67 protein-coding genes and 1 other annotated feature are annotated in these 84,208 nt (G+C 29.3%); of the genes, 53 read left to right on the plus strand and 14 right to left on the minus strand.

What is annotated here, in order from left to right; all coding sequences use genetic code 11:
• The 7 genes from FAY47_RS09990 to FAY47_RS10020 all read left to right on the plus strand — a co-directional run.
• Window positions 1-1,446 (plus strand): leucine-rich repeat domain-containing protein (locus tag FAY47_RS09990; RefSeq protein ID WP_143316570.1); only part of this gene is annotated, 1,446 nt, incomplete at its 5' end.
• Window positions 1,447-1,614: 168 nt separating this feature from the next.
• The gene (locus FAY47_RS09995; RefSeq protein ID WP_143316571.1) at window positions 1,615-2,601 is read left to right on the plus strand and encodes an FHA domain-containing protein; all 987 of its coding nucleotides are present in this window, start codon (window positions 1,615-1,617) and stop codon (window positions 2,599-2,601) included.
• A gap of 17 nt (window positions 2,602-2,618) precedes the next feature.
• Entirely contained in the window at window positions 2,619-3,386 is a 768-nt protein-coding gene (locus FAY47_RS10000; RefSeq protein WP_143316572.1) for a protein phosphatase 2C domain-containing protein, read from the plus strand.
• 20 nt (window positions 3,387-3,406) lie between these two features.
• On the plus strand, window positions 3,407-5,338 hold the full coding sequence (locus FAY47_RS10005; protein ID WP_143316573.1) for a serine/threonine-protein kinase: 1,932 nt from the start codon (window positions 3,407-3,409) through the stop codon (window positions 5,336-5,338).
• A 15-nt stretch (window positions 5,339-5,353) separates the two neighbouring features.
• Window positions 5,354-5,878 (plus strand): hypothetical protein, encoded by a 525-nt coding sequence (locus FAY47_RS10010; protein ID WP_143316574.1) that lies wholly within the window; start codon window positions 5,354-5,356, stop codon window positions 5,876-5,878.
• A 24-nt stretch (window positions 5,879-5,902) separates the two neighbouring features.
• On the plus strand, window positions 5,903-11,035 hold the full coding sequence (locus tag FAY47_RS10015; protein WP_143316575.1) for an Ig-like domain-containing protein: 5,133 nt from the start codon (window positions 5,903-5,905) through the stop codon (window positions 11,033-11,035).
• A 177-nt stretch (window positions 11,036-11,212) separates the two neighbouring features.
• Window positions 11,213-11,923 carry a hypothetical protein gene (locus FAY47_RS10020; RefSeq protein ID WP_143316576.1) on the plus strand — a complete coding sequence of 237 codons (711 nt, stop codon included), beginning with the start codon at window positions 11,213-11,215 and terminating at the stop codon, window positions 11,921-11,923.
• A gap of 76 nt (window positions 11,924-11,999) precedes the next feature.
• Here FAY47_RS10020 and FAY47_RS10025 read toward each other — a convergent pair whose 3' ends face one another.
• The gene (locus tag FAY47_RS10025; protein ID WP_143316577.1) at window positions 12,000-12,842 is read right to left on the minus strand and encodes a Cof-type HAD-IIB family hydrolase; all 843 of its coding nucleotides are present in this window, start codon (window positions 12,840-12,842) and stop codon (window positions 12,000-12,002) included.
• Window positions 12,843-13,092: 250 nt separating this feature from the next.
• Here FAY47_RS10025 and FAY47_RS10030 point away from each other — a divergent pair, with 250 nt between their 5' ends.
• The 21 genes from FAY47_RS10030 (at window position 13,093) to galU (ending at window position 40,087) form a co-directional block, all read left to right on the plus strand.
• The gene (locus tag FAY47_RS10030) at window positions 13,093-13,608 is read left to right on the plus strand and encodes a VanZ family protein (RefSeq protein WP_143316578.1); all 516 of its coding nucleotides are present in this window, start codon (window positions 13,093-13,095) and stop codon (window positions 13,606-13,608) included.
• 145 nt (window positions 13,609-13,753) lie between these two features.
• The gene (gene rfbC, locus FAY47_RS10035) at window positions 13,754-14,326 is read left to right on the plus strand and encodes a dTDP-4-dehydrorhamnose 3,5-epimerase (RefSeq protein ID WP_143316579.1); all 573 of its coding nucleotides are present in this window, start codon (window positions 13,754-13,756) and stop codon (window positions 14,324-14,326) included.
• Window positions 14,327-14,331: 5 nt separating this feature from the next.
• Window positions 14,332-15,384, plus strand: a complete 1,053-nt coding sequence (gene rfbB / locus FAY47_RS10040; protein ID WP_143316580.1) for a dTDP-glucose 4,6-dehydratase — start codon at window positions 14,332-14,334, stop codon at window positions 15,382-15,384.
• A gap of 89 nt (window positions 15,385-15,473) precedes the next feature.
• Complete coding sequence (locus FAY47_RS10045) at window positions 15,474-16,430, plus strand: glycosyltransferase family 2 protein (RefSeq protein WP_143316581.1); 957 nt, start codon at window positions 15,474-15,476, stop codon at window positions 16,428-16,430.
• A gap of 3 nt (window positions 16,431-16,433) precedes the next feature.
• Entirely contained in the window at window positions 16,434-17,831 is a 1,398-nt protein-coding gene (locus FAY47_RS10050) for an undecaprenyl-phosphate glucose phosphotransferase (protein WP_143316582.1), read from the plus strand.
• A gap of 18 nt (window positions 17,832-17,849) precedes the next feature.
• Window positions 17,850-19,241 (plus strand): ABC transporter permease, encoded by a 1,392-nt coding sequence (locus tag FAY47_RS10055; RefSeq protein WP_243129593.1) that lies wholly within the window; start codon window positions 17,850-17,852, stop codon window positions 19,239-19,241.
• Between the two features lie 13 nt (window positions 19,242-19,254).
• Window positions 19,255-20,511 (plus strand): ABC transporter ATP-binding protein, encoded by a 1,257-nt coding sequence (locus FAY47_RS10060; RefSeq protein WP_143316583.1) that lies wholly within the window; start codon window positions 19,255-19,257, stop codon window positions 20,509-20,511.
• Window positions 20,508-21,839: a class I SAM-dependent methyltransferase gene (locus FAY47_RS10065; protein ID WP_143316584.1), complete on the plus strand. Its 1,332-nt coding sequence runs from the start codon at window positions 20,508-20,510 to the stop codon at window positions 21,837-21,839. Before FAY47_RS10060 ends, FAY47_RS10065 begins: the two co-directional genes overlap by 4 nt.
• A 27-nt stretch (window positions 21,840-21,866) precedes the next feature.
• The gene (locus tag FAY47_RS10070) at window positions 21,867-23,996 is read left to right on the plus strand and encodes a glycosyltransferase family 2 protein (protein ID WP_243129594.1); all 2,130 of its coding nucleotides are present in this window, start codon (window positions 21,867-21,869) and stop codon (window positions 23,994-23,996) included.
• 2 nt (window positions 23,997-23,998) lie between these two features.
• Window positions 23,999-24,904, plus strand: a complete 906-nt coding sequence (locus FAY47_RS10075; protein ID WP_143316585.1) for a glycosyltransferase — start codon at window positions 23,999-24,001, stop codon at window positions 24,902-24,904.
• A gap of 53 nt (window positions 24,905-24,957) precedes the next feature.
• Window positions 24,958-27,036, plus strand: coding sequence for a hypothetical protein (locus FAY47_RS10080; protein ID WP_143316586.1), 2,079 nt, complete (start codon window positions 24,958-24,960; stop codon window positions 27,034-27,036).
• A 127-nt stretch (window positions 27,037-27,163) separates the two neighbouring features.
• Window positions 27,164-28,048 carry a glucose-1-phosphate thymidylyltransferase RfbA gene (gene rfbA / locus FAY47_RS10085; RefSeq protein ID WP_143316587.1) on the plus strand — a complete coding sequence of 295 codons (885 nt, stop codon included), beginning with the start codon at window positions 27,164-27,166 and terminating at the stop codon, window positions 28,046-28,048.
• A gap of 20 nt (window positions 28,049-28,068) precedes the next feature.
• On the plus strand, window positions 28,069-28,962 hold the full coding sequence (gene rfbD, locus FAY47_RS10090) for a dTDP-4-dehydrorhamnose reductase (protein WP_143316588.1): 894 nt from the start codon (window positions 28,069-28,071) through the stop codon (window positions 28,960-28,962).
• Between the two features lie 245 nt (window positions 28,963-29,207).
• Entirely contained in the window at window positions 29,208-31,091 is a 1,884-nt protein-coding gene (locus tag FAY47_RS10095) for a DUF2142 domain-containing protein (protein WP_143316589.1), read from the plus strand.
• Between the two features lie 211 nt (window positions 31,092-31,302).
• Entirely contained in the window at window positions 31,303-31,776 is a 474-nt protein-coding gene (gene tnpA / locus FAY47_RS10100; RefSeq protein WP_143316590.1) for an IS200/IS605 family transposase, read from the plus strand.
• Between the two features lie 445 nt (window positions 31,777-32,221).
• On the plus strand, window positions 32,222-35,758 hold the full coding sequence (locus FAY47_RS20290; protein WP_185966792.1) for an N-acetylmuramoyl-L-alanine amidase: 3,537 nt from the start codon (window positions 32,222-32,224) through the stop codon (window positions 35,756-35,758).
• A 281-nt stretch (window positions 35,759-36,039) separates the two neighbouring features.
• Window positions 36,040-36,396 (plus strand): EamA family transporter, encoded by a 357-nt coding sequence (locus tag FAY47_RS10110; protein WP_185966793.1) that lies wholly within the window; start codon window positions 36,040-36,042, stop codon window positions 36,394-36,396.
• Window positions 36,397-36,685: 289 nt separating this feature from the next.
• A complete protein-coding gene (galE, locus tag FAY47_RS10115; RefSeq protein ID WP_143316592.1) occupies window positions 36,686-37,696 on the plus strand; it encodes a UDP-glucose 4-epimerase GalE in 1,011 nt (336 codons plus the stop codon).
• 199 nt (window positions 37,697-37,895) lie between these two features.
• Window positions 37,896-38,609: a glycosyltransferase family 2 protein gene (locus FAY47_RS10120; protein ID WP_143316593.1), complete on the plus strand. Its 714-nt coding sequence runs from the start codon at window positions 37,896-37,898 to the stop codon at window positions 38,607-38,609.
• 24 nt (window positions 38,610-38,633) lie between these two features.
• On the plus strand, window positions 38,634-38,978 hold the full coding sequence (locus FAY47_RS10125) for a DUF2304 domain-containing protein (RefSeq protein WP_143316594.1): 345 nt from the start codon (window positions 38,634-38,636) through the stop codon (window positions 38,976-38,978).
• Between the two features lie 239 nt (window positions 38,979-39,217).
• Window positions 39,218-40,087, plus strand: a complete 870-nt coding sequence (gene galU / locus FAY47_RS10130) for a UTP--glucose-1-phosphate uridylyltransferase GalU (RefSeq protein WP_143316595.1) — start codon at window positions 39,218-39,220, stop codon at window positions 40,085-40,087.
• A 46-nt stretch (window positions 40,088-40,133) separates the two neighbouring features.
• Here the strand turns inward: galU and FAY47_RS10135 are convergent, their stop codons facing one another.
• Window positions 40,134-41,369: an O-antigen ligase family protein gene (locus tag FAY47_RS10135; RefSeq protein ID WP_143316596.1), complete on the minus strand. Its 1,236-nt coding sequence runs from the start codon at window positions 41,367-41,369 to the stop codon at window positions 40,134-40,136.
• Between the two features lie 91 nt (window positions 41,370-41,460).
• Window positions 41,461-42,474 carry a tryptophan--tRNA ligase gene (trpS, locus tag FAY47_RS10140; RefSeq protein ID WP_143316597.1) on the minus strand — a complete coding sequence of 338 codons (1,014 nt, stop codon included), beginning with the start codon at window positions 42,472-42,474 and terminating at the stop codon, window positions 41,461-41,463.
• A 413-nt stretch (window positions 42,475-42,887) separates the two neighbouring features.
• On the opposite strand from trpS, the gene FAY47_RS10145 reads away from it, so the two are divergent.
• On the plus strand, window positions 42,888-43,448 hold the full coding sequence (locus FAY47_RS10145) for an ECF transporter S component (protein WP_143316598.1): 561 nt from the start codon (window positions 42,888-42,890) through the stop codon (window positions 43,446-43,448).
• Window positions 43,449-43,489: 41 nt separating this feature from the next.
• Here the strand turns inward: FAY47_RS10145 and FAY47_RS10150 are convergent, their stop codons facing one another.
• Together FAY47_RS10150 and FAY47_RS10155 are read right to left on the minus strand one after the other, a co-directional pair.
• On the minus strand, window positions 43,490-43,651 hold the full coding sequence (locus tag FAY47_RS10150; protein WP_143316599.1) for a zinc-ribbon domain-containing protein: 162 nt from the start codon (window positions 43,649-43,651) through the stop codon (window positions 43,490-43,492).
• 142 nt (window positions 43,652-43,793) lie between these two features.
• A complete protein-coding gene (locus FAY47_RS10155; RefSeq protein WP_243129599.1) occupies window positions 43,794-44,870 on the minus strand; it encodes an endospore germination permease in 1,077 nt (358 codons plus the stop codon).
• Window positions 44,871-44,983: 113 nt separating this feature from the next.
• Here FAY47_RS10155 and FAY47_RS10160 point away from each other — a divergent pair, with 113 nt between their 5' ends.
• The 8 genes from FAY47_RS10160 to FAY47_RS10195 all read left to right on the plus strand — a co-directional run bounded on the left by FAY47_RS10160 (window position 44,984) and on the right by FAY47_RS10195 (window position 53,947).
• Window positions 44,984-46,405, plus strand: a complete 1,422-nt coding sequence (locus FAY47_RS10160) for a spore germination protein (RefSeq protein WP_143316601.1) — start codon at window positions 44,984-44,986, stop codon at window positions 46,403-46,405.
• Window positions 46,386-47,501 carry a Ger(x)C family spore germination protein gene (locus FAY47_RS10165; protein WP_185966794.1) on the plus strand — a complete coding sequence of 372 codons (1,116 nt, stop codon included), beginning with the start codon at window positions 46,386-46,388 and terminating at the stop codon, window positions 47,499-47,501. Before FAY47_RS10160 ends, FAY47_RS10165 begins: the two co-directional genes overlap by 20 nt.
• 122 nt (window positions 47,502-47,623) lie before the next feature.
• Window positions 47,624-48,697: a sensor domain-containing diguanylate cyclase gene (locus FAY47_RS10170; RefSeq protein ID WP_143316603.1), complete on the plus strand. Its 1,074-nt coding sequence runs from the start codon at window positions 47,624-47,626 to the stop codon at window positions 48,695-48,697.
• 270 nt (window positions 48,698-48,967) lie between these two features.
• Entirely contained in the window at window positions 48,968-49,378 is a 411-nt protein-coding gene (locus FAY47_RS10175) for a hypothetical protein (protein ID WP_143316604.1), read from the plus strand.
• A gap of 170 nt (window positions 49,379-49,548) precedes the next feature.
• Complete coding sequence (gene tyrS / locus FAY47_RS10180; RefSeq protein WP_143316605.1) at window positions 49,549-50,769, plus strand: tyrosine--tRNA ligase; 1,221 nt, start codon at window positions 49,549-49,551, stop codon at window positions 50,767-50,769.
• A 166-nt stretch (window positions 50,770-50,935) separates the two neighbouring features.
• Window positions 50,936-52,909, plus strand: coding sequence for a flagellar hook-length control protein FliK (locus tag FAY47_RS10185; protein WP_143316606.1), 1,974 nt, complete (start codon window positions 50,936-50,938; stop codon window positions 52,907-52,909).
• 73 nt (window positions 52,910-52,982) lie between these two features.
• Window positions 52,983-53,246 (plus strand): EscU/YscU/HrcU family type III secretion system export apparatus switch protein, encoded by a 264-nt coding sequence (locus FAY47_RS10190; protein ID WP_143316607.1) that lies wholly within the window; start codon window positions 52,983-52,985, stop codon window positions 53,244-53,246.
• 8 nt (window positions 53,247-53,254) lie between these two features.
• On the plus strand, window positions 53,255-53,947 hold the full coding sequence (locus FAY47_RS10195) for a metallophosphoesterase (RefSeq protein WP_143316608.1): 693 nt from the start codon (window positions 53,255-53,257) through the stop codon (window positions 53,945-53,947).
• Between the two features lie 83 nt (window positions 53,948-54,030).
• On the opposite strand, the gene FAY47_RS10200 is transcribed toward FAY47_RS10195, so the two are convergent.
• Both FAY47_RS10200 and FAY47_RS10205 read right to left on the minus strand, forming a co-directional pair.
• Window positions 54,031-54,999, minus strand: coding sequence for a methyl-accepting chemotaxis protein (locus tag FAY47_RS10200; protein ID WP_143316609.1), 969 nt, complete (start codon window positions 54,997-54,999; stop codon window positions 54,031-54,033).
• Between the two features lie 80 nt (window positions 55,000-55,079).
• Window positions 55,080-55,760: a DUF2225 domain-containing protein gene (locus FAY47_RS10205; protein WP_143316610.1), complete on the minus strand. Its 681-nt coding sequence runs from the start codon at window positions 55,758-55,760 to the stop codon at window positions 55,080-55,082.
• Window positions 55,761-55,879: 119 nt separating this feature from the next.
• Here FAY47_RS10205 and FAY47_RS10210 point away from each other — a divergent pair, with 119 nt between their 5' ends.
• The 8 genes from FAY47_RS10210 to FAY47_RS10245 all read left to right on the plus strand — a co-directional run bounded on the left by FAY47_RS10210 (window position 55,880) and on the right by FAY47_RS10245 (window position 67,203).
• The gene (locus FAY47_RS10210; protein ID WP_143316611.1) at window positions 55,880-56,674 is read left to right on the plus strand and encodes a GTP pyrophosphokinase family protein; all 795 of its coding nucleotides are present in this window, start codon (window positions 55,880-55,882) and stop codon (window positions 56,672-56,674) included.
• Window positions 56,675-56,794: 120 nt separating this feature from the next.
• On the plus strand, window positions 56,795-57,574 hold the full coding sequence (locus tag FAY47_RS10215) for a hypothetical protein (RefSeq protein WP_143316612.1): 780 nt from the start codon (window positions 56,795-56,797) through the stop codon (window positions 57,572-57,574).
• Window positions 57,575-57,587: 13 nt separating this feature from the next.
• Window positions 57,588-58,670, plus strand: coding sequence for an ATP-binding protein (locus FAY47_RS10220; protein ID WP_143316613.1), 1,083 nt, complete (start codon window positions 57,588-57,590; stop codon window positions 58,668-58,670).
• Window positions 58,671-58,679: 9 nt separating this feature from the next.
• Window positions 58,680-60,014, plus strand: coding sequence for a VWA-like domain-containing protein (locus tag FAY47_RS10225; protein WP_143316614.1), 1,335 nt, complete (start codon window positions 58,680-58,682; stop codon window positions 60,012-60,014).
• Window positions 60,015-60,213: 199 nt separating this feature from the next.
• A complete protein-coding gene (locus FAY47_RS10230) occupies window positions 60,214-61,902 on the plus strand; it encodes an O-antigen ligase family protein (protein ID WP_143316615.1) in 1,689 nt (562 codons plus the stop codon).
• Window positions 61,902-64,100: a leucine-rich repeat domain-containing protein gene (locus tag FAY47_RS10235; protein WP_143316616.1), complete on the plus strand. Its 2,199-nt coding sequence runs from the start codon at window positions 61,902-61,904 to the stop codon at window positions 64,098-64,100. The genes FAY47_RS10230 and FAY47_RS10235 overlap by 1 nt, the downstream gene beginning before the upstream one ends.
• Window positions 64,101-64,221: 121 nt before the next feature.
• Window positions 64,222-65,568, plus strand: coding sequence for a leucine-rich repeat protein (locus tag FAY47_RS10240; protein WP_185966795.1), 1,347 nt, complete (start codon window positions 64,222-64,224; stop codon window positions 65,566-65,568).
• A 153-nt stretch (window positions 65,569-65,721) separates the two neighbouring features.
• A complete protein-coding gene (locus tag FAY47_RS10245; RefSeq protein WP_143316618.1) occupies window positions 65,722-67,203 on the plus strand; it encodes a glycosyltransferase family 39 protein in 1,482 nt (493 codons plus the stop codon).
• Window positions 67,204-67,251: 48 nt separating this feature from the next.
• Here FAY47_RS10245 and FAY47_RS10250 read toward each other — a convergent pair whose 3' ends face one another.
• Window positions 67,252-68,214, minus strand: a complete 963-nt coding sequence (locus tag FAY47_RS10250; RefSeq protein ID WP_143316619.1) for an LCP family protein — start codon at window positions 68,212-68,214, stop codon at window positions 67,252-67,254.
• Window positions 68,215-68,378: 164 nt separating this feature from the next.
• Here FAY47_RS10250 and FAY47_RS10255 point away from each other — a divergent pair, with 164 nt between their 5' ends.
• The gene (locus FAY47_RS10255; RefSeq protein ID WP_143316620.1) at window positions 68,379-69,365 is read left to right on the plus strand and encodes an LCP family protein; all 987 of its coding nucleotides are present in this window, start codon (window positions 68,379-68,381) and stop codon (window positions 69,363-69,365) included.
• A gap of 40 nt (window positions 69,366-69,405) precedes the next feature.
• Here FAY47_RS10255 and FAY47_RS10260 read toward each other — a convergent pair whose 3' ends face one another.
• Window positions 69,406-69,735 (minus strand): HesB-like protein, encoded by a 330-nt coding sequence (locus tag FAY47_RS10260; RefSeq protein ID WP_143316621.1) that lies wholly within the window; start codon window positions 69,733-69,735, stop codon window positions 69,406-69,408.
• A gap of 194 nt (window positions 69,736-69,929) precedes the next feature.
• Here FAY47_RS10260 and FAY47_RS10265 point away from each other — a divergent pair, with 194 nt between their 5' ends.
• Complete coding sequence (locus FAY47_RS10265; RefSeq protein WP_143316622.1) at window positions 69,930-70,676, plus strand: rRNA adenine N-6-methyltransferase family protein; 747 nt, start codon at window positions 69,930-69,932, stop codon at window positions 70,674-70,676.
• 20 nt (window positions 70,677-70,696) lie between these two features.
• Here the strand turns inward: FAY47_RS10265 and leuS are convergent, their stop codons facing one another.
• From leuS to FAY47_RS10280, 3 genes are all read right to left on the minus strand, one after another.
• Window positions 70,697-73,144 (minus strand): leucine--tRNA ligase, encoded by a 2,448-nt coding sequence (leuS, locus tag FAY47_RS10270; protein WP_143316623.1) that lies wholly within the window; start codon window positions 73,142-73,144, stop codon window positions 70,697-70,699.
• 51 nt (window positions 73,145-73,195) lie between these two features.
• Window positions 73,196-73,401: a binding site (T-box leader), on the minus strand.
• 48 nt (window positions 73,402-73,449) lie between these two features.
• On the minus strand, window positions 73,450-73,992 hold the full coding sequence (locus FAY47_RS10275; protein ID WP_143316624.1) for a sigma-70 family RNA polymerase sigma factor: 543 nt from the start codon (window positions 73,990-73,992) through the stop codon (window positions 73,450-73,452).
• Between the two features lie 12 nt (window positions 73,993-74,004).
• Window positions 74,005-74,760: a hypothetical protein gene (locus tag FAY47_RS10280; protein WP_143316625.1), complete on the minus strand. Its 756-nt coding sequence runs from the start codon at window positions 74,758-74,760 to the stop codon at window positions 74,005-74,007.
• A gap of 236 nt (window positions 74,761-74,996) precedes the next feature.
• On the opposite strand from FAY47_RS10280, the gene FAY47_RS10285 reads away from it, so the two are divergent.
• Window positions 74,997-75,938 (plus strand): polysaccharide deacetylase family protein, encoded by a 942-nt coding sequence (locus FAY47_RS10285; protein ID WP_143316626.1) that lies wholly within the window; start codon window positions 74,997-74,999, stop codon window positions 75,936-75,938.
• Between the two features lie 98 nt (window positions 75,939-76,036).
• Here the strand turns inward: FAY47_RS10285 and FAY47_RS10290 are convergent, their stop codons facing one another.
• Window positions 76,037-77,374, minus strand: coding sequence for an amino acid permease (locus FAY47_RS10290; protein ID WP_143316627.1), 1,338 nt, complete (start codon window positions 77,372-77,374; stop codon window positions 76,037-76,039).
• A 307-nt stretch (window positions 77,375-77,681) separates the two neighbouring features.
• On the opposite strand from FAY47_RS10290, the gene FAY47_RS10295 reads away from it, so the two are divergent.
• Window positions 77,682-78,224 (plus strand): NADH peroxidase, encoded by a 543-nt coding sequence (locus FAY47_RS10295; protein WP_143316628.1) that lies wholly within the window; start codon window positions 77,682-77,684, stop codon window positions 78,222-78,224.
• Between the two features lie 41 nt (window positions 78,225-78,265).
• Here the strand turns inward: FAY47_RS10295 and FAY47_RS10300 are convergent, their stop codons facing one another.
• Window positions 78,266-79,207, minus strand: a complete 942-nt coding sequence (locus tag FAY47_RS10300) for an alpha/beta hydrolase (protein ID WP_143316629.1) — start codon at window positions 79,205-79,207, stop codon at window positions 78,266-78,268.
• A gap of 153 nt (window positions 79,208-79,360) precedes the next feature.
• On the opposite strand from FAY47_RS10300, the gene cls reads away from it, so the two are divergent.
• The 4 genes from cls to FAY47_RS10320 form a co-directional block, all read left to right on the plus strand.
• Window positions 79,361-80,791, plus strand: coding sequence for a cardiolipin synthase (gene cls / locus FAY47_RS10305; RefSeq protein WP_143316679.1), 1,431 nt, complete (start codon window positions 79,361-79,363; stop codon window positions 80,789-80,791).
• 332 nt (window positions 80,792-81,123) lie between these two features.
• Window positions 81,124-82,137 carry a 3-deoxy-7-phosphoheptulonate synthase gene (gene aroF / locus FAY47_RS10310; RefSeq protein WP_143316630.1) on the plus strand — a complete coding sequence of 338 codons (1,014 nt, stop codon included), beginning with the start codon at window positions 81,124-81,126 and terminating at the stop codon, window positions 82,135-82,137.
• Window positions 82,138-82,156: 19 nt separating this feature from the next.
• Window positions 82,157-83,221 carry a 3-dehydroquinate synthase gene (gene aroB, locus FAY47_RS10315; protein WP_143316631.1) on the plus strand — a complete coding sequence of 355 codons (1,065 nt, stop codon included), beginning with the start codon at window positions 82,157-82,159 and terminating at the stop codon, window positions 83,219-83,221.
• On the plus strand, window positions 83,221-84,208 hold a 988-nt coding region (locus FAY47_RS10320; RefSeq protein ID WP_243129595.1), incomplete at its 3' end, for a 3-phosphoshikimate 1-carboxyvinyltransferase. The genes aroB and FAY47_RS10320, both read left to right, overlap by 1 nt.

The following is an 84,208-nucleotide window of genomic DNA, read 5'->3' on the forward strand; positions in this document are numbered from 1 at the left end:
ACTTCAAATAAGGAAGCTACTGATAATAATGTTACTGCTACAACAGGGAGTCTAACTAAAAATCAAGCAGCATCTAATGAAGATGAAGTTGTTAATATTCCTGATGCCAACTTAAAGAAAGCTTTAAACAAGCAATTAGGACAAGCTTCTGATGCTGCTATAACTGTAAGACAGTTAAACGGAATAAAAGGAGCTTTAAGATTTAATGAAAAAGGAATTACAAATTTAGAAGGAATACAATATTGCACAAGTGTAACTTCATTAGAGTTAGGTGTAAACAAAATAAGCGATATAAGCCTATTAAAAGGATTAACAAACTTAACAGATTTAGAATTAGCAGGTAATCCAATAAGCGATATAAGTGCAATATCAGGGTTAACTAATTTAACTGGTCTAGGTATAGGCGGTATTAATGTAACAGACATAAGTGCAATAAGAAACTTGAAAAATCTTACTAACTTATCGCTAGGAATGGATAGAATAAGTGATTATAGCGCTTTAAACGAGCTAACAAATTTGACATTCTTAAATTTTAATTATGCTGGAATAAGTGATTTGAGTATGGTGAAAAATTTAAAGAATTTAGATACTATATGGTTACAAGAAAATCAAATAAGTGATTTAACTCCATTAAAAGGGTTAACAAAGTTAAGGACATTGGACTTAAAACAAAATAAAGTTAGTGATATAAGTCCTTTGAAGGAAGTAAAAGAGTTGAGTTATGTAGTACTAGAAGGTAATGAAATAAGTGATATAAGTCCTTTAAAAGCTTTGAGTAAGTTAGAAGTGGCTAATCTTAATGAGAATAAGATTAGTGATGTAAGTCCTTTAGAAGGATTAACAAGGTTAGATTATATTACTCTTAAAGGAAACAGAGTAGTAGATGTGACTCCATTGAAAAATATTCGACAAGTAAATTTATCAGATCAAAAGATATCTTTAGATGAGGTAAGAACAGCTGATGGAAAAGTTGTAGTGAAAAATCCTATAAAAGGATTGACTGTAAATGATAAAACCGTAAAATATCAAAATGGCGAAGGTAAATATAACGAAAAGACCGATGAATTTTCTTGGGATAATGTAAAAGAAGATACTACATTAAAGATTAATGTTACTCCTGATAAAATTGGAGGTAGAGCGACAACGCCAGAAGGGCATAACGATACACCTTTCTTTGTGTATAGTGCAGTTATTGAACAGCCAGTAAAGTATGGAATACAAAATGAAAATAGTGATCCAAGTAAGGATCAAGCAGTGCCACAAGGAAACGATGCAAAGGCAACAGCAAACAATACAAGTGCAACAACAAGTAAGCCTGTTAGTAAGGTAGAAAATGGTTCTACAGCAAAAACAGGAGATGTAGGAATGTTAGGTGTTTTAGGAGCAGGAGTTATGTCTGCACTTGGTATGAATGCAGCAAGAAAGAAGAAAAAATATAAACATTAAAAAGCTTTAGGAAATGGAGAAATCTGTTTCCTATTTCTTTGAAATTTGTTGAATTTAAATGGTTAAAAAGGACTAAAGTCCTATAAAAAACCTGCAAAAGGTCCTATTTACATATATTTTCAGGTGATGTAAAATTGCTACAGGTAATGGAGAAAAAGGAGTAAAAGCATGAGTATAGTTTTAGAAAAAGTAGACTTAGGAAAAATTAAATATTTGATTTACTCCAATGAAAATAAGGAAAACATTGATGGAGAGTTTAATAAGGGAATAATAGATAAAGATGTTATTCCAGGGGCTTTACCTGCTTTCTTGACAGTTGAGGAAGATAAGATAAAGATTAGGTATCATGTTACAGATGAAAGTGCATTAAGTGAAATATTAAAAGATACTATAGGAAAAAGTGAGCTAAAGTATATTTTAAAAGTACTTATAGATGTCTTTTTATCTGCAGAGGAAAAGAATATAAATATAAAAAACTATCTTTTAGATAAAGATTATGTATTTATAGATAAAAGCAATAAGGAAATTTATTTAATATATATACCTTTAAAGGATGCTAAAGAAGAAACTTCCGTTATAACATTTATTAAAGACATAATTAGTACCATTAAATATGATTTGAATGAAGATTTATATTTTTTCGTACAATTACATAATTACTTAAATAATGAAGGCTTCACCTTGGAAGGGTTATATAAACTTATTGATGATGAGCCTTTAGAATCTGTAGAAGAGAGAGAAGCTGAAAAAATAGAAGAAATTCAAGAAGATGAATTGGATTTTGAAGAGGAAGGTACTACTATTTTAAATGAATTTGAGGAAGAAGGTACTACTATTCTTGGTTTAGAGGAAGACTACGGAAAAATGGCGACCATTGAGAGAGTAGTTTCTGGAGAGGCTGTGGAGATATACAAGACTGAATTTAAAATAGGTAGAGATAGAAATACCTGTGATTTTTTTGTGGATAACAAGTCTGTAGGAAGACTACATGCAGTGATTACTAAGAGAAATGAACAATACTATCTTTTAGATAACTCATCAAGAAATGGAACTTATTTAAATGATAAGAGGCTAAATAGCATGAGAGAATATATGATAAAAAATGGTGATGAAATTAGATTATCAAATGAAACTCTTATTTTTAAGCTTTATTAATAAAGGAGATTAAATAAATGAATTTTACTGTAGGATATGATACAGATGCAGGTCTTAGAAAAAAAATAAATCAAGATGCACTACTTATAAAGACAGCAAAAAGTCCATATGGAAGATTAGGGCTTTTTATTGTTTGTGACGGAATGGGTGGTCTTTCTTCAGGTGAACTTGCAAGTGCTACTGTTATCAATGAAATGAGTAGATGGTTTGATGAAATTATATCACATATTGATTTTAATACTGTGGATGAAAGTGATCTTTATAAGTTTACTTGTGAGCAAATAATGGATCTGAATAACAAGATTTTTGAATATGGTACTAGGAAAGACGAAAAACTAGGGACAACTCTTACATTGTGTCTTTTTGTTAATGATAAATATTATATTCTTCAAGTTGGTGATAGTAGAGTTTATAAGATAGCGAATACCGTAGAGCAGTTGACAAAGGATCAAACTTTTGTTCAAAGGGAAGTTGACAGAGGAAATATTACTATAGAAGAAGCAGAAAATCATCCAAGAAAAAATGTGTTACTACAATGTGTTGGCGCCCGAAAAGAGGTAGAACCTGTTATGGTAACAGGAAAATTAACAGGTAATGAAGTCTTTTTAATATGCTCAGATGGATTTTATAGAAAGCTTTCTAATAATGAAATTTTAAATGAACTAAGATGGAATAATTTAAATAATTCTGAGCAGATAAAAGGGAAGGTAAGGCAGTTTATAGACTTGGTAAAAAGTAGAGAAGAACGAGATAATATAACAGGTGTAATCATTAAGGTTTCTTAAGATAGAGGAGGTGATATAGTTTGATCAATATTGGTACTGTTATAGATTATAGATATGAAATACTTAAGGAAATCGATAGAGGTGGAATGAGTATAGTATATCTAGCAGCAGATAATAGATTAAATAAATCGGTAGTTCTTAAGGATATTAGAAAAAGTAAAAAGATTAATAATAATATTTTACTAGATTGTTTAAAGGCAGAAGCGGATCTGTTAACTTCATTAGATCATCCAAACCTGCCTAAGATTTATGACATTATAGAGGGAGATAATCACATATATGTTGTTATGGATTATATAGAAGGAGAATCTCTGAAAAAGAAATTTGATAGAGAAAGAATATGTTCTCCAAGTGATGTTGTAGAATGGGGAAAACAGTTAAGTGAAGTTTTAGATTATTTACATACTAGAAAACCTGTACCTATTATTTATAGAGATATGAAGCCTCACAATATAATGTTAACGCCAGAAGGTAAAATAAAGCTTATTGATTTTGGTATTTCAATCACTAAGGACGATCAAGATGGAAAACCCAACTTTGGGACAAGTACCTATGCCGCACCAGAGCAGTTAGCAGGAAAAAGAACTGATGGTAGAACGGATATCTATAGTTTAGGAGTTACTTTATACCAGCTTGTAACAGGGTTAAACTTTAAGACCAACCTGAATTTAAAGCCAATAAGAGAAATTGATCCAACTTATCCAGAAGGACTAGATTACATAATAAATAAGTGTATTAAAGAAAATTCAGAAGATAGATATCAGAAGGCAGAAGAGCTTTTATATGACTTAGAAAATATAGATAAACTTTCAAAGGCTTATAAAACTAAACAGATAAAGAAAATGGCATTATTCTTAGTGAGCTTTGTACTACTTATAGCATCATCAACTATGACAATAGTTGGATATAAGGGATTAAAAAATAATACGTTTAATGATTACAAAAATCTTATAAATGAAGCAAGTGTAAGTTACTTAGATAAAGATTATTCAAAGAGTGTAGAACTTTTAGATAAGGCTATTACAGATGTAGATGGAAGTATGCCTGAAGCTTATGTCAATTTATTAGATGTTTACATAGATATGGGAGATGCTGCTACTGGACTTTCAAAGGTTGAAAGTTATATTAATGAGAAATATGAAAATATAAATAAAGACAGTACGGTATTATTCAAAGTAGCCATGACTTATTTAAACAATAAGAATTATCCTATAGCCCTTAAGTATTTTAAACAGGTTAATGAAAAGAAGATACCTGATGCTAAATATTATGTGACTATAGCAAATAGTATGAGCACAATGAATATCGACTATAATGAATTTCAACATGAGCTAGATGAATTTGAGAGTTATGTAGATTCATTAGCAAATGATGATAAGAAATTAGCAAACTATAAAGCTTTATCTAGTATATATAGTTCTTATAAGGGCCAAATTGAAGATGCTAATGATAAGATTATTGAAATAGTAGAAAAGGCAAATACAACCCTTGAAAATATAGATAATAAGCAGCTAACTCTTAGATATGAAGTTGATTATACACAAAAAATGGCTGAGGCTTATCAAAGTAAAGGAAGTAAATCAGTAGATAAAGAAACAGCTAAGTCCTATTTTGATAATGCACTTAATCTTTATAATGATCTTTTAGATTTAGAAGTTAATAATCAAGAAGAGGTGTTAATAAAGATTGGAGATATTTACACACAAACTGAGGAGTATTCAGCAGCTATTGAACATTTTACTAAGGTTGTAGATAAATATCCTCAAAGTATAAAAGCTTATAGCAAGCTTATCAGTGTTTTATTAGATGTAGAGCAAAAGAAAGAGAGTGGAGCAAGAAATTACGCTGTGGTTAAAGACTATTATGCTAAAGCTTCAAAACTTAATGGAACTAATGATAGTGAAGAGTTTAAAAAGCTAAAAAGAAGAATGATAAATTTGGAGATTATTTAGTACTGGAGGAGAGTTATGAATTATGAAGTTATGTTTTATGTAGGTATGGCTTTAACAATAATATTATTAATTATAACTATAGTAGCTTTCTTTAAGTGCAATGTAGTTGAAATAATTTATGATTTATTAGGAATTAAGAAGGGTAAAAAATCTAATACAACAAAAAAAGACAAGGAATTTGCAGCAAGGGTACAAGTTAAAAAAGTCGATGAAGCAAAGATTCAAACTAAAACTGATTTTGTAGAAAAGCAAGTTACTAAGGAGTATGTAATTGAAAGTTCATTAGAGGATAATGAAGGAACTCAATTACTTGAAGAAGATAAAACAGGTCCTATAGTTAATAATGATGAAACTAGTTTATTAGATGATGAAACTAGTTTATTAGAGGAAGTTGATGATGAAACAAGCCTCCTTGAAGAAGAAACAGGACTTCTTGATGAAGGGGAAACTTCTCTATTAGAAGAGTATGAAGATGGATTTGCAAGAATGTTTACTAAGGAAATAGATATAACCGTAATACATACAGAGATGGTTATTTAAGTGGAAAGCATAGGGGGAATAAAAGTGAGTGTAAAGAGAAGAAATAATTTAATATGGTGTCTAGTGCTTTTTATGGCAGTGTTTGTTGGAGGAATATCGACTATTGTTTACTCAAGTAGTAGTGAAAAAATTGAAATTAGTTTAGGGGATAATAAATGGTCACCGAATTTTACTAATCCAGGTGATGATAAAAACACAGAGACTCTTACTGATACATGGTTTGTAAATACAGTTATAGATAAATTTTTTACTGTAGATTTATCAAATTATTTTAATGAGAAGAATACAGATCTAAAGAAAATGCCATTTGTCATTACGGCTACACTTAATAATAATGATACATTAGAATTAACAGAGGAAAATATAAAAAGTGATGATAAAGGTATTTTCACCATAACACTTCCAGATAAGATAAATGGAAAAAACTTGGGGGATAATGATAATAACATTAAGTTTGATATTAAGTTTAACGGTGAATGGAATATACCAAAAGCTACTAAGACATTTATTGTAACTATAGATAATGTAGCTCCAGAATTTGAATTTAATAACATAGATATAAAGGATAATGAAAAGCCTGTAGATGGGATAATTAAAATAAAAAATGAGGATAAAGATAGAATTAAAGAAGCTCGTATGCTAATTTATGAAGATGAATCACCAAAACCTAAAGAGCTTCCAATTACATTTACAGGAGATAGCTATAATTATAAAAATGATGAACCTGGTAAGTATAAGATAGTTGTAGTTGCTACAGATAAGGCTGGAAATGTTTCTTACAACGGAAAAGACAGCAATGAGAAAAATACAATTGAGTTTACTATACAAAGTAAAGAGAAACCTATTGGAGAACTTTACAAAGGGTTTGGAAATATTGAAGGTGTGGAGCCTTTACGAACTGACATCTTGGAATATATTAATACAAAAGAGCTAACATTACATGGAAAGTGTGGAGGTGCATTTTCTGAAATTTCATATAGTATTAATGGAGATAAATCTGGTAACTTAGTGACTACTAGTGAGAGAAGGCAGAAAATAAAAGAACTTATCAAAAAGGTACCTCTAGATATTACCGACGGTACTTATAATATAAATACAATTGTAATAGATAATCAAGGTAGAAAAATTGAAGATAATTATAATTTATATATAGACACCAAAGATCCTGAAGCTACAGTAACAGGATTAGGTGGAAACACTATTGATGGGGTAACGTATATTAACGCCGAAAAACTTGATTCAACAATAAATATAAGTGATGAAACCTTAGAAAGTTATACATTAACACTTTATAAAGATAATAATAAAATATCTACAGCTTATAGAGATAATAGTAAAGATATAGAAAATGATTCAGAAGCTGATGCAAGTATAAAATTAAATAATGAGGATGACAAATCATCAAGTTTTGCTTTACAAGTAAACGGCGATGGAAATTATTCTATAAATGTAGTATCTACAGATAAAGCTGGAAATAACATAAATAAAGATATTAAATTCGTTAAAGATACTCAAACTCCAAAAGTTAAAGTTAGCGATATAAAACCAGTTTATAGCAATACATCTGAAGGAGAAGGTTATCCAGAACCAGTTGTAGATATTTCTGATGATAACTATGGAACAAGTATAGTAAAAATAAAGAGAAATAATGAAGAAGTAGCATCGGCAACTATCGATGAACTTGGAAATTTTAATAAGGTTGAAAAAGAAGATATATCTGTAGAAAAAGATGAGAAGGATAATAAGTTTAGCTTTAGTGGAATAAAGCAAGATGGAAAATATACTATAGATATATATACAAAAGATAAAGCAGGAAATGAATTTGATACAACTAAGGGAAATCAAGATAAAGAAGTTCAATTTATTATAGATAAAACTGATCCAAGTATAGATATAAAGAATGGCGATTCTGATATACCTGAAAGTGAAGAAACATATTATAAAGAAGCTCAAAATATTAATATTGTTACTAGTGATGATAATCTGGATTTAAATGGAAGTAAAGTAAGTGTAACTAAGGATGGAAAGCCATTTGACAAAGTGCCTGCTTTTAACAGTGTGGATAAAGAAGCAAAAACATCTTATAAATTTGATGAAGATGGCAAGTATGAATTGACAGTAACATCAAAGGATACCGCAGGAAACTCAAGTACTAAAACTGTTAAGTTTGTAATAGATAATATAGATCCAGAAATAAAGTTTGAAGAAACATCAAAATATTCCAAGGTTAAATCAGATATTAAGTTTACGGTAAAAGAAGCTAATTATGAACAAGAAGGAATTTCAGCTGAATGTACAAAAATTATTCATCATGAAGGTTCAAAAGATACTGTTATTTCTAATATACCATTAGATTTTAGTAAAGAAGAAACTAAAGATGGTATAGATACATTTAAGATAGATAATGATAAATTTGATGAAGATGCAACATATGAAATAAAACTTAATATGACAGATTTAGCAGGTCGTAAGGCAGAAGAACAAAAATCTACATTTACTATCGATAAAACAGCTCCAGAAATAGAGATTGCAGGGGTAGATGCTGATAGCCATTATAATACAGATAAAACTGTTAATATTATAACTACTGATGATAATCAAGGAACAAATACAATAGAAGCAACAAAAAATGGAGAAAAGTTTAAAGTAAATGAGTTTAAGGTTGAGGGTGACAAAGCAAGTACATCTTACAACTTTACAGAAGAAGGAACATATGAAATAACAGTAAATTCTGTTGATAAAGCTGGTAATGATCAATCTAAAAATATTACATTTGTAGTGGATAAAACATCTCCAGTAACAAAAATAAGTAGTTCTGCTGATAAATTTACTAATTCAGACAAATCAGTAACAATTGATGTAGCAGATGATTATATAGATACAGCGAAAGTATCAATAAGTTGTACTAAAAAAACTCCTGACGGGGAAAATAATCCATCTTATGATTTTATAATAGATGATAGCACTATAAAGGAAGATGAGAATCATAAAAAATATGCATCTAATACTTATAATTTCGGTGAAGAAGGAGATTATATTTTAACAGTTACTTCTACAGATTTAGCTGGAAATATTCAAAAGGAACCAGAAACAATAGAATTTACAGTAGATAAAAGTGCTCCACAAGTGAGCTTTCAAGGAATAACTGATGGAACACACTACAATGATTCAACAAAGACAGTTAATATTGATGTTAAAGATAAAAATCTAAATACAGACTTGGGTAACAATACGGTAACTGTACTTAAAGATGGAGAAGAGTATAAAAAGGATGATCTTGATTGTAAAGAAAAAGAAGCAACTAAATCTTATGACTTTACAGAAGAAGGAACATATGTATTAAAAGTGAAATCTTCAGATAAAGCTGGTAATATAGCTGAAAATAATGGTGATGGAACATATGATATTACATTTGTTATAGATAGAACAGCCCCAGCAATAAACATAAATGATTATGATAGTTTAAATAATTCATTTAATAATAGAGGTAGAGACGTAACTGTTAGCGTAACAGAAAGGTATTATGATACTGATAATGTTACAGTAAGTTATGAAAAGTTAACACCTGATGGAAATAATGTAACTGTAAATCCTGGATTTGGAGCTAATGGAGTAGGTGAAGTTACAACACAAACTTATTCAGAATTTAATGATGATGCTCAATATACAATGACAATATCAGCTACAGATAAAGCAGGTAATACAGCAAGTAGGGCAGTAGTGTTTACTACAGATAAAACTAATCCATCTGTTTCTATAACAGGGGTAGATTTTGATCAATATTATAATATAGATAAAACAGTAACTCTAAAGAGTACAGATGTTAATGAGCGTGACAATGTTGTTGCAGTAACTAAAAATGGACAAGGTTATAATATAGGCGGTTTTGGACTTTCAGGAAGAGATGCAGAGTTAAGCTATACATTCTCAGAAGAAGGAACTTACGAAATAAACTATACAGCTACAGATAAAGCTGGAAATCCAAGTAGTGCATCAACTAAGTTTACAATAGATAAGACTGCACCTAAGATAACTCCTATGGAGAGTGTTGATGGTACTGAAATTCATGATGGAGCATATATAAATAAGGCATTTACTCCAGTATTTAAGTTAGACAATCAAGAAGATACAATAGAATCAGTTACATTAAATGGCGGAGGAAATTTGGCTGGAGATATTCCTATGGCTTCAGATGAAACTAAGTATGAGTACAAAGTTGTTGCAAGAGATAAGGCAAGCAATGAGACTACATTAAATGTAGGATTCACAGTAGATACAACTAGACCAGAGATAAAAGTTTCAGGAATAATGAGTGGTTTCTTTAATAAAAACCTAACACCTGAATATGAGATAACTGATACAAATTTAGATGCTTCTAGAACTTCAGCATTATTAAATGGAAATCCATTTACATCAGGTACTCAATTAGAAGATCAAGAAAACTATAACTTTAAGTTATCAGCAATTGATTTAGCTAATAACGAAAACAATAACACAATAAGCTTTACTATTGATAAGGATAAACCAGTAATAAGATTTGAAACTCCTATGTCAGGTAAATACTTTACAGAAGATTTTGTTCCTAATTTTATTATTGATGATTTAACTGACTATACTATTATATCTATGACTTTAGATGGTGAGGATTATGAAAAGGGTGACCTTATTACTACAGAAGGAAAGCACGTTTTATTTATAGAAGTGCAAGATAAGGCAGGAAATACTGAAAGCGTAAGTGTTGAATTCATACTTGATAAAACACCACCAAAGTTTATAGTAGACGGTATTGAAGATGGTAAAACATATTATGAAGCAACTTCAGCTTCAGTTAAACTTGATAATCCACAAGATAAAATAAATAGTGTAACTGTTAATGGACAATTAATTGAAAATCATGATACAGATGAATATGGACAAGATGTATATAAACTAGATTTTAATGATATAAAAGATTATGAGGTTGTATTAAATGCAACAGATGAAGCAGGAAATAAGACAGAAGAAAAGATTAACTTCAAGGTAGCAGATAAAACAATTATTACATCTATATATACAAATAAATTAATATTATATCCATTAGTAGGAGGTTCAGTAGCAGCAGTTGCTGGTGTTGGAACTGTATTATTTAGAAGAAGATTAAAGTTAAAAATAAAATAGATAGTTAAATTAAAAAAACAGTAGTTATTTATAAAATAATTGCTGTTTTTTTAGTTACATTTTAAGCTAAGAAAATAAAAAGTTTATTATATTTTACGGAATATTATTGAATATAGGTAAGAATATGATTACACTAATAGAAAGGATAGACAAAATTGAGATAATAAGGAGAAAACAATGAAAAGAAAAGTTTTGAATATTATAAAACATATAAATACAACAAAAGGTAGAATTATTTTAGGAAGCGTTATGGGAATAATTATTATAGGAGGCGGGTTTACAGCGTATGCTATTAATGCATCTAAAGCGAGGGAAGAGCCTAAGAGTGAACAAATTCAAGATGAAGAAGTAGCAGATACAAGTAAGGCAGAGGAACCTTCTAAACAAGAAGAACCAGCTAAACAAGAGATAAAAGAAGAAATGCCTAAGACAGAAGTCGCTGGAGATAGCAAAAAGCAGGTTGCTAGTGATAATAACAATAAAAAAAATTTAAATTCTAGTAATAAACCAAAGGAAGCTCCAAAACCTCGAGGCCCAATAACATATAAGAGTACAGGACTTCATATAGCTTTTGATATGCCAAGGAGTTGGGAGAATAATTATGTTATAAAGGATAATGGTAAAGAGATAAGAGTCTATATGAAGCATGAACAGAATGATATAGGGGCTGGTTATTTATTTACAATAACTAGCGATATTCATGATTATAATAATGGAATGGATCTTGATAGTATAGGCGGAGAAAAGAAAAAGAACATAAATGGAAAGCAATATCTTGTGGGTGGACCATTGGACTTTAGAATGGATGATAATGATCCTAGAGTAAAAACATATAAATCTATGGTTCGAGAATGTAGTGGAGTATTAAAAACTTTAAGAGCTGCATAATTAAATAGCTTATAATTAATGATTTGTTATATGAGGATCAGAAAAGGAAAATTTTCTGATTCTCATATAACAATTTTTAAAATTCTTCTAATAATGCAAATTTTTTTATCATTTTTCCAACACCAGAATTTAAGTTAGTGTCAGTTATATAATCAGCTTCAGCTTTAAGTATATCGGCTGCATTTCCCATGGCAACACCAAGACCTGCATATCTTATCATAGATAGATCATTTTCATTATCACCTACACATATGATTTCCTCTCTTTTTATACCTAATATTTCACTTAGTCTCTTAACAGCATCTCCTTTAGAAGATCCTTTTTTCATAATTTCAAAGTTATTACTGCCAGAGCTAACTACCTCAAATTTACCAAGGGATTTAAGCTCTTCTTTAACTTTAAATAAGTTTTCTTTTTTTCTTTCATCGTTTTCTACGGCGATGCCTTTTAATATTTCACCATCAAATTCTTCAAGTACAGGTAAAAGATCTTCTTTTACTACAAATTTTATTTTATCCTCTTTAGCAAGGGTTTTATTATTTTGAATATATGGATGATCTTTGTTAATTTCAGAAGAAGATATGGCTGTATCAGCTGTATAAAAAATGCAGGATAAGCTATTCTTTTTAATTACTTCATATATATGCTTAACTTCATCTAAGGAAAAAGTACATTTATATATGAAGTCTTTTTTTGCTTTTTCTCTAATATAAGTTCCATTTGATGCTATGATTGGACCATCGATTCCAAGAAGGTCATAGTAACATTTTGCAGATGCAAATAGCCTGCCTGTAGTAACTGCTATTGTAATACCTTTATTGTGGGCTTCTATTATGGCAGATTTATTTTCATTGCTAAGGATATGATTGTTATCAAGAAGAGTTCCATCCATATCAATGCATATAAGTTTATATTTCATTAAATTTTCCTCCGTAGTTTAGATATATAGTATTGTTTGTATTAAAAAATATATTTCCAGAAATTCTGTAAGAATTTCATCAACAATTCTAAAATTAAGAACACAGTAATGATTTTATCACTAAGAAATATATAAGTAAATATTACAAAAACATTATGAATGTATGAATTTGTGGTAATAAAAATGAAAAAAGCTATGGATATTGGTATAATTAGTAGAATGTAAGTTTAAATTGAGTAAGGAGAGAGAGATGTATAAAAAAATTAGTTTGATTTTATGTATACTATGGATGGGATTTATATTTTACAATTCTAGTCAAGATGGAACTCAGTCTAATGGGCTAAGTTATAAGATTATTGATAGAATTATAACTATACATGAAAAGGCAAAAGAGTATAGTGGTAATCACTTAGTTTTTGCAGGTGGGAATGTATCAAATGCTGCTAATAATGAAAGGGTATCATTAAATCTTGAAATTAGAAAGGTAGCACATGCATTTGAATTTTTTGTACTAGCCATCTTATTAGCTAATGCTTTTTTTGCGTATAATATAAAAGGAAAGAAGGCTATTATTTATATTTTATTTATTGTTCTTTTTTATGCTGTTACAGATGAATACCATCAGCTATATGTAAAAGGAAGAAATTCAAATGTTAGAGATGTATGTATAGATTTTTTTGGTGGAGTAATAGGTATGACTTTATTTTACATAGGATATTATTCTAAGAAGTCAAAAAAGTTTTATAAGAGGAAGAAAAAGAGCTAAAAGATAATAATTACATTTGTATTAATATAATTGACAATATAAAAGATTAATAATAGTATTAAATAGAATGATAAATTGGTATAATTGTATGTATGTAAAAAAGGCATATACAATGAAATAGTTAAAAAAGTTAGGAGATCGAGAAATGGGAAACTTTAATTTCATTAAGACAAAGATTAAAGATTTATACATTATAGAACCTAAAGTATTTGGTGATAATAGAGGATACTTTATGGAAACCTATAATAAAGAACACTTTGATGAAGCTGGTTTAACAATGACTTTCGTACAAGATAATGAATCAAAGTCAAGTAAGGGAGTTTTAAGAGGACTTCACTTTCAAACACAACATACACAAGGAAAACTTGTAAGGGTTACTAAGGGAAGTGTGTTTGATGTTGCAGTAGATTTAAGAAAGGGTTCTCCAACTTATGGACAGTGGGAAGGCGTTGTTTTAACAGATGAAAACAAGAAGCAATTCTATGTTCCAGAAGGATTTGCACATGGATTTTTAGTTTTATCTGATGAAGCTATTTTTAATTATAAATGTACAGATTTCTATGCTCCAGAATATGATGGAGGGGTTTTATGGAATGACCCTGATATAGGAGTAGAGTGGCCATTAGAAGGTATAGAAAATATATTGTTATCTGAGAAAGATAAAGTACAAAAGAAATTTAAGGAATTAGATGTTCCATTTGAATATAAAGGAGAGTAATTTTTATGAAAACTTATTTAGTGACAGGCGGAGCTGGCTTCATAGGCTCAAACTTTGTATTATACATGTTAAACAAATATAATGATGTTAAGATAGTAAACTTAGATGCATTAACTTATGCAGGAAATTTAGAAAATCTTAAAGAAGTTGAAAACAATTCTAATCATGTATTTGTACAAGGAGATATTTGTGATCAAGAATTAGTAACTAAATTATTTGATGATTACAAATTTGACTATGTAGTAAACTTTGCTGCTGAATCACATGTTGATAGAAGTATAAGAGAACCAGAAGTGTTTGCAAAGACAAATGTAATGGGAACTGTAAATTTATTAAACTGTGCTAAGAATGCTTGGTATACTGAAGAAAATGGATGGTTAGACGGAGTTAAATATCTTCAAGTATCAACTGATGAAGTTTATGGTTCTCTTGGAGATACTGGGTACTTTATGGAAACTACTCCATTAGATCCACATAGTCCATATTCAGCTAGTAAGGCTGGAGCAGACTTTATGGTTAAGGCTTATGGAGATACTTTCAAAATGCCAATAAACATAACAAGATGTTCAAATAACTATGGACCTTATCAATTCCCAGAAAAGTTAATACCATTATTAATTAACAACTGCTTACAACATAAAGATTTACCTATATACGGTGATGGATTAAACGTAAGAGATTGGTTATATGTTGAAGATCACTGTAAAGCTATAGACATGGTTGTAAGACAAGGAGTTCTAGGTGAAGTTTACAATGTAGGTGGACATAACGAAAGAACTAATTTACAAATAGTTAAGAAAGTTATTTCATATATTGGTGAAAATGTAGATAAAGAAGTAACAGAAAACTTAATGAAGTTTGTTGAAGATAGAAAAGGACATGACAGAAGATACGGTATAGCACCAGATAAGATAAAAGCAGACTTAGGATGGTATCCTGAAACTACATTTGAAGTTGGAATAGAAAAGACTATAAAATGGTACTTAGATAATAAAGAATGGATGAACAATGTAACATCAGGAGATTATCAAAAGTATTATTCTAAAATGTATAAATAATATTAAGTAATTTTAAAATGTTATGACTGTGGGGTAGATTAATGCAACACAGCCATAACATTTTATAAAGATATAGGAGAAGTTAATGCATGGGTGTTTCAGTAGTAATTCCAAATTATAATGGAGAAAAGTACTTAAAAGCTTGTTTAGAAAGCTTGATGGAACAGACTTTGAAACCTGAAGAAATAATAATTGTTGATAACAATTCTAAGGATGGTAGTATTGAATATATTAAAAATAACTTTAATGATAAAGTGACTTTAATATGTTTAGAAGATAATTACGGCTTTAGTAAAGCTGTTAATGAAGGTATAAAGAAAAGTGAAAGTGAATTTGTAGCTCTATTAAATAATGACACTGAGTTACATAAGGATTGGTTAAAAGAGCTATATAATTGTATGAAAAGTGATAAGCAAATTTTTTCCTGTTGTAGTAAAATGCTTAGATTTGACAACAGAGAAATAATTGATGATGCTGGTGATGAATATACTTTATTTGGATGGGGATCTAAAATTGGCGATGGAAAACTAAGTAGTGATTATGAAGAATCAAGAGAAGTTTTTTCATCATGTGCAGGAGCAGCAATCTATAGAAGTAGTATTTTAGAAGAAATAGGCCTTTTTGATGAAAATTTTTTTGCCTATTTAGAGGATATGGATATATCCTATAGAGCAAGGGTTTATGGATATAAGAATTATTTTTCAGCAAAAGCTAAAATTTATCATATAGGAAGTGCTACTAGTGGAAGTAAACATAACTCTTTTAAAGTGAAGCTTGCAGCGAGAAATAATATATATCTTATTTATAAGAATATGCCAAACTCACAAATAGTTTTGAATTTTATATTTATATTTGCTGGAGTAGTTATAAAATGGATTTATTTTATAATGAAGGGGTTAGGCAGGTATTATATAAGTGGAGTTTTAGAAGGGTTGAAAACAAAATCGAAAATTCATAGGTTAAGTATGAAAAATAACCTATATAATTATATACAAATACAAAAGATGTTATTTAAAAATACAATAAACCTTTTAAAGAGAGGGTAAAATATGATTAAGCAAAATCAAAAGCTAGTAAATAATGCAATGGTACTTATTGACGCATTAGTTATAATTATTTCATTTTTATTTACTTGGTATATAAGGATTCATAGTGGAATTTTAGAGGTAGAAGGTGGAGTGCGTCCATTTAAAGACTATTTAATTCCTGTTCTTATAATGACTCCGATATATTTAATAATATATAATGTTAGAAGGCTTTATAATACAGAAAGAGTAGTTTTTTTAAGCAAAGAAATAGTAAATGTTATTGTTGCTAATATTTTGGGTATATTGGTATTTACAGGATTGTTTTTCTTCACGAAACAAATTGACTATTCAAGATCGGTTCTTATTATATTTTTAGTAGTTTGTACAATTTTTACAACCTTAGAAAGAGTTTTTGTAAGAGTACTTATGAGGCGGGTAAGAAAAAGTGGTTACAATACTAAATATACAGTATTTGTTGGATTTAGTGATGGAACTAAAAAGTTTAATAAACTTATAAGAGATAATAAGCACTGGGGATATAATGTTTTAGGCATTTTTGAAGATTTCGAAGTGGATTACAAAGATGTTGAATATTTAGGTGAATTATCTGAATTAGATAATTATTTAAGCAAAAATAGAGATGTTGATGAAATAATCATCACATTAGAGATGAAAGACTACGATAAGTTGAAGAAGATAATAGCTACTTGTGAAAAGCTTGGAGTTAGAGCTCAAATTATACCAAGTTATTATAAGTATTTGCCTGCAAAACCTTATGTAGAAGAAATAGGTGGAGTTCCACTAATTAATATGAGATATATACCTTTAGATAATATATTAAATAAGGCTATTAAAAGAGCTATAGATATAATTGGATCATCTATTGCGCTTATTCTTTTTTCACCAATCATGTTGATTGTTGCTACACTTGTAAAAACTACATCGAAAGGACCACTTATTTTCAAGCAAGAGAGAGTTGGACTTAATAGGAAACCTTTTGTAATGTATAAGTTTAGAAGCATGAGAGAACAAGATCCAGAAGAAGAGAAGCAGGATTGGACTGTTAAAAATGATCCTAGAAAGACTAAAATAGGTACATTTATAAGAAAGACAAGTATAGATGAATTGCCACAATTTTTTAATGTTCTTAAAGGTGATATGAGTTTAATAGGACCAAGACCTGAAAGACCATTTTATGTTGAAAAGTTTAAGGATGAGATACCAAAGTACATGGTAAAGCATCAGGTTAGACCTGGAATAACTGGATGGGCACAGGTTAATGGGTGGAGAGGGGATACCTCCATCGAGAAGAGAATTGAATGTGATATTTATTATATAGAAAATTGGAGTCTAACTTTGGATATTAAGATTGTATTTTTAACAGTGTTTAAAGGTTTTGTAAATACTAATGCGTATTAGAATAAAGGAGATAAGTTTATGAAAAACGGCAAAAAAAGATTTGTAGTTTTATTCGCTATATGTGCGATTACTACTTTGCTATTTTTAGTATTTAATAAGTTTTATAATGATCAACCTAAGATGATTAATTTAAGTATGGAAGTTATGTCTGAAGAAACAGATCAGTATGTGGTATATTATGATTTAGCTGGAGATAAGAATTGGTTAGAAGACCATTCAGATAAAGAATCTTATAAAAAAGTAAATGATTATGAAAAATTAAGTTTTAGTATTCCTGGAAATGCTAAAAACATTCGTATAGATTTTGGTAATAAGAAAACAGAGATTAAAATGAAAAATCTTTTGATAAGTAATAGTAAAAGCATACAAATTGGTAAAAGTGAGTTAGATAAATATACTTACTCAGAAAATAATTTAAATATGGAATTTGAAGATAATGATAAGGATGCTATTATAAACACAAATGGAGAAGATCCATATATCATTATAAATAATGTGTCTGAATCCTTTAATAGCATTGAGGATAGGCCAAATTATATAACATATGTTTTGTTAGCTGTAGCAGTAATTTTAGGTGCAGTAACAGGTAATGCATTAAAAGAAACTAAAAATGTTATTAAGTATTTAAAAGATTCTGTGAGCAATAAAAAATTGATTACAAGCCTTGCAAAAAATGATTTTAAGCAAAAGTATGCAACTTCATACTTAGGTATAGTTTGGGGATTTATCCATCCGTTAATATCCATACTAGTGTATTGGTTTGTATTCCAAGTTGCACTTGGTCAAGGAGCAGTACATGGTAAACCATATATACTTTGGTTCGCAGCAGGTATAATACCTTGGTTTTTCTTCTCAGAAGCTTTATCAGGTTGTACTAATGTATTTTTAGAATATACTTATTTAGTTAAGAAAGTTGTATTTAAAATAGAAACATTACCAGTAATTAAAATTATATCTCTATTATTTGTGCATGTGTTTTTTATAATGTGTATATTTGCAATTAGTATAGGAAATGGATTTTATCCAGGATTAAGTAGCTTACAGTTTATATATTACTCAGCAAGTATGGTAGTTTTAGTATTTTGTGTAACAACATTTACATCAGCTGTAGTATTATTCTTTAGAGATTTAGGACAATTGATTGCAATTGTTATAAACGTTGGATTTTGGGCAACTCCAATAGGGTGGAATATAAGTATGTTATCATCACATCCAATAATAATAAAAATATTTAAATTGAATCCTATGTTTTATATAGTAAATGGATATAGAGATGCTTTCGTAGAGAATATATTCTTTTGGCAAAGACCATATAACACATTATATTTTTGGAGTTTTTGTTTAATAACATTATTAATTGGAGTAAAAGTATTTAATAAGTTAAGACCACATTTTTCAGATGTGATTTAGAGAGGGATATACTATGAGTGTAATGATAAGTGTAAAAAACTTAGTTAAAAAATATAATATATATGAAAAACCAATAGATAGATTAAAGGAAAGTTTATCACCAAGTAAAAAGGTTTATCACAAAGAGTTTAGTGCATTAAATGGAATAAGCTTTGAAGTTTTAAAAGGTGATGCTATTGGGATTTTGGGTAAAAATGGTTCGGGAAAATCCACACTTTTAAAGATGATTACGGGAGTATTAACACCAACTTCTGGAGAAATAGAGGTTAATGGTAAAATTGCTGCTATTTTAGAATTAGGTACTGGATTTAACCCAGAATATACAGGAATAGAAAATATATATCTAAATGGAACCATGATGGGATATACAAGGGAAGAGATGCAGTCAAGAGTTCAAAATGTAATAGATTTTGCTGATATAGGTGAATTTATTAACCAGCCAGTTAGAATATATTCTAGTGGTATGTTTGCCAGACTAGCATTTGCGGTAGCTATAAATGTTAATCCAGATATTTTGATAGTAGATGAGGCTTTAGCAGTTGGAGATACTAGATTTCAAATAAAATGTATAAATAAAATGAAAGAATTAAAGGATAATGGAACTACAATTCTTTTCGTTTCGCATGCAACTGAACAAGTAAAAAGGTTTTGTAACAAAGCTATTTGGATAAAAGATGGGAAGATAATGGAGAGTGGAGGTTCCAGTGAAGTTGGAGATATATATGAAGACTTCATGAAGTATGGAGAAGCAGATAATAAACAAGATGTTAGATTAAGTGGGAATAATAAAGAGGAAGTATCCTTAGAAGAAACTAAAGTTGAAGATGAAATAACAGTCGAATCTGAGTTTAGAATACCCAATAATCCAGATGTATTAGCATCTATAATGAAAGTAAAACTTAACACTACAAAATTAAAAACTTTTGATGAGTTAACAGTAGAGGTAACTTATGATATTTATAGAGAACAAATTGAAGGCTTTTTATTAGGTGTAGCACTTAGAACTCCAGATGGAGAGTATATATTTGGACCAAATACATATCTGGAAAAGGTAAAGGTACCTGATGAGTTGGGTAGACATAAAGTGATATATAGGATTCCTAGTATGACATTGCTTGCAGGACATTATCTTGTAGATGTAGGTATATTTACTAATGAAGGTATAGTCGGTTTAGATTATAAACAGCAAGTATGCGAATTTATGGTTGCGAATAAGTATATATCAGAAGGGAAACTCTATATTAATCATGAATGGGAGGTTGTTGAATGATAGACATAATCTTTGATCAGTATCAGCGATATAGAAATGCTGAGATAATTGTAAATTCAATAAGAAAAAATAATGAAACTTTTAAAATATTAGAAGTAGGAGCCAACGAACATAAAAATTTAGAGAAATTTTTACCAAATGATGTTGTGACATACTTAGATATAAGTTTGCCAGAGGAACTTTTGCATGATCCTAAATATATTTTAGGTGATGCAACAAACATGGATTTTGAAGATGAAGAATATGATATAGTTATAGCTTTAGATGTGTTTGAACATATACCAGTAGATAGACGAGAAGCTTTTGTAAATGAGCTTCATAGAGTTTCAAGCAAGATAGCCATAATATCAGCTCCATTTAATAAATTGAAAGTTACATTTGCAGAAGAGCGAGCAAACGCTTATTATAAGTCAATAATTGGATTGGACCATCATTGGTTATATGAACATATAAACAATGGGTTACCAAGTTTAGCAGAGCTAGAGAGTAATTTAAAGAAAAATAATGTTAAATATAGTTCATTTTCACATGGAGATTTATGTGTTTGGGAAAAGCTTACCAATGTGCAATCTCTACTTCAACTAGATAATGAGTTAGAAAAATATGTGATTGAAATTAATAAGTATTATAATAGCTTTGTTTTTGATAAAGATTATGTTGAAGATGGATATAGAGAGTTTGTAATATTAGAAAAAGATAGAATGTTTAAACATGAGTTTAAATGCGGTAATGATACTAAAGAATTAGATTCATTATTGGATAACTTATATAAATTATTCAATATAAGAATGTCAATGGGATTAGTAAATCCAATACTTCCAGGGAGAGGGGATAATGTTATAAAGCTATATATTGACTATGGTAATGGATATAGTGAAACAGAAACCCTATATAAAAATATAGAATTATCTAATTTAAATAGAGTAAAATTTGATGAGTTTAAAGATAAAAATATAAAATCAATTAGGATTGATCCTACAGAAAGTCAAGGGAAATTTATATTTAGAGATTTAATTGTAAAAAATAAGGATAATGATATTATTCAGAATGTAAATGTAGTTACAAATGCATTTTTTAAAGATGGTGATATGTATATATTCTTAAATAAAGATCCTCAGTTAATAGTTAATTTTGAAGAGGGATTAGTGAATAGTATAGAATTTGCAATTCAGAAGATAAATGATTATAGTAGTGAAGATCAAATTTTATATGGAACTATAATGAAGAAATTTGAAGAAGTAGAGCAAATGGAAATTTCAAATGCAGAACTTATTAAGGTTTCAACAGAGGGATTTTTAAAAAAAGTAAAAAAAAAGATGAGTAAGTAACTATAAAATATTGGGAAGGTGACTTTTGTGGCTAATTTAGACTATTGTATTGATAGAGTAAAGGTAAGAGATGGTGAGGTATATGTTGATGGATGGGCTTATTGTGAAAAGCTTAGGTCTGTAGTAGAGATTGATATTCCAGGAGTTGAATTTGAAAGAGATCTTGTTAGAAGAGATGATTTATATCGTAAATATGAAGAACAGGAAGAAGCTATAGAGGCAGGATTCCAACTTAAGTTTAACTATCAAAATAAAATAACACTTATATTAAAAGTAGGAGATAATGTTGAAAAGGTGGAATTGAATATTAAAGAAATGTCTTCAGAGCCAAATCAAAATCCATCAAAATTATTAAAAGCTATAAAGATGGTTAACTTAGGTAATATGAAAAAAGGATTAAGAGAAGTAAAAAATAATGGTGTTACAAGTACTTATCATAAAATGAAATCAAAATTAAGGTCAAGTGTAATATTAGAGATAAATTATGATAAGTGGTTTAGAGAATCATGTCCAACAGAAGAGGAATTTGAACTTCAAAGAAATGAGAAGTTTGAATATACTCCATTAATCAGTATAGTAGTACCAACTTATAATACTAAACCGGTATTTTTAAAAGCAATGGTAGAATCGGTTCAAAAGCAGACATATTCAAATTGGGAGCTTTGTATAGCTGATGGAGCAAGTACTAATGAAGAGACCTTAGAAATGCTAAGAAATTATGAGAAGGAAGATAAAAGAATTAAAGTTAAATATTTAAAAGAGAACTACATGATATCAGGGAATACTAATGAAGGATTATCATTAGTTTCGGGAGAATATGTAGCTTTATTAGATCATGATGATTTATTAACTTATGATGCTCTATATGAGTATATAAAGGTATTGAATGAAGATAGAACAGTTGATTTTATGTATTCAGATGAAGATAAAATTGATGAAAAAGAATTAGAATTTTTTGGTCCACATTTTAAACAGGATTGGGCTCCAGATACTTTAAGAAGTTATAATTACATAACACATTTTTCGGTTTTCTCTAAAGAACTTTTAGATAAGGCTGGAAACTTCCGCAGTGAGTTTGATGGAAGTCAAGATTTTGATATGATTTTAAGATTAACTGAGAAGGCTAATAAAGTAGTTCATATACCTAAAATGTTATATCATTGGAGAGTACATAATGGATCAACAGCAGCTGGTATTGATGTAAAACCTTATGCAATTGAAGCTGGTAGAAGATCCATTGAAGAACATTTAAAGAGAATGGGTATAAAGGGAACTGTGAAAAGAGGAAACTTTAGTGGTTGCTATAAGGTAGAATATGATATAGAAAATGATCCGAAGATATCAATTATAATACCAAACAAGGATGAAGTTAGCACATTGAAAAAGTGTATTTCTTCTATAATTAAGAAATCTACTTATAGTAATTTTGAAATTATTGTTGTAGAAAATAATAGTACAGAAAATTCTACATTTAAATATTATGATGAACTTTCCAAGATGGACAAAGTTAAGGTAATTAAATGGGAAGGAGAATTTAATTATTCAGCAATCAATAATTTTGGAGCTGCTAATTGTGATGGGCAATATATATTATTGTTAAATAATGATACTGAAGTTATAAAAGAAAAGTGGTTGGAAGAATTAGTAATGCATGCTCAAAGACCGGAAGTAGGAATAGTTGGTGGTAAGTTATATTATCCAGATGATACTATACAACATGCAGGTATAGTAGTAGGAGTTAATGGTGTTGCTGATCATATAGGTAAAGGCTTTGGAAGATATGAAAATGGACATATGGGAAGATTGCTTATTAAACAAAATGTTAGTGCAGTAACAGGTGCATGTCTTATGATAAGAAGAGATGTATTTGAAGAAGTTCAAGGATTGACTGAAGATTTTGCAGTGGCATTTAATGATATCGACTTATGTTTAAAGGTAAGAGAAAAAGGATATTTAATAATTTTTAATCCATATGCTGAATTATACCATTATGAATCAAAATCAAGAGGTGCAGAGGATACTCCAGAGAAGGCTGCTAGATTTAATAAAGAAATTGATATGTTCTATACAAAATGGGGAAAAGATATAGTAGATCCTTATTATAATATTAATTTTTCACGTAAACTTGCAAATTACAGTTTGAATGAAGAGAAATAGCTATGAATATATCAATAATTTGTCCAATTTATAATGGTGAAGATTATATTGAAGCATTAAACGAAAGTTTAATGCTTCAAGAAAGTGTAGATATATTTGAGATAAGATATATATTAACTAAATCAAAAGATAATAGTGAAAAGATATTAAAAAATATATCTGCAAAATATAAAGTAATAGAGCCAAATGAATTTTCTCATAGCTTAACAAGAGAAAAAGAAGTATATGAAGCTAAAGGAGATATTATAGTATTTATAACACAAGATATCATAATCGATGACAGAAGATGGTTATATCATTTAACTAAGGATATAGTATCAGGTTTATGTGATGCATCTTATTCAAGACAAATTTGTGAGAATAATACTATAGAAAGATATACAAGAATGAAAAATTATTCTGATGAAAGTAGAATAGTTTCTAAAGATGATTTAAATAGGTTAGGGATAATGACTTATTTCTATTCTGATGCAGCCTCAGCAATTAAAAAAGATGTTTTTGTAGAACTAAATGGATATGATGAAAAAAATCTTTTAACTAATGAGGATATGTATATAGCTTATAAGTTAATAAATAGTGGATATAAAATTAAATATTGTTCAGATGCTAAAGTTATACATTCACATAAATATACATATAAGGCTCTTTTTAAAAGATATTTTGATCAAGGTGTATTTTTAAAGCAATATAAATGTATTGCAGATGCAGGTGCTGGAAGTGGAGCTTTAAGCTTAGTAAAATTTGTAGCTGTGAATTCAATAAAAGAAAAAAATTTTAGAGCATTCTTTGATATAATTCCTAATTTTGGAGTTAGATTTATTGCTAATAAGCTTGGAAGTAATTATGAGAAACTTAGCAAAAGGATGATATTAAAATTTACTGCAAGCACTAATTATTGGAGAAAATAAATGTTTCGGAAATCGCATTCATTTATGTAAATATAAAAAGTTAGAGGTGTATAATGGGAGAAAAACTTAAATATTACATAAAATTATTAATTCCATTGTTAATTTTGGTTGTTTTGAACTTTTATGTAATGGAGGGTAAAAGAGCTATTATTACAGCATTAGTAATAGTAGCGTTATATATTTTTATTTTGTTTATAACTGAGAGAAAAAACAATATTATAAATATTGATAATATACATAGAAAAAGGTATCATATAGCAATTATGCTTTTTGTAGTATTAGTAGCTTTTAAATTTCATGGCTCTTCAATTCAATATTGGGATAATTACTATCGAGATTATGGAGATAATTATACCAAGACTATATTTTGGGGAGAACCAAGAAGTATTAGATCTGATGAATGGTTATCTCAAACCCCAATGTATATGGCCCAAGCAAGCCAAGAAGGTGGACTTGAAAGATATAATACAAATATAAATCCAGATGGGCAAGATATGGTGATGGCATATTCTACACCTGTAGCTGATCTTACTATGATAGGAAATCCAGTTAATTGGGGATACTTATTTTTAGATCAAGAAAGAGCATTTTCATGGTATTGGAATTTTAAAGCTATAGCATTATTTTTATTATCATATGAAATGGCATTAATATTATCTAAGAGAAGTAAAAATATAGCTCTATTTGGTGCTGCGTTAATATCTTATGCAGCAGCTTCACAGTGGTGGTTTAGTACTGTTATACCAAATTTAGTTATGTATTCACAAGCTTGTATAGTTGTAACTTATTACTATTTTAGGGTTAAAAGTAACAGTATAAAGAGTAAAATAGCTTTGGCTACTATATTTGCTATTTCAGGGATTGGATATATATTAAATTTATATCCAGCAATTCAAGTGCCTTTAGGATATTTGACTGCCATCTTATTCTTGTATTTAGCATTTAAGAACAGAGATAAAATTAAGAAAAAGGATATAATTATATTTAGTACTTCAATTGTTGCAATATTAGGAGTAATAGGATATTTCCTTATAACTGCCAAGGATTCTATTCAGGCAATATCTAATACAGTTTATCCTGGTGCAAGGTTTGAAATAGGCGGAAACTATGACTTAAAGCTTATAAGTAATTATATATTTGATTGGTTACTTCCATATAGAGAAATTAAGTTTTCAAATGCATCAGAATTAAGTGGATTTGTAAGCTTGCTTCCATTAATAATTATTCTATTTTTCTTTAAGAAGAAAGAAGATGAAGATAAAATATTAATAAATGTCCTATTTGTATATATGTTAATAATGCTTTCATTCTTGCTAGTTAGTTATCCAAGGATAATAGCTAAAGTAACATTATTTTCATACAGCACCACTAATAGGATGATGGTGATTATGGGGCTAGCATGTAACTATTTGTTATTCATGTTGCTTCCAAGATTAAAAGAAGGAATAACTAAACTTCGTGTAGCTATTCCAGTTACAATTATAACTATTTTTATTATATTTATTCCTCATTATCACACTATATCTCATGATTATTTAAGAAGATCAGGTGCTATTATTGCAATATTAATTTTTAGTACTTTGATATATTTAATTGCTAGAAGAGATATAAAAAGATTAGTTCCATATGGAGTGATTTTGATGTTAATTACAGGGTTCACTGTTAATCCAATAGCTAGAACTCTAGCACCGATATTACAAAAAGAAGTGAGTAAGGCTGTAACAAGCATTAATAAAGAGTCACCTGGTAAATGGGTAGCTATAGGTGAGCGTAGCCGTTTTGGTGGACAGTTCCTTTTTGCCAATGGAGTTGAAACATATAATGGAGTTAAATATTATCCTAATTTAGATATGTGGCATGCTTTAGATGAAGAGAGAAAATATGAAGATGTTTATAATAGGTTTGAACATACTATAGTTAATTTGACTGAAGATGAGACAAAATTTATATTACTTCAACCAGATTGTATTGAAGTTAGGATAAACATAAATAGTTTTGATAAAACAGGCGTAAAATATGTAATGAGTAGTGAAAACTTAGATTTTTATAATAAAAATGGAAAACAATTATTTAAACAATTATACTATAACGAAACTGATCATACTTATATTTATGAATATATAAAAGAATAGATATTTATAAATTTAGCAACATCATTATCATATAAAAGTAAGAATAAATGTGATATAATTTTTTTATGTTTTATTTCGTAAAACAATTACATTTATATATACAAATAAGAAAAAGAGGGTGACGTATTTGAAAGGTATTATATTAGCCGGGGGATCAGGAACTAGATTATATCCTGTTACTAAAGCTATGTCAAAACAGATGGTTCCAATTTATGATAAGCCAATGATTTATTATCCTATGTCAGTATTAATGTTAGCTGGAATTAGAGATATATTAATCATATCTACACCAAGAGATATAGTAAACTTTAAAGAATTGTTTAGAGATGGTAGTGATTTAGGGTTAAATATAGAATATGCTATACAAGAAAAACCAAATGGATTAGCTGAAGCATTTATTATTGGAGAAAAATTTATAGGTAATGATTCTGTAGCTATGATATTAGGGGACAATATATTCTATGGACAAAGTTTTTCAGCAACATTGAAAAAAGCTTCAGATCTAGAAAAGGGAGCATATGTATTTGGTTACTATGTTCAAAATCCAAAGGCTTTTGGAGTTGTTGAGTTTGATGAAGATGGTAAGGTTGTATCATTAGAAGAAAAGCCAGAACAACCAAAATCAAAATATGCTGTTCCAGGACTATATTTCTATGATAATACAGTTGTTGAAAAGGCTAAAAAGTTGAAGCCATCAGATAGAGGCGAATTAGAAATAACAGATTTAAACAAAGTTTATATGGAAGAAGAAACTTTGAAGGTTCAACTTCTTGGAAGAGGTATGGCATGGCTTGATACCGGTACACATGCATCAATGCTTCAAGCTTCAAATTTTGTTGAAGCAGTGCAAAATACTCAAGGAACTTATATAGCGTGTTTAGAGGAAATTGCATATAGACAAGGTTGGATTAATGCTGATAAAGTAAGAGAATTGGCTAAGCCTTTATTAAAGACAGGATATGGAACATATTTAGTTGATGTGGTTGAAGAGCTGGAAAGAAAAAATAAATAGGATTGTAAGGTGATTATACAGTGAAAATAGTAATTACAGGTGGAAAAGGACAGTTAGCAAATGAATTTAAAACAATTCTAACAACAGGGGAAGCTGAGATTGCTAAATGTCCAATTGATATTGCAAAATGTGAAACTATATATGTTGATGTAGATGAATTGGATATTACAGATTTAGATAAAGTAAATGAATTTACATTAAGGGAAAAACCAGATGTTATCATCAATTGTGCAGCTTTTACAAATGTTGATGGATGTGAAAGTAATAAAGATGCTGCATTTAAAGTAAATGCTTTAGGAGCTAGAAATTTAGCTATAGCAGCAGAAAAAGTAGGAGCAAAACTTGTTCATGTATCTACAGATTATGTATTTTCAGGAGTTGGAAGTGTTCCATTAGCTGAATGCGAACAAACTAGTCCTGTTAGTGCTTATGGAACTACGAAGCTTATGGGAGAAAATTATGTAAGAGAGTTTTGCTCAAAGTATTATATAGTAAGAACTGCATGGTTGTATGGATATGTAGGTAAGAATTTTGTTTATACAATGATAAATTTAGGTAAAACTAAAGAAGCTATAAAGGTTGTAAATGATCAAAGAGGAAATCCAACAAATGCTAATGATTTAGCTTATCATATTCTTAAGTTGATAAAGACTGAAGAATATGGAGTATATCATTGTACAGGTGAGGGAGAATGTAGTTGGTATGATTTTGCAAGCAAAATTATAGGACTTTCAGGAGAAAACTGTAAGGTAGGGCCAACTACTTCAGAGGAATATGCAAAGGAATATCCGAATTCTGCAAAGAGACCTGAATATTCATCCCTTGATAATATGATGCTTAGATGTACTGTTGGAAATGAAATGAGGCATTGGGAAGAAGCTATTACTACTTTTATGAAAAATATTAAAAAATAAATTAAAATTTAAATCAATAGGTTAGAACTTTTATATTCTAACTTATTGTTTTTTGAGAGAAAAGTTTTTTTAAATGTCTTGAAATAATTTTCTTTAATAAGTTTATATTATTTATTTGTAAAGTATAATATATATGATGTTGGTTAATAATAAGAAAAAGTATATTTTATTAAAAATTTAGTATATATTAGATTTTAACTTTGTTTATTAAAAATATAAGATTTAGTATTTAAAATGGGGGAAAAATGAACAAAAGAAATTTGAATCAAATTAAAAAGGTATTTGTAATGCTTTTATTAGCAGGTATTATAGCAGTTATAGCTGAAAGTTTTATATTTAATTTCGCATATTTCACAGTACCAAAAGCTGAAAGAGGATTGTCAGAATTAAACTTAGAAGATTTGAAATTAAATAATATTGACAAAAAAGGCAACGAACTTATAGTAAAAGGAGAAAAGCCTAGCTTTGAAATTGATAGTAGTAATAAGGTATTGCGACTAAAAATAGAATTGATAAGTGGAACAGGAAATTTTAATGTTCAACAAGAAGATGGAAAAATAGAATATAAAAGCGACACAGATTTTAAGAATTACTTGATATTAAAGGTTGAGAATGGGAAAGATATGAAGTTTAATGTTGCACCTCAAGGTGAATCAAAAACCATATCTATAAACAGTATACAAATTGATAATGAATTTTCCTTTAACTATTTAAGAGTTTTCCTTATTTTTTCATTAATAGCAATATTGGAATACTTCATATTATTTAGTAAGGTTGCAAAGGAAAAGTTACATATAACTTTTTTTGTGATAGCTATTTTATTGGGAAATTGTCTTGCATTATTAACACCTACTTATTTCCCATATGATGAAAAGGATCATTTTATAAAAACATATCAAACTTCAAGAGGGGTATTTGGATTCTCTAAAGAAGAAGTTCCAATAAAGTGGATAGATAATAGTGATGATTTCTTAAAAATTGATACTACTAGATCTAGATTCAATAATTATGAAGAAAGAGTTGAATATGAAAAGAAATTTAGTAGTAAAGAGTATAATAGAGAAGAGGCATATTATACAAGTGCTGTAACATATTTGTCAGTACCATATATTCCATCTGCGTTAGGAATATTTATAGGTAGATTGATTGGATTATCCTTTATTCATACCTTCTATTTAGGTAGAATTTTTTCAGTAATAGCTTTTGCTATCGTGGGTTCAATTACAATAAAGAAGGTTAAAGCAGTAAAAAGATTAATTTTTACCATTGCATTACTTCCAGCTGTTTTATATTTAGTTGGTTCATATTCGGCGGATCCAATGACTCTAATTTTTGCCTTGGCTGGAGCTGGTATTTTTATTAATATGCTTGCTAGTAAAGAGAATGGAGTAAATTATAGGCATATTGTAGGTTTTGCAATTTGCATATCAATAGTTGCAATGGGAAAAGTTCCTTATGCACCATTAAGTTTGTTAATATTGCTAGTTCCTAAGAAAAAATTTAATATTAATAATAAAAATAAAGTCCTTTTAATAAAGTTTATAGTACTAGCTGTAATAGGAATTGTAACTATTGCTGCAATTTTATTTTCACGTTCAAAAGGACTTAGTCAATGGAAAATGCCGGGTGCTGATTCAACTAAACAAGTATTGTATATTTTGCATAATCCTTTGCAATATGCTAGAACTTGTTTAAAGTTTATTTCAGAGTCAGCATTATCATATTTTGAAGGTGTATCTACTTCGTTATGTTATGTAAAACAGTTGGATAAAATTTGGTTAGTATATAGTATGGCTATTCTATTTGGTTTAGCAGCGATTGATAATGAAACACACATTGTAAAGCTTAGAGTAATTGATAAAATAGTTATTTTTATTTCTATAGCAGTAGCTTGGGAATTAGTTATTACAGCTATTTACATGGCTTATGCACCTGCAGGAGCTGCAGAAATTTATGGAGTTCAAGGAAGGTATTTTGCACCTTTAATGCTACCATTTTTGTTATTATTCCAAACAGATAAGGTAACTAACAATTTTAATAAAAAGAATATGAATCTTGTTCTATCACTAATGATTCTATTGCCTTTACTAGCATTAATTTTTAGAGTGTTTTTAAATTATAATGCTTAAAGAGGTATACTAGTTTTATAATTTAATATTATATTTAAAAATGAAGGGCGTTGTATTTTGGAGCGACCTTCATTTTTTGTATTTTGAATACCACCCGCTACGCGGGTGGTTCTAAAGAGCTTTCAGCGGTGAGTAGAAAATAAAAAACCTCCATTGTAAAATTATAGTAGGTTTGCCGACCAATACTATAAAACAAGGAGGTGTGTCCGTAATGGACAATAGTAGTTTAGCACATAGTAAATGGAATTGTAAATATCACATAGTTTTCGCGCCAAAGTATAGGAGACAAATAATATATGGAAAGATAAAAGCGGATATTGGAAGAGTTTTAAGAGAATTGTGTGAGTATAAAAAAGTAGAAATAATCGAAGCGAATGCATGCAAAGATCATATACATATGTTGGTTAGTATACCACCAAAATTAAGTGTGGCACAGTTTATGGGATACTTGAAAGGAAAAAGTTCATTGATGATTTTTGATAGACATGCAAATTTAAAGTATAAGTATGGCAATAGGCAATTCTGGTGTAAGGGATACTATGTTGATACTGTGGGAAGAAACAAAAAGGTTATAGAAGAATATATAAAGAATCAAATACAAGACGATATAGCATATGAACAATTGAGTTTAAAGGAATATATTGCCCCGTTTACGGGTGAGCCGGTAAACGGAAACAAAAAATAAAGCACCTTTTAGGTGCAAGTTTGTAAAGGTATGCGGTTGGCAAACCGTTCAACGTGCGAGTAGCACAGCCAGTAACAAAGCCTTACAGGCGCAGAGCAAACCACCCGTTTTACGGGTGGTCCTGATTTAAGAGTAAAAAAGCTTTATTTTTGAGCAAGTCCAAAAAGTTGGTAGGGTCTATGTGGAATTTTATTACGTTATAGGGACTAAAAAAGATACTACCGAGGAAGTTTTGTAAGTTGTTTTAAAGAAAATGGAAATATAACCACTTGGGGGAATGGAGAATATTAGTTCAAAAAGCCACAAGTTACATTAATAGGTCTATTTTCGACAAAATGTGTGAGAATTCATGCTTTTATAATGAATAAAATATAGATAAATTGTTTACCTAAAAAAGCGAATATGCTAAAATTAATAGGTAAATTCAGAAGAAAGGGGGGAAACTATGAATAATAAGAAAAAGGTTATATCTACAATATTAATCTTTATTTTTGCATTCAATTTAGTGCCTGCGCTGACAGTTAAAGGATTAGATAACATTAATATTGTTTCAGATACTTTAGTTACAGTAGATGAAGCAAAAGAGTGGGCTTCTTCAAAAGGTGCAACACAAACTTTCATAAGCTTAGCCCAATATTATTGGCAATATGCAAAATCAAGAGGAGGAGTAAATCCGGCGGTGGCATATGTACAAGCTGCGAAGGAAACCGGTTATGGGAAATTTGGAGGTGTAATTGATGAATCATATCACAATCCATGTGGTTTAAAGACAGCTGCTGGAGGAAGCGATACTGATCCTAATGCACATCAAAGATTTGATAGCTGGGAACAAGGTGTACAAGCCCATTTAGATCATTTAGCGGTATATGCTGGAGCAACAGGATATCCTAGAAGTGATACTTATGATCCAAGATGGAAATGGGTTAAAGTTGGAAGTGTTAAAACAGTAGTAGATCTTGGAAGAAATTGGGCGCCGAGTACTACATATGGAACTGAAATAATGAGTATGTATAATGAATTATACAATACATCTAAAAACCCAAAACTAACAGGAGAAATAACAGCACCAATGCAGTTTGCTAAGATTTCAGGAAAGACAATGACAGTAACAGGATGGGCAATAGCAGAATCAGGTGTTAAAGAAGTACAAATTTTTGTAGATGGTCAATTGAAGGGAAAGGTAGTTCCTAATATAGCTACTCCAGATATTGATCAAAAATATCCAGGACATGTAAATGGTAATACCAGTGGTTATGAGCTTGATGTAGATGTTTCAAATATATCTGCAGGTTATAATGTTATAATTGCAAGAACTATAGCAAATGATGGAAGCATAAAAGATGCAGGAAGAACTGTTTATTTTAACAAGCTAGAATCAAAAGGTGAAATAACATCACCATTGCAATTTTCTAAAATCCCAGGAAATACAATGAAAGTAACAGGATGGGCAGTTGCAGATTCGGGTGTTAAAGAAGTTAAAATATATGTTGATGGTGAATTTAAAAGTACAGTAGTTCCTAATAAAACAACAACAGATATTGGTAAAACTTATTCGAATTATCCAAATGCAAGTACAAGCGGATATGAAGCAAATGTTGATATATCAAATGTGTCTGCAGGAAACAAAGTAATAATAGCAAGAATTGTAGCAAATGATGGTAGTATAAAAGACACAGGAAGAACAGTATATGTGGATAAGTTAGAATCAAAGGGAGAAATAACATCACCATTGCAATTTGCTAATATAGCAGGAAAGTCAATGACAGTAACAGGATGGACAATAGCAAATTCAGGTGTTAAAGAAGTTCAAATATATGTTGATGGAGAACTAAAAAGTACAGTAGTGCCAAATAAAGCAACAACAGACATTGGTAAAACTTATTCAAATTATCCAAATGCAAGTACAAGCGGATATGAAGCAAATGTTGATATTTCCAATGTATCAGAAGGAAACAAAGTAATAATAGCAAGATCTGTAGCAAATGATGGTAGTATAAAAGATGCAGGAAGAACAGTATATGTGGATAAGTTAGAATCAAAGGGAGAAATAACATCACCATTGCAATTTGCTAAGATGCCAGGAAATACAATGAAAGTGACAGGCTGGGCAGTTGCAGATTCAGGTGTTAAAGAAGTTAAAGTTTATGTTGATGGTGAATTAAAAAGCACAGTAGTTCCTAATAAAACAACAACAGACATTGGAAAAACTTATTCAAGTTATCCAAATGCAAGTACAAGCGGATATGAAGCAAATGTTGATATATCAAATGTGTCTGCAGGAAGCAAAGTAATAATAGCAAGAATTGTAGCAAATGATGGTAGTATAAAAGACGCAGGAAGAACAGTATATGTGAATAAGTTAGAATCAAAGGGAGAAATAACATCACCATTGCAATTTGCTAATATAGCAGGAAATACAATGAAAGTAACAGGATGGACAATAGCAAATTCAGGTGTTAAAGAAGTTCAAGTTTATGTTGATGGAGAACTAAAAAGTACAGTGGTACCAAATAAAACCACAACAGACATTGGTAAAACTTATTCAAATTATCCAAATGCAAGCACAAGTGGATATGAAGCAACTATTGATATATCAAATATTGCAGCAGGAAATAGAGTTATAATAACAAGATCTGTTGCAAATGATGGAACAATAAAAGATGCAGGAAGAACTATAAACATAAATAGATTAGAAACTAAAGGAGAAATACAATCTCCTAGACAGTATGCTACCATAACAGGAAATACAATGACAGTAGCAGGCTGGACAGTTGCAGATTCTGGAGTTAAGGAAGTACAAATATATGTTGATGGAGAACTAAAGGGGACAGTAGTACCAAATGTAGCTACATCAGATATTGCAAAGACTTATTCAAATTATCCGAATGCAAGTACAAGTGGATATACAGCAACAGTAAATATATCAGATATAACAGAAGGCAATAAGGTAATTATTGCAAGAACTGTTGCCAAAGATGGAAGCATAAAAGATGCTGGAAGAACTGTTTTTGTGGATAGATATCAAACTAAAGGAGAAATAAATACTCCTGAGCAATTTGCTCTAGTTCGTAATAATCAATTGACAATCTCAGGATGGACAATAGCAAAATTAGGAGTAAAAGAAGTACAGATATATGTAGATGGAAAGTATAAAGGTTCTGTAGTTCCTAATAAGTCAACACCAGATGTTAAATCGCAGTATCCAAGTTATCCAAATGCAGAAACAGCTGGATATGAAACAACTGTAGATATTTCCGATATTGCAACAGATGGTGATAAACTAATAATAGCAAGAACTGTTTCGAATGATGGAACAATAAAAGATGCAGGAAGAACATTTACTCGAAAAACTAAAACATTAATAGTTTTAGATCCAGGTCATAACTACGGTGGTGACTATGGAGCTGATTCGAATTTTAATGGAGTGTATTATAGTGAAACAGAACTAAATATGCTAGTTGCGATAAAGCTTCAGAGTAATCTTCAAGCTCAAGGGTATCAAGTAGTTATGACAAGACGCCTAGGAGAAAGATCTATGGATGATCTAAATACAAGTTTGCGTAATAGAGCTATATTAGCTAATGATTTAAATGCTGACTTGTTTATTAGTATTCATCATAATTCGGCAGAGCCTAATACTACTGCTAGAGGGTCAGAAGTATATTATACTGAGAGAACTTCAAATGAACGAGATGCAGGAATGCCTCCACATAATCCAGATAAATTTACTAAATCACGTGATTTGGCCATAGGCACAGCAGAAAGAATTAGTGCGAATACTGGATTTGCAAATAGAGGTGGAAAAGGCGATGTTAGTAGCTTAGGATTTGGTTTATCCGTTCTTAGAAATACTAAGATGCCTGCAATACTTGTTGAATGTGGATATATTTCGAATCCAACAGAAGCTAGTTTGTTAGCTAACAATTCAGTTCAACAAGCAACTGCTAATGGAATTACTCAAGCAGTAAAAGCAAGATATTAAATTAGAAATTGAGGGTGAAGAAATGATTTGAAAATCATTTCTTCACTCTTTTTTGCTTTTAGTAAGAAATAAGGAACGTTTTTTTATGATAAAGTTTTTAAGTATTTCTCTATGGCGTTGTTGTTTATTAAATTAAAGCATGATATAATTTGATTGATTGTTTTGTCTAAAAATGCAGGAATGCATTCTAAATTGTTAATTATAGATTTGTAATTATTTAGGGAAAAACAGAAATTTATTAGAGATGGAGAGAATAGATGAGTTGTATGAAGGAGGTAAGAATGGGGAATTATATAATAGTAGCAATATATCTAACACTTTCAGTAGCAGGGATGGTTCTATTTAAATTAGGATGTCAAAAAGACTTTTTGTTAAATGTATCTACAGGTGTTTTTAGCATGAAAATAAGTTTCTTGTCAATTGTGGGTTTATTATGCTATATTGGTAGCTTTTTGTTATATATGTTTTTGCTAACAATATTTGATATGTCATACATATATCCTATTACTACAGGGATAGTACAAGTGTTGACAGCTATATTTGCTGTTTTTGTATTTAATGAAGTCTTTACGATTCACAAGGTTATAGGAACAATCTTTATATTAATTGGGGTAGTTTTAATTAGTATAAAAAAATAGAGTTGATATAATATTATATAAAAGCACAATAAGTGCTTTAATTTATTTTTTAAATATTTGTTATTTTGGAACTAAAAAAGTAGTTAAAGTATATGAAATATAGTAGTTGAGTATAAGTGTGTAAACTTCACATATAGTATAAATTATGGTAAAATGATTAGTAGAATATTTGAATTATAGAACTAATTTATAAATATAAAGTTAAGAGATTATGTTGCAAATTGTAAATAATTTTATGAGATATAATTAGCTCGGTGATTTTATTAATATGATAGGAGTGGATAGTTAAATGGCTGTTTTAATTAGCGGAGGATTAGGATACATAGGAAGTCACACATCAATTGAAATATTAGAAGCAGGAATGGATGTTATAATTGTTGATAACTTATTTAATAGTAAGGAATTGGTTAAGGATAGAATTGAGCAAATAACGAAGAAAAAAGTAACTTATTATAATATTGATGAAACTGATGAAAAATCTTTAGAGGTAGTATTTAAAGAAAACAAGATTGATTCAGTAATACATTTTGCGGCATTAAAAGCTGTAGGTGAGTCTGTGGAAAAACCATTAGAATATTATTATAATAATTTAATTAGTACTTTAGTAATGCTAAAACTTATGAAAAAGTATGACGTTAAAGATTTTATATTTAGTTCATCAGCAACTGTATATGGAAATGCTGAGGTTATGCCTATAAAAGAAGATTTCCCATTATCGGTTACAAACCCTTATGGTAGAACAAAACTTATTATTGAGGATATGTTAAGGGATATTTATTATGCTGATAACACATGGAATATAGGAATTTTAAGATATTTTAATCCTGTAGGTGCACATATAAGTGGGTTAATTGGGGAAGAACCAAATGGAATACCAAATAATCTTATGCCATATATAACAAAAGTAGCTATTGGAGAGCTAAAAGAGGTTAGTGTATTTGGTAATGATTATGATACTGTAGATGGTACTGGTGTTAGAGATTACATACATGTAGTAGATTTGGCAAAAGGCCATGTTAAAGCACTACAAAAGTTGGCATCAAAACCAGGTTTGGTGACATATAATTTAGGTACAGGTAAAGGATATAGTGTAATTGAATTAATTAATGCATTTTCAAAGGCGTCAGGAAAAGATATACCATATAAAATAGTAGGAAGACGTGCTGGAGATGTAGCAAGTTGCTATGCAGATCCAACAAAAGCAAATGTAGAATTAAGTTGGAAAGCAGAAAAAGATATTAATGATATGTGTAAAGATTCTTGGAGATGGCAGAACAGTAATCCAGATGGATATAAATAAGAATTAGCAAATTTTTGTAGCTAAACATATTAAGTTTAACGAATTGAATAAGGTGAAGTTAGGTATTTAGCTGTTTAAATGCCTAGAGTTTTATATAGACAATAAATTAAAAAGGTGATATACTTTATTGGATATTTCGTAGTATCAATAAGTAAATTTTAGTAATATATTTATGTTTTTATATAAATAGGAGGAACATATGAAGGAGCTATTGGTAATTGTGCCAGCATATAATGAGGAAAAGAATATAGTAGGGGTAATCGATGAGCTTAAAAGAGATATTCCAGAGGCGGATATTTTAATTGTAAATGATTGTTCAACAGATAATACTTTAAATGTTATTAAGGAAAAAGAAGTAGATTATATTACAACTCCTTTTAATTTAAGGTATGCAGGTGGAGTGCAAACAGGGTTTAAATATGCATTACATAAGAATTACAAGTATGTAGCTCAATTCGATGGTGACGGTCAGCATGTAGCAAAAGAGTTAGCAAAATTGTATGAAATAGCTAAGTCTGATGAATGTGATATTGTTATAGGGTCAAGGTTTTTAGAAGAAACTGATTATAATCATGCATTTTTTAGAAAAATAGGGACATCAATATTCCAAAAGATAATAAAGATGACATGTAAAAGAGAAATAACAGACCCTACATCAGGGTTACAAGTTCTAAATAGAAAAGTATATGAGAAGTATTCAAAAATCAATAATTATCCTGAGTACCCTGATGCCAATTTAATAATAGAAATGCTTTTACAAGGATATTCTATAAAAGAAGCACCAGTTAAAATGAAGGAAAGAATTTATGGGGAAAGTATGCATACGGGTATTTGGTCGCCTATTTCTTATATGGTAGGAATGTTTTATAGCATTTTTTTAATTTTAATAAAACACAAGAGATTAAAAAATTAGCTTTATAGAAAGAAGGAGATACAAATGTTAGCAAGTATATTTTTTATTATAGTAGCAATACTTTTTATGATATCAATAATATCAAAGGTTAAGAAAAAGAAGTTTTTTGAAAGAGATAGCTTTTTATGGATGCTAGGGTCAATAGTTGTGTTAATACTTGCAATTTTCCCTAATCTTATAATATATCTATCAAATTTGATAGGAATAGAATATGCACCATCATTATTGTTTTTAGTGGCTATAGTATTTATACTACATTTGCTATTTAGACAAAATGAGCAAGTTAGTTTACTTAAAGAACAAGTAAAAGATTTAGGACAAAGAGTAGTAATATTAGAAAAAATTATAGATGAAAACAGAATAAAATAAATAGAAAACAGATTTTAACAATCTGTTTTTATTTATTTATTTTTAAGTATCATTAATCCAGTAGCTATAATTAATGGTGATGTTTGAACTTCAATGCGATATAATATATGCATTTGGATTACAATAAAAAATGACATTGCAAAAACCTAAAATTTTATATTGTTTTTAATTCAATTAACATACACTTTGAGTTATGTTAGAATATATTTAGTGATATGAGATGTAAAGGAGATATTATTATGAAAGTGAAAAAAGCTATTATACCTGCAGCAGGACTGGGGACAAGATTTTTGCCAGCCACTAAGGCTCAACCAAAGGAAATGTTACCTATAGTTGATAAACCAACAATACAATTTATCATAGAGGAAGCTATAGCTTCTGGAATAGAAGAGATATTAATAATTACTGGAAGAAATAAAAAGTGTATAGAAGATCATTTTGATAAATCAGTTGAACTAGAAATGGAATTAGAGAAGACAGGGAAGTCAGAGTTATTAGAGGTAGTAAGAGATATATCAGATATGGTAGATATTCATTACATAAGACAAAAAGAACCTAAAGGGTTAGGGCATGCTATACATTGTGCAAAGACTTTCGTAGGTAATGAACCTTTTGCAGTATTATTAGGTGATGATGTTGTTGATAGTGAAGTGCCATGTCTAAAGCAACTTATAGATTGTTATAGTGAATATAAAACAACAATTCTTGGAGTTCAGACAGTACCAAATGAAGACGTATCGAAGTATGGAATTGTAGATGGAATTCATATAGAGGATAGGGTGTATAAGGTTAAAGATTTGGTAGAGAAACCATCAGAAGATGATGCACCAAGTAATGTTGCTATTCTAGGAAGATATATAATAACACCACAGATATTTGAAATATTAGAGAATACAAATCCAGGCAAGGGTGGAGAAATTCAATTAACAGATGCGTTGAAGACATTAATTAGTCAAGAAGCCATGTACGCTTACAATTTTGAAGGAAGAAGATATGATGTTGGAGATAAACTTGGTTTCTTACAAGCTACTATTGAATATGCATTAAGAAAACCAGAATTAAGAGAGGGATTTATAGATTATTTAAACACTAAGCCATGGGAAAAATAAAAAGTAAGGATTTAATATATGATTTCATATATTAAATCCTTTGCTTTTATAATCTATTCTTTTTAGACTTAATTGAGATAAAATATCCTAGATAGGTCCAGAAAATAAAAGATATAAAACTTACAATATATATTAGGTTACTTTCAAATAAATTGACAAAAACCAAGCCAACTAATAAGGAAAATATAGTGAAATCAATCTTTTTCATATTTCCATAAGATCGATCTAAAATCTTAATTAAATATGAGAATGAAAATAATATTATAGATAAGAATACTATTAATGCAATTAATCCATTGGCTGTTAATATTTGTAGGAATATATTATGTAGTCCACCTGATTCTATTCCTGGTAATACTACACCTGGTCTAGCTGCATAAACAGTATCAACCAAAGCGGCATTTCCTACCCCAAATATAGGATTGTTTTTAATAACTAGCCAAGCTGAATACCACAGTTCATTTCTTGCAGATAGTAAATCATATAGTTTTTCATGAAATATAGCAAAACTCACTATACCTAATATAACAGGTAAGATAATAAGTGCTCTTCTAAAATATTTGTTTTTAATTCTCATAAATACTAAGACAAAAGGAATTGCAATAATTAGAAAATATGCACTTCTGCCTTCTGAATATATAAATGGCAACAACTGAGACACTATGTTAATTACATAAAAAGTTTTTAGTTTTAAATTACTATTTCTATTTTTTAGTAGTAAAAAATATGTTACTACTAAGCCAATACCTGAAGCTATAGCAAGGGCATTCTTATATATATACAAACCTTGAAACCCCTTACCATCACCAGAACCATAGATTACTTCATTAATTGTAAAGCTTATTCCGGAGAAGAATAAGATGTTTGAAGCGATAGAAAAAATAAAAGTGAATATCGATATAAAATGTGAGAATATATTTAATTCTTTTTGTAATTGTTTTTCGGTTTTATCTAAGTTGATAAAAAATATTCCAAGTAGAATTATACAGTTTTCAATCCATATTTTTAAGTTTTCAGTTGACTTATAAAAAAACAAGTTGGAAAATAACGTAATCATTAAAAATGAAAATAACGCTAATTCAATTAAGTTAGGTCTTCTTTTTATTATTTTTACTGAATGAATTAAGACTAATAGTAGTCCCCATACAATTGCAACCTTTGGAAATATACTTGAAATATAAGGTATTTCCTTTAAAATTGTTACAAAACATAAACTTATAAATAAATAAAATAAGCAAAAATAAATATTGTTGCTTAGAAAATTTTTGATTTTATCTAACATGGTAAATCTCTCTTTCTAATTTTATTAACATACATAATTATACTTTAGTAATAATTAAATTACAAAGGAAAAAAACCCGCTAAGCGGATTTTTATCTAGGGATCATACCTATTTTCTTTTGCATTTTTCTAAGTGTCTTATTTGCTACATAAGAAGCTTTTTGAGCTCCTTCCTTATAAATAGACTCTAAATAAGACTTGTCTTTTAAAAGTTCTTGAACCTTTTTTTGGATAGGTTCAAGTTCGGCAACTACTGCATCAGCAACATCAGATTTTAAATCGGAATATCCTTTTCCTTTATAATAAGAAACTAATTCTTCAGGAGAAGTTCTTTTTATAGCAGATAGTATATTTAAAAGATTCTTAACGCCTGGTTGATCATCAGTATAATTTACAATACCTAAACTATCAGTAACAGCTCTACTGATTTTTTTTCTAATAACCTCAGGAGGATCCATAATAAGTATAATGGAGTTTGGATTATCTGAGGATTTTGACATCTTTTTAAGAGGTTCTTGTAAATCCATAATCTTTGCACCTTCTTTTGGTATGTATCCTTCTGGAATCTTAAATGTGTCACTGTAAGTACTGTTAAATCTTGTAGCGATATCTCTTGTAAGTTCTAGATGTTGAGTTTGATCTTTTCCTACTGGCACTAAATCAGTATTATATAAAAGAATATCAGCAGCCATAAGAGAAGGATAATTAAATAAACCAACTCCTATTGAGCTTCCCATTTTTTGAGATTTATCTTTATATTGAGTCATTCTACTTAGTTCACCCATGTATGTATTGCAAGTTAGAAGCCATGAGCATTCTGCATGAGCTGGAACATGGGATTGTATAAACAAAGTATTTTTCTCAGGAGAAATACCGGCAGCAATATATATAGATAATAATTCTAATGATCTTCTTCTTAAGTCAGCTGGTTTTTGACGAACAGTTATTGCGTGTAAATCAACGATGCAAAAGTAGCAATCATAATCATCTTGAAGTTTAACCCAATTTTTTAAAGCTCCTAAATAGTTTCCGAGAGTTAAATCTCCAGATGGTTGGATTCCACTAAAAATAACCTTTTTATTTTCATTATTAAGGTTTTCAGACACTAAAAACACCTCTTCCTAAAGCTTGATTAATACCTATATTATAGGATTTACCAATTTAACTGTCAATGAAATTAACAGTATATAAAAAAAGCTGATATAAAAAATCAGCTTTAGTAATGTCTCTTTTTTTCATAGATAGTAGAAGTAATAAAAGCTATAGTTGAAAGTGTAAGTATTACAAGAATTGAATATTCACCATAGCTTAGAATAAGCAGTGACAATAATAGGAAGATTATAATACCTAACATCCATTTGGCTATATTCATTAATTTCACTCCTCTTTAGTTTTACGGTTATATAAATTAGTATTACCATATTAAAATTAATAATACATTTTAATTATATCGGTACATTTGCAAATGGCTAAATCCTTGAATATAATGTTCTATATAATAAATAAGGGGGCATTATAATTGAAAAATATAAGAATTTTAAGTACAAGAGATTTAGTACTTACAGCATTAATGATAGCTTTAGTATTTATTGCAGGAAGCATAATTAAAGTACCAACAGTTGGAGGCTTCGTACATGTAGGAGATTGTATGGTTTTTTTATCAGTAGTTGTACTTGGTAAAAAGAAGGGAGCCATTGCAAGCGCTTTTGGAATGCTTTTAGTTGATGTGATAGGTGGTTATTTTATGTGGGCACCATTTACTTTTATAATAAAAGGTACTATGGCATATATATCAGGGGCAATAATAGAGAATATATTAAAAAGAAAAGATGATCATATTGGATTTAAGATTGAATATATTTTTGCTTTTATAGTAAGTGGAGTTTTTATGGTAGTTGGATATTTTTTTGCAGGTACAATACTTGCAGGTTTTTTAACAGAGAGACTTGGTCTTATGGAAGGATTGGCTTTCGCATTTAAGGATATATTAGGAAATATAGTTCAAGTTACTACAGGAATAATTATTTCAATACCGCTTAGTGCTATTATTCTTTCAGCCAAGAAAAAAGTCCTTAATTAATATAAGTGAAAAACTCTAGCGCGGTAAACGCTAGAGTTTTTTTATCTTCTATTACTTAGTTTTTCAGCTTTCCTTGCTTTTCTGCAATCTGGACATCTTACAGGATCATTTTCAAATCCTTTTTCTTTAAAGAATTCCTGTTCCCCTACAGTAAATATGAATTCTTTGCCACAATCTTTACATGTTATTGTTTTGTCTTCCAAATTAAATTAACCTCCTTAAAATTCATGGGTAAATTGACTTTAATAATTCTAACCTTACCTGAATCTTAAGGAAAGGGTTAGGATCATAGAGAATTACCATAATATATATTTATAAAATTTATAGTCAGTAAAGATGATATATTCATTTTGCCTTACGAATACTTTTATCTTTCTTATAGTAATACATTATGAAAGTAATTACAGGAATAAATATAAATATGAATATATTTATAAATTGTAATGATTTCAATGAAGAAAATAAGAAATATTGATCTTCAGTAAGTTTAAATGATATTGTCAAAACTACTAGGCTATATAAAAATATAAATAGCTTCTTATCTTTAATTTTATCCTTATATAATAATATTATTCCATATGAAGCTAAAATATACTTAATAAACCACATACATACACTTCTAAATATATAAAATAGCTCACCAAATTCTAAAAATGAGGCAATTTGTACCCTTTGACCTTCTACATATTCAGGATAGAAAATATCTGAAGCCATTTCATGGCCAAAGAATGTAATAGCTGATAAAAATGAAAGAGTAATAATTATTCCACAGAATACAACTGAAATACTGCTATATTTTGATAAGGAAGCCTTTTTATTTAAGTATTCTAAATATGGCAATGTAATAGCTATAGAAGAAAATGATCCTAAAATAAGAAATAGTGAAATCCATTTGTCGTATGAAAATCCATTGTGCATTAAAGGAAGTAAAAAGCTAAAGTCTAAATATTTTAGAACTAAAAGTGTTAGTATAAAGTCTCCAATTATAACTAATGTAACAGTTACTATAATTAGGCTAAGAATAGAATTAAAATTTTTACTTAATATATAGCCTCCTGAAATTATAATGAACAGTAAACAATACCAAATAGGCGTCGATAGAAAGAAGTTACTATGGATAGAACTTGATACTACTGAACTTGATTCGATAGCTGCTAAAAGTAATCCTATAGCAAATAATAATTTAAGAATATTTCCTAGAAACGTATAAGATGAATTACTAATTATGATATTTAAATTATAAGTGTCTGTAGCCTTGCATATCTTGGTTAATAGTAAAAAATAAAAAAGTATAATGGCGGATGCAATTAATGAAATAAGCCATGTATCTCTTCCCCCGTGAGTTATAAAAATAGAAGAATAACTGCGTAACGCAATTGTAGATGTAGCTATTATAAAAAACATAAAATGTTTTGTTGACATTTTGTTCACAAAAACTCCTCCTTAGATTTATTAGTATTAATATTTAATTTTAGTATTCTCTAAAAAGGGAATATTAAACCTTTTTAGAGGGATAATATCTTTAGGTGATGATTATGATTGAAGATGTAAAGTATGTTAAAGATAAGTTCGAAGGTTCTTTTGACGTAAAGTATAGGGAAATTACAACGAGCCTAGGACAATGTACATTAGTGTTTATTGATGATTTGTGTAGTACTCAATTTATCAGTGAATACATTGTTACTCCATTAAAAAATAGGACTAATGAATGTAATGAAATAGAAGATATATTAACGAAGGTATTGAATATAAATATTGCTAATTATGCTAAAGGATTAGAGGATGCGATATTACATATATTATCAGGGGATATAATCTTACTATTTCATGAATATGAAGAGATAATATATTGTGAAGTAAAGGGATTTGTTAGGAGAGGAATAGCGGTTCCTGTAACTGAATCTGTACTTAAGGGACCTAGAGAGGGATTTACAGAACTTTTTGTAGATAATGTATCATTAATTAGAAGGAAAATTAAAAATGCAAATTTGAAATTTGAGCCTCTGTATGTAGGGGAAAATAGTCAAACAGTTGTGTGCATATCTTACATTAAAGGTATTGCTCCTGAATATTTGATTGAGTATGTTAAATCAAAGGTTAAAAATCTAGATTTGAAATTTATTTTAGATACGAATTATATAGAAGATACTCTAAGAGAGAAAAATAGTGCCTTTGATACAGTTGGATATACTGAAAAACCAGATGAAGTTGCTGCTAGAATATTAGAAGGAAGGGTAGCTGTAATGGTTGATGGAACACCTTTTGTAATAACCTTACCATACTTTTTTTTAGAAAACTTTCAAGCTCCAGATGATTATTATACCAATAAGTATTTTGCTAATTTTACAAGATTACTAAGATGGATTTCTTTTTTTATTGCAACTTTTTTACCAGGTTTATATGTAGCTGTATTAACTCATCATTTCGCTCTTATACCATCCTTATTTATTTTTAGATTAGCTGTTGCTAGAGCTGGAGTGCCGCTTCCTACTATAGTTGAAGTCATAGTTATGATGATAGCCTTTCAGTTAATTAAAGAGGCAGGTTTAAGATTACCGCAGCCAATTGGTGGAGCAATGAGTATTGTTGCAGCATTAATACTTGGAGATGCTGTAGTAGGAGCAGGAATAGCTTCGAGAACAACAATAATAGTTGTTGCTGCAAGTACATTAAGTTATTTCCTAACACCTAAGTTATATGGCGCTATGTCTATATGGTCCATAGTAATTACTATAGTAAGTTCTTTATTTGGATTACCAGGATTTTTTATAATATCGCTAATATTGTTAGCAATGCTTGGGGAATTAGAAACTGGGGGATTTCCTTATCTGTTCCCAATTGGTAGTGTTACAAGTCATAAATTCAAAGATATTATATTTAGGGGGAATTTAAATAAAATTTCTAATAATGTTATAGAGAAAGGTAGGAAAGATGGAAATGAAGCGAAGGGTAATTAGTATTTTATTTGTGCTAATTTTATCAATAAATTTAGGTGGATGCTTTAACTATAGAGAAATAAATAGGATTACCTTTGCTACATCTGTCATTTTTGATGTTGATGAATACAATAATGTGATTTTATATTTGGATTGTATGAGACCCTATAGAGATGCAGGAGAAAGTTCGGATAAAGGTAAAAGAATATTATTTAAGGGTCAAGGAAAGACTGCACTTGAAGCGATAAGGGATATAAATATATCATCAAGCAATAGAATAGATTTAAGTCAGATAAGAGCATATATATTTACAGAAAAGGTAGTTCGAAAGGGAATAAAGAGTTATATTAATTTAATAAATAATAATCAACAATTGAGTTTTAAACCTTATATGTTTGTTTTTTATGGGGATATCGAAAATTTACTGAAGATAAGTAATAATGATGAAGAATATTTAGGGATGTATTTAGATGAACTTATAAATAGGAATGAGCATAATGGACGTATTATTAAGTCAAATGTAAAAGACTATATGACTGATAGATTAACTGGTGATAATGTTAGTCTTATGAGTGCCTTACAGGTTAAGAATGACGAAACTCAGAGTAAGATTCAGTTAAATGGAGGAGTTGTAATAAAGGAAAATCATATTGTAGATAGGCTAGAAGAAAAGGATGCTTTAACTTATAATATCTTAATGGATAACATTAGGGAAGGTACACTTGAAGTTCATAATCCAGAAGAGATAGATAAATTAATTACTCTTGATATATTGGAAGAGGATAATAATACTGGAATAACAATAGAAGGTGATGAAATAGTATTAGAGAAGGATATAAATATTAGAGCAGCCATAGGAGAGATTCAAGGAAAACTTATTGTAAATGATGATGTTATAAATCAAATTAAGGCTAATGAAGAGTGGAAGATTAAAAATTATCAAGAAGAACTGTTTAAAAATTATAAAGAAAAAGGGATAGATATATTTGGAGTTACTAGGTTGTTACAAGAAAAACATCCTAATGTGAATTTAGATAATGTATTATCTAGAACAAAGTTAAAAACAGAAGTAAATTTGATTATTGAAGGTAGCAATTTAGTTAAGGGCAGTATGTGATTAAAAAACAGATTAATTGAAAGTTTTTCGTATTGATATAGAAAAGGAAAAGGGGTATCATATAATTGATTACAAAATATGATTGTTTTAGAATATAATTACATATAAGGTTGGGTGGGAAAATGCAAGAGGATACCTTAAATTATGAAGAACTCAAATTAGAATTTGAGAACTATCAAACTAGTACTGAACTGCAACTACAAAAGCTATCCAAAAGAAATATTAAACTAGAAGAAGACATAAATGTTCTTGCAAATATTGTTGAGATAAGCAAGTATATTAATTCCTTTTTAAGTAATGAAAATTTGATTGCAATGATAAATGACATGGTGTTGGGACTATTAGGAGTAGCGTATTCTACAATATTTATTGAAGAAAACAACATGTTAGAAATCAAGGTGACAAACATTAAAGGAAAGAAACTTAAATTAACTAGAGAAGAAAAAGCTTATATTAATTCAGGTCAGAATTATTTGTTAAATTATAAAGATGGCATTAGAAAATATGATGGTAGTGAATTTACAATATGTTCAGTTATGGGAATGCCTATAAAATTAAGAGAAAAGTTTTTTGGTTTTATATTAGTAGAACATCACAGGTATAATTTTTTTACTAAGGAACATGCAAAATTTCTTAAGGCTATATCTAATCAAATAGCGATTGCTTTAGAAAATTCTATGTTATATAGAGAATTACAGGAAACTGTAAAGAGAGACCCGTTACTCGGAATATATAATAGGAGGCATTTTTTTGAATTAGTAGAGAAAAAGGTAGATGAAAATAAAGAAATGCCTTTTGCAACAATCATGATGGACTTAGATGACTTTAAGAAGATAAATGATGAGTGTGGACACCAGTTTGGGGATAAGGTTTTAATTGAAACAACAGAAATAATTAAAGTTCATCTTGAGCCTAAGGATATTTTAGCGCGATATGGAGGAGAAGAACTTATATTGTTTATAGAAGGTTTTAATGATATAAAAGATGTTTATAATAAAGTAGAAAGTATTAGAAGTAGTGTTGAAAACAATATCATAAGGGGAGACTTTATTTCCAAAACTATTACTGTGAGCTTTGGAATAGGATATTGTCCTAGGGACGGTAGAAATGTAAATCAAGTTATAAAAAAAGCAGATACATTGTTATATAAGGGAAAAAAACTAGGAAAGAACAAAGTTCTATATAAGGATATGTAGTGATTAGATTAAAGATTATCTTAAAATAAGATAATCTTTTTTGATTGGAGAAAATAAAATTGTTTAGTATAAAATAATAGTAAATATTAAAGAATGTTAAGAATATATTATATAGAGTGAAAGAATTAAGATAACTGCGACTGGAATTAATAATTAAATATGTGGAGGTATTAATATTGAATACATAAAAATTAGGTCAATAAACATAGATATTAAGTTATAAACGATAATTAGTTATTGTTTAAAATATATTGAAAAGGAGTGGTCCTAATGATACAAGTATTCTGCAATAAAAGAGGGTCTGGAAAGACCAAGAATTTGATTAATCTAGCAAATGAGCAGTTAACTGAGGCAAAAGGGGATTCCGTATACATTGATGATGATAATAGACATATTAGTCAAATAAATAGGAGGATTAGGTTTATTAATACTAATGAGTTTAATATAACAGGCTATAATGAATTTTATGGTTTATTATGTGGGATTATATCAGAAAATTATGACGTGGAAAATATCTATATTGACGGTGTATTTAAAATTAATTCAGGCACTACAAAGGAGTCATCAGAGTGGTTTAAAAGAATTTATAAGTTAACAAAACAGTTTGAAATAAATATTTATATGAATATAAATTATGAAAATCAAGAGATACCTGATTTTATTAAAGAGTATGTAGCTTAGATTTGAAAGTAATTAAATTTAGATAGATAAGATAGAAGTAAAAGCTTCTATCTTTTTTGATTTGGAATAAGATTACTGAAGGGGATAAAAATACAAAGCATAAGTTGATAAAACTAGTCTTTGAGGTTATACTATATATTATGTATAAATTAAAAGCAGGAGGTAAAATAATGGCTAATGTATTAGATGAGTTATTAGAACGTGGATACATAAAGCAATTCACTCATGAAGCGGAGACAAGAGAATTGCTAGAAAAGGAGAAAATAACTTTTTATATAGGCTTTGATCCAACAGCAGATAGTCTACATGTTGGACATTTTATTGCTATGATGTTTATGGCTCATATGCAAAGAGCTGGACATAGACCTATTGCTTTACTAGGTGGGGGAACAGCTATGGTTGGAGACCCAAGTGGTAAAACTGATATGAGAAAGATGCTTACAAAAGAACAAATACAACATAATGTTGATTCAATAAAAAAACAAATGGAAAGATTCATAGATTTTTCAGATGATAAGGCTCTATTAGTGAATAATGCTGATTGGTTATTAGGTCTTAACTATGTTGATTTTCTAAGAGATGTAGGGACACACTTTTCAGTTAATAGAATGTTAAGCGCTGAGTGTTTTAAGCAAAGATTGGAAAGAGGATTATCATTCTTAGAATTTAATTACATGCTAATGCAAGGATATGATTTCTATGTGCTAAATCAAAAGTATGGATGTAAGATGGAACTTGGTGGAGATGATCAATGGTCCAATATGATAGCTGGTGTAGAATTAGTTAGAAGAAAGGCTCAGGGAGAAGCATTTGCTATGACATGCACACTTTTAACTAATAGCCAAGGTCAAAAAATGGGTAAAACTGTAGGGGGAGCTTTATGGTTAAACCCAGAAAAGACGTCTCCATTTGATTTTTATCAATATTGGAGAAATGTTGATGATGCAGATGTAGAAAAATGTTTAGCATTGTTAACTTTCTTACCTATGGATGAAGTTAGAAGATTAGGAGCTTTAAAGGATGCTGAGATTAATAAAGCTAAGATGATTTTAGCTTATGAAGTAACAAAGCTTGTACATGGTGAAGAAGAAGCTAAGAAGGCAGAAGAAGCTTCAAAAGCTCTATTCTCAGGGGGAGCAGACATGAGTAATGTTCCTACTGTTACAATTTCTAGAGATAAATTAGGTACGGAATTACTTGAAGTTCTTGTAGAAAATAAGATTGTGCCATCAAAAGCTGAGGGCAAAAGACTAATTCAGCAAGGAGGCCTTTCCGTAAATGGGGAAAAGGTTACAGACTTTAAGAGAGTTATAAACGATGAAGATTTTAATGATGGATTTGCGTTAATTAAAAGAGGAAAGAAGAATTATAATAAGATAGAACTAGCTTAGTTTATAGTGAAAAAGTGCTTAGATTAATTTCTAAGCTTTTTTCATATAACGCTAAAACAAACTAATTTCTTATAAAATGGGAAAAATAAATATAAATAATCACTTAATATTTAAGGAATTATATACGATAACTATAGTAATAAATTGGATTAAGGGGTAGGTATATATGCCAGCAATTTGGAATGTAGGTACGTTAAATCAGGCTAATGAAAAAAAGGTGTCAAGTAAGTTGACTTTTGAAGTAGGGGAATCATTTAAAGGTAGAATAGTTAGTGAAGGCTATGGAAATGAAGTTGTAGTAAAATTAACTGATGGATGGCAGTTTTCAGCAGAGCTAACGGGTGAGAATATTTCTAAAGATGGAAGAATGGTTCAATTTGAAGTTGAAGGTTTTGAAGATGGAAAGCTAAAACTAAAAATAGTAGAAGGGCAACAAGGAAAAGAAAAAACTTCATCCGGTGATATTGTAGATGATTTTTTAAATAAAGAAGGTATATCTAAGAGTGATTCTGATATATTGAAAGCAATGGTTAAACATAATATTCCGCTTACTAAGGAAAATATATCATTTGTTAAAAGTGTACTTACATTTAGTGGAAAGATAAGTAACAATTCAAATGAGATAGAACAATTCATAAATAAATTTATATCAGGGAGAGGAATAGATTTAGAAAGTGTAGAAGGGCAAAATATCAAATCTACTTTAAATAATTTTTTCGATAGCTTTAAAACAATGGGAGAAAAAGACATTTTACTTTTCTTAGAGAATGATATTGAATTTACGAAAGAGAACATAGATAGCTATAATAAGCTTTTTAAAGAAGATGGGAATATGAAAGAATTTTTTGAGAAGATTTCAAAAGAACTTGAAAAAATGGATCTACCTAAAGGTAATTTAGATGATATAAATTTAGAAGAGAATATAAATTCTAAGTCAATTGAGTCAGAAAATGAACAAAGTGTTTTATCAAAAAATATTGCATCGAAGATATATGACGCAAATGTTCCAACTAAAGAAAAGTTAAGTATTCTTTCATTGATTAAGTCAATAAGTGGTAATGAAATGGAACTTGTAAAGGATTCGTTTAAAGACATAATAAAAGAAACAAAAAATAACTTTAATAGTAGTGAAGTTAAAGGTATGCTTGTAAAATTAGAATCTATGACAGATGAAGATATAATGAATAGCATTAAAAAGACTATAGCAAATGAGGGGATTACAAAGGATTCAATTGATAAAGTTGTATCAAATATATTAGGTAAAGAAGTTCATCTATCAGAGAGCAGTTCTGAAAAATTAATGGATATTATTAATCTTAAATTAAGTGAAGAAAAGCCTTCAACTAAGGAAAATGGCGGAGCTAACACTAGCAATAATAATATTATTAATAATGGAAAAACTACTGAAGAAGGTAATTCTGTAAAACAAGGAGCGACTTCAACTAAAATTAATGAAGCTTTTTCTACGACCGCAAAAGTTAGCAAAGAAGATATAATACAGAACAAGGGAATTCAGAATTCCAATATAGCAGATAAAAAGGCTGTAATTAATGAAGCCATAAAGAATAATAGTATCCAGACAAATTCATCTTCAACAGAGATAGTTAAAAGTGAATTAAATCAAAAGATTGAGAATATGAAGGAGATAATAAAGGATATTATGATACATACTCAACTTAAAGGTGAGGGTATGGAGAAGGTGATGGATTTTATTAAGAGTAATATAAATGATTTTAAAATGTTAAATTCTATAAGCAATGAGTATTATTATTTGGATGTACCTGTAAATAAGTCAGGAAAAGAGTATCCTTGTAAGCTTATAATAAAGGATAATAGAAAAGATAATAAGAAAATTGATAAAACTAATGTTAAGGTAGTGGTGGCTGTTAAAACATTAAATATAGGAACGGTAGACGGATATTTAACAGTGCATGATAAAAATCTTACAGTAGATTTAAAATGTGAAGAACAATTTGTTAAACCAATAGAATTGAGTAAGGATAAGCTAGTTAAAATGTTACAGGAAATTGGTTTCTTTGTTAATATTACAGTAAGCAAAAAGATTGAGGAAGTTAATTTGACTAGTTGTAGGGATTTCTTTGATAAATCTAATCAAAATGCAATTGATATAAAGGTTTAATGAAGAATGTGTTGACCTAATATCATTTAAGATATAAGATAAGTAGAGAAATAAAAGTAGGAGGGGTGATAATGTGAAGCAAAGAAGAAAGGCTGCGGCTTTAAGTTATGAACAGAATTTTGAGGCTCCAGTAGTTACAGCAGCAGGTATGGGTTTAATAGCAGAGAAAATTATTGAAAAGGCTGAAGAAAATGATGTTCCAGTTGTATATAATAAAGAGTTAACAGATCTATTATGTAATGTAGATGTTGGAGATTCCATACCACCAGAATTATATGAAGCTGTTGCTCATGTTATTGCCTATGTTACAGATTTAGATAAAATACTAGAAAGGTGATTAGCTTAATGGCACTTTACGCTATATCAGATTTACATCTGGCATTTAATGATGATAAACCAATGGATATTTTCGGTGAGAAATGGAATGAACATCATAAAAAAATAAAAGAAAATTGGATAACAAAAGTAAAAGATGAAGATACAGTTCTGATAGCTGGAGATATTTCATGGGCTATGAGAGCTGAAGATAGTTTGACGGATTTGGAATGGATAGATAATTTGCCAGGTAAGAAGATTATTTCTAAAGGTAATCATGACTATTGGTGGGGAAGCATAAGTAAGTTAAATTCTATGTTTGAAAAAACAAAATTCTTACAAAACAACTTTTTTGTGTATAGAGATTATGCTATATGTGGAACTAGAGGTTGGATATGTCCTGGTACAGATAGATTTACTGAAAAAGATAAAAAGATATATTTGAGAGAATTAATTAGGCTAAAACTTTCTTTAGATGAAGCAAAGAAAGCTGGTTATAGTAAAATAATAGCTATGCTCCATTATCCACCAACGAATGAAAAATTTGAAGAATCAGGATTTACTAGTGTTATGGAAGAGTATGCTGTGGAAAAGGTTATATATGGGCATCTTCATGGACCTTCATTAAATAGAGTTCTAAATGGTTACTTTAATGAAGTGGAGTATATAATGACATCAGCAGATTTTATAGATTTTAATCCTAAGATGATTATAAATGATTAAATGAAAAGGCTGTTTTAGTAGAAAACAAATCTAACTAAAACAGCCTTTTTATGAGATGAATTATCTAACAATAAAGATAGAAATTAGTTCTCATCTGTTAATTTGTTAACTAATGAAGATAAGGTTTTATTAAAATCATCGACATTAGTTGCTTGCATATCCATTGTAGCAGCAATCTCTTCAGCAAGAGCAGTGTGCTCTTGAGATATTGAATTTGCAGCTTCCACAGAAGTTAGAACTTCATCTTTTTGAGCTGCAGCCATAGCCAAGTTTTCGATACAATCATTTATTTCAGTTGTGGCCCCATCTATAGAAGTTTTAATACTATTAAAACTATCTTTAGTCTCTAATAAAGTAGATTGTTGGATATTTATAGCCTCATTACCAGCATTCATTGCATTAGATGCGTTTATTATGTCAGTTTTTATTTCATCTAATATTTTGGTAATACTTTGAACTGCTTGTTTTGAGTTTTCTGCTAACTTTCTAACTTCACCAGCAACTACTGAAAAGCCTTTACCAGCTTCTCCGGCTCTTGCAGCTTCAATAGCAGCATTTAATGATAATAAATTTGTTTGACTAGCTATTTGGCTTATTGAATCAGTAATACTATTAACAGATTCAAGTTTTGAGACTAGTTCGTTTACAGTTGAGCTAGAACTAGTAAATGCACTTTGAAGGTCATTCAAAGAGGAATCTAGTTTTTCAATTTTACTAATGCCTTCATTAGACAAAGAATCAGTATCAAAAACTGCAATTTGAACGTTAGTTATATTGTAAGCTAACTTTTCCATACTACCACTAAAATCTCTAAGGAGACTAGTTGCACTATCCATTTCTTGACTTTGCTTAACCGTTGCATTACTTAGTGTGCTTGCAGAATCAGAAATGTCATTGATTGAATGTGCGATATTATCGCTTGTAGTTTTTAATATATTGACTTCAGAAACAATATCTTGCGAAATTCCTGAAGGTTTTGTAATTACCTCTTTAGTATCATTATTTATGGTACTACTAGTATTAGTGGCTTCATTCTTAGTAAAAAGACCCATAAAAATCTCCCCCTCTTTGTCTGGATGTATATATTATATCATAATAATATATTCGGATAAAAATAAAATTTCTGAATATTCTATATCATATTGTTTTTAAGTGAATCCTTGCCATTTCTGGCTAAGTCCTTAAGTTTCTGAGAAGCGCCTACAGTAGAAAATACCTTAGAATACCATGTTAGAGCTTCCTTTTCGTTATTAGTCCTTCTATAAAGTTCCCCAATTAAATATGAGATAGAATCTCTTTGCATACCGTAAATTGGGAAATCCTCCATACTATATGCATCTAAAAAGGCAGTTATAGATTGTTTTAAAAATGCCATTTCCTTCTCTACATCCTTTTTTAGTCTATACATCCATGCTAATTTTAGCAAAATCATAGCTTTTGTACTATTAGGCTTCTCAATAATCATAGATGTTACAAGAGCTAATTTATATCTTTCTATTGCATTATCTACAGTTAAGCTTTCAGGATAAACTCTTGGGGTCCATTTTTTAGTTATACCGTCAAGCACAAGTTCCTTTTGGAAGCTTTTTATCTTTGGGAAATCTGCTTTCATAGAGGAATATCCACAATGATTGCACATCCAAACGTCGTAAAAATAAGGATTTACTACTGAATATCTTATGAAAAAGTCAGAGTCCTTGGATGTAATTCTCGGAGAATTAACCTTTACAATTTTCACCTTGAATTTGTTTTCACATATTGGACAGACAATTTCTTTATCATATGTATGTTTTAGTACATCGTTATCAGTCATTTCTATTACCTTTCAATTTACATAATTTTTATAATGCAATTATAACATAATTTTTTTATTTATAAAAAAAAACTTTTTGATATAATATAATGTAGAAGGAATAAATGAGGGTGGTTTTTATGGCAAGTACGAATTGGAAGAGCTTTCTCATGCCTTATGAACAAGCGGTAGAAGAACTTAAGGTAAAGCTTAAAAGTATTAGAAAAGAATATAGAAGAAATAATGAGTACTCACCTGTTGAATTTGTGACAGGAAGAGTAAAAGAAGTATCTAGTATATTAGAGAAGGCCAATAAATTTGAAATACCAATAAGTAGAGTTGGATATGAATTAGAGGATATTGCAGGTATAAGAATTATGTGCCAATTCGTAGATGATATAGATACTGTCGTAGGAATATTAAGAGGCAGAAAAGATATGCAAATACTCTACGAAAAAGACTATGTAAGAAGTGTAAAACAAAGTGGTTATAGAAGTTATCATATGATAATAAAATACCCAGTAAATATGGCAAGTGGACCAGTTGAGATTTTAGCAGAATTCCAAATTAGAACATTAGCTATGAATTTCTGGGCTACTATTGAGCATTCATTAAATTACAAGTATAAACAGCAGATTCCTTTTGAATTAAAAGAAAAGTTAAAGAGTGCAGCAGATGCAGCATTTAAACTAGATGAAGAGATGTTGGAAATAAAAGATGAAATAAAGGATGCTCAAAAGTTATTTGAGGTAAAATCAGATATAATTTCTACTATAATGAGTCAAATATTAACCCTTAAGTCATTGGGAAGAGTCGGAGAAGCAAACAGACATGAAAGATCTTTGAATAAGTTAATTGAAGAAGGAGAAGTATGGCAACTTAATAATTTATTATTTGCTATAAATAAGGATATAGATAAATTTGGGGAGAATTAGTGAAATTTTAAAAGAAAGAACTCGTAGAAATATTTTTGCGGGTTTTCTTTTTAATTATTAAGTAATAATAGTTATTATATGATACAATGTAAATGTAATAATATATATGGGAGAAAAATTATGGATGATAGAATTTTATTAAAACAAGTTAAAGAGAATCCTATGGTAATTGAGAATATTGAAAATCCAAGTTTTGAAGTTATATTGGCAGCTATTAAGAAAAACGGAATAGCAATTAAATTTGTAAAGAATCCATCTTTTGAATTGAAGAGAGAAGCAATAAAGAGTAATCCTTTAGCAATTCAATACATTGAAGATGTGGAAGATGGTTTAGGAAAATTAGCTGTAAATTTGCTTTGGAATTCATTAAAGTTTATAAAAAATCCATCCTATGAAGTTCAAAAAGAAGCAATTAATACTAGAGGATGGGCAATACAATATATTGAAAATCCCAATGAGGAGTTATGTTTATTAGCTGTAATTAGAGATTATGATGCTATAAAATATATAGAAAATCCTTCGGGAAAAGTGCAAATTAAGGCTATAGAAAATTCATGGCAAGCTATAAAATATATAAAAGAACCTTCATTAATCGTAAAAAGAAAAGCGATTGTAGAAGATGAAGAAGCTATACATTTTATTCGTAGCTATGATATAGATCAGCTAAAGATTTTTATTGGAGATAATATAAAGATAGTTAAATATTTGTATGAATCTATAGAGCCAGAGCTAGTAGTAGAAGTATTAGTGAACAAATTAGAGAATGATGAGTTTACAAAAGAATATATGAAGGACTTTTTGGAATTGGAAATTTTAGAAATGGATAAGATTAGTTTAGTGTTAGAATATGGAACTAAAAGAGAAAGAAAGTTATTAGTTGATTATAAACTTTCCAAGTAGAAGAGGTGATGAAATGAAATATTCAGAAGTTTTAGGGACTATAAACTTGATAATTGAAACAGATGAGGTTCCCCTAATAGTTGGAGAAAGTGGGATAGGAAAGACTGCTTTGGTTCATGAACTAGCAAGAGAAAATAAATATCATTTAGTTATAATAGATGCTAATCTTCTTAAAGAAGGAGAAATTGGTGGGCTTCCAACAGTAAATAATTGGGAAACGGTATATGCAACTCATTATAAATTAGTTGAAATAAAGAGAGCTCTAGAAGAAGGCAAAAGAGTTTTATTATTTGTAGACGAATTAAACAGATGTGAACATGCAGTGCAACAAGAACTTATGAACCTTATATTAAATAGAGAGATAAATGGATACAGTTTGGGGGAAAATGTAAGTATAATAGCAGCCATGAATCCATCAAGTAAATATGATAATTTTAGAGATAGTGAGTATCAAGTTGTGGATATGGATCTAGCTCAAGAAGATAGATTTGTTTGGATAGAGATGGATTCAGATATAAAGGAATGGATAAAGTGGGGAATGGGGAAAGGTGAGATTCATGCAGATATAATTGAATTTTTATCTGCTTTTCCTGAGTATTTTCATACTCCAGGTTCAAGAGAGAACTTAAAGGCAACACCAAGAAGTTGGGAAAGGGTATCGAAGGCATATAAAATATATAAAGCACCTGGAAGTAAATATTCATTAAATATATTTCTAAATGTAGTTAGAGGTAATGTAGGGGAAAGTATATGTATAGATTTTGCAAATTACATATCAAATATAAAAAAACAACTAATATCTCCTGAAAAGTTATTTAATTATGAGGTTTTACCTGTTGAAATAAAAGAGGAAATAGAAGGTGAATCTCATTCAAGGTTATACATTTTGATGAAAAATTCATTAAGTTATATAGAAAAGAAGGACAATGAAAGTAATATTATTAGGCTGTCAGAAATTTTAAAGCTTTATCCAAGAGATTTAAGGCTTGGAATTATGAAAGAAATCAGAAAAGATTATAGAAAGAATTTATATGAAAAGTTATTAGATTGTGATGAATTTCTAGAGAGCTTCTTTGAAATCTATACTAGAGTGTAGGTGAAAAATATGTTTGAAGAAAAAAGGCAAAGACTTTTAAAAAAAGCCATGGATATGAAGTTTACAGAAGATTTGAAGAGTGACTTCATTAAAGAATTTTTTGATTTTGTAGGCAGTGTAATAATATATATGGTGGATGGTGAAGATGATTTTTTCGGAACATTTATGTTAAGGATTGAAAGAAGTATTAGGTTAGATATTAGTTGGCCTATATCAACTTTGCCAAGGGTTTCTGGATTTATAATGTATTTTAATCCAATTTTATTTTTGCAGTTAACAAAAAAAGAGATGGTAGCATTATTTAAACATGAAATATATCATATTATGTATTCTCATTATGAGAGAGTAAATAGCTTGAAAAATAGTTATAGTAGTGAAGCGATTTCTATAGCAATAGATATATCAGTTAATCAATTTATAAAAAACTTACCTGCAAATGCAAAGAAAATAGAAGGTGTTAATAGGGAGTATAACATAGATTTAAAAGGTGATAGAAGCATAGAAGAATATGCAAAAGCTATTCAAGGCTCTATTAATAAGCGGATGACTAATAGTGATAAGAATGTAAAAAGTGATACTATAGTTAGAGAAATTGATATTACAAAAGCGCATAAGTTATGGGAAAATAGCGAACTGGCAAAAAAAACTGCAGAAGAAAATGCTAAGAAAATAGCTATAGGTATTAATGGTGAAAATGCTCCGGAAGATTTAAAGAAAATAATTAAATCATTTCATGAAAAAGAGGAATTATCTTGGGAACAAATTTTAAGAAGGCTCATTCCATCAGTAAAAAGTGGTTATAGAAAGACAATTACGAGAAGGGACAGAAGGCAACCAGATAGAATGGATTTAAGGGGGAAACTTCCGAACAGTGTTCCAGAGATAATAATTGCTATAGATATAAGTGCTAGTATGACAGATGAAGATATTAGAAAAATAATGATAGAAGTATTAGCTATTACCGCTAGTAGAAGAGGCAGAATAAAGGTTATAGAGTGTGATGATGAAATACGTAGTGTGTATTCATTAAAATTAATAAAGGATATAAGAAAAAGGACAGCTAATAACGGATCTACAAAATTTTCTCCAGTTTTTGAATATATTAAAGAAGAGGGATTTAAGGATAGTATAGTAATATATTTTACAGATGGAGTTGGAGAAGAGGTATTATCTATTAGGCCCATAGTTAAGAAAATTATATGGGTAATTATAGGAGAAGAAAATTTGTCTTTAAAAAATCATTATGGAATAGTAAAGAGAATAAAAAGTAGTAGGAAAGTTGGAGAAGGAAAAAGTACCGCACTAGATATGGTAAGAGAAGTAATACATGATTGGGCTAGATAATTTTAATATTGTTGTAATAGAGGACTAATTTATTAAATTGGTCCTTTTTTATGTGAAAAATTTTTGCTTTTTCAAAAAAATATAATTAAAAATAAATTTAATTTAGAAATACTAAAAACAAACATTAATTTATGCAAAATAAGTCGATATTATGGTATAATTATCGCATTAACATAAAATAAACAATCAGGGGATACATATGGAAAATAAGGATTCAAAAGAGCTTAAGATATTAAAGATAGTAATGTTTATATTACCTTTTATTTTTGGAATTTACTATGAGTTTACAGCATTTTTAACATGTGCTATATTATGCACTTATTTGATCTATTTAATTTCAAAAAGAAAATCTGTTAAATTATTTATTAATGTTGTTGTTATTTCAATTATAATTTTTATAATTTCATATCTATTAGTGACGGTTTATTCAATAGATAAGGGAATAGCATTTGTTGGATTTTTAAGAATATTAGCTATTCTCCCGTTTTTAGTTATTTTAATGCAATTTGAAAAAGAACAATTAAATGAAGTTTTTTCTGTAATTCCGTATTCAGGAGGAAGCATGGTTTTAATATGCATAGGAGCTTTGCTATTTCCGAATCTTAAAGAAAGCTTTTATATGGCAGATAGATTAGGTGGATTCTTTCAGTATTCTAATACTTTTGCCTTATTTTTATTAATTGGAGTTATAGTAATAGGCTACAAGAAAGAGATTGGCTTTAAAGAACAAGGTATTTTATCAGTTTTGCTAGTAGGAATTTTAATGACAGGAAGTAGAAGTGTTTTTGTTGTTACAGTAATATCACTTATTGTTCTATTTATTACAAATAAAGATTTACGTAAGTTTTTAATGACGCTATCTATAATTCTATTTGTTTTTTCTATAATCTTTGTAGCTGTTACAGGAAGCTATCAAAGTTTTGGCCGATTTTTAACCATTTCTTCAGAATCAAGTACATTACTTGGAAGATTGCTTTATTATAAAGATGGAATAAGACTTTTTATGAACAAACCACTTGGTTTAGGATATATGGGATATTACTATATGGAACCATTAATTCAGACTGGGGAGTATTCAATAAAATATATACATAATGATTTTTTACAAATAGCTTTAGATGCAGGGATAATTGCAGCTATTGCATTTATTATTTCAATTATAAGTAGCTTATCTTCAAAAGGCCTTAATAAAATGCATAAGCATGTAATTATAGTTATAGCTGGATTGTCTATTTTTGATTTCAATCTACAATTTTTAATTGTTTTTTTAATACTTATAATGGCTTTAGATTATAGACAAGCTTCTTCTAAAGTTATTTTTATTAAAAAAAGAAGAAAGTTAACAATTTCTTATGGAATTTTAGGGGTAACTGCAATTTTAAGTTTATATTTTTTTATAGCATTTTTTGCTGAATACAAGGAGAGTTATAAGATAGCTGCTGAGTTATATCCTGGAAATACTATAGCTAAAACTAAATTGCTATTAAGTGCAGATTCAAAGGAAAAAGCTAGGAATTTAGCTGACGATATATTAGAAAGAAACAAAATGTCTTACCTTTCTTATAATGCAAAGGCTTTAGTAGCAGCAATGGATGGAAAGTTTGAGGATATGGTTTTTTATAAAAAGAAAACATTAAATATAGCCAAATATTCTATTAATGAATATGAGGATTATATAAAGCTCTTAGCAAGAGCTATTAACTATTATGAAAGGGTGGGAGATGATACTTCAAGAGAAAAATATGTAGGATATATTAAGGAAGTTCCTAATATGCTTAGAAATATTGAAGAACAAACAGATGAATTAGCTTTTAAAGTTAAAGACAAACCAAACTTTGAATTATCAGAGCAAACGAAAAAATATATTGAATTTTTAGGGGGAGAATAATGAAAAAGGGATTTAGTACAATGGTTGCAGTAATCATGGCTGCGTTACTAACAATAATGTCAACATCAAAAACAGTTGAGGCGTTAGCTACATTAAGTGGAGATGGAATAATCAATATTACAGATACATATTTTTTACAAGCATTAAGAGATAGAGGAGTTGATACTAATAATGATGGTAAAATTAGTGTTAGCGAAATGGAAAAGCTGCAGGGATTATCTATATATGATCCTAATGGGCAAATAGCTGATCTATCAGGAATTGAATATGCTAAAAACGTAACCTCTCTTAATTTATATGTTTCTTCGAAGATAAGGAATGTTAACTTTGTTAGTAATATGCCTAAGTTAACGTATCTAGGAGTAACTATAAATGGTAATGTTGATAATTATACTTTAGATATAAGTCAGATTAGTAATTTAACTGAATTAGGGAGCCTTAAACTGGATAGTTGTGGTATTACTGATATTAGTGTATTGAAAAACTTAACTTATTTAATGAGTTTATCATTAAATAATAATAAGATAACAGACATAAGCTCACTAGGAGGGCTGATAAATTTAAATATTCTTGATTTAAATTATAATAACATTACAGACATAACACCTTTGAAAAATTTAACTGGCCTACGTGTAGCAGATTTATCTGGAAATAATATTTCTGATGCAGCAAAGTTTGATGTGCTTAGAATATCGGTTAAGCAAATGTATAAGGGACAAAGGAAACTAGGTGAAGTTCTTCCGATTGGATTGTTAGATGGAGTTTCAGTATCTACAGATACAAATAATATTATTTCATTAGGGGATACGGAGAGTTCTGAAAATATTATTGGAGTAAATCAAGGTACTGCAACAATAAAGTTACAATATGGAGATTTAACAAAAATATCCACTATAAAGGTAGATGGAATTGATGCAGATCAACCTATTGAAGGAAGTACAGATGTTACTACAGAATTCTATAATAGAGCAGCATTAAATTCAAAAGGTGAGTTATGGAATTTATCAGATAATGGACCTAATATAGTTATGAATGGTGTGAAAAAATATGTGGCTTATGATGCTTATGAAGGAGATTACCAATCTCCAGAAAGTCGTAGACTAGCAATAGATAATAACAATGCTCTTTGGTCTTGGGCTGGAGATATATATTCAAATGGAGAAAATGTATCTTTTCAAGACAATAAAAGAGAAATGGAAAATGTAAAGTATGTTAATACTCGTTATGCAGTAACATATAGTGGGGAACTGTGGGATTACTGTAAGGATGATGGTAAGTTACTTGATAATGTAAAAGAAGTTGAGAGAATAAATAATAGTATCGAAGGAAGAGATGTAAAAATAGGAACTGAGGTATTAAAAACAGATAATACTTTATGGGTTAGACGTGATGGAAACCTTCAAGAAACTTCTAAAGCTTTTGCAAAAGTTGATGATGGAGTAAAAGAGCTTGTTAGTGGTGGGAAATTCTTAAAAAGTGGATATATAAAAGGTGATGGGACTTACTGGCAAGGTAATGAAGGGGCTGCAGGGAATATTGAATTTACAAAGATTACAGATAACGTTATGTCAGTAATAGAAGGCTTTATCGTTAAATCAGATGGAACTGTAATGTCACCTGACAATAGTAAAGTTGTATTGACTACCGGACTAAAAGCAGTAAAAGATAATGAATTTTTAGTTGATAATAATAATACATTATGGTCTTGGAATCCCTATTCAGGAGCAGTAAAAATTACAGATGGGTTTAAAGAATTTACTGAAAGTGGATTTATGAAAGTTGATGGTACTCTCTATGACTATCACAATAATCCAATAGATTATATTAAAGATGTATTTGGTTATAATGTTATGAATGGAGAAGTGAAGCTAGGAACGGATAATGTGCTTTATTCATCAGGAGTTAAAATATTAACTAATGTTAATAATATATATTCATATAATTATGGAAATGAGCCAATTTATGCAGCAAGAGTGGATGGAAGCATATGGCAAGTAGGTAACATGGTTCCTACAAAATTGATGAATTTAAGTTCTGATATAAATCATGATGGAATAGTAAATATGACTGACTTGGCTTTTGTTGGAAGTAAGTATAAAGCTACATCAACTTCAGGAAGTTATAATAGTGAGTGTGACTTCAATAAAGATAATATAATAGATATATATGATATAGTAACTATAGCTAGAAAATTATAAATTTAATAAATAAAAACCCATTAAGATACCAAAGAGAAATTTTTGGTATCTTTTTGTATAAAATGTTATTGTTTACTAAAAAAACAACAATTATAATTAAATTTGTAAGGGGTGGAATAATGTGAATAAAAAGAGATTGAGTTTTATATTAATAATTTTGCTTTCAGTTTCATGGTTTTTTAGCGGTTATGTAGAAAAGATAAATGCATTAACTATTACGTCAGGAGATTATGAGTTTGATCAGGAGACCGGAACAATAGTAAAATACAAGGGGGTAGATACTACTATAGTAATTCCAGATAAGATAAATAATATATCAGTGGAATCTATAGGAGAGAAAGCTTTTGAGAAGTGTTCTAATATTAAGGAGGTAGTTTTACCTAATGGGTTGAAGAATATAGGGGATTTTGCTTTTCGCTATTGCAATAGTATTAAAGAAATAAATATACCTGAAAGTGTTAGATCTATAGGAAAACTTGCTTTTGGAGAATGTTCTAATGTTCAAAATATCTTACTACCTAATGATTTGGGGAAAATAGGTGAAATGGCGTTTAGTGAATGCACTAGTATTACTAAAATAACAATACCTAAAAATATTGGGGAAATTGGAGATTTTGCTTTTGATAGATGTACTGGTATTCAAGAAGTTATAGTACCAAGTAATGTTAAAAGAATAGGAATTTATTGTTTTCGTGATTGTAGTAAAATAGTAAAATTGACAATTGAATATGGAGTTGAGGAAATAGGAAGAGGTGCATTTACGGGGTGTAAAGAAATACAAGAAACTACTATACCAGGAAGTGTTTCTCTGATAGGAGAATATGCCTTTAATAAATGCGATAATCTTAAGAAGGTTGAAATAGATAATGGGGTTAAAAAAATAGGATCAAGTGCATTTGCTGAATGTACAAATCTTGCTGAAGCATCAATTCCATCATCAGTAGAAAGTATAGGTGATAGTGCTTTTCAATACTGTCATTATTTTAAAACTTTAACTATGGGGGAAGGAATAAAGAGTATTGGTAAATATGCATTTAACGAATGTGATATAGAAGATATAACTATACCTAATAGTGTTACATCCATAGCAAAATATGCATTTTCAAATGCGGGATCTACTAGTATATGGATAAGTAAAGCTTCACAAATAGAACCAGAAGCTTTTGGATATATGGATAATCCAAGTAATATATATGTTACAGGAAATCCAACAGAAGATGAGATAAATTCCTTCAAAAAGAATTTTAGTAGCTATATAGATTTTAATAGTATAAAGTTTGTTAGTGTTTTATGCAAGGAAGATATAGATAATAATAAAAAAGTAGAAATAGCTGATGTGGCAAGTTTGGCTGTTAATTATAATGCTTTAAAAGGTGATAGTAAATATAAAAGTGAAATGGATATAAACGGGGATGGAATAATTGATATTTATGATTTAGTAAGAGTAGCTAAAAAATGCAATTCATAGTTAGATCTAATAGTAAAGATTAGCTCTTTTCTACTAAGAAAGCGAATTAAGGATAAACAATATAAATTAAAGAGTAATTCTGATATAATAACTGTGTTAATTATAGGTTGTAGTAGTTAAAATGATAAAAAATATAAATAATGAGGTGTCTTTTTGAAGATTATAGAAAATACAAATAAAAGAAAATTCAAATTAGAAGAAATTATTCAGAAGTATTACTGGATTTTTATTGTTATAGAAGTAGTATTTTTAGCTTTCATATGTTTTTGGAATTTAGGTGAGTTTCCAGTTAGAGATTGGGATGAATCTAGACATGGTGTGAGTGCTTACGAAATGATGAAGAATAATGAAAATATAATTAATACTTATAATTACGAGAATGATTATTGGAATCTAAAACCACCTTTAAGTTTTAATTTAATAATTATTGCATTTAAAGTGCTTGGTACTACCATATTAGCTTTTAGGATCCCTTCAGCAATAGCTATGGTACTGACAGGAATTATAGTAGCTTTTTTTATTGCAAAAAGATATGGCAAAGTAGAATCATTGATTTCATTGATTGCATTTTCAGCTTGTAGCCCTTTATATAGGATTCATACAGGAAGACATGGAGATGCAGATGCTTTATTTATTTTATTTTTTACAATTTCAATGATATCTATGTTATGGATAGAAAAAAGCAAAAAAGCTTTATATATGTGTGGATTTTCTTTTGCCCTAGCATTTTTGACAAAGAGTTGGCATGCATTTGTTATTGTGGCTATTGGAGGATTATTCTTAATATTTACTGGATATATAAAGAAATATAAGATAAAACAATGGATATTATTCTTTTTGTCTTTTGCTGCCCCAATTGGATTATGGATTATAGCCAGAATCGTAGAAGATGGAACTAAGTTTTTAGTAGAAATGGTGAGATATGATTTATTAAAACGAAGTAGTGAGGCAATAGAAGGAAATAAGGGGTCTATATTTTATTATGCCAGATATATATTATTAAATGGTACTTCACTTGTTATTGCTTTAGGGCTAATTATAGTGGTTGGATGTCTATTCTATTATAAAAATTGGATGATGGTGAAAAGTGATGTTATAGGATATAGTTTATGGATTGTAGTTCCTTTTGTATTGTTCAGTGTAGCTAAAACTAAATTGGACTGGTATATAATACCTATGTATATTCCAATAATAATAGTTGGATCAATCCTTTTTGGAAAACTATTAAGTGAAACAAGCGTTAATAGAGTAATTAAAATAGGCTTAAGTATAATACTAGCTGTTGGACTAAGTTATGAAGGATATAATTTAATTAAATATATTAATAATCCACCGAAAGACGAATTGCAAACATTTATGATGAATACATTAAAAAATAACGAAAATATAAGAGGTAGAGAAACATATATTCAAGTAGAAGACTCGGAAGGTAAAGGATGGAGGCAAAGTCAACTTTTAGTTGGAGAACTATATGGAGATTTAAAGTGCAAAGAAGGTGGAGTAGAAGGATTTGCTGCTAACCAAGATGCTATGCTAATAACGAAAAAAGATATGTACTTACAAAATGCTGAAATATTTAAAAACTACGAAGTTGTAAGAGAAAACGAAACTTATATTATAATTAAGAAACAATAGATAAAAAGATTTTGGTGAAATATTTAGATATTTCACCAAAATCTTTTTTTATTTATCTAAGAATATATAATCATTCATTTGTTTTGCTGTTTCATTAATATCGAAGACATAATAGTATATTCCATTAATCATTTGTCCTTCCCCGCAATCATCTCTTGGAAACCTATCTTGAATTAACTCATGAGAAGAAAGAGAGTTTATCTTAAAAGCTAGAGATATAATGTCTGTAGAAGTCATATTAGTATTTATAAGTGGTAATAATTCTTTTAAAAAACCAGGGTAAGAGGTAGTAGAAGTACTTTTAAGTTTATTAAATAAAGCAGTAAGAATAGTTCTATGTCTATGACTTCTTTCAAAATCTCCGCCAGCTGTATATCTTATTCTGGAGTAAGCAAGAGTTTGAGATCCGTTTAATTTTTGTGTTCCAGAAGATGACAGTTGAGATGTACTATTTTCATTTATTAATTTTAGTTCCTCGTCAGTTATAGTTATATCAATTCCTCCAATGGAATCAATGAGTTTGGGAAGTGAAGAGAAATTTACAGATAAAAAATCTTTAATATTTAAGTTGAAGTTTCTATTTAATGTTTTGATTGCAAGGGTAGGGCCTCCATTTTCAGTTCCATCAACTGAGCCGAATGCATAAGCATGATTAATTTTATCTTTACCATCTCTTCCAGGAATCTCAACATAGGAATCTCTTATTATCGAAGATATCTTTAATTTATTATGTTTTTTATCAATAGTAAGTATCATAATAGAATCAGAGCGTCCAATTTCCTCGTCTTTTGAATCAATACCAAAAATAGCTATATTTCTAATTTCATCTAAATCTACCTCGTTGGTTATATTTGGACTAATTTCCAAGTTACTAGTATCTAGTTTGACTGTATTAATTTTGCCTAATGTTTTAAAAGTGTAAGTAAAGAATGCTATAAATAGGATAAGAATTAAAATAATTATTCCAATAATTATTTTGACTGGTTTAGTGATTTTTTTTTGCTTTCGCATAAGCGATATATCCTTCCATTGATAAATAATCATAATATTATATGAAATATTTGGAAAATGTTTACAAGTAATAAATGTGTTTAATAAATATTTAATATTTACAAAGCAAAGACTAGTATATAATATATAAAGTAAGGTAATTAAAATGATTAAGGAGTTACAGTATGGAAAAAAAGAGCAAAGTAAAATGGAGTACTAAGAGGAAAGTAATAGTTATATTATCATCTATTATAGGAGTTATATTACTGTGCATATTAGGAGTAGTTGGTTATGGATATTACGTTTATAGCAAGATGGATACGGTACAGATAAATAGAGAAGAAGTTCTAAATGAAGAAGGAAAAAAAGAGGAATCTAAACATATTATTAATGTAGCTTTATTTGGAGTAGATAGAGGAGAGAAGGATGGCGGAGAAGATGGAATGAAAGGTCTATCCGACTCAAATATTATTTTGACTATAAATGAAGATAAGAAGGAAATAAAAGTATCTTCAATTATGAGAGACACTTACGTTACTATTCCAGGTTATGGTGATAGTATAATCAATCAAGCTATGTATGAAGGTGGACCGGAACTTATGCTTAAAACTATTAATACAAACTTCGATTTAGATATTGATAAGTTTATAGGGGTTAACCTAAATACCTTACCTCAGTTAATTGATAAGTTGGGTGGATTAGATTTTGAAGTAGATAGTGATGAATTTAAGTTTATCAATAGTTATATTGATAATATTAATAGTAAGAACAATACCAACATAGCTCATTTGAAGAGTCCAGGAAAACAACATTTAAATGGAACACAGGCAACAGCTTACTGTAGAATTAGGTATACAGAAGGTACGGATTTTAAAAGAACTGAAAGGCAAAGAAATGTATTAACACTTATAGCTAAAAAGTTAAGTGCTATGTCAGTTGGTGAATTAAATTCTTTTGTACTTGAAGAATTGCCAATAGTAAAAACAAATCTTAGTTATGGAGAAATTGTTTCAATAGGTAAAGCTATATTAAATATAGGGACAGGAAATATACAACAGAATAGATTTCCAAATGATGGAGATCACTGGAGTACTGGTACATTTGGTGATTATAAGTTAAATATAGATAAGCAAGCAACAACTGAGAAGATGCATAAGTTTATTTATGAGTAAAATAAAAAAAGTGGATTTTTAATAAATCCACTTTTTTATATTAGTGACATCCGCCACCACAAGAACCACAGCCACCTTCTGGAGCTATAACTGGTCTTAATGAAAGACCTCTTCCTTCATTCTCTTCAGATGAAAGAATTATAAATCCTCCAAATTCATCTATTAGAGTTTTTTCAGCTATAAAGTTAATATCATTAATTGTTTCAGTTATATCAGAATCAGTTGATTGACTTACTGATATATTGAAAGCAGGGCCGCTACATGCGTAACCAGCTAAGTTGATTCTTATATTATAACCTTCAACTTTATTTTCATCTAAGAATTCCTTGAATTCATTATATGCTTCATCACTTATTGTAATGTTCTTCATAAAATTCACCTTCTTTAATTGATAATTTTTATTATTTAGTATAGTATAACATACTACTAATTAATTTCAAGAAGTTTTTATAAAGACTATTCAGGCAGTAATAAAATAGGTATAATATTATATAAATGGGTAAAAATCTTCCGGAGAATATATACTAAAGATACATTATAAGACTAAATAAGGGGATTAAGTTAATGAGACCATATGAAGGTGTTTTTATTGCAAGTAAGATAGAAGAATATAATTTATTAATCAATGAAGCTAAAAGTGGTGAGTGTAGCATTTCTAAAAGAGAAGGTATAAAAGAAGGATATCTTTATGAAAAGGATGAAGAGATAAAAACTAGAATTCCAGAGCTTTTACAAAGAAATAAACTTTCTATGAGGGTAGGACCAAAGGAAATTCAAGGGTGTTATGAGGCTATAAAATGGGCTAAAGGTAAAGTTGCTATAGTTGGACTAGGCCTTGGATATCTTGCTCAAGAAATGTCTAAGAAAAAAGATGTTAAAGAAGTTATAGTATATGAAATAAATTCAGATGTAATTAAGTTATATAATAGAAACTTCTCCCAAAATGAAAAGATTAAAATTATTGAAGGAGATGCTTATAAAGCAACGAAACAGAAATTTGATTTTTTCTTTGTAGATATATATGGTTATGAGTTAAGTTTAAGGGTAGTAGAAGATTACATTAAATTTAATGAAATACATGAAATACAAGAGTATTCATTTTGGGGAATGGAACATTTTCTTTTAAGCTGTTCGTATGAAGAAATAGTATGGGTATATATACCAGAACTTTGGATGGAAATGAGTAAAGATATTTCAAGAGAATTAGAAAAATCAGGATATATGGATTACTATAAGCAGTTAGATGAAAAGTTAGTTAGTGAAGTATTAGCTGCTTTCAAGGTAGTGTTAAATGAAGGTGAAGATGAATAAAAAGAGCCATAAGGCTCTTTTTATTTTACAACTATATTAACAAGTCTTCCTTTGATTACTATAACTTTAACTACAGTTTTTCCTTCAGTAGTGCTCTTTATAGTTTCATCATTTAGTGCAGCAGCTTTTATTCCTTCTTCATCTAGATCGGAAGCTACATTTATTCTATTTTTAATCTTACCATTAACTTGGATAGCTATTTCAACTTCATCTTTAACTAAAGCATTAGGATCAAATAATGGCCACTTTTCATTAAATACAGATGTTGTATATCCTAAATCACTCCATTCTTCTTCAGAGAAATGAGGTGCAAATGGTGCAAGTAATTTAACAAAGTCAGTGCAAACTTCTTTTAAGAAGTCTAAATTCTTAGTTCCCTCTTGCATATATTTAGATAGTGCATTAACAAATTCCATCATTCTTGCAATAGCAGTGTTAAATTGCATTTTATCTCCGTCTTCAGTAACACCTTTAATGGCATTATGTCTCCAGAAGTTTAATTCTTTTTCAGCTTTATCTATTGAAGATTTACCATTTCTAGCCTTTATAGCATCATTAGATGATTCTAAAGTTCTTTCAATTCTATCCACAAATCTTGCAACAGATTTAATTCCATCATCGCTCCAAGCTCCACCTTCAGTGTAAGCAAAACCAAACATTAAATACATTCTAAACACATCAGCACCATATTGGCTAATATAAGTATCTGGAGAAATTGTATTTCCTTTTGATTTACTCATCTTAAGTCCATCAGGTCCTAATATAAGTCCTTGATGAGTTAATGATTTAAATGGTTCATCAAACTTTAAGTATCCCATATCTCTTAATGCCTTAGTTATGAATCTTGCATAAAGAAGATGCATACAAGCATGTTCAGGTCCGCCAACATATTTATCAACTGGAAGCATTTTATTTATTACTTCTGGATTAAATGGCATATCAGCATTTTTGTTATCAGGATATCTTAGGTAATACCATGATGAACATACAAATGTATCTAAAGTATCGCATTCTCTTGTAGCTTTACCACCACAATGTGGGCAAGTTGTATTTAAGAATTCCTCGCTTTTAGCAAGTGGTGATTTACCATCTGGAGCAAATTCAACATCATAAGGTAATTTAACTGGAAGATCCTTTTCAGGGACAGGAACAATTCCACACTTATCACAGTAGACAACTGGAATTGGAGCTCCCCAATATCTTTGTCTTGAAACTAGCCAGTCTCTTAATCTATAATTAACTTTTTGAGAACCTAAATTTTCTTTAGCTAATTTCTCAACTATTTTAACTTTACCTTCTTCTGTAGTTAAACCATCAAATTCACCAGAGTTTACTATAACTCCATATTCGCAGTAAGGAAGTTCAACTTCTTCACCTTTCTTGTTAGTTATAACTCTTTCTATTGGTAAATTAAATTTAGTAGCAAAAGCAAAGTCTCTTTCATCATGAGCAGGAACGGCCATAACAGCGCCAGTACCATAGCTTACAAGAACATAATCAGAAATCCATATTGGGACTTCTTTTCCGTTTATAGGATTTATAGCATAGGATCCAGTGAATACTCCTGTCTTTTCTTTTGAAATAGATTGTCTTTCGATTTCTGATTGTTTAGCTGAAACTTCTTTATATTCTTCAACCGCATCTTTATATTCAGTAAGAGTTAATTTATCAACTAATTTATTTTCAGGTGCTAAAACAACATAAGTAACACCATTTAAAGTATCAACTCTTGTAGTAAATACATTAAAGCTTAAATCAGAATTTTTAACCTTAAATGTAACTTCAGCTCCAGTGGATTTACCAATCCAGTGTTTTTGCATAGCAACAGTTTTTTCTGGCCAATCTAAATCATCTAATTTATCAAGTAATTCATCAGCGTAATCAGTTATTTTAAAGAACCATTGAGTTAATTCCTTCTTAGTAACTTCACTTGAACATCTTTCACACTCACCATCAATAACTTGCTCATTAGCAAGAACTGTGTTACATGATGGACACCAGTTTACAGGAGCTTTTTTTCTATAAGCTAAACCTTTTTCATAAAGTTTTAAGAATAACCATTGAGTCCATTTATAATAATCAGCGTCACAAGTTACAACTTCATTTTCCCAGTTAAACATAGCGCCCATAGCTTTTAATTGTTGTTCCATAGTTTTTATATTTTTGTAAGTAGAATCTTGTGGATGAATTCCTGTTTTTATTGCAAAGTTTTCAGCAGGTAATCCAAAAGCATCAAATCCCATAGGTTGGAATACATTGTATCCTTCCATTCTCTTCATTCTAGCCCATGAATCAACTGGACCATAATTGAACCAATGACCTGCATGTAATTGACTACCTGATGGATAAGAGAACATTTCAAGAGTATAAAGTTTTTTATCTAAATTTTCGGCGTTGAATTTATAAAGATTATTATTTTCCCAAATTTCTTGCCATTTCTTATCAATACTAGTTCCGTATTTTCCCATGTTTAATTCCTCCTTAAAATAGGTAAAAATAAAAAACCTTTCATCTCTAAAATAAGAGACGAAAGGTGTATTTCCGTGGTACCACTCTAATTAGGATATTTAAAATATCCTCACTTAAAACTATAACGGGTTGCCCGTACTTGCTTCTAACAAGTATAGCTCCTAGACAAGTTCCTATACTTTTAACATTATCTTTCACCAACCGATAACTCTCTAAAGATAAAATATATAGTACTACTTCTACTCAACGCAAACTATAAAATTATTAACAATATAAGTAATTATATAGTTTTAAAGGTTTAAAGTCAACTAGAGGAGTCCATATTAAGAGTTTTTAGTTTCTTTCGAGCTCTAATTATTCTTAAAGCTACAGCATTAGGCGTCATACCATACATTTCTCCAATTTCTTTAAGACTTTTATTGTTGAAGAACTTTTCAATACAAATATTTTTATCTATTTCTTTAAGATTACAAATTTGATTTTTTATATTTTGCAGTTTTTCTTTTTCAATTATGTTTTTTTCAACATCTTCTTTTGAACACATAACTAGATTTTCAATAGTTATATCATAAAAGTGTTTTTTCTCCATTCTTAACATATCTATAGACGTATATTTAGCAATTGCAGAAATCCAATTTTTAAATTTATCATCAGAGTAATCAAAATGATTTATACAATTCCAAACTTTAAAGAGAACGATATTAACACATTCTTCACTAAGCTCATTTGAGCGCAAATTTGAATATGCTATTCTATACACTAGATTTCCGAAGTTGTCTAACACATATAATAAAGCATCTGGATTTTGAAGTTTTAATTGATTTATAAAATTAGAATTGTTTATCATAGCATATTCTCCTTATAAAAATTTGCCCAATATGAGGTCTATAAAAAAATAAGCTATGGCAATTGCAAATATTGAAAAGTATATAATTTCAATAATTCTACCTACAGAAAATCTCTTATGAATAAAAGGTCTAGCTCCAAGATTCATAAGTAAATTTCTAACTTCGATCATATCAAGCATTGTGCCTATTAAATAATAAGTAGTTACATTTTCATTAGACCAGTAATCTATATCAATTATCAAATTATCTCTAGAGAGCTTTAATCTATTTTTATCTAATTTTGATATTCCTACTGATTGTATATATTTTATTGGAATAATTCTTCGGTGTTGAAGTCTGAAAAAGTTATCGAAAGAATACGAAATGAAATAATCCTTTGATATATATATTTGACAATAAAATACTGAATAAAATATCGAAAGAGTAGCATCTCTATTTTCCATTCCAGTACCAATTTGAAAAAACTTTTGGCAAAGAATTTCTTCGTCCTTTAATGGACAATCTTTACGAGCTGCTTCCAAGGCGAGTTCTTTCAATACTCTAGCATGCTTTACTCCATGAATTACATCGTCCTTTTTTGAGCCTAATTTTTCTTCCATTCTTTTTATGTTTTCTAGAGAGTTATCTATTTTTAGTCCGTAATTATTTTCAGTGAATCTTTTTATATTTTTATATAAACTTTTTTTAATTCTATTTTTTTGATTATCTGATAAAAAGACATTGGGCAAACTGCGTTCATCCACATCAATTAAATCTTTTTTACTCATGATATTTTTCTCCTTTAAATTATAACAAAATTAATCTATATTATTATAATCGTAATAAAAGAATAAATATTTCAGGTTATGTATAGAAATTTCCTTTAAAGGGAGGGGGTGACTTTTTTGTATATAAAAAATGTATAACACTTATATATATTATGTATTATTAATAGTCATATATTTTTGGTATAATTAAAAAGAAACAAAAAATATTTAATTATAGTATATTATGAGGTAGAAAAATGAAACTTAATTTTAGAAATAAAGAAAATGGTATAAAAAATATTAAAATTGCAAAAATTACTATATTATTTATCACAATTGTATTATTTGTAATTGTTGGAGTGGCAGTAATTAATAATAAGGTTTCAACAAATGAAAAAGTGGTACAAGCTACAGATAATAATTCAGAACAAAGTGAAGATAAACCCTCCTTACATAATGAAGAAACTGAAGATTCTATAAATAAAGAAAGTAATAGTAGCGTAGAAAATGTTGCATATTTAGAAAAGTATATAAAACAACAAATAAAAGGGCAAAAGCCTGATGGGGCTGATGGGAAGAAAGTTGCCTATTTAACTTTTGATGATGGTCCATCAGAAACAGTGACACCACAGATATTGGATGTTCTTAAATCTGAAAAAGTAAATGCAACTTTCTTTGTTATAGGAAAATATGTTGATAGAAGTGATACAAATAAAAATTTAGCAAAGAGGGAAATAGCAGAAGGAAATACAATTGGTATACACTCTTACTCACATGATTATAATTATTTATTTCCTAATGGAAAGATAAGTTTAGAAAATTGTATGTCTGATTTTGATAAAACAGATAAAGCTTTAAAAAATGTTTTTGGACCAGATTTTTCAACACGTGCTATAAGATTTCCTGGTGGACTAGAGACATGGAGTAAAAAAGATCCACAAGGAGCAGAAAATGTGGACAAGGCTCTACATGAAAAAGGTTGGTATCAAATTGATTGGAATTCATTATCGGGAGATGCAGAAAGTGGACATAAAAATGCAGCACAATTAACTCAGGAAGCTATAAAAACTATAGGTAAAAAAGAAAAAGTTTTGATATTAATGCATGATACCTATGGAAAAGAAGAAACAGCAAAAGCTTTACCAGGAATAATACAATATTTGAAGCAGCAAGGTTATGAATTTAAAGCTATAAAATAATTAAAAAACGCAAAATAAAAGGAATGAATTCTATAGAATTCATTCCTTCTTAGTTTATTAAATAAGCAAAAGTAATAGATTGTGAAAGTGTCATAATTTTAATTATTTTTCTTAGATTGGAGTTCTTTATATGTATAGAAAGGTATTCCTATCAGCATTAAAATAAATATCCACATAGCAGAAGTTGCTCCTGATCCATAAATAATATATATAGAATATAAAAATGCTAATATTGATAGGAATCCGTGTTTTATAAATTTTGCAAAAGTTAATTTATTACCAGACTTATAAGTTAGTAGTATTTCTGCGCAAGCACTTAATGCATAGGCAGGAATAAATGATAAAGTTGCTAAATTTATCATAAAGTTAAATGCATCTGATAAACTTGAAGAATAATTAAGCATTAACAATAAATTTGTTAGTATGCTTGATATTACAAGTGCAGCTACAGGTGTTTTGGATTTTTGATTGACTTTACTAAAGAGTTTAGGAAATAATCCATCTTCGCCAGCAGCGTATGCAGCTCTTCCAGTAGTTAGTATCCATCCACTTGCAGTTCCAGCAGCAGAGATAGCTATTCCAATAGAAATAAATGAGCCACCCCAAGATTGCCCTGTAATATTATTTATTATAGCTGAAAGTGGGGCATCAGAACTAGCAAGCTCCCTTTGAGATAATCCCCCTATAGCTAAAACTGATAGCAATATATATATAATGGTAGCTAAAATTGTTCCGATAATTGTGCTCTTTTTAATATTTACCTCTGGATTTTTTATTTCACCACCAGATAATGAGGCGCTTTCTAGTCCGATAAAAGACCAAAGGGTAACGGCTATAGCGTTTGGAAGAGTTCCAAAGCCTTGAACATCTGGTGATGAGTAAGTATTTAAATATTCTGGGTTAAATCCATATATAGCTATAACAACAAATACTAAGATAGCTGCAAGTTTTAACGTAGTCGTAATTATTCCTACTATTCCAGCTTCTTTAACACCCTTGCAGTTAATAAATGTTAGTATCCATAAAAATGTTGATGATACTAAAAATGCAACGGTACTATTAGTAGATAAGATAGGAAAGAACGGAGTTAAGTATCTAATAATAGCCGTTATAATTGCAGCATTTCCTATCCAAGAACCAATCCAAAAAGTCCAAGCAACTAAAAAAGCGGTAAATTCACCAAAAGCTTTATTTGTATATATTATAGGACCTCCTGTAGAAGGATATTTAGTTCCGAGTTTTGCAAAACTTAATGCCAATAGAAGAGAACCAAAGCCTGTTATTATCCAAGCTAATATAGTAGTATATGGACTTGATACACTAGCTAAGGTTTGGGGTGCGGTAAAAATCCCTGACCCTATCATATTTCCAATAACAATAGCAGTAGCGGCGGTAAGTCCTAGCTCTCTTTTTAATTTATTTTTATTATTATTCATTGTATTCTCCTTCAGTAAAAATAAGTCAGACTTAATTATAAGGTACATATAATATTGAGACAAGCTATTTTATACGAATTATGAAATTTCATGTATTGGAATAAAATTAGGATAAATTTAATAAATATACTATGGTTATGGATAAATATTAGGCAAAAGGAATTAATAAAGATTTTTTTAAAAAAAACACTTTACAACTAATAATAATTATTATATAATAAAACATGTAAGGAACACGCGATACAAAAGATGAGAAAATGAGATTAAAATTAAATTTAAATTTATAAATTAAGGGAGGATATTGATTATGAAAAAATTTGTATGTACAGTATGTGGTTATATTCACGAAGGAGATGTTGCGCCAGAAAAGTGTCCAGTATGTGGAGTAGGTGCTGATAAGTTTGCAGAACAAAGCGAAGGAATGGCTTATGCAGATGAACATCATATAGGAACAGCTAAGGGAGTAGACCCAAGAATTATAGAAGGATTACAAGCTAACTTTACTGGAGAATGTACTGAAGTAGGGATGTACTTAGCTATGTCAAGGCAAGCTGATAGAGAAGGATTCCCAGAAGTTGCTGAAGCTTATAAGAGAATTGCTTTCGAAGAAGCAGAACATGCAGCTAAATTTGCTGAATTATTAGGAGAAGTTGTTGATGCTGATACTAAGACTAACTTAGAAAAGAGAGTAGCGGCAGAACATGGAGCTTGCCAAGGTAAGAAGGATTTAGCTACATTAGCAAAACAACTTAATTTAGATGCAATTCATGACACAGTACATGAAATGTGTAAAGATGAAGCTAGACATGGTAAGGCATTCCAAGGTTTATTAAATAGATATTTCAAATAGGAATATGAAAAAGTTGTCTCAGAGAACTGAGACAATTTTTTTTATTTAATAATTTCTTTAACAGCATTTATTAATATTTCTTCATCATAATAGTGTATAAAGTGATCAGAATTTTTAACTACTACTTGGGATGACTTGTTTGACCAAGAGAGCATTTCTTCTTGCGATTGAAACCAAGTCTTGTTAAATTCTTTTGAAAAGGATTTTCTATTTCCAGCAGTAAGAATATATAGAGGTGTATTTTTAAAGTTTATATCTTCTTTTAATACCAATGAACAATTAGATGAAAAATTTTTAATTTCTTTTATCATATATTCATTATAAAAGTTTTTAATGTTAAGACGTTTTTTTAGTGATATTAATTCTTTGGTAGATGTATTTCCTAAAATTTTTTTCTTTACACTTGGAATTAGTGTTATAAGTCTATAAATTCCTGTAAATTTAAAGAAGGTAGCTATTCGTAAATAAACTATAGATGGAAGTTTAATTTTAGCCTTAAAAGTAGGATTAACCCCATCCTCCATTATTATACCTTGAACTTCGTGAGGATATAATTGAGCATATCTTATAATTTCTATGCTTGCCATTGAGTGACATAAAAAAATGTATGGAGGTGTATGACCACTCTCTTTTAATGAATATCTAATATCATTTACAAGATTATCTAGGCCTATAGAGGAAGAAAGATCTGGGCTAAAACCATATCCATATCTTTCGTATAAAGCAGTATTTGAAAATTTTGAAATTTTGTCTTGAAGATTGTAAAAATCACAATATGGGCTAGTAACTCCTAAGTTAGAAGCAAGAACAACAGTAGTGGGCCCAGTACCTTTGGAAAATACATTAATGTTACCATGGGGAGTTTTAACTAATTGTCCTGGGTTAACAAAATTTTTATTTTGATAAAATAAAATAATCTCTTCTAATATTAATCCTATTGTGAGTAGGGATACTATTATGAGAACTAAATATAAGAAAACCATAGTCCAACCTCTTTCCATAATTTGTTATAATATAAATATAGGATATTTTAATTAATAGGTCAACTGTAGCTTACAAGTATTATTTGCCTAATTTACATAAAAAATATATAATTTTATGTAATCATAATTCACCTAGGAGGAAAAATAAGAATGATGTTTTTAATATTTTTGATTGGTGCACTTCTGATAATAAATGTAGCATTCTGCTTATCTTTAATTTTTATCGAAAGAAAAGATCCAACAACAACCTGGGCGTGGTTATTAATAATGATTATACTGCCAGGTTTAGGGTTTATAATATATATTTTACTTGGTCAGAATTTAAGTAGAGAAAAATTATTTAAAGAAAAAACTTTTAACGATGCAGTAAAGAGAAGAGAGTTATCAAAAAGCATTTTGGAAGATGGGCAAAGACATCATGTAGCAAGTGAATATCTAGATTTAATTAGGATGAATTATAATCATTGCGGAGCTAAGTATACTACAGGAAATTCTGTGGATATATATTATGATGGTGAAGACAAATTTAGAGAATTGATTAAAGATTTAAAAAAAGCACAAAGATTCATTCATATTCAGTATTATATATTTAGAAGAGATTCAATTGGAAAGAAGATAATAAACATATTAGAGCAAAAAGCAGCTCAAGGAGTGGAAGTAAGATTTTTAGTTGATAGTATGGGATCATATACTTTAACAAAAAATCTTATGAAAAAACTTACTGAGAATGGAGGGAAGTTTGAGATATTTTTTCCAGGGGTGTTGCCGCATATAAATACACGTATCAATTACAGAAATCATAGAAAAATTGTGGTAATAGATGGTGAGTATGGATACATTGGTGGCTTTAATGTGGGGAAAGAATACATTAATGAGGATAGGAAAATCGGTTTTTGGAGAGATACTCATATCAGAATTAAAGGGGAAGCAGTTAATGAGTTAACTGATAGATTTCTATTAGATTGGTGTTATGCATCAGGAGAAAATATAGATAATTTTGAGGATTTTTATCCTGAGAAGACGTATAATGATGGAGATATAGGGATACAAGTAGTAACAAGTGGACCAGATCACGAAGAACAATATATTAAACACGGATATTTGAAGATGATTAATAATGCTAAAAAGAGTATTTTTTTAGAAACTCCATATTTTGTTCCAGATGAACCAGTGCTTGAAGCATTAAAATTATCAGCTTTATCTGGAGTAGATGTGAGAATAATAATACCAGCAAGTCCAGATCATATATTTATGAAGTGGGCAGCAAATTCATATATAGGAGAACTGTTAGATTTAGGAGTTAAGGTATATGAATATGAAAATGGTTTTATTCATGCCAAAACTATAGTGGTAGACGGACAGGTTTCTACAGTAGGAACAGCTAATATGGATATCAGAAGCTTCAAACTTAACTTTGAGGTTAATGCCTTTATTTATGATGATAGAATAGCTAGAAATTTAGAAAGACAGTTTTTTATAGATATTGAAAATTCTAAAGTAATAACAAAAGAAAATCATGATGGAAGAAGTAGACGTACAAGAATAAAAGAATCACTAGTAAGATTACTTTCTCCTATTTTATAAAAAACAGTAAAAATTATTGACAATATTAGTGAAATTGATATAATAATAAGAAAAGGATAAAAAAAAGGAAAAATATACAAATTTAATAATGGAGGACACTATGGAAGGAATGGTTAAAGAAGTATTAGCAAAATCTTATAGCTTTTTTTACTTTATATTCTGGGGCTTTTATTTTAGCGCTGGCTATTTATTTTGCAAAAAAAAGAATAAATCCTTTCTAATGAGTGTATAGTTGTTATTAGTGTATAATAAATTGTTTTAAATGATTATTTGAGAGAACTCATTAGTGAGTTCTCTTTTTTAATATATAAAAAAAGAGGGGGCAATAAAAAATGATAGTAATATTAAAACAAGGAACAACACAAAAAGAAATTGATAACATTACAGATGCGATTGAAAAAAAAGGTGTTAAGGTTAATCCCGTTATTGGTAAAGAACTAATAATACTAGGCTTAGTTGGAGATACAAGCAAGATTGATCATACACAAATTGAAGCCAACAGAAATGTTGAAAAAGTTATGCATGTGGCAGAGCCTTTTAAAAAAGCTAATAGAATGTTTCATCCTGAACCATCAATTATAGATGTAAATGGAAATAAAATTGGTGGTAATAAAATTGCAATGATTGCAGGACCATGTTCTGTTGAAAGCGAAGAGCAAATTACATCAATTGCTGAAGATGTTAAGAAAAGTGGGGCAAATTTCTTAAGAGGTGGTGCTTTTAAACCGAGAACTTCACCTTATGCATTTCAAGGATTGAAGTATGAAGGATTAGAATTACTAAAGAAGGCGAAAGAGAAAACAGGACTTCCAATAGTAACTGAAATTATGTCGCCATATGATATTGATAAGTTTGTTGAAGATGTAGATGTAATACAAGTTGGAGCAAGAAATATGCAAAACTTTGATTTATTAAAAGAACTAGGGAAAACAAATAAAACAATTCTTTTAAAGAGAGGATTGTCAGCTACTATAGAAGAATGGCTAATGTCAGCTGAATATATTATGGCTGGGGGAAATGAAAATATAGTTCTTTGTGAAAGAGGAATAAGAACCTTTGAAACTTATACAAGAAATACCTTAGACTTAAGTGCTGTTCCAGCTATTAAGAAACTTAGTCATCTACCAATAATAATTGACCCAAGTCATGCTACAGGAAAATGGTGGATGGTTGATCCACTTGCAAAGGCAGCTATTGCAATTGGTGCAGATGGATTAATTATAGAAGTTCACAATGATCCAGCAAATGCGTTATGTGATGGACAACAATCAATCAAGCCTAGCGTATATAACAATTTAGTTACAGAATTAAGGTTAATAGCTAAGGCTATTGGTAGAGAAATTTAATATAAGGAATGATTAAACTATGGCAAGAAAATTATATGTTGATCTAAAAGAGAATAGCTATAATATTTTTATTGAAAAAGGGATATTGGATAAAATTGGTGTAAAAATAAAAAATATCTATAATGGGAAAAAGATATTTATTATAACTGATGAAAATGTAAATAAGTATCATGGAGATAAAGTTAAAGAGTCTCTTGAAGGTGCTGGGTTTAATACAAAGATTATGGTATTAAAACCAGGTGAAGAGACTAAGTCTTTTAATACTCTTCCTAAGATATATAATGAATTACTTGATTTTAAGCTTAACAGAAAGGAACTCATAATAACTTTAGGTGGTGGAGTTATTGGAGATTTGGGGGGCTTTGTAGCTTCCACATTCTTAAGAGGGGTAGCTTTTATACAAGTACCAACATCTTTATTAGCTCAGGTAGATAGTTCTGTTGGAGGAAAAGTAGCTGTTGACCTTGAAAGAGGAAAAAATCTTGTAGGAAGTTTTTATCAGCCAAAAGCTGTTTTCATAGATCCAGAAGTACTTAGTACATTACCTGAAAAGTTTTATAGAGATGGTATGGGTGAAGTGATTAAATATGGATGTATTAAAGATAAAAAATTATTTGATATGTTAATAACCTTGAAAGCTAGGAAAGAAGTTATGAATAGCATAGAAGATATAATTTATACATGTTGTTCTATTAAAAAAGATGTAGTAGAAAAAGATGAAAAAGATCTTGGAGAGAGGATGTTACTAAATTTTGGACATACATTAGGGCATGCGGTAGAAACTTTCTATAACTTTACAGGATTTAGTCATGGAGAAGCTGTTTCTATAGGTATGTATAATATTTCAATTTTAGGTGAAAAGCAGGGGATAACTAAAATTGGAGTTTCAGATAGGATTAAGGAGATTTTGGTAAATTATCAATTACCATATGAGATTAATATAGAGCATAATGAAAAAATAGTAGATACTATAGCGTTAGATAAAAAGAATCTTGGGGACAAATTAAAGATAATACTACTAAAAGATATTGGAGAAAGTATTATATATGATACAACACCTGATTTTTTTAAGGAGGTGAATTAATGGGGAGTATAAAGATATATCCGAATAAACTTAATGGAAAAGTGAAAATACCACCATCGAAGAGTATGGCTCATAGAGCTGTAATATGTGCAGCTTTAGGAGATGGAATAAGTAAGATATCTAATATAGATTTTTCAGATGATATTATAGCTACAATTGAAGCTATGAGGGCTCTTGGAGCAATAATAAATAACATATCAGAAGATTCTATAGAAGTAAAAGGGATTAATTCAAAGGATATTTTATCATCAAGAGAATACGAAAGAGTTATAGATTGCAATGAATCTGGCTCAACATTAAGATTTTTAGTTCCGATTGCCTTAGCATTTGAAGGTGTCACTAGATTTGTTGGAAAAGGAAATCTTGGGAAACGTCCATTAGATACTTACTATGAAATGTTTGATGAACAAGGTATTAATTATACCTATAAAGAAGATGTTCTTGACTTAGTTACATCTGGATTGCTAAAGTCTGGAGAATTTAGAGTTAAAGGAAATATAAGCTCTCAATTTATAACAGGGCTAATGTTCTCTCTACCTCTTTTAGAAGGAAATTCAAAAATAATTATAACAACAGAATTAGAATCTAAAGGATATTTAGATTTAACATTATCTGCAATTAAAGATTTTGGAATAGAAATTGTTAATAATGATTATAAGGAATTTGTTATAAGAGGTAATCAAAAGTATAAAAGCCAGAACTATAGAGTCGAGGGGGATTATTCACAAGGAGCCTTTTTCTTATCGGCAGATGCATTAGGATCAGATGTAAAGGTAGTAGATCTTAAAGAAGATTCCCTTCAAGGAGACAGAGAGGTAGTAGATATACTTTCTAGAATGGGAGCATCTATAGCTAAAGGAGAGGACGGTTTTGTTGCTAAAGGTAATGAATTAAATAGTACTTTAATAGATGCGGCACAATGCCCTGACATAATTCCAGTATTGGCATTAGTTGCATCTTTAAGTAAAGGCAGAACTGAGATAATTA

This window comes from Clostridium sp. HBUAS56017 (assembly GCF_007115085.1).
Taxonomy (GTDB): Bacteria; Bacillota; Clostridia; order Clostridiales; family Clostridiaceae; genus Clostridium; species Clostridium cibarium.

Excerpts from the sequence above, each read along its gene's own strand:
- FAY47_RS09995 (WP_143316571.1), top strand. The coding sequence starts at position 1,615 with ATGAGTATAGTTTTAGAAAAAGTAGACTTAGGAAAAATTAAATATTTG.
- FAY47_RS10000 (WP_143316572.1), top strand. The coding sequence starts at position 2,619 with ATGAATTTTACTGTAGGATATGATACAGATGCAGGTCTTAGAAAAAAA.
- FAY47_RS10010 (WP_143316574.1), top strand. The coding sequence starts at position 5,354 with ATGAATTATGAAGTTATGTTTTATGTAGGTATGGCTTTAACAATAATA.
- FAY47_RS10020 (WP_143316576.1), top strand. The coding sequence starts at position 11,213 with ATGAAAAGAAAAGTTTTGAATATTATAAAACATATAAATACAACAAAA.
- FAY47_RS10025 (WP_143316577.1), bottom strand. The coding sequence starts at position 12,842 with ATGAAATATAAACTTATATGCATTGATATGGATGGAACTCTTCTTGAT.
- FAY47_RS10030 (WP_143316578.1), top strand. The coding sequence starts at position 13,093 with ATGTATAAAAAAATTAGTTTGATTTTATGTATACTATGGATGGGATTT.
- rfbC (WP_143316579.1), top strand. The coding sequence starts at position 13,754 with ATGGGAAACTTTAATTTCATTAAGACAAAGATTAAAGATTTATACATT.
- rfbB (WP_143316580.1), top strand. The coding sequence starts at position 14,332 with ATGAAAACTTATTTAGTGACAGGCGGAGCTGGCTTCATAGGCTCAAAC.
- FAY47_RS10045 (WP_143316581.1), top strand. The coding sequence starts at position 15,474 with ATGGGTGTTTCAGTAGTAATTCCAAATTATAATGGAGAAAAGTACTTA.
- FAY47_RS10050 (WP_143316582.1), top strand. The coding sequence starts at position 16,434 with ATGATTAAGCAAAATCAAAAGCTAGTAAATAATGCAATGGTACTTATT.
- FAY47_RS10055 (WP_243129593.1), top strand. The coding sequence starts at position 17,850 with ATGAAAAACGGCAAAAAAAGATTTGTAGTTTTATTCGCTATATGTGCG.
- FAY47_RS10060 (WP_143316583.1), top strand. The coding sequence starts at position 19,255 with ATGAGTGTAATGATAAGTGTAAAAAACTTAGTTAAAAAATATAATATA.
- FAY47_RS10065 (WP_143316584.1), top strand. The coding sequence starts at position 20,508 with ATGATAGACATAATCTTTGATCAGTATCAGCGATATAGAAATGCTGAG.
- FAY47_RS10075 (WP_143316585.1), top strand. The coding sequence starts at position 23,999 with ATGAATATATCAATAATTTGTCCAATTTATAATGGTGAAGATTATATT.
- FAY47_RS10080 (WP_143316586.1), top strand. The coding sequence starts at position 24,958 with ATGGGAGAAAAACTTAAATATTACATAAAATTATTAATTCCATTGTTA.
- FAY47_RS10095 (WP_143316589.1), top strand. The coding sequence starts at position 29,208 with ATGAACAAAAGAAATTTGAATCAAATTAAAAAGGTATTTGTAATGCTT.
- tnpA (WP_143316590.1), top strand. The coding sequence starts at position 31,303 with ATGGACAATAGTAGTTTAGCACATAGTAAATGGAATTGTAAATATCAC.
- FAY47_RS20290 (WP_185966792.1), top strand. The coding sequence starts at position 32,222 with ATGAATAATAAGAAAAAGGTTATATCTACAATATTAATCTTTATTTTT.
- FAY47_RS10110 (WP_185966793.1), top strand. The coding sequence starts at position 36,040 with ATGGGGAATTATATAATAGTAGCAATATATCTAACACTTTCAGTAGCA.
- galE (WP_143316592.1), top strand. The coding sequence starts at position 36,686 with ATGGCTGTTTTAATTAGCGGAGGATTAGGATACATAGGAAGTCACACA.
- FAY47_RS10120 (WP_143316593.1), top strand. The coding sequence starts at position 37,896 with ATGAAGGAGCTATTGGTAATTGTGCCAGCATATAATGAGGAAAAGAAT.
- FAY47_RS10125 (WP_143316594.1), top strand. The coding sequence starts at position 38,634 with ATGTTAGCAAGTATATTTTTTATTATAGTAGCAATACTTTTTATGATA.
- galU (WP_143316595.1), top strand. The coding sequence starts at position 39,218 with ATGAAAGTGAAAAAAGCTATTATACCTGCAGCAGGACTGGGGACAAGA.
- FAY47_RS10135 (WP_143316596.1), bottom strand. The coding sequence starts at position 41,369 with ATGTTAGATAAAATCAAAAATTTTCTAAGCAACAATATTTATTTTTGC.
- FAY47_RS10155 (WP_243129599.1), bottom strand. The coding sequence starts at position 44,870 with ATGTCAACAAAACATTTTATGTTTTTTATAATAGCTACATCTACAATT.
- FAY47_RS10160 (WP_143316601.1), top strand. The coding sequence starts at position 44,984 with ATGATTGAAGATGTAAAGTATGTTAAAGATAAGTTCGAAGGTTCTTTT.
- FAY47_RS10165 (WP_185966794.1), top strand. The coding sequence starts at position 46,386 with ATGAAGCGAAGGGTAATTAGTATTTTATTTGTGCTAATTTTATCAATA.
- FAY47_RS10170 (WP_143316603.1), top strand. The coding sequence starts at position 47,624 with ATGCAAGAGGATACCTTAAATTATGAAGAACTCAAATTAGAATTTGAG.
- FAY47_RS10175 (WP_143316604.1), top strand. The coding sequence starts at position 48,968 with ATGATACAAGTATTCTGCAATAAAAGAGGGTCTGGAAAGACCAAGAAT.
- tyrS (WP_143316605.1), top strand. The coding sequence starts at position 49,549 with ATGGCTAATGTATTAGATGAGTTATTAGAACGTGGATACATAAAGCAA.
- FAY47_RS10185 (WP_143316606.1), top strand. The coding sequence starts at position 50,936 with ATGCCAGCAATTTGGAATGTAGGTACGTTAAATCAGGCTAATGAAAAA.
- FAY47_RS10195 (WP_143316608.1), top strand. The coding sequence starts at position 53,255 with ATGGCACTTTACGCTATATCAGATTTACATCTGGCATTTAATGATGAT.
- FAY47_RS10200 (WP_143316609.1), bottom strand. The coding sequence starts at position 54,999 with ATGGGTCTTTTTACTAAGAATGAAGCCACTAATACTAGTAGTACCATA.
- FAY47_RS10205 (WP_143316610.1), bottom strand. The coding sequence starts at position 55,760 with ATGACTGATAACGATGTACTAAAACATACATATGATAAAGAAATTGTC.
- FAY47_RS10210 (WP_143316611.1), top strand. The coding sequence starts at position 55,880 with ATGGCAAGTACGAATTGGAAGAGCTTTCTCATGCCTTATGAACAAGCG.
- FAY47_RS10215 (WP_143316612.1), top strand. The coding sequence starts at position 56,795 with ATGGATGATAGAATTTTATTAAAACAAGTTAAAGAGAATCCTATGGTA.
- FAY47_RS10220 (WP_143316613.1), top strand. The coding sequence starts at position 57,588 with ATGAAATATTCAGAAGTTTTAGGGACTATAAACTTGATAATTGAAACA.
- FAY47_RS10225 (WP_143316614.1), top strand. The coding sequence starts at position 58,680 with ATGTTTGAAGAAAAAAGGCAAAGACTTTTAAAAAAAGCCATGGATATG.
- FAY47_RS10230 (WP_143316615.1), top strand. The coding sequence starts at position 60,214 with ATGGAAAATAAGGATTCAAAAGAGCTTAAGATATTAAAGATAGTAATG.
- FAY47_RS10235 (WP_143316616.1), top strand. The coding sequence starts at position 61,902 with ATGAAAAAGGGATTTAGTACAATGGTTGCAGTAATCATGGCTGCGTTA.
- FAY47_RS10250 (WP_143316619.1), bottom strand. The coding sequence starts at position 68,214 with ATGCGAAAGCAAAAAAAAATCACTAAACCAGTCAAAATAATTATTGGA.
- FAY47_RS10255 (WP_143316620.1), top strand. The coding sequence starts at position 68,379 with ATGGAAAAAAAGAGCAAAGTAAAATGGAGTACTAAGAGGAAAGTAATA.
- FAY47_RS10260 (WP_143316621.1), bottom strand. The coding sequence starts at position 69,735 with ATGAAGAACATTACAATAAGTGATGAAGCATATAATGAATTCAAGGAA.
- FAY47_RS10265 (WP_143316622.1), top strand. The coding sequence starts at position 69,930 with ATGAGACCATATGAAGGTGTTTTTATTGCAAGTAAGATAGAAGAATAT.
- leuS (WP_143316623.1), bottom strand. The coding sequence starts at position 73,144 with ATGGGAAAATACGGAACTAGTATTGATAAGAAATGGCAAGAAATTTGG.
- FAY47_RS10275 (WP_143316624.1), bottom strand. The coding sequence starts at position 73,992 with ATGATAAACAATTCTAATTTTATAAATCAATTAAAACTTCAAAATCCA.
- FAY47_RS10280 (WP_143316625.1), bottom strand. The coding sequence starts at position 74,760 with ATGAGTAAAAAAGATTTAATTGATGTGGATGAACGCAGTTTGCCCAAT.
- FAY47_RS10285 (WP_143316626.1), top strand. The coding sequence starts at position 74,997 with ATGAAACTTAATTTTAGAAATAAAGAAAATGGTATAAAAAATATTAAA.
- FAY47_RS10290 (WP_143316627.1), bottom strand. The coding sequence starts at position 77,374 with ATGAATAATAATAAAAATAAATTAAAAAGAGAGCTAGGACTTACCGCC.
- FAY47_RS10295 (WP_143316628.1), top strand. The coding sequence starts at position 77,682 with ATGAAAAAATTTGTATGTACAGTATGTGGTTATATTCACGAAGGAGAT.
- FAY47_RS10300 (WP_143316629.1), bottom strand. The coding sequence starts at position 79,207 with ATGGTTTTCTTATATTTAGTTCTCATAATAGTATCCCTACTCACAATA.
- cls (WP_143316679.1), top strand. The coding sequence starts at position 79,361 with ATGTTTTTAATATTTTTGATTGGTGCACTTCTGATAATAAATGTAGCA.
- aroF (WP_143316630.1), top strand. The coding sequence starts at position 81,124 with ATGATAGTAATATTAAAACAAGGAACAACACAAAAAGAAATTGATAAC.
- aroB (WP_143316631.1), top strand. The coding sequence starts at position 82,157 with ATGGCAAGAAAATTATATGTTGATCTAAAAGAGAATAGCTATAATATT.